The sequence below is a fragment of the Nonomuraea sp. NPDC049421 genome (assembly GCF_040677005.1).
Taxonomy (GTDB): Bacteria; Actinomycetota; Actinomycetes; order Streptosporangiales; family Streptosporangiaceae; genus Nonomuraea; species Nonomuraea salmonea.
Window position 1 is genome coordinate 1 of record NZ_JBFAQA010000032.1, and the last position, 115,343, is coordinate 115,343.

Here is a 115,343-nt window from a genome sequence, read left to right on the forward strand (position 1 = left end):
CCCTTCCATGGCGGTGTGTCTCGTGCCCTCATCACACCGGGAAGGGCCCGTCCGAGGCAGTGCCGTACGACCGTCGCACGAAGGACCTTGGTCCTCGGCCGGTCACGCGGGAAGCGAGCCGGCCTTCGCCTGGAGGAGGTCGGGTCTGTGGTGGCGGACGGCCTCGCCCATCGAGCCGAATTCCCACTGGGGGTCGATGGCGCCGAGGGGGATGGTGATTCTCCGGAGGCCCGATGCCGGGTCGATGGGCAGGCGGGCGCGGTGGGCCGAGAGCCAGGCGGGGGCGTTGGGCGGGATGTCGTACGTGCCCCAGCCTGCCAGGCCGACGCATTCCCTGGCGCCGGTCCGAACGGCCACCCTGCCGTCCCTGGTGATGGTGCGTGGGCTGGGGATCCGGCTGTCCACGACGGCGACGCCCTCGACGTCGTCCCAGGCCAGCCGCACGCGGGAGCCGTACCAGTCCTGCATCTCGACGCCCTCGGGAGAGAGGCGGGCGACCGTGGCGGCGGACAGCTGCCGCCACCTGACCGATCGCACCGCCGCGAGGGACACCGTCGCGCCCGCGGCGATGAGCACCAGGTCGAGCCGATGGCGGTCGGGGATGACGGCGATCATCACCAGCCATACGGGGATGAGGAGGATGGAAGGGAGAATCAGCCGGACGATGGTCGCGGGTGAGAAGGCGCGCGCCATGCGGAACTCTTCCATGGCCCCAACCTGGGGCCTCCGCGTCGTCGCGTCAACGCTGACCGGCGATGGTGTCCAGTTCGGCCAGGTCCTCGGGTGAGAGGGAGAGGGCGGCGCCGGTGATGTTCTCGCGCAGGTGGGTCACCGATGAGGTGCCGGGGATCAGGAGGATGTTCGGGGAGCGCTGGAGGAGCCAGGCCAGGGCCACGGACATCGGGGTCGACTCCAGGCGGGCGGCGACGGCCGAGAGGGCTGAGGACTGGAGCGGGGTGAAGCCGCCCAAGGGGAAGAAGGGGACGTACGCGATGCCTTCTGCGGCGAGGCGGTCGATGAGCTTGTCGTCGTGGCGGTGGGCGAGGTTGTACAGGTTCTGCACGCACACGATCGGCGCGATGCCCTGCGCCTCCGCGACCTGCTCCTCGGTGGCGTTGCTGACCCCGAGGTGGCGGATCAGGCCCTCCTGCTGCAGCTCGACGAGCGTTCCGTACGCCTCCGCCAGCGAGCCGGGCTGGGGGCCTTCGGCGTCGCCGAGGCGGAGGTTGACCAGGTCGAGGACGTGGAGACCCAGGGACTTGAGGTTGTCGTGGACCTGGCGGCGCAGGTCCTCGGGGCGCCGGGCGGGAGGCCAGCCGCCCTGCTCGTCGCGGGTCGCGCCCACCTTGGTCGCGATGTGCAGCGACTCGGGGTAGGGGTGCAGGGCCTCGCGGATCAGTTCGTTGGTGATGCGCGGGCCGTAGGCGTCGCTGGTGTCGATGTGGGTGATGCCGTGGCCGACCGCTTCCCGCAGGACGGCCAGGGCGCCCTCGCGGTCGGCGGGCGGGCCCATGACCCCCGGGCCGGCCAGTTGCATGGCGCCGTACCCGAATCGGGTGACGGTCAGGTCTCCCAGGGTCCAGGTGCCGCCGGGAAGGGATGTGCTCATGTGGGTACCTTTCGTGGTTGCTCTGCATCATTATTGGGAAGCAGCTTCCTTTCGGGAAGTAGGCACTCAGAAGTGCGTAACCCACCCGCGGGTGAGAGGTGTGAGCGGTGGCGACGATGAAGGCGGCCCAGCAGCGGGCTCAGGCCAAGGCGGAGTACAACGCGTTCCTGGCGGGGTGTCCCAGCCGGCAGCTGCTCGACCGCATCTCGGACAAGTGGGTCGTCCTGATCCTGTGCGCGCTGGGCGGCGGTGAGGACGGCCCGAGGGCGATGCGGTACTCGGAGATCTCCCGCATGCTGGCCGGGGTCAGCCAGAAGATGCTGACCCAGACGCTGCGGTCGCTGGAGCGTGACGGGTTGCTGACCCGTACCGTGACGCCGACCGTCCCCGTCACCGTCTCCTACGAGCTGACCGACCTCGGCCTCTCCCTCCACGACCTGACGCGCGGGCTCAGGAGCTGGGCGCAGACGCGCATGAGCGAGGTCCTCGCGAACCGCGAGGACTACGACTCCAGGTGAGGGCCGCGAGCGCCGACATGGTGGCGGCCAGGATGAGGGCGGCCGTGAGCGACCAAGTGGCGAGCGGGCCCGCGATCGCCGCGCCCAGGGCGAAGCCGGTGATCTTCAGGCTGGCTCCGGTGGTGAAGATCTGGCTGCGCAGCCGCTCCGGGGCTTCGCGGTGGCGGATCGCGAACAGGGCGGTGAGCTGGGGGCCCTGGCCGATGCCGACCAGCAGCATGGCGGCGACGAGCACGGCCGCGTGATCGACGGCGGCCAGGGCGAAGGCGGCGGCCTGCAGCAGGGCGCTCGCCCAGACGACGGTGTCGGGGGAACGCGGCCGCCGGGCGAGTACGGCGTTGGCGGCCAGGGCTCCGGCGGCCGCGCACGACAGCAGCAGCGCACCACGGTCGGCGTCGCCCAGCACCCGTAGCCCGAGCAGCGGCAGGCAGCCCACCAGCATGCCTTCGGCCGTGCAGCAGATGACCGAGACCAGGGTCGCCCGGAACAGCGGCCGGTTCGCGATCATGACCCGTGCTCCGGCGGGCAGGGAGCCCGCTTCCCGTGACGGTGGACGGGCGGGCAGCGTCCACGCGCTGGGCACCGCGAAGCCGATGAGCGCCACGGCGACGACCACGGCCGCCGGCGCCCCCAGCAGCTCGGCCACTCCCCCGGCCAGCGCGGGACCGGCCAGGCTCGCCACGCTGAAGGTCATCGCGTCGAACGCGTTGGCCCTGGACAGCCCGGCGGGCGGCACCACGCGGGGCAGCTGGGCCGTCCAGCCGCCCGACAGCGCAGGCCCCAGCAGCCCGGTGAACAGCGCGATCACCACGCTGATCGCGATCGGCAGATGCCCGAGCCCCATGAGGATGACGCCCAGGCCCGCCGCGTACAGCGCCAGCGCGCAGGCCAGCAGCCGGCCCGGCCGCGCCGCCCGGTCGAGCAGCGCCCCGAGCAGCGGGCCGCCGACCGCCGCTGCGGCGGTGATCCCCGCGAGCAGCGACGTGGCGTCGGTGGCCGAGCCGGTGACGGCGAATCCCGCCAGCATCAGGGCGGGCCCGGACATCTCGTCGCCTGCGCGGGCGGCCACCGCCCCGGCCAGGTAGGACCTGATGGAGTACACCCGCGCGACCCTAGCTGCGTAACGCAAAACATAGCAATATGCGTTACATTGCCAGGATGCCGCACACCGACGACTGGTCCACCCGGCATTCCGTGCTGACCATGGCCCGGCGCACCGCCGCCCTCGTCAACGCCCTCACCGCCGGCGCCTCCCCCGAAGGCATCGGCGAGGTGCTGCGCGCGTACGGCGAGCTGGACCCCATCGAGGTGACCGAGCAGGACGTCGCCGCCATGCGGACGGCCGCCGCCCTGCTACGGGACGTCTTCGCCGCCACCGACGCCGACGCCGCCGCCACGGCGCTCAACCGCCTCCTGCGCGAGCACACCGGCCCGCTGCGCCTGACCTCGCACGGCGGCACCACGCCCTGGCATCCGCACCTCGACCGCGACGACGACGGCCCCTTGGGCGAATGGTTCCTGACCTCGTCCTGCATGGCGCTGACCGTGCTCGTCTGGGACACCCAGCGACCGCCCGGCAAGGTCTGCGCCTCGACGAACTGCCGGAACGTGTTCATCGCCCAGGGCAACGGCCCGGAACGCCACTACTGCTCCCGCCGCTGCGCCACCCGCGAACGGGTCAGGGCCCATCGGGCCGCACGCTAGGAGCGCCGCAGGTCGCAGGCGGCCCTGGCGTGCTCAGCCGCGACCTCGCCGTCCTCCAGGATCTCGACGCAGAACGCGGTGACGAGCGAGTTGCAGGCGTCGATCCTGGCCTGGGTCGTCGGATAGCCATGACTATTGAGGTAGGCGAGGCAGTCCTGCGGCGACCCTCTGGTCGAGCAGGGCGTCCTCGAACGCCGCCCCTACGACGCCCGCCCCCGCTACGAGTACCACCTCACCGGCAAGGGCGCCGACCTCGTCGAGATGCTCATGGTGATGGCGCGGTGGGGCGACCGCTGGCTCGCCGGCGAGGCAGGCCCGCCCGTCCTCTACCGCCACCATGCCTGCGGGCAGATCGCCCACGTCGAGCCGGCGTGCAGCCACTGCGGCGAGCCGATGCACGCCGGCGACGTCGACCCCCTGCCGGGCCCCGGCTCGGCCGCCGGGTGAGCGCCGTGGACGTGTACGAGGCCGTGGACGGCCGCCGGGCCGTGCCGCGAGACCGTCGGCCGCATCGTCGGAGCCGATGACACGCTCACGCTCCTGTGCGGCGTGCCGGTGGGGTTCGAGCGGGAAGGCGTGCCGGCGCTGCGTACCGATCGTGCGGACATGTCGGAGATGATGACCTTCGTCGGAGCGTGACTCAGGGTTCGCGCAGTGCCGCGTCGAGGAGTGAGTCCAGGGCGTTCTGCGAGGTCTGGAGCTGTTCGATGGTCTTGGCGATGCGGGTGCGTTCGCGGCGCAGGTCGTCGATGAAGGTCGGGCAGTGGGACGGGGTGATCAGGCCGTCGGATCCCTGGATGCAGTCCAGGACGCGGGCGATGACGGCGGTGGGGAGCCCGGCGGCGAGCAGGGCGCGGATGTGGCGGACGGCGGCGACGTCCGACTCGCGGTACTCGCGGTAGCCGTTGCCCAGCCTGATGGGCCTGAGCAGGCCCTGTTCCTCGTAGTAGCGCAGCAGCCGCCTGTTGACCCCGGTCCTGTCGGCCAGGTCCCCGATCCGCATGCCTTGACCTTCACATCGATGTGAGCCCTTACCGTCCCGAGTATCGCCGAAGCGAGGAGGAGATCAGATGGCGGGGGTTGTGATCATCGGGGCGGGTCCTGGGATCGGGCAGGCGGTGGCGCGCAGGTTCGCCAGGGAGGGGATGCCGGTCGGGCTGATCGCCCGCAGCGAGCGTACGTTGCGGGGCGCGGCTGGCGCGGTCACCGGCGAGATCGTCACGTGCCGGGCCGACAGCACCGACCAGGCCGGGCTGAACGCGGCGCTCGACGAGGTGGCACGCGCGCACGGCGTCCCCGATGTGCTGGTCTACAACGCGGCGATCATCCAGGCGGACGCGCCGGGTGAGCTGTCCGTACGCGGCCACATGGAGGCCTGGGCGGTGAACGTCGCCGGCGCGCTCAACGCCGCCGCCCACGTGGCGCCCGCCATGGCGGCACGCGGCCACGGCACGATCCTCATCACCGGCGGCATGCCCGAGCCCAAACCTCAGTACGTGAGCCTCTCCCTGGGCAAAGCCGGCGTCCGTACCCTGGTCACGCTGCTCGACCAGGAGTACGGCCCCGCCGGCGTCCACGTCGCGAGCGTCACCGTGGCAGGACCGGTCGCCCCTGGCACCGACTTCGACCCCGACGACATCGCCGAGCACTACTGGCGCCTGCACACGCAACCGCGCGGCCGGTGGACCCACGAAGCCCTGCACGCGGCGCCGTAAAACCCGGAAACCGCTCCTGCGCGCCCGGACTCCTGCCTACGCTGATCCTGACCATCGGATGTAGAGGAATCGCGTCCCCATGGGCAGAGCTCGCCGCAGCAAGCGCACATCGGCCGGTCGTGACGTCGCGCCCGAGCGGCAGCAGGACGGTGAGGGCCGGCCGAAGGGGCTGGTGGGGTGGCTGGCGGGCATCGTCAGCGCCGTGATCCTGGCCGCGTTCGGCGTCGTGTTCACCGAGTGGTACAACACGCATGGCTCCGACACGGTCGAACGCGTACGCGGCACCGCCGCCATCACCGTCGGCCACGTCAAGGTCGACTACTCGGAGCGCGACACCGTCCTGCGCGAGCCCGTCACCGAGCCCGACGACCGGGCGGTCATGATCGCCACCCACGCCGACGAGCAGCGGCGGCAGGACGTCCTCGCCCGCCACCGCAGGGCGCTCATCGACCACATGGACGTCACCGTCGTCCTGACCGGCAATCGCAGCAGCGCGCGCATCGTGGGCATCGAGCCGCGCGTCCTCGCCCGCAAGCCGGTGTCCAGGGGCGCCCGCCTCATCGCGATCACCGGCGGTGGTGAGACCGACACCGTCCAGCTGGCCGCCGACCTCGACCGTCCCGCTCCCCGGTTCACGACCGCCAAGGGCGCCGCGTACTTCAAGGAGAAGCAGATCGACCTGAAGCGGGACGAGCCGGTCACCTTCACTCTGCGCTTCATGGGGAAGAAGGCGTACTACGAGTTCGAGTTGCGGGTGACGGTGCTCGCGGACGGACGTACGGAACAGGTGACCGTCAAGGCCCCGGACGGCGGGCCGTTCCGGCTGACCGGCAAGGCGTCCCGCTACCAGGCGTACTACCGCGAGCTGCCGCACGGAGGGTGGCGGCCGTGCGACGGGCGCCGTCCATGCTGATCGGCCGCTGGCTGCGGGCGCTGGCGGCGCTCGTGGTGACCGCCGCGCTCGCGGTCGCCGCCGACGGGCGGCCGCCTCGGGACCTCATCGGGTGGAAGGAGGCCTGGTCGGTTCCTGCCGGGAGCATGGCCGCCCTCAACGCGCTGGTCGGAGACCACCTGCTCATGGCGGCACGGGACGGCTCGGTCACCGTACGCGAGGCCGGCACGGGCGCGGTGTTGCGCACCATCGCCACCGGCGTCACCTCCCCCACCGAGATCTCCGCCGATGCCGGGATCGTCTTCCTCACCTCCTCGACGGAAGGCGTGACGAAGTGGGTCGTGCACGCCCACGACCTCACCTCCGGCCGTTTCTTATGGCGGCACACGGTGCCCACGTCAGGCGGCCGGGGCCTCCCCCAGGTGCAGGCGGTTGGGCCCCTAGTCGTCCTCCACCAGAACGGCCACGGGCTGGTCTCGCTCGACGCGCGGACCGGCGCCGTACGGACGCGTACCGGCGACCCGCCGGGTTGCCACGGGTGGACCGCCGGAGCCTCCAGGTCCGTGATGCTGCTGACCCGCTGCGAGCGCGGTGGCGTCCAGCTCGCCTCCTACGACCCGCGCACGCTGCGCGGAAACTGGACGCGGACGCTGCCCGCCACCCCGGACGCCGACACCCTGTTCGTGTTCGAGCCGGCGCCGGAGGGGTTCGTCGCCGTGAAGGTGCAGGACGAACGCTTCCTCTTCGACGAGGACGGCACGCGGCTGCCCCTTTCCCACTGGCCCGGCGACGACCTGCCGTTCTGGGTCGGCGCCCACCCCGACGCCCACTTCCGCCCGGGATTCGACTTCAACGGCGCGTGGCCGCTGCCCGGCTTCCTCCTCTCGCGCGAGCGGGGCACCGGCCGCCTGGTCGGGTTCCCGCTGGACAGGCCGCTCGCGCACGCCACGACCTTCGTGGGTGCGACCTCGCGTTTCGCCTTCGTCCACGATGACGAGCGGGTCACCGCGTTCCGCCCCGTCTATGGACGGCCCGAAGGCCCGGTCGCGCTCGGCGGCGTCCCCTTGCGCGATTGGCCGGACGCGTGCTCCTTGCTCACTTCGAAAGACCTCGGCGAGGACGTCCGCCGCGTCCCGGCCACCAAATCTCTGGGGCGGCTCTCCTTGCCCGCGGCCTGCGACTACGTGCCGGATGACGGCGACGTCATCTCGCTCGCCGTGAGCTGGGTTTCCCAGGACGCCGGCGCCGTCTTCGCCGCGACGACCGGGCAGGTCAAGGGGCGCGAGAGCTTCGACTACGACCCCACGTCCGAGGCCGAGGGCATCTTCTCGTACACCTTTCACGGGGCCGGCGGCACCGGCAGCGCGACGCTCGTCAACGTGGGCCCGGTCATCGTGCATCTGACCTCGCAGTCCCGGCTGCTGCAGCGCCTGGCGGCGGGCCGGGTCCGCGACAACCTGATGGCCCGCTACCGGCCAGGCGCGCGCGTCCCGCCCCGTGAGCGGACGGGCGGCTGGACCCACCTCGCGGAGGCGGGCGTCCGCGCCGATCCCGTGGTGGACGGCGACGTCGTGTACGCCGGGGCCGACGACGGACTGTACGCCCTGGACGCCGTCACCGGGCGCTTCATCTGGAGGTCCGTTCCCGCCACGCCCGAACTGGTGGACGGCGTGCTCTACGGCGTGGGCAACGGCGTCGCGGCCATCGACCCCGCGACAGGACGAACCCGATGGCTGCGCGAGTTCGACGCCAGGAACGTCGTCATCCAGGACGGCGGCGTGTACGCAGGCGCCGGCTTCTCCCACGTCCTCGCGCTGGACGCCGCCGGCGGTAAGCGGCGGTGGCGCGTCCGTGTCCCCGGCTCTCTGGGCGACGTGGCCGTCACCGCCGGCACCGTCTACGCGACCAGCCGCAAGGGCCCGAACGGCGACGAGCGAGGCGTACTGTCCGCTTACGACGCCGCGACGGGCGCGCTGCGCTGGCGTTCATCCACGGGCACCGCCGACGCCGTCCCGACCGGGCACCTCATCGCGGCCGGCAAGACCGTCTTCGCGGTCTCCGACGGGCGGCTGACCGCGTTCGACGCCGCGACGGGGAGGGCGCGATGGCGGAGGGAATCCGGCCACATCGCCCTGAAGCCCGTCGTGATCGGCGACACCGTCTACGTCGGTCACTACGGCGGGCTCACGTACGCGCTGGACGCCGCAACCGGCAAGGAACGCTGGCGGCTCACCCCCGAAGCCACCGCCGGCTCATGGAGCGTCACCGAGTCACGGGGAACGCTCTACGTCGGCGGCCAGAAGCTGCACGCCCTGGACCCCTCGACCGGACGCGAACGCTGGAGCAGGCCGATCACCGCCACGGCGTCGGTCCACGGCGACACCGTCTTCGCCCAGGACGACAACGGCACCCTGCACGCCCTGGACGCGGCGACCGGGGCGTCCCGCTGGAGCTTCCAGACCGGCAGCCACTTCCAGACCCGGCCCGCCGTGGCCCATGGGCTGGTGTACGTGGGCGGCTCGAACGGCAACCTCTACGCGCTGCGCGCCAAGGACGGGGTCCCCGGGTCGTACGTGGCCGGTCCCTGATCGGCGCGTGAGAGCGACTTTTCCCGAGATGTCATCAAATTTCGTGATCTTTGTGATATCCACGACGCGAGATCCAGCACTCCCAGAAGGGAAGCACTACGTGCGACTGATCACTCACGCGATCGCGCTGGCCATGACCCTGACGGCGTTATGCGCGGCCCCCGCCACGGCCGCCGCCCCCGAGCTCATCGTCAACGGCACCTTCACCAGCGGCACCGCACCCTGGTGGAACTCGGCCAACACCACGATGGGCACCGACAACGGCAGGCTGCGGGTCGGCGTGACCGGCGGCACCGCCAACCCGTGGGACGCGATGGTGGCCCAGAACGACATCCCGCTGGCCCAGGGCAGGACGTACACGCTGTCCTTCACCGCCTCCGCCGGCACCGCCGTGAACGCCGTCGCCACCGTGCAGCTCGGCGACGCCCCCTACACCAACACCCTCACCGCGCCGATCTCCCTCACCGCCAGCGGCAAGCGCTTCAGCCTTCCCTTCACCTCGTCCCTGAGCACCGCGGCCGGCCAGGTCACCTTCCAGCTCGGTGGCGGCGCCGCCCACACCTTCTTCCTCGACGACGTCTCCCTGACCGAGAGCGGCCAGTCCTCCGGCGGGCCGCTCGACCTGACGAACGGCTTCTACGTCGATCCCGAGTCCAACCCGGCCAAGTGGGTACGCGACAACCCCGGCGACGCCCGCGCCGCGCGCATCCAGTCGGCGATCGCGTCCAAGCCGATGGCCTTCTGGGTCGGCGGCTGGTTCGGCGACGTCAGCGCCACCGTGTCCTCCTACGTCGCCGCGGCCGACGCCGCCGACCGGCTGCCGGTCCTGGTGGCGTACAACATCCCCGGCCGCGACGCCTGCGGCGGCCACTCGGGCGGCGGCGCCGGGAGCGAGAGCGCGTACCGGACGTGGATCTCCGCCTTCGCCTCCGCCATCGGCGACCGTCCCGCCGTCGTCGTCATCGAGCCCGACTCCCTTGGCGACTTCGCCTGCATGGACGACGCGGGCATCGCGGCGCGCAACCGCATGCTGACGTACGCGACCGAGCAGTTCCGCGACCACGCGCCCAACACGTGGGCCTACCTCGACGCGGGCAACGCCGGCTGGGTCGCCGCCGGCACCATGGCCCAGCGGCTGCAGGACGCGGGCGTGGGCAACGTCCGCGGCTTCGCCGTCAACGTCTCGAACTACTACACGACCGCGCAGTCGGCGGCGTACGCGTCGGACGTCAACGCCGCCCTGGGCGGCGGCGCGAAGTGGGTGATCGACACCAGCCGCAACGGCAAGGGCTCCAACGGCGAGTGGTGCAACCCCGCCGGCCGCCTGCTCGGCACGCCGGCGCAGGTCGGTGGCGACGCCGGCACGGAGCTGCTGCTGTGGGTGAAGGTCCCCGGCGACTCGGACGGCAACTGCGGCATCGCGCCCGGCACGCCGGCCGGGACGTTCAGCCCTGAGCTGGCCATCCGCCTCATCGACGGCTCATAGCCGGAAGGGGTCCGCCTGTCAGGCGTAGTGGCGGGGCAGGCGGACCCCGCTCAGGGGGACCACGCGATCCGGCGTGCCCAGCCACTTCCGGCTTTCGCCGGACGGCGGCCGATCCAGGACGAAAAAAAGGACGAGCGTGCTGTAACCGTTCGGAGAATCTCAGTGATCCTCTTGCCTGCTTCGCTGGCATCTGCCTCGAGTGCTCGAGGTCTTACGTCGCCTCCACAGGCGTTTAGCGTCTCCGGGGAACTGCCCGGCGACGTGGAACTAGGCCGCGGCCTGCTCGAGCGTCATGGCGTTCAGCAGGTTGCGGGCGGCGTTGACGTCACGGTCGTGCTTGAGCCCGCACCCGCACGACCACACCCGATCCGCCAACGTCAGATCCCGGTTGATCGCTCCGCAGGCGCCGCAGAGTCTCGAGGACGGGAACCAGCGGTCAGCCGCCCACACGCTCGAGCCGTACCACTGCGCCTTGTATCGGAGTTGGCGGAAGAACTCGCCGAACCCGAGATCACTGATGGTCCGGGCGAGCCTGCGGTTAGCGACCATGCCGGTCACGTTCAGCGTTTCGACGGCGATAGCCCGCTTGGATCTCGCGAGCATCGTCGTCGTCTTGTGCAGAAAGTCGGCCCGCTGGTGGGCCACTTCGAGGTGAACGCGGGCGAGCCGCGTGACGGCCTTGGCGCGGTTGCTCGATCCGAGCCTTTTCCTCGAGATCGCCTTGTCCGCCCTGCGGAGCTTGCGCAGTGCGGCCTTGAGCGGCTTGGGGGCATCGAGTTCGGTGACCGTGCCGTCGTCGTCCACGATCGTGGCGAACGTCTTCACCCCGACGTCGACCCCGCACGCCGGCGCGTCGCTCGAGACCGCACGGCGTTCGTTGATATCGGTCCGGTCGATCTCGAGCTGGAACGACACCCACCAGTGGCCCGCCTGCTCGCAGACGGTGGAGCCGACCACTCGAGCACGACCATCCGCGATGCGGTCAGTCAGCCACGACATGTCCTCGCGTGTGCGCACCTTGCCGACCATCGGCAGGTGCACCGATCTCGAGGTGTGCGGACGGGCGGTCTGAGCGTCGTAGCGGAATCTCGAGCCGTGCTTACGCTTACGCCAGCCGGGGAAACCGACCTTCCGGCCCTTGCGCTTGCCGGACCTGAAGTCGAAGAAGTTCTTGAACCCGGCCGCCCGGACGCGGCACGCCTCCTTCGGCACTCTGGAGGACAAGCCCTCTTCGGTGAACCACGGGTAGCGGGCGCGGTGCTCCAGACGCCACAGCCGCTCAAGCGCCGGGGCCGACCATGGAACCTGGGTCAGGTCCGGCTCCTGCACGCCGTAGCTCTTCTCTGCCATCCGCTGCTCGAGTGCGGCCTTCACCTTCTCGAGGCAGAAGTTCTCCACGACCCGCGACAGTCCGGCGTGCCGGCCGAGTCGGGCGCGCTGCTCGAGCGTCGGGGCGAGTTCGACGCGGAAGCCCTGCCGGGAGGTCATGCCGCGTCCCGTGCTGCGCGCACCGCCGCCTTGGCGCGGCGCGATGCCGAACGCCGCCCGTACAAGCGAGCACACAACGACGTGAGAACTTCGGTCATGTCCCGTATCAGATCGTCGTCGAGTTCAGCGTCGTCGATCACGACGATGCGGCGGCCCACCGCCTCGAGCGCAGCAGACAAATGCTCGAGACCGAACCTCATCAGCCGGTCGCGATGCTCGACCACAATCACCGACACGGACGCGTCCCGCAGCAGCCGGGCCAGTTTCGGCCGCCTGCCGTTCAGCCCGGACCCGACTTCGGTGACCACCTCGGAGACCGTCAAGCCCATCCCGGTCGCGGCGGTGACGACTCGCCCGGCCTGGCGCTCGAGATCCGCCTTCTGGTCGGCACTCGACACCCGGCAGTACGCCACAGTCCGGCCGTCCCTGCCAGCGGACGGCTCGAGTACCAGGTATCGGCCGGTTGCGGTCTTGACGACAGGGACGGGCATCTTGCCGTCCCGGGCCCACTGCCAGGCGGTCTGGTAGTGGACGCCGTTCCGCCTGGCCCACTCAGAGAGCTTCACACACTAATGATCTCACATAAAGACTGATGAAAACTGATGATTCAGCTGATAACTGAGAGCCCTCTCTCCGCAGCTCGTAGCAGAGCGCCTCGCCCAGCCGGGCGAGCTGCCGGGGGCGACGGGGCCTGGCCATGCGGAGGTAGCGCAGCTCACAGGCGTCAGGAGCGGGATGTCCGAGCACGGCGCCGACGACGCCGATCAGCTCACTGTGATGGTCCAGCCCGAGGACCATCAGGAGGCGCCGCTCCCCCGCCCCGGCGTCCTGGAAGATCTCCCTCCGCAGCTCGTCCACGCTGCGCGCGCCGGTCAGCGCGGTCACCAGCGGTTCGTCGTACGGCTCGTAGTCGCGGACGCGGTCCGCCTCTCCCAGCCGCAGGTCCAGGTACGCGTCGTGCGTGCAGGGCATCATGAACCCGTGCCGGCGCGTGCAGCCGGGATCCCAGTGGTAGGCGTGGTGGATGAGCGAGGCGGCCAGGTCGGGGTGCGCACTCGCCCAGACGTCGTCGAAGGCATACGCGTGCTCGTAGACGGTGCCCTTCCGCAGGACCATCTGCACCAGGTGCTCTCCGACGTGAATGAGAGGCTCCCCCTCCGCACGGCCGAGCCGTTCGAGTGCGGGCGCGATGCCGGCCTCGCCCGGCCCCACCAGCGCTCGGAGCTCAAGGAGATGCTGGGGCCAGGCATCGGGATCGTGCGGGGGCCGTCGCAGCGCCGTGCCTGCTCGGGGCAGCCGGACGCCGGGGAACACGTACGTCTCGTCCCAGCCCAGAGTGTCGTGCCGCGCGTTCAGGCTCGTGAAGAGCAGGTAGGTGGCACCGGTGTCCCCGGCGGGCGCGAGCTCCACGCAGGGAAAGGGCGGGACGAACGGCTCCGGCCCAGGAGCGGCGGCATCGGGCAGCGGCCACGAGGGGTGGAGCGGGTAGGCCCACCGATCGGGCTGCTCGGCGACGCGCGCGTCATCGACGAAGCAGAACGCCTCCTCCAGGTCGATGCCCATGCTCCTGATCCGGACACTGTGATCGTCGATGTGCAGCTCGTTGTCGGCGCCCGCAGGCAGGCCATGGTCGCGATCCTGTGCAGCCAGTGGTGCGGCGGCGCCCGGCCCTCGTAGCCGGCCAGCCCGCGCCAGGCCCGCAGCAGCGTCTCCTGCGTCGCGTCGTCGGCCTGGTCGATCGAGCCGAGCATGCGGTAACAGTGCAGGTGCAGGGCACGCCGGTGCGGCGCGACCAGGGCGTCGAAGGCCGCGCGATCGCCGCCGCGGGCGGCGGCCAGCAGGTGCGCCCGACCGGCGCCGGTGTCCTCGACCGTGCTCACGGTCGCGAGCCTAGCCACCGGGTCCGACACGAAGCGCCGAGTACGCGGCGGCCCAGGTCCTGTCAGACGGTCTCCGCGGAGAGGTCGGGGGTTCCGGTCTCCGTGGTGGGGGCGGGGGACAGCCGGACGCGGACGATGGCGAGGCCCTCGACGGCGAGGACCTGCAGGCGCCAGCCGCCGGTGACGACGCTCTCCCCCGGAGCCGTGGGCACGTGGCCGAGCAGGGTCAGGACGAGGCCGGCGACGGTGGTGTAGTCGCCCTCCGGGCGTTCCTCCAGGTGCACGTCGATGTCGGGCAGGTCGTGCACGGGGAAGGCGCCGGGCACCACCACGCTGCCGTCGCTCTCGCGGACGGCTTGGAGGACGTCCCGGTCGGTCTCGTCGTAGATCTCGCCCACGACCTCCTCCAGGAGGTCTTCGAGCGTGACGATGCCGTCGATCGAGCCGCGCTCGTCCACGACGAGGGCGAACTGCTGGCGTTCGGCCTTGAAGCGGCGCAGCGCCTCGGCCACCGGCAGGCTGTCGGGCAGCAGGAGCGGCGGCCTGGCCACGTCCGCCGCGGTGACGGCGTTCTCGTCGGTGAGCAGGTCGCGCAGGTTCACGATGCCGGTGACGTCGTCGAAGCCGCGGGCGCCCACGACGGGGGCGCGGGAGTGGCCCGAGCCGGCCAGCAGGCGGCGGGCCTGCTCGACGGGGGTGCCGGCGTCGAGGGTGAAGACCTGGCGGCGGGAGACGAGCACCTCGCGCAGCACGCGTTCACTGATCTCGACGGCGCCGGAGATGATCAGGCGCTGTTCCGGGGTGAAGCCGCGGTGGGTGGCGACCAGGTCGCGGATCTCCTCTGGGCTGATCTCCTCCCGGTGCCGGCGCGGGTCGGCGCCCATCAGCCGTACGGCGAGGTCGGTGGACTTGCCCAGCGCCCACACCACCGGCCGGGACACGGCGGAGATCGCGCTGAGCGGCCGGGCCGCCAGCATGGCCCAGCTCTCGGCGCGCTGCATGGCCACCCGCTTGGGCGCCAGCTCGCCGAAGACCAGGGTGAGGAACGTCAGCACTATCGTCACCAGCACGATGGCCACCGGGCCCGCCGCGTCGCCGAGGAAGCCCAGCAGCGGCACCAGCGGCTCCGACAGCGTGACCGCCGCCGTGGCGGAGGCGAGGAAACCGGACAGGGTGATGACGAGCTGGATCGTGGCCATGAACCGGTTGGGGTCCCGAGCCAGCCGGACGAGGATCCGCCCGCCCTGGCCGCGCTGCTCCAGCCTGCGCAGCTGGCCATCGCGCAGCGAGATCAGCGCCAGCTCGCTACCGGCGAAGATCGCGTTGACGATGATCAGTACCACGACCAGGCCCAGTTGAACCCAATAGCCGTCCACGGCAGACATACTCCTCGACACGAGAACCCGGCGGCGCGCCGGTGATGGGGGAAGCCGGCGCGCCGACGCTGCGGGGCCGGCGTGTGAGGCTGCGGGACGTCTCGTTCACGGCGATCGGGACGACGGCGCCCGGGCACGGCCCGCCTTCCGGATGGGCGCATGGGTGACGGGACGCCGGGCGGCGGCCCGGCCTGCTCCTGCACTCTTCCACTGAAGAGCCGTCACTCCACTCGTTCATGATCCGTTCACACAGCTATGTTCATGAACGCGACATAGGTCAACAAAGTTCCCATAGCCACAGTGCTCGTTTGCGCGCGTGCACCATCGGGAAGCAACGCAATGCCGACGTGTCTCTGCGACCTGCCGCATCAATGTCAAGCAACCACCAGAAGGGCGGCGCAGCATGGAAGTCACCGGTATCATTTCGGCGCTCATCATCGGCCTGGTCATCGGCGTTCTCGGGCGCCTGGTGGTGCCCGGGCGGCAGAACATCCCGATCTGGCTCACCATCGTGATCGGCATCGTCGCCGCCCTCATCGGCACGGCCCTCGCCGCCGCGGTCGGCGTCGCCGACACCCGGGGGATCGACTGGATCGAGCTGATCATCCAGGGCGTGCTGGCCGGGGCGGGCGTGGCGCTCGCCGCCGCCCTCTACGGCAAGCGCGGCACCACGTAGAAGAGGAGCCGGGCCAGGCTCAAGGGCAAGGGCCTGGCCCGACGATCGTCACCTCGCCGCGGGCGCGGCCTGGAGGACGGTGACGGAGAACGGCCGGTGGCTCTCGATCTCGACGTGGTGCAGGATCGGCGTCATGCCGCTGATGTAGGTGTAGAGGCGTTCGGCCTCGGGCCAGGGGTGGACGAGGGCCAGCAGGCCACCGGGGGCGACGAGCTCGGTCAGCCGGGCCGAGGCGAGGCGCAGGCGTTCGCCGCGGCCCAGGTAGTAGAGGGTCTCCGCGCAGAAGACGAGGTCGAAGGCGCCGGGCGGGGTGTAGGAGATCAGGTCGGCGCAGGTGAACGTCAGGCGTTCGCGGGCGGGACGTGCGCGGGCCCGGCCGAGTGCGCGCTCGGAGACGTCCACGCCGGTGACCTCGGCGTCGGGGTATGTCGTGGCCAGCATGTGCGTGAAGACGCCCTCGCTGCAGCCGACGTCGAGGATGCGGTGATAGGGGCGGGCGGGCAGGAGACGTAACGTCGTGGCGTATTTGTGCTGCTCGTAGTCGTCGGTACGGAGCCGCCAGGGGTCGGGTGAGCGGTGCCACCAGTTGAAGTAGCGCCGCAGCAGCACCGCCTGTGATCGGGGCGGGAGCAGCGACACCGCCTTGAAGAGGGCTCGGTGGAGGAGGTCGGGAAGGGGCTGCCGGTCAGCCTCGGGCGGGCGCGGAAGCATGCTTCGAATCTAGGTGCGTGCCTCCTGATCGTCATGAGCCTCAGGTCGGAGTTGCGATCTCGTACTCAGGAGGGAGGACCCCTGAGTATCAGGTTACAAGATTTGAAATCTGTCACCGATGGGCGTAGGTTCGCCGCGTGGAGCAGAAGCGCACCCCGCTGGACGCGGACACGATCCTGGCGGCCACCGAGGAGATCCTGCGCCGCCACGGACCGGACAAGGCGACGGTCGTGGACGTCGCCAGGGCCCTCGGGGTCAGCCACGCCGCCGTCTACAAGCACTTCGCCTCCAAGCAGGCGCTGCGCGAGGCCGTGACCCGGCGCTGGCTCGACCACAACCGCGACACCCTCGCCGCCATCGCCGCCGACCAGGGGATGCCGCCGGCGCGCCGGCTGCGTACGTGGCTGCACGCCGTCCTGGCACTGAAGCAGACCAAGATCCGCGAGGACCCCGAGCTGTTCGCCGCGTACGGGCACCTCGCCGCCGCCCACAGCACCGTCGCCACCGACCACGTCGCCGAGCTCCTGGGCCAGCTGACGGCCATCATCGCCGACGGCGCCCGCGACGGCGGCTTCCACACGAGCGACGCGGAGGCCACCGCCCGCGCGGTCCTCCACGCCACCGCCAAGTTCCACCACCTCGCCCATGCCGCCGAATGGCGGGAGCCCGGCATCGACACCGAGCTCGACGAGGTGTGCACCCTGCTGCTCGAAGGCCTCCAGCCGTAAGGAGTGACGCATCACCATGGTGTACGCAATCGGAGCAACCCAGCTGGGCGGACCCGACACGCTCGTCGAGTTCGACCTGCCGCCGCAGCCCCTCGGCCCCGGTCAGGTCAGGATCCAGGTCACCAGCGCGGCGGTGAACCCGGCCGACATCATGGCCCGGTCACTTCCGCGGCAGAACGGGGACGACACGGTACGGGTGCCGGGCATGGACGTCGCCGGCACGATCACCGAGGTCGGTCCTGACGTGGACCGGCCGCTGACGGCCGGGGACGCGGTCATGGGCATCGTGGTGCCCTCGGGTGAGCACGGCGGCTACCGGGCGGACCTGGTCCTGTCGGCACGGTCGGTGACGAAGATCCCGGCCGGGCTCTCGGACGCCGAGGCCGCCACCCTCCCCATGAACGGCCTCACCGCGCGGCACGCACTCGACACGCTGGCGCTCCCCTCCGGCGCGACGGTCGCCGTCACGGGCGCGGCCGGCATCCTCGGCGGCTACTTCATCCAGCTCGCCAAGGAGGCCGGGCTGGTCGTCGTGGCCGACGCCGCTCCGCAGGACGAGGACTTCGTCCGCTCGTGCGGCGCCGACGAGGTGGTGCCACGCGGGGACGCGTTCGTGACGGAGGTCCGCCGCCTCCACCCCGACGGCGTGGACGGGCTGCTCGACACGGCCGTCCTGGACGCCGCCGTGCTCCCGGCCGTCAAGGACGGCGGCACGCTGGTCACCGTACGCGGCTGGCAGGGCGACGGGACGGACCGCGTCCGCGTCGCCCCCGTCTTCGTCCTCAACTACGCCGAGGAGGCGGAGAAGCTGGACCGGCTCGCCGACTTCGCCGGTCAGGGACGCCTCACCCTCCGCGTCGCCGCCCAGTTGCCCGCCGCCGAGGCCGCCGAGGCCCACCACGCACTCGAACGGCCCGGCGTCCGCGGCCGCTACGTCCTGACGTTCGCCTGACCTGGGTCACCAGCACCCTGTACGGCAGGTGGATCAGCGAAGTCGGCAAGCCGATGCAACCCCCTTCGTCCGCCCTCTCCCGCCGGTTCGAGCGGGAGAGGGCGGACGGTCGTTCAGGCGGTCGCCGGGGCGGCGGCCGGTTCCTCGTCGGCGGCGTGCCACAGGCGGGTCGCCATCCACGCGACCCCCACCGCCGCCACCACCAGGCCGGTCAGGTAGACCGGGAGCGGCACCGCGTTCCGTAACGAACCGGGGATCATCCCCGCCGCGTACAGCACGACGCCGATCACCGGCAGCATCCCCGAGCGCAGGGCGGCCACGCTGAAGGTCAGGACGCCTGCGAGCAGCACGATCGCCGTGATCATGAAGGCTTGTCCCGTGCTTCCCGCCAGCAGGCCGGTCACCGCGCCGCCGCTGAGGTAGGGGAAGACGAAGTGCAGGATGTACTCGATGGCGAAGGCTCCGGCCAGGCCGGCGCTGTTGAGCACGTACCCGATCAGGCCCAGCGTGCCCGACTCCGGACGGATGAGCAGGTAGAGGCCGGTGATCGCGAGCAGCCCCGCCAGCGCCGCGAACGGTGCGATGGCGTGCGTGAACGCCGTCTCCGGCACGATCCCGCCCCGCCGGGCGGAGTTGACCACGAGCAACACGGCGCAGAGGAACCCCGCCGCCGCGGTGACCCGGTAGACGCGCATTTCGTCGGCCTTTCTCTCGATGGCTGTGATGCTCGTCATGATGCGCGCCGCACCGGGCCGTGCGGAGAGGGCGGCGGGAGCCGTAAGCAGCCCGAAATAGGTTGTCTGCCGTCCGGGGCCTACGTCGTTCGGTGTAGCGGGAGCGTCATCCACGGGCGGACGTCGTACGGGGGCGAAGTCGCGACGATGGGCGGTGAGTGCTGGAACCCCGAGGTGAGGCGAGATCATGGCACCCCGCATGCGTAAGACCCTGTTGGTCGTTCACATCGTCGCGTCCGTGGCGCTGGTCGGTGAGGTGTGGGGGCTGGTGGCGCTGAACACGGCCGCCACCTTGGCCGACGACCTCGCGCTGGCGCACATGGCGTACCGGTTGATGCCGGTCATGGTGTTCGCGGGCGGCATCCCGCTGAGCCTCATCGCGTTGGCCAGCGGCATCGTGCTCGGCCTCGGCACCCATTGGGGGCTGATCCGGTACTACTGGGTGGCGATCAAGCTGGGCCTGCTCGTGGCCGTCGTGTGCGTGGGGATGTTCCTGTTCGACCCTGAGGGCATGGCGGCCGCCACGGAGGGGGCCAGGCAGGCGGTGACGTCGAGTCAGTGGGCCCAGGTCTGGGTGCTGGGGGCGCAGGTCGTCATGCTGCTGGTCTCGACGGCGCTGTCGGTGTTCAAGCCTCGCTGGAGGCTCCGGGCGCGATAGGTCGGACGGGCGCGACGGCTGCCTCCCTGGTCGCTATTTTTCGGATATGTCGGGTGGCGAGGATGGGGACCGAGACGCCGATCAGGTTGCAGTACGCCACTGCGGTGTAGAAGCCGTCCGCGGTGCTCGTGGTCGTCGCGCCCACCGCGACGATCAGGGCGAAGTAGATGGCGTTGAGGATGATCGCGCGGAAGCCGCCGCCGGTCTCCTCCATGACGGTGAGCGAGGCGAGCACGGGGCCCTGGACGGCGTACGTGAGGGCCACGGCGCCCAGGTAGGCGCTCGCCTCCGCGGCCACCCCCGGGTCGCCGCCCAGCAGGTCGGCCAGGACGTCGTGGAGCGACGACACCAGCACGGCGATCACCACGTAGACCATGACGGTGACCTCGATGCCGCCGCGCATCGACGTACGGATGCGCCGCCATTCCCCGGCGCCGCGTCGCTGGTTGATGATGATCGCCGTGGCGGTGCCCAGGGCCATGGCGGGCAGCAGCACGACGTTCTGCAGGGCCGAGACGACGGTGAAGGCGGCGACGGCGTTCTGTCCGTAGGCGCCCAGGACGGTGATGACGGCGAGGTTGTACGCGGAGATCACGAGGAAGGACAGGGCGATGGGCACGCCGATGCGGCGCAGATCGGTGAGCACCTGGCCGCGCCAGATCCGTACGGCTCGCGGATGCCACAGCTCGGTGCGGCGCAGCAGGACCAGCCCCATGGCCAGGCCGGTCACGGCTGCCGCGGCTTCTGCGACGGGCACCGCCGCGACGCCGAGGCCGGGGCCGAGGGCGGCGACCAGGGCCACCCGCACGCTCGCCGTGCAGACGACCAGGGCGGTGGCTCGGCGTACGTACCCGTAGCCGCGCAGGCTGGAGGCGCACAGTTCCTCGCCGAGGATCAGCAGACCGGCGGCGCCGGCCCAGCGGAGGAACGAGGTGAACGTGTCCCGCAGCCCGGCGTCCACGTGGAGGAGGCCGGGCAGGTAGGGCGCCGCGATCGTGAGGGCCAGGTAGAGGGCCGCGCCGAGCCCGAGCCATACCCGGGCCAGGCCGGCGGCGTTCGCCATGACGTCCTGGGGACGCCCGGCTCCCCTGCTGATCGCGGCGGCGACCTGGTTGCAGACGGCGAAGCCCACGCTCAGGGCGAGGATGATGAGGCTGACGGGCTGGTACAGGGAACGCACATAAATGGCCTCGCCGCCCATTCGCCCGAGAATGGCGATGATGCCGAGCTGGGACGCGAGATTGAGCGATCCGGCCACGAAGAGCGGAATGGCGAGGCCGGAAATTTCTCGCCATGCCTCCTTTCTTGCCAACATTCGAACCCCCAGACATTCATCGGCCTGTGGGACGGTAGCGACATTCATTGAGAAATGTCCAGCACGGCGAGGGCGTCAATCTCGACGAGCAGGCCGGGAGGGAGTTGCACGCTGACGGTGATGCGGGCGGGGAACGGGGCTTCGACGATCGGCTCGTACGCCTCGTTCATCTCGCCCATGTGGGCGGGGGGTTCGCGGTGGTGATGATCATGTCCAGATCTCGCGCTCTTCGGGGCGGGGGTCGTCGTGCTGGGTCCACTCGGTGTCGATGCGCATGGTGGCGCGGCGGCCGGTGTCGTACGGGGTCCAGCCGGGGTCGCCGGTCCTGGCGAAGCGGATCCAGGTCTCGTGGACGCGGGTCGCGAGGTCGGCGGGGGCCTGGCCGGGGCCGAGGAGGGCGTTGGGGCCGTTCAGCTCGGGCCGGTGCGCGAGGTCGAAGACGAAGGGCACCTCGACCGCGTGGGCGGCGCCGAGCTCTCCGTCCAGCGCCTTGGAGCGCCAGGCGAACTCGTAGACGTACGTGCCGGAGCCTGGGTGGGCGGCGTGCGCGGCGGCCAGCGCGCGGCTGCCGGCCCCGAACAGGGCGTCGCCCATGATGGCGGAGCGCAGCTCGGCGTACGACGCCCCTGGACGGGATCTGCGGTAGGTCTCGACGAGGCGCTCAGGCGACGGGTGCGAGCGCGCCGCCGTCGCGTGGACGTCGGCGGCGGTCGAGGTCGCGTACGTGCCCACCGGCACCAGGTAGAGGTTGCCCTCCTCGGCGTTGGTGCCGACGAGCAGATCGACGCCGGCGCCCGGCCCGGCGGTGACGGCCTCGGCGGGCTGGGTGTCGAGGACGAGGCTGAACGGGCTGAGCCCGATGAGCGGGTCGGTGCGGGTCTCGGTGCGCAGATCGATGCCGGCGAGCTGGGAGGCGGCCTCGACCAGGCGTTCGTCGGGGATGCCGGCGAAGGCGTCCGCATGGGGTTCGACGCCGAGGACGTCGGCCGCGGCCTTGGTGACGCGGGCGGCCTGCTCGGTGCTGAACGCGCCCAGGCCGCTGCCGCTCTGCACGATCGCCCGGCGGAACAGCCCGGCGGCCGAAGGGGTGGCGAGGACGCCGCCGACGATGGTGGCGCCGGCCGACTGGCCGAAGAGGGTGACGTTGCCGGGGTCACCGCCGAAGGCGGCGATGTTCCGCTGGACCCAGCGCAGGGCGGCGAGCACGTCGAGCAGGCCGCGGTTCGGGGGCGCGCCGGGCAGGTCGAGGAAGCCGGCGATGCCGAGCCGGTAGTTGAGCGTGACGAGGACGACGCCGTCGCGGGCGAACGCGGAGCCGTCGTACATCGGGGAGCGCGTGGACCCGGCGACGAAGCCGCCGCCGTGGACGAACACCATGACCGGCAGCGCGTCACCCCCTGCGGCGGGCGTGTTGACGGTCACGGTCAGGTAGTCGTCCCCGCGGCTCCAACCGGCGCCGAAATAAGGGGACATGTCCACGTTCCCGAGTCGGCGTTCCGACTGCGGCGCGTTGGGGCCCGGCGTGGTGGCGTCGCGTACGCCGTCCCACGGCTCGTGCGGCTGCGGCGGCGCGAAGCGGCCGGCGCCTCGGGGCGGGGCGGCGTACGGGATGTTCATGAACGTGCGGACGGCGCCCCGGAGCAGGCCGCGGACGGCTCCCTGCGCGGTGGTGACGACGAGGTTGCCCATGGTGATGCCTTTCAGACCTGCTCGGTGTACGGGGCGAAGGGCGCCCAGCCCTTGACGGCGAACTTGTCCCCCTCGCGGGCGACCTCGGCGGCGCCATGGCCGCCCAGGTGGGCCGGGATGAGCAGGGCGTTGGTGTCGGCCGCCCGGCCCAGCAGCTCGCGGCGGGTGGCGATGGCCGCCGCCGGATCCTCGCAGAAGCAGCTGTTGACGTCGGGCTCGTGGATCTGGAACGGGTTGTGCAGCAGGTCGCCGACGAACAGGGCCCGGTCGGAGCCGGACTCCAGCGTCAGCACCGACGAACCGGGCGTGTGGCCGGGGGCGAGGTCGAGGCGCAGGTTGCGGTCGATGCGGTGGCTGTCCTCCCACAGCCGGGCCTGGCCCGCCTCGTGCACGGGGGCGACACTGTCCTCGAACACGTTCTGGTTGCCCCGGCCGAGCCGCGCCTTGTGGTCGTTGGCCGGGTTCCAGAAGTCGAAGTCCGCCTTGGGCATCAGGTAGGTGGCGTTGGGGAACGTGGGCACCCAGGTGCGGCCGTCGAGGTAGGTGTTCCAGCCGACGTGGTCGATGTGCAGGTGGGTGTTGACGACGATGTCGACGTCCTCGGGGCGGACTCCGGCGCGGGCGAGGTTGTCCAGGAAGCTCGTGTTGAGCCGGTTCCAGACGGGCGCGTACGGGCGGTCCTTGTGGTTGCCGACGCCGGTGTCGACCAGGATGATCGTGCCCTCGCTGCGCAGCACCCAGGTCTGGATGGCCGAGTTGACGATGCGGGTCCGCGCGTTGAGGAAGTCCGGCACCAGCCAGTCGCTGTGGCTCTGCCACGCCTCCTCCGGGCTTTCCGGGAAGAAGACCTCGGGTGTCATGTCGACGGGCCCGAAGTACTCCTGGACGCGGGTCAGAGTGACGTCACCCAGGGTGATGGTGTCCATTGATGCGTCTCCAGTTCGGTGAATGTCGGGGGGCTCAGCCATCGTGCGGCGGCCGGTCATGGTCGCGGTATCCGTCACGTGACTGCAGTCGCGCGGCGAGAACGCCGCAGCAGGCGCCGAGCGCGGTCTCGTGCACGCGCAGGACGAGCACGTCCGCCGAGAACGTGTCGAGCAGCGCGAGCAGCATGCAGAGCATGCCGGTGATGAAGAACGTGACCGCCCAGTAGGCGTCCGGCGAGGTGAAGAACATGCCGAACATGCAGGCCAGCAGCAGGACGAGGAGCAGCGGGCCGTAGGGCGCAGCCAGCGTGGCCAGGCCGTAGCCGGCCCCCGCCCCGAGGACGGTGCCCACCAGCCGGCGCACGCTCTGCCGCAGGACCTCGCCGGTGCTCTCGGTGTTGATGAACACGACCCAGGTGGTCACGACGGCCCAGTACCAGTGGTCAGGGGACACCAGGTGACCGCCGGCGATGGCCAGCGCGGAGGCGGCCGTCACCTGGAGGGCCTGCCGGGTGACGGCGCGGGGCGGCTCGGCCGGGTTCGGGACGCGGACGCCCGTGCACAGGACGGCGCAGAAGGCGACCACCACCGCCACGCTCAATTGCGGCACGTCGGCCGCTCGCGCCTCGGTGAACTGCGCGAGGAAGAAACCCATGAAGGCGAAGACGCCCGCACCGTGCCCGATGGGGCCGTAACGGCGGGCGTGCACGGCGGCGTAGATCAGCGGCAGGAACACCAGCGCGGCAGCGACCGGGTACGGCCCCGCCACGGCCCCGGCCGCCAGGGCGGCGAGGTAGAGCGGGGCCCCGAGCGCCAGGGTGCCGAGCCGGTCGACGGCCAGCGCGCTCGTCATCACGGTGAAGCCGCCGGCCAGCAGCGACGTGTCGGGCTGCCCGAGGGCCGCCAGGACGGTCAGGGTCGCGGCGGTGCCGAGGACGGCGCGCGTCGCGGCGGTCAGCCGAATTCGTGAATTGTTCGTCCTGCCCATTCCGGTGCTCCGATGGTCGCTTTTCTGCTCACCATCGTGGTTGTTTCGAGCGCCGGCCGGTATCCGTCATCCGACTGCACATTGGAATAATCCCGGCAGCTCCTGTGTTGTAGCGCACAGTTTTCGAGATCGGCGCCCCCATTTCCTGGAGCATCAGTGCATCACCGCGGAGACCATTCGATAGTGGGCCGGGAAAACGAAATCGCGGAAGTTCTGCGGCGCCTGGAGTCCGGCCGGGTGCTGGTGCTCGCGGGCGATCCCGGCGCCGGGAAGAGCGCGCTGCTCGACGTCGCGGCCGGCCACGCGGGCCGGGTGCTGCGCGCGGCCGGCAGCGAGTCCGAAGCCTGCCTGGGGTTCGCGGGGCTTCATCAACTGCTCCGCCCGGTGCTGGGCGAGCTGGACGGCCTGCCGCCACGGCAGCGCTCCGCGCTCAGGGCCGTCCTCGGCTTGGACGATGGAGCCCCCGATGGCATGCTCGTCGGCTCGGCCGTCCTCACCCTGGTCTCGAATCTGGCGCCGCTGCTCATCGTGGTCGACGACGCCCAGTGGATCGACCGCGCATCGCTGGACGTGCTGTCCTTCGTGGCCCGCCGCCTGGACGCCGAACCCGTCACGCTGCTGCTGGGCGTCCGCTCCGCAGCGCCGCTGCCCGGCTTCGGCGACGAACGCCTGGAGCTCGGCCCGCTGAGCGACGAGGCGGCCAACCGGTTGCTCGACCGCCAGCCGGCCCCGCCCACCGGCCGGAGCCGGGTGCGCATCCTCCAGGAGGCGGCCGGCAATCCCTTGGCCCTGATCGAGCTCGCCCGCGCGACCCCGCAAGAAGGTGTCGAGGGCCCGCTGCCGGTCACCGAACGGCTGGAGCGGATCTACGCCGACCAGCTCCAGTTCCTCCCTGAGGCGACCCGCCGCTCCCTGCTGCTGCTCGCCGCCGCCGACGCGACGGACGTACGGACGGCCTCGAAAGGGCTCCCCGAGGCCGACGACAAGGCGTGGACGCCCGCCGAGCAGGCCGGCCTCGTCCGCCAGGACGGCGCCCGCATCGCCTTCCGCCATCCGCTCGTCCGCTCGGCCGTCTACCACGCGGCCTCCTTCGACGAACGCAGGCAGGCGCACCTCGCGCTGGCGGAGCTGAGCGAGGAGCCCGACCGCCGGGCCTGGCACCTCGCCGCCGCGACGATCCGTCCCGACGCGGAGGTGTCGGACGCCCTGCGGCAGACGGCCGGCCGGGCTCGCCGGCGGGGCGGCTACGCGGCCGCTGCCGCCGCCCTCGAACGCGCCGCCGAGCTGAGCCCGCACCCGGCGGACCGGGCCGGGCTGCTGGCCGAGGCCGCCGCCACGGCGGTGTTCACCGGCCAGCTCGGCTGGGTGGAACGCCTGGCCGCCGAGGTGGCCAAGCACAGCGACGACCCCGCGCTGATCGGCGACGCCTGGCTGGCCACCGGGCGGCTCATGGCCCTGCGCAGCAACCACGCGGCCGCGTTCGCGGTGCTGACCCGCGTCGCGGACGAGCACCCGTCCAGGGCCATGGACGCGCTGGCCGCGGCGGCGGTGGTCCGCTACTACTCGGGCGAGGAGTCGCAGCGGCAGCGGATCGAGCGCCTGCTCTCCGCCTCACCCGACGGCGCCCCGCCCGACGGCGCCCTGCCCGACGGCGCCCTGCCCGACGGCGCCTCGCCCGATGACGCCCTGCCCGATGACGCCCTGCCCGACAGTGGCCTGCCCGACAGTGGCCTGCCCGACAGCGGGCTGCGTGTCTGGGTGGAGGCCGTCTCCGACCCCCATGGTGCGGGTGCCCGATTCGTCCCTGCGCTGCCCGGGCTCATCGCCGAGGCCGCGGGCGACGCCGGCCGGCTGACCGCGCTCGCCATCGTGGCCTGGCTCCTCGACGAGACCGCGCTGGCCGCCAGGACCTTCGACGAGGCGTACGACCGGTGGCAGGCCGGTGGCGCGCTGCCGGCCGGGCTGGGCAGTGCCGTCGGGTGGGCGTACCTGGAGCAGGGCCGGTGGGCCGAGGCCCGTACGGTGGCTGCCGAGATCGCGGCGACGGCCACGACGGCCGGGCTCGACCACGCCGAGGCGTGCGTCCACGCGCTCGACGCGACGGTGCTCGCGCTGCGCGGCGACGCGGACGGCGCGCGGCGCGGCGCCGGGCGGGCTTTGGCCCTGGTCGATCCGCTGGAGAGCCGGTCCATCGCGGTCGCCGCTCGCCGGGCCCTGGGGTTCGCGGCGGTGGCCGAGGGCGACTACGAGACCGCGTACGCGCAGTTCCGCGCCGCCTTCACCGACGAGGGCGAGCCCGTTCACTACCACGTCTCCCCCACGGTCCTCGCCGAGCTCGCCGCCGCCGCCGTCCGCCGCGGCCGCCGGGAGGACGCCGCCGGCCTGCTGGACCGCGCAGCCGGCCTGAACCTGTCGGTACGCATCACCGCGCAGCTCAACCGGGGCCGGGCCCTGCTCGCCGAGCCGGACCACGCGGAGCCGTACTTCCTGGCCGCGCTGGCGGACGACGCGGGCGAGCAGTGGCCGTTCGAGCGGGCGCAGACCCGGCTCGACTACGGCGAGTGGCTCAGGAGGCGGCGGCGCATCGCCGAGGCCCGCCCCCTGCTGACCGCGGCGCTCGAGACGTTCCGGCGGCTCGGCGCGCGGCCCTGGGCCGAGCGGGCGGAGGCGGAGCTGCGCGCCGCCGGCGTCGAAGCCACCCTGAACGCGCCCGGCGTTCTCACCGAGCTGAGCCCGCAGCAACAGCAGATCGTCCGGCTCGCCGCCCGCGGGCTGACGAACCGGGAGATCGGCGACAAGCTCTACCTCTCGCCGCGCACGGTCGGCTCCCACCTTTACCGCGTGTTCCCCAAGCTGGGCATCACGGCCCGCTCCCAGCTCCGCGACGTCCTCGAGAGCGCTTAGACGGTGATCACGATCTTGCCGCGCACGTGGCCGCGCTCGGCGTAGGTGTGCGCCTGCGCGATCTCGTCGATCGGGTACGCCCGCTCGATGCGCGGGGTGTAGCGGCCCTGCCGGCCGAGGTCGCTCGCTTCGGCGAGGAGCGCGGGGTCGTTGGCCGCGTTGGCCAGGTGCACGCCGAGGCGCTGGGCGTTGGCGTAGTCGGCGACCGTCGAGACGCGCTCGGGGTCGCCCGCGATCGCGATGAGGTCGGGCAGGGAGCCGGAGCCCGCGGTGTCAAGCACGATGTCCACCCCGTTCGGGGCCAGGGTGGCGAGGCGGTCCGCGAGGCCGGCGCCGTAGGTGGTGGGGACGGCTCCGAGCGAGGTGAGGAACGTGTGGTTGCGCTCACTGGCGGTCCCGATGACGGTGGCGCCCCACGCCACGGCGATCTCGACTGCCGCGCTGCCCACGCCTCCTGCCGCGCCCTCGATGAGCAGGGTGCGGCCCTTCACGGGGCCGAGCGCGTTCAGGCCGTTCATCGCGGTCACGGCCGCCAGCGCGGCGCCGGCGGCCTGCTCGTCGGTCCACGTCTCGGGCGCGTGGGCCCAGGCCGACAGCACGGCCAGCTCCGCTGTCGCGCCGGTCACGCCGCCCAGCCCGAAGACGCGGTCGCCGATGCTCACCCCCTCCACGCCCTCGCCGATCTCGTCCACGACGCCGGCGGCGTCACGTCCGGGAACGGCGGGCAGGTCCACGGGGAGCACCTCGCGCACCGCCCCGGAACGCACCTTCCAGTCCACGGGGTTGACGCCGGCCGCCGCGACCCGGATCCTGACCTCGCCAGGCCCGGGATGCGGGTCCGGCGCCTGCTCGACCACCAGGGTCTCCACACCGCCGTACTGGTGATAACGAACTGCGCGCATGACGTACCGCCTTTCACTGTGATCAGTGGGTCGATGTCCGCCTTACGCTAAAACCTGACGTCAACGTCAACTGCAAATCGAGCCCGGGAAGGCCCCCATGCGCACCTTGTACGTCGTCACCCATCCGGAGGCGACACACCACGTCGAGAAGGTCGTCGGCGGCTGGCACGACTCGCGGCTGACACCGGCCGGACTCGACGCGGCGGCCTCGATCGCCGAGGCGTTACGCGCCCGCATCCCGGACGGCGCCGACGTGGAGCTGTTCTCCTCGGATCTGCTGCGCACCCGGCAGACGGCCGAGAAGATCGCCGAGCTGTTCGGCGTGCGGGCCGTTCTGGATCCGAGGCTCAGGGAGAAGTCCTACGGGGAGGCGGGCGGCAGGCCGCAGGAGTGGCTGGACCAGCGCTTCATCCCGCCGCCGGCGGCCGGTGAGCGGCTGCGTCACGACGAGGGCGTGGCGGGCGCCGAGACGAAGGCGATGCTGGCGCAGCGCGTGTACGCGGCCATGGACGAGATCGTGCGGCGTCCCTGCGAGCACCAGATCGTCGTCACGCATGGCGGCTCGCTGACGTTCGTCGTGACGTCATGGATCAGGATGCCGATCGAGGCGGCCGGCTACGCGGCCTTCCAAGTGGCGTCCGGCAGCATCACCACGTTGCGCGAGGACGATCGCTATCACAATCGCGCGGTGGTCAGCCTGGGCGACATCCGGCATCTCGAGCGGAAGAGGCGGTTTCTCGTTCTGCACGACTCCGGCATGGGCGCGATGTGGTGGTGGATTCGTGCGCGGTCGGCCAGGGAGATCGTGGAGACGTTCGCGGAGGTCGAGGTGGCCCACGGTGCCCAGGCTCCGGACGAGAACGTGCCGGAGGTAGACATCGACTCCCCCGCGCCGCCCGGCGGTCTCGGCGAGCTGCGGGCGAAACGGGATGCCCAGCGTGCCCTGCCCGGCTTCGGGGCGTTCGCGGGCAGGGACGTGGTCCACCTCCGGCGCCGCTGGGACGGCGAGGACGGCGTGCCCGCGGCGACCTACCTGATGGAGGTCGGCTCCGACGGCCGGCGGCTCCGCCAGGTGGAGCAGCGCGACGACGGAGCCGCCTTCAAGAGCGATCAGGACGACTGGGCGTTCAACCCGCCGGTCGTCGATCTCTTCGATCCCGAGCTGGTGGAGATGGAGATCCGCCGGGAGGACTTCGAGGCGGCGTGGGCGCGGGCGAAGAGCTCATCCCTCACCTGAGCACGTGCTGGGGCAGCCGCCGGATGACCAGGGCGGCGACGATGAGCCCGATGACCGCGAGGCCGGCGGCGGTCACGAACGGGTTCGCCGAGTGCAGGGCGGGAGCGAAGCCGATGCCCACGTAGACCGTCACCCCGGCGGCGCCGCCGAGCTGGTCCACGCCCCGCTGGATCCCTGAGGCGATCCCGGCGTCCTGGTCGGTCGCGCCGCTGACCGCGAGGTACTGCAGCCCGATGAGCCCGAAGCCCATCCCGGCGGCGATCAGCACCATCGCCGCGATCAGCCACGGCGCCCCGGCGTCGAGGACGGCGACCAGGGCGATCACGGCCATCGCGCCCGTGGTGCAGCCGAGGCCCGCCAGGACGCACACGCGCGCTCCCCACCTGCCGAGCAGCCGCGGGACGAGCAGGGAGGCCACGACCATGGCGACGCCCATGGACAACATCGTGAGCCCGGCCTCCAGCGGGCCGACGCCGCGGACGTCCTGCAGGTAGAAGGTGAACAGCAGGAAAGACGTGGACAGCGCGCCGCTGAGCAGCGTCGTGGCGATGTTCGCGGTGACCCTGGCGCAGTGGGCGAAGAAGCTCAGCGGTACGAGCGGATGCGGGGAGCGGGCCTCGACCCGTACGAACGCGGCACCGGCGAGGGCCGCGCCGGCCAGCGCCACCACGCTCACCCACGGGCTCGCGCCCGGCTCACCGGCCTGCACCACGCCATAGACGAACAGCAGCGGGCAGGCCGTCAGCAGCAGCGCCCCCGGCAGGTCCAGGGGGCCGGGGCGGGTCACCGGCCGGTCGGATTCGACGAGGAGCAGCGCCGCCACGATCACGACCAGGATGACCGGCACCGAGATCAGGAACGTCCACCGCCACCCCAGGTGTGCGGTGATGACCCCCGACAGCACGAACCCGAGCACCAGCCCGCAGCTCGCGACCGCCGCCCACACGCTCAGCGCCCGCGACCTGCGCGGCCCCTCGGGGAACAGCAGGACGACGGTCGCCATCGCGGCCGGCAGCGCGACGGCCTCACCGGCGCCCTGCAGCAGCCGCGCCAGCACGAGGACGGGGAACGACGGGGCGAGCCCCGCCAGCAGGGACGCCGCGCCGAACAGGACGGTGCCGGACAGCAGCACGCGGCGGCGGCCCAGCAGGTCGGCCAGCCGGCCGCCGAGCATCAGCAGCCCGCCGCCGGCGATCGTGTAGCCGACCACGACCCAGGTCAGGGCGTGCCCGCCGGCGCCGAGGTCCGCGCCGATCGACGGAAGGGCGATGTTGACCACGGTCACGTCGACCGCGAGGAGGAACTGCAGCATGGACATCGCGCACAACACCAGCCATGCGCGCGTGGAGGAAGAGGAAGCCGGGCCGTGCCCGGGTGCGGAAAGCATCTAGCGCTCCGGTGCTCGAAGGTGAATCCGAGCAGCACGAAGGTGCCGCTCGGGACGGATCACGGAGCGACCGGACGTTCGCGATGGGTTGGTGTGACGTGAACGCCCCGCCGCTAGCGGGACGTCCTGGTCACTGCCGCGCAGGCGGCCGAGCACGAAGCGGCAGACATGCCCTGCAGCTTACCAGCCCCCTGTACCGAGGCCGGACGCCCGGCCTCGGTAGGGCGCGGGGACGTGTCAGGCGCCGTCGTCCTGCTGGTCGGCCTCGGGGTGCTTCTCCTCGCCGGCGAAGCGTTCCCAGGCCGACTGGCGGGTGACGCCGAGTGCCGCGCCGATCCTGGCCCAGCTCACGCCGCGATCCCGGAGCTCGGCGACGCGGCGGCGGAGGCTGACGTCGACCTGGGCGCCGACGCGGTCGATCCTGGGCAGGGCGCGCAGGATCTCCTCGTCGGACATGTTCGCCCATTCCGGAAGCTCCGGCTGGGCGGGGCCCACGTCGGCGGCCAGGATCTCATTGCAGGCGGCGACGCACTCGTCGCAGATGTAGATGCCGGGGCCGGCGATGATCTTCTTGACCTCGGCGGCCTCCTTCCCGCAGAAGGAGCAGGTGGGCAGGGGAACAGCGGGGCTCATAGGCCCTCCTTTTGTCAGGGTGACTCTGACACGAACCTTAGCCCGTCAGGAGCACCCTGACAACCCGGTCACCGGTTGATCGCCTGGCCGGGGAGACAACGCTTGCCGGCGGACGCGCACGAACTCGCGGAAGCCGTCGTGACGGTCCAATGCGATCTCCTCTCGCCCGTTCAGAACGCCACCCACGGGACGAAAGGCTGCACCCGGCTCGGAGATCGCTCAGCCGTCGCCCGCGCGCAGCACCTCGCTCAGCCGCCGGCGGCGCCGCACCGCCGCCTCGACGGGCACCACGACAGCGACCGCTGCCAGGAACGTGATCACCACCAGGCCGAGCGCCCACCACGGGGGTGCCGGGGTCACGGCGGCTCCGGTGAGGAGGTGGAGGTCGAGCGAGCCGAACGTCAGATGGGCCAGCACAAACCCGAGCAGCGGGCCGATCACGGCGGCGAACGCCACCGGGGGTAGCAGCTCACCCGCCGCAACCCACCGGGCTTCGCGCGGACGCAGCGCGAGCGTCCGCAGCCGGGTCAGCGTCTGCCACCGTTCCGGCGCACTGGCCGCCGCACCCAGCGCGAGCCCCAGCAGTCCCAGGACCGGCAGCGTCACGCCCACCACCCAGGCCAGCCGCAACAGCCCCGCGGCCAGCGGCCCGGCCGCGATCGCGTGACCGAGGGCGGCTCCGAGGGTCAGTGCGTACGTCGTCAGAGTCGCGGAGGTCACGAGTGTTGTCAGGGGGAGCACGTGGATTGAGGCCGCCATGGCTCGGGCGGCTCCGAACACCGCCAGTGGGCGGCGGGAGCGAAGCAGGCGCTTGAGTGCGAAGCGCGTCCCCAAGGGCAGGGCCCGGGCCAGCACGAGCGCGCCCACGCATGCGCACAATGCCGGGGCGCTGGCAGGTAGCACTCCCCCGCTGATCCCGCGCTGGTAGAGGGCGACGACGCTGCCGGTCGCGGCCAGCAGCACCCCGAGCTCCGCGGCGGCCCGCCGTAGCCGTGCGGTGTCGCGCATCCACCGCCGTGCGCTCCGGTTGGCGGGGACGCGGCGGTCGCGGGTGGCGCGGGCGGCGGTGAGGGTGCCGAACGCCGGTCCTGCGACGACGGCGACGATCAGCACGGGTGTGCTCCATCCCCAGGAGAATCCCAGCGCGCCGCTGAGGCCCGGTGTGACGAGCCAGGCCAGAGCGAGCCCCGAAGCCGCGGCGAGCAGCGCCGTCACGGCCGACTCCAGCAGCAGTTCGCCGCCGATGGCAGGGAGGGACATTCCGCGTTGGCGGGCGGCGGCGAGGGGGCGGGTGCGGCGGCGTACCAGGAGGTCGGCGGCGAGGAGCAGGACCAGGGCGGCGACGGTGAGCAAGGTGACGAGCAACAGGGACGCCTGCGCGAACGCGGCCTCGACCTGGGCGCTCACGTTCCGCAGCACGCCGTCGAGCCGGGTCTCCCACTTCAGCGAGCCGTCCCGCGCGCCGGAGGAGCCTGAGGCCGCCTTGAGCGCGACCACCTTGGCGGCGACCGGCGGCACGACGTCCCAGGAGAGGCGGGCCGGGTCGGGGGTGAACCAGGCGGTGCGCCGCAGTTCGTCCGGTCCGAAGGCGAGGCGGGCGTCGGGCAGGGATTCGCGGGACAGCAGCCCGGCGAAGCGAGTGCTTCCCCTGCCGTCCGCCCCGTCCACCGGTTTCAGCAGCGCGGGGGCCGGCCGCCATGCGGGGTCGGCGCTGTCCGACGGCCGGAAGATGCCGCTGACCTGCACCTTCTTGACGTTCCCCTGGTCGTCGGCGAGCGGGATCTCGGCGCCGGGCCGGAGCTGGAGAGCGGCGGCGTCCGCCTCCGACAGACCCACCTGCACGGGCCACGGCGGCGCGCCGTAGGGGACGGACGCCGTCTCTGAGCCGGTGGGCTTGGGCGGGCCGCCCGCGATCCAGGTGACGGCGGGGCCGCCCTCGCGGGCGAGGTAGGCGAGCTGGAACGTGCGCAGCACGCTGCCGTCGGTGATCTTGAGGGCGGGGCTGATGACGGTGGCTACGGGCGGGTGCAGGGCGGCGCGCAGGCCGGGCCCGAGCTCGTCGGTGGCCCTGGCACGGAAGTCGTCCACGCTCTCGGCCAGGCGCGGGTGCCGGAGGCGGCTGGCGCGCGGCCCGCCGTCGTCCTCCATCCGGGCGTGCACCCGGAGGTCGCCGCCGTCCCTGCGGACGGCGTCGCGTACGGCGGCATCGGCGGTCGCACTCAGCAGTGGCGGGATCGCGGCGGCCAGCAACGTGACCACGGCCACCACGACTGCGGCCAGCAGCAACGGCCCGGCATCCGCGCGTGCGCGGCCGGCGACGCTGGGCCAGTGCGGTGCCGGGAGCCTCATGACACCACCCACCACGCGTGCGTGCCGACGATGCCGGGCCGGTGGAGCTTCATGACGCCGCACACCACGCGTGCGTGTCGCACGATGCCGGGCCCGTAGAGCTTCATGACGCCACCCGCAGGTGGGCGGCGTCGGCGCGGCGGGCCTGGATGGTGACCACCATGCCGACCGCCAGGACGCAGGCGGCCAGCAACCCGGCGAGCAGGGTGGACTCGGCCGCCCAGGGCCAGACGGGCAGGACTTCGGGTACGGGGGCCGCGCCGGTGTCGGAGCGGATCTGGAGGGGGGCCACGAGATGGGTGGCGAGGGCGCCGACCGCCGCGCCCGCGGCGAGCAGGGGCAGCAGAATCCCGATGTGCTGGGCGAGCAGCACCCTGCGGATCTCGCGCCGGGTCAGCCCGAGCCCGCGCAGGCGAGCCACCTCGACCGCGCGGGCCCGCAGGTCGAACGTCACGTGCAGGACGATCCCGGCGAGCATCAGCAGGACCGCGGCCGGGACGAGCAGCCGGAGCACGGCAGGGAGGCCCGCCCGGAGCGGGCCGCCGGTGAGCCGGGCGGTCTCGGACGCGCGCGTGGTGGCGCCGGGGGCGTCGGCGGTGGGGTGGCCGACCCACCAGGCGTCCACGGGCGCCTCGAAGTCGCCGCGCACGGCCAGGGCTCGGGTGAGAGCGTCGAAGTCGGCCAGGACGGCGGCGGCGCCCGGGGCGGACGGCACGGCGGGGAGCACGTCGGCCACGCGGACCGGTACGGGGGTGAGGCCGACGGTGAGGTCGAGCCGGGAGCCGGGACGGGCGCCCACCTCGCCGGCGAACCGCGCGGAGACGGCGACCGGCACCGGCCCTGGGGCGGGGAAGGCGGTGGCGACCAGGCTGGCGGCGTCGGGCGGGCCCTGGAGCGAGACGGTGGTGGTCATCCGCAGCTCGGAGCCCTTGGCGGTCACGGCAGGGTTGGCGAGCTGGCGGGGGATCGGGCCGGCCGAGGTGGCGGTCCACGGTCCTTGCGAGGCGTCGGAGCCCGCCACGCTGAGGGTCACGGCGACGCGGCTGTCGGCCGCGGAGGTTCCGTAGAGGGTGTGGCCGGTGCCGACGTTCCCGGTGTCGATCTCGAACGGCAGCGACACCGCGACCAGCCGGAGCCCTTCGCCGCTCGCGCAGTCCGGCAGCGGGTGCGGCTTGCCGTCGAGCGGGATGGGCGGTCCCGTGCAGGGGGTGCGCAGTCCGGTCGGGTCCTGGAGCAGCAGCCGGGGCGTCGTGGTGAGCGGGGTCGAGCCGGTGGCGTTCCCGGTCAGGGAGAGTGCGGCTCCGGCCGGGATGGCGATGCCCGCCACCCGTGACGGCGGCGCGAGGGCGGCGCCCACGGTGCTCCAGGTGCGGCCGTCGTTCAGCCGGCCGCGCAGCAGCGCATCGGCGCGGGTGGCGTCCACGGCGACCAGCCTGGGCGGGTCGCCGGCGCCGCCGAGCCACTGGCCGACGGCGATGCCGCGGTCGGTGGCCGGGCTCACCTCTCCCCCGGCGGCCGTGCCGACCGCCGGGCCCTGGCCGACGGCGGGCGGGGCGGTGAGGGCGAGCGCGAGGTCGGTGCCGACGGCCAGGTCGGCCTGGTCCTGCTGGGAGCGCTGCCAGGTGGCGTCGAACCCGATCCCGTACGTGGCCGCCGCGCACCCCAGCCCGACCAGCAACCCGGCCGCGACCGCCTGCGGCCTGCGGGCGGCCTCGAACGCGGCCAGCGGCACCAGCAGCCCGCGAGCCCGGCGGGCCAGCCGTTCCACGACGCGCAGGGCGGGCCACACCAGGCGCAACGCCAGCGCGGATCCGGCGATGAGCAGCAGCGCGGGGGCGAGCACCCGTACGGCGTCGATGGGCGAGCCGGAACCGGCCGGCTGGTCGCGCAACTGCCACCAGCCGACGGCGGCGAGCGCCACGAGCAGCACGTCGGCGCCTGACCTGGCGAGCAGCTCCCGCCGGCGGCGCAGCGCCGTCGCGGGGGTGCGCAGGGACGGCACGACGAGCACCGCCGCCAGCGCCAGCGCGCCACCGGCGACGGACAGCACCTGGGCGGCGTTCACCCCGAACGGCGTGGCGAGCCCGGCCCCGGACATGGGCGCCAGCCGGGTCAGCGTGGCGTGCAGCGCGGAGGAGGCCGGGATCGCGACCGCGGTGGCGAGCACGGCGAGCGCGCCCGCCTCGGCGACCGCCGCCCCGGCGAGTTGCCCGCGGCCGACGCCGAGCGCGGACAGCAGCGTGGTCTCCTCTCCGCGCACGCCCGCGCTGAGCCGGCCGGCGAGGGCGAGGGCGGTCGCGGTCAGGACGAGCCCGATCGCGGCGACGGCGAGCACGGCGGCCGTGGTGACCCGCTGCTGGTCGTGGGCGGACAGCAGGGTCGAGGGGAGCTGGGAGGCGACGCGCTGGATCCGTACGCGGTCGCCGAGCGTCTGCCCCAGCCTGCGGTCGGCGGCGAGCACGGTCTGGATGACGGTGTCGAGGTCGCGGACGTCGGGGGCGGACAGGTCGGGGTGGGCGGTGATCTCCAGCCGGTCGAGGGTGGAGGCGCCGGCGAGCAGGTCGTGGAGGTCGGCAAGGAACGGCCCGTACGCGTGCACCGGCTGCGCCGAGCGGCCGTCGCGGTAGGCCAGGTCGTAGCCGGCGGCGGCGAGCGGGTCGCGCTCCCAGCCGGCGCCGGGCAGCGGGCGCACGACGCCGACCACGCTCACCTCGATCCCCGCGTCGGGGTCGTCGGCCAGCTCCCTGCCGAGACTGACCCGGCTGCCGACGGTCAGGCCGAGCCGTCGCGCGGTGCTCTCCAGGACTACGGCCTCCACCGGCGTGGCGCCCGCGCGCGGCAGGCGTCCCGTCACCGGCTGGGCGCGGGACCGCAGGTCCTCCACCGCCGACAGGTACGCCACCGCCTGCGTCCCCGTGCCGGGCAGCCAGCGCATCACCGACGACGTGCGGGCGGCCGTCGTCGCCTGGAAGGGGGTGAGGGCCGAGGTCAGCGCGGCGCGGGTGTCGTCGGCGACGGATCTCGCGTGCTCGCCGCGTACGGTGACGGTGTAGGCGGTGACGTCGATCTGGTCGGCGGTGGCGCGCGCGGCGGCGGTCTCACGGGCCTGCTCGGCGGTACGGGTGAGCAGGAGCGCGCACACGCCCAGCAGTGTCGTGCCGACCACGGCCACGGCCAGGAGCGCGGCCAGCATCGGCCACTGCGCACGGGCCCGCCGCGCGACCAGCCTCAGCACGAGCGGCCCTCACCACTCACGAATCGCCCCGCCCATCGGAGGACGCCCGCCGATTCCCGTCAGGCGAGGAGCGCGCGTCGGGGGGCTCGTCGAGGTGGCCGGCGGGGCGCGTGTCGGAAGGCCCGTAAGGCTCGTCGAGGTGGCCGGCGGAGTGCGGGTCGGGATGCTGGTCGAGGTGGCCGTCGTTGATGTGGATCACCCGGTCGGCGAGGGCGAGCATCGTGGGGTCGTGGGTGGAGACCAGGGCGGTCACGCCCTCCGACTCCACCACGCCGCGCAGCAACGCCATCACCGACAGGCCGGTCTCGGCGTCGAGCTGGCCGGTGGGCTCGTCGGCGATGAGCAGGCGAGGGGAGGCGGCCAGGGCGCGGGCGATCGCCACCCGCTGCTGCTGCCCGCCGGACAGCTCGCCGGGCAGTTGCTCGGCGTGGTCGGCCAGCCCGACCAGGTCGAGCAGCAGCGCGACCCGCCGCTCGCGTTCCGCCGGCGAGAGGCGGGCGAGGCGCAGCGGGGCGCCCACGTTCTCGGCGGCCGACAGCACCGGGATCAGGCCGAAGGTCTGGAAGACGTACGAGACCTTCTCCCGCCGCAGCAGCGCCAGGCCGTCCTCGTCGAGGGCGGTGACGTCGGTGCCGTCGACGTGGACCGTACCGGCGTCGGGGCGGTCCAGCCCGCCGATGACGTTCAGGAGTGTGGTCTTGCCGGAGCCCGACCGCCCGACCAGGGCGGTCATGGTGCCGGGCGCGAGGTCGAACGTCACGTCCCGCAGTGCCTGCACGGCGGTCGCCCCGCTGCCGAAGCGGCGGTGCACGCCGCGCACGCTGACCAGCGGCCCGCCGCTCATGCGGGCCCGCCGCCGTCGGGACGGATCGCCACGTGATCCGACTCGAGCACCAGCCGGACCCGCCTGGTCAGCGCCAGCGCCTCCCGGTAGTCGCGCGGCACCTGCACCCGTCCCGCCCGGTCCATCACGGCGTACTCCTCGGCGATGACCTGCTGGGCGCCGTCGTCGTCGGTGGCGGTACGCCGCAGGACCTCGCTGCTCGTCCGCCCGTCGCGGATGGCCACCGTCCGCTCGACCTGCCCGCTGACGGCGGGGTCGTGGGTGACGATGACGACGGTGACGCCCAGCCGCCGGTTGACCTCCCGCAGCAGCGCGAACACGGCCGCCGACGTGGCGCTGTCCAGCTCCCCCGTCGGCTCGTCGGCCAGCAGCACCTTGGGCTCGTTGGCGAGGGCGACCGCGATGGCGACCCGCATCTGCTGCCCGCCGGACATCTGCGCGGGCCGCCGGTCCGCGCAGTCGGCGACGCCGAGCAGGCCGAGCAGCTCGGCGGCGCGCTCGCGGCGGGCGCCGGCGGGGGTGCGGGCGGCCGTCATCGGCAGGTCGACCATCTGGCGCGCGGTCAGGTACGGGATGAGGTTGGCGGCGGTCTGCTGGCGGACGAAGCCCACGGTGTGCCGCCGGTAGCGGACGCGGTCGGCGCGCGACATGTCCAGGAGGTTCCACCGGTCGACCCGTACGCGGCCCGCGGTGGGCGCGTCCACCCCGGCCAGGATGGACAGCAGCGTCGACTTCCCCGACCCGGACGCGCCGACGACGGCCACCATCTCCCCGGCGTCCACGACCAGGTCGAGCCCCTGCAGCGCCTGCACCTCGACCGAGCCGGTCTGGTAGATGCGCACCAGGCTCTCGCAGGCGATCAGCGCGTCGCGGCCGAACTCGGGTGCCTTCGCCGGCGGCTCAGGCAGGGACAGCGGCGTGACGGCCATCGCCCTCCTCTGTCCCGGTACTGATCTCGGGGCAAGACTCTATCCTCCGGACAAACCTCGGCCCAACCCTCGTTCCGCCGGGTGATCGGGCGTATTCCCTTCGTATTCCAGGCTGCTGCCGGCGCGTGCCACGATCACGCCGAATGAGCCTCGGCCGGCGAGCCGATCTCCGGCCGGCGAAGGAGAAGACATATGCATCTGCTGAAGAAGGTCACCATCGGCGTCGCCGCCGCGGTGGCGAGCGTCGCCCTGGCCGCACCGGCCCACGCGGAGAGCTTCAAGCGCGACGTCGGGGACGGGATCGTCCGCTACAACGACGCCACCAACGAGCTGTGCGTCCTCGCGGACAACGTCACCGGCACGGCCTGGGTGGAGGTGACGCTCACCCGTCCTGGCACGATCGGCCGGCCCATCGTCATCAGGGACGACAACGTCAAGCATCCTGACGCGGTCTGCGGCCTGCTCACCGGCTTCGACGGCGTCACGTTCAAGGCGGCGTACGAGAGCTACTGGAGCGGGCGCGGCACCATCCTGCGCGGCTCGTTCGAGTTCCGATCCTGACGCGAAGGTCTCTCATGAAGAAGCTGGTGAAGACGGCCATTGTGGCGGCGGTCGCCGTGAGTTCGACGCTCGTCGGAGCACTGCCGGCGCACGGGACGCGCTCATGACGTGCAGGGCCAAGGACAAGCACCTCTAACAGGGCGCCCCGGCTCACCCGCCGGGCCGAAGGGGGCGGGCCGCCGAACGTGACGCCGTCCCTGGTGCCCGGCTGCAAAGCCGACGAGGCGCTCATCGCCTGGACTGCGGTGATGAGCGCGCTCGTCGCCGCGCCGCTGATCACCCGTTGCGGGTCCAGCGCTGGTTGGCGCCGCCGTTGCAGGGCCAGATGGTGAGCCCGGTGCCGTTCGCGGTGGCGTGGCCTGGCACGTCCAGGCACTTGTTCGCGCCGACGGCGGTAATCGTGCCGTCGGTGTTCATGCGCCACTTCTGGTTGTCCTGGCCGTTGCAGGTCCAGGTGATGACCGCGGTGCCGTCGGCGGTGCCGCCGCCGTTGACGTCCAGGCAGCGGTCGCCGTGCATTCGCAGCTCGCCCGCCTCCGTCAGGGTCCACTGCTGGTCCGCCTGGCCGTCGCAGTCCCAGATCTGGACCTGCGAGGCGCCCGCGTCCAGGCAGCGGCCTGACTCGACGCCGCGCAGCGCGAACGTGTCCGCGGGCGTGCCGTCCCCCGTGCCGACGCCCTGGCCGTTGAAGGTGATGGAGTCGAGGTCGAACGCGTTCGCGGACGGAGCCTTGAACACGACGTACAGGTTGTGCGTGCTGCCCGGGTCGGTGACGGACACCGCGGGCAGTGACACGTAGGTGTCCCAGCCGCCGGTCGCCGGCACGGTCCTGGTGGCGACGAGAGCTCCCGTCGGCGAGCCGGCGCGCAGCTCGACGGAGGCTCCGGTGGCGGACGGCGCCGAGACGCGGAAGGTCACCGAGTCGATGCCGGACAGGTTGACCGGGGTGAAGGAGATCCAGTCGCCGTTGGAGATGTCGCCGATGCGCCTGGCGCCCTCGGCGCCGGACTGCTCGACGACGCGGACCCCGGACGAGCCGGTGAAGTGCTCGGCCTGCTTGTGCTTCGGTTGCAGGGTGATGCCGGCGGTGCCCTTCAGGCCGCCGGAGTCGGTGTGGTCGGCGGTCAGGGCGTAGTAGACGTTCGCGGTCTCGTCGTGGCCGGAGGCCGTGGTCGTGACCGTCCCCGTGCATCCGGTGTACTGGCCGGTGTCGTGGGCGTGCTGGTCGTGGCCGAGCGCGGTGGTCACGGTGACCTCGGCGCAGTCGGCGGCGCCGTCCTCGGCGTCGGTGGCGACGACGGTGTAGTCCACCTCGTCACCGAAGTCGATGAACCCGCCGTCGGGCGGCGCCGAGAAGGCCACCTCGGGACGGGTGTTGCCGACGACGACGGGCACCGTGACGCTGCCGGTCCTGCCGCCCGTGTCGCGGACGGTGAGCCTCGCGGTGTAGGTGCCGTCGGCGGTGTAGGTGTGCGAGGGGTTGGCGGCGGTGGAGGTCGCGCCGTCGCCGAAGTCCCAGGCGAAGGTGATGGCGTCGCCGTCGGGGTCGGACGAGCCGGCCGAGGAGAAGGCGACGGTGAGCGGCGCGGTGCCCGAGTCGGGGCCGGCGCTCGCCTTGGCCAGGGGCGCGCGGTTTCCCGCCACGTAGTCGATGCGGTAGATGCTGTCGTCGGTGTTCGCGTGGCCGAAGCCGTTGCCCCAGTCGGCCATGTAGAGGGCCCCGTCGGGGCCGAACTTCATGTCGATCGGCGCGCGCGGCGCGATCTGCGCCACGAAGGGGCTGATCTTCAGGAGGTTCCCCGAGGAGTCGAGGCGGAGCTCCTTGACGAAGTTGCGGCTCCACTCGTAGAAGAACGGCGTGCCGTCGTAGTAGGCGGGGAACTTCCGCTCCGAGCCGGAGGCCGCGTCGTAGCGGTAGAAGGGGCCGCCCATCGGGGCGGCGCCGCCGCAGCAGTCGATCTCGGGGAACTCCTCCGAGGCGTGGTAGTCGTACCACACGGTCGCGGGCTTGGCGGCCGGGAGGTTGGTCAGGCCGGTGTTGTTGGGCGAGTCGTTGACCGGCGCCGAGCAGTTGAACGCCGGGCCCGAGGCGCCGGTGGCGAAGTTGTAGTCGCGGTACGCCAGGTTGGGGCCGACGCAGTACGGCCAGCCGTAGAAGCCGGGCTCCTTGATCAGGTTCCACTCGACGGTGCCCTCGGGGCCGCGGCCGGAGTTCGCGGCGCCCGCGTCGGGCCCGTAGTCGCCCACCGAGATCCAGCCCGTCTCCTTGTCGACCGAGAAGCGGAACGGGTTGCGGAAGCCCATCGCGTAGATCTCCGGCCGGGTCCTCGCGGTGCCGGGCGGGAACAGGTTGCCGGACGGGATCGTGTAGGTGCCGTCGGGCTCGGGGTGGATGCGCAGGATCTTGCCGCGCAGGTCGTCGGTGTTGGCCGAGGAGCGCTGGGCGTCGTAGTGCGCCCTGCCCTGCCGCTCGTCGATCGGGGCGTAGCCGCTGGAGCCGTTGGGGTTGGTGTCGTCGCCGGGGCCGATGTAGAGGTCGCCGCCCGGCCCGAAGGCGAGGTAGCCGCCGGTGTGGCCGGGCTCGTCGACGTTCCGGTACGCCGGAATCTCGATGATCTTCTTCTCGCTCGCCGGGTCGAGGGCGGTGCCGTCGAAGGTGAAGCGGGACACCCGGTTCACCTCGCCGCCGCTCGCGGGCGAGTAGTTGAGGTAGATCCAGCCGTTGTCGGCGAAGTCCGGGTCGAGCGCCAGCCCGATGCCGCCGTCCTCGCCGCCGTCGTAGACCGGCAGGGTGCCGATGACGCGCGTGCCGCCGCCGTTGGCGGGGATGAGGTTCACCTTGCCGGAGCGCGAGATGTAGAAGACGCTGCCGTCGGCGGCCACGTCCAGCTCCATGGGCTGGTCGGGCGCGCCGTCGAGGGTGACCTTCTGGTAGCGGGCCTCGACGGTGCCGCCGCAGTCGCCCGGGGCCGCCCCGGCCGCCCACTGTACGGCGCCCAGCAGGTGCCGCCGGAACAGCGGCTCGCTGTAGGAGGACGCCTGGTGGCCCATCGCGGTGGCGAACACCCGGCCGCCCTCCGGCCGGTGGCACCAGGAGATCGGGTGGTCGGCGCCCATCCTGCTCGATCCCGCGTCATAGGTGGTCTCGTCGGCGGTCACCAGCACGTGGACCGAGCCCCGCATGTTGGTGTCGAAGTTGTACCACTCCTCGGTGCGCGTCCACCGGTCGGGTAACCCCTGGGTGGCGGGGTGGACCTGGTCGGCCACCTTGGCGGTGCCCGGCACGACCGACGAGTGTGCGGTCATGTGGGCGCCGGCCATGACGACCTCGTCCCACCAGGGGAACTGCGCCTCGATGTTCATGTCGGTGGCGTTGTGGACGGCGACGACGCCGCGCCCGCCGCGTACGTACGACTGGAAGGCCTGGCGCTGGGCGGCGTCGTCCCACACCATGCCGTTGGTCTGGAACATGATCACCGCGTCGTAGGTGCTCATCGCCGCGCTGGTGAAGACGGAGGAGTTCTCGCTGTGGTCGAGCTCGAAGTCGTTGTCGGCGGCCAGCTGCTGGAACATCGCGACGCCGGCGGAGATGGAGTCGTGCCGGTAGGCGCCGCCCGCCGTCTCGGTGAACAGCAGCACCTTGAACGGGTCCGCGAGCGCGTGCGCGACGGGCGGTGACGACGACAGCAGCAGCAGTCCTGACAGGGCCGCGGCCAGGGCGGTGAGCAGGCGTGATCTTCGCATGGGAGAGCTCCTGAGGGGTGGATGGTTCACAGCGTGCGCAGGTACGCCAGGCCGTCCACGGCCAGGGCGTCCTGGCTGCGCGCGAGCGGCCGCCAGATGGAGGCCGCGGTGGCGATGCTCCGGTTGTGCGCGGTGAACGACTCGATGACGAGCGGGCCCTGATAGCCCACCTGGCGCAGGGCCTGCGTGAAGCCGGGCCAGTCGAACCGGTCGGCTCCCGGCGTGCCGCGGTCGGTGCCGCACACCTGGACGTGCGCGAGGCGGTCTGCCGCGGCGAGGACGGCCAGGGCGGGGTCCTTCTCCTCGATGTTCAGGTGGTAGACGTCGAGTGCCAGGTGGCAGTCCTCCGGCAGCGTCTCGAGTGCCTGCTCGACGGTGTTGACGAGGCTGGTCTCGTACCGGTTGAGCGGCTCGACCGCGAGCTTCACGCCGCGCCCGGCGGCGTGGTCCAGGACGGGGCGCAGGTTCTCGCGCAGCTCGGCGCCGGCCTTGCCGCGCTCGTACGGCGACAGCCGCCACGTGCGGCCCACCGACGCGTACGCCGGCCCCGCGACCACCGGCGACCCGACTGTCACCGCCACGTCGACGCAGTGCCGCAGGTAGTCCTGGGTGTCGCGGACGGTCCGCGGGGAGGCGGCCACGAGCTCGCGTCCCGGGGGCATGACCAGCACCACGGACGCGGCCAGCCCGTGCTCGGCCAGCACCGCGGCGGCCTTGTCGGGGTCCCAGTCGCCGGGCCGCTCGACGGGCAGCTCGATGACGTCGAAGCCCCACCGGGCGATGCGGGGGGCGAGCCTGGCCAGGTCGTCGTCGGTCAGCGGGGAGACCCAGACCCAGGTGTTCACTCCGATGGAGAACATGGCGTCCCTCTTCGTCGTCGTTCGCGGGAGGGAGCGGTCAGCTCCGCTTCCCGCCCCAGCCCTCCGGGAAGCCGGGCAGGTCCTCGCAGCCGCACAGCGCGTAGTGCAGGGGCGGCATGCCGGGCTTGAGGTAGGCGTGCAGGGTGTCGGCGGTGATCTTCGGCTGCGGGAGGTTCCACGTCTCGGGCACCTCCTGGCCCTTGAGGATCCTCAGCGCGGCGATGACGGGGGTGCGCCACTGGTAGGTGGGGTACGTGGGCGCGACGGCGGTGAGGCCGGCGTCCTTCCACTTCTGCAGGAAGTCCTGCTGGTCCTCGCCGCTGATCGGCGGCACCGGCAGGCCGGCGTCCTCGAACGCCTCGATCGCGGCCACGGCCGTGGCGCCCGCGTCCATCCAGACGCCGTCGACGGTGCCGTGCCGCTGGATGTAGTCGCCGACGATGCTCTTGGTCTTGGCGGCGTCGCCGTCGGTGAACTCCACGCCCACCACCTGGACGCGGCTGCCGTCGAAGACCGCCTTCGCCGCCGACCAGCGCGTCTCCAGCACGTCCACGCCGGGCAGGATGCGCAGCGCCAGCACCTTCCCGCCGGCCGGCACCTTCTCGGCGAGGAACTCGGCGGCGTCGGCGCCGAAGGCGTAGCCGCCGATGGGCTTGATGAACGTCACCGGGCAGCCGGTCCGCACGCCCCGGTCGAACACGATGACGGGCACCTTCGCGCAGGCGGCCGTCACGGCGGGGGTGAGGGTGGCGGTGGTGTTCGGCGAGACGATCAGCGCGTCGCAACCCTTGTCCTGCAGCTCGGCGATGTCGGAGATCTGCTTGTCGTCCTTGCCCTCGGCGTCCAGCACGGTGAACGTCTCGATCTCCTCGTGCAGCTCGACCTCGGCCTGCATGGTCTTCCAGCCGACCTGCCGCCAGGGGTTGTCGACCGCCGCGTTGGAGAAGCACAGGTGGTAGGGCCCGTCCTTCTTGTACCGGGTCGTGTCGACCATCTTCGGGGCGATGGCCTGCTCCCACGGCTTGTCCGCGGGGCCCTCCGGTTCCTGGGAGCGCATGGCCAGCTGGGCGTCGAAGTCGGCCTGGACGAAGAACGCCGACTGAGCGCCGGTGCCGGAGCCCTGGGTGCTTGCGGCGGACGCCCCAGGGGTGGTGGTGGCGGCAGGTTGGTCGACGGTGCAGGCGGCGACGAGGGCGCCGGCCGCCATGAGCGCGGCGGCTGCGGCCTTAGGGCGCGGCATGTGCGTCTCCTCTTGACGGGAAGGGTTTCCTGGGAAGCCGGACGGCTCCTGCCGCGACCGCGGCGATGATGATGACGCCCTGCACGGCGGACTCCAGCGCCCCCGAGATCCCGTACAGGTTGAGCAGGGTGAACAGCGCCTCCAGCGTGCAGGCCCCGGCCATGGCGGCGACCACGGCGCCGCGCCCGCCGCCCAGCGCCACGCCGCCGAGCACGACCGCGGTGATGGCGGAGAACTCCAGCCCCTGCCCCACCTGCGCCGAGACCCCGGCGAACCCGCCGAGCAGGACGGCCGCGACGGCCGCCGACAGGCCGGAGAGCATGAACGCGTAGATCTTGACCCGGTCGACCCGGACGCCGGACAGCGCGGCGGCGCGCGCGTTGTCGCCGGTGGCCACCAGCGTCCTGCCGAAGCGGGCGCGCGTGAGCGCGATGGCCGCCGCGCCCGCGGCCAGCAGGATCAGCACCGACCACGGCACCGGCCCGAACCCGCCGCGGCCGAACGCGCGGAAGCCCTCCGACAGCGCGCCGCGCGGCGCGCCGCCGGTCCAGAGGAAGACCGCCCCGCTGAGGACGAGCAGCATGCCGAGCGTCACGATGAACGACGGCACCCGCAGCTTGGTGGTGAGCAGGCCGTTGACCAGGCCGACGAGCAGCCCGGCGACGATCAGCAGGGCGAGGACCGGCCAGGTGGCGGACTCCTCGCCGTCGATGAGCCGGGCGGCGACCACCACCTCGGCCGTCACCAGCGAGCCGACCGACAGGTCGAACTCGCCGGAGACGATGACGAAGTACTGCCCCGCGGCGAGGATCACCAGCGGCGCGGCCCGCTTGAGCAGCGCCAGGAACCCGGCGGGCTCCAGGAGGAGGGGGTTGGCGACCGCGATCGCGACCAGCAGGGCCGCGAGGACGATGAGGATGGGCAGCGCTCGTCTCATGTCGCCCGCCTGGTGCCGCGCCGGGCGTAGACGGCCACCGCGACGACGATGACCGCGCCGCGGACCACGTCCTTGGCGAAGGAGTCGACTTCGAGCTGGTTGAACAGGGTGTCCAGGACGGCCAGCAGCAGCACCCCGCCGACCGTTCCCGCGACGCCGCCCCTGCCGCCGGCCAGCGCGGTCCCGCCGAGCACGACCGCGGCGATGGACTCCAGGTCGTACCCGCCGTCGGGGCCCACCGTGGGCGCTCCCGCCCCGAGTCTGGCGGCCAGCAGCAGGCCCGCGACGCCGGCGCAGAGCGAGCAGAGCACGTGGGTGATCACGATGACGCGGGACGTGCGGATGCCGGACAGCCGGGCGACGTCCTCGCCGCCGCCCACCGCGTAGATCCGGTGGCCCAGCCGGGTCCGCGCCAGCAGGACCCAGGCCGCCACCGCCACGCCCGCCCAGAGCATGGCCGAGACGGGGACGGGCCCGGCGCGCGCGTAGCCGAGGAGCTGGAACGACTCGGGCACCTCGCCGGCCGGGCCGTCGTACAGGTGGTCGACGACGCCCTTGATGATCAGGCCGACGCCGAGCGTGGCGATGAAGGCGTGCACCCGGAGCCGGGTGATGACCAGCCCGTTGACCAGCCCCACCAGCGCGCTGACGGCCAGCACGGCGGCGCAGGCCGTAACGATGTCGCCGCTCCGGCCCGCCATGACCTCCGCCGCGACCAGCGACGTCAGGCTGATCAGGTACGCCACCGACAGGTCGAGCGAGCCGGCCAGGATCGCCAGCGTCTGCCCGATCGCCACGATGCCGAGGGCCGCGGAGCGCTGCTGGATGCCGACGACGCTCTCCAGGGTGAGGAACCGGCCGCCGTCGAGCGCGACGATGAGCCAGCCGGCCGCGAGCAGGGCGAACAGGGCGAGGAACACCACACGCGCCGGATCGCGCAGGTGCCCGGCCAGGCCGCCGCCGGTGCGGCCGGTGCGGGCGAGCAGGTCCATTCAGGCCACCTCGCCCGCGGCCAGGCGCATGACGGCCTCCTCGGAGGCACCGGCCGGCAGCGTCCCCGCGACGCGGCCGTCGCGCAGCACGACGATGCGGTCGCTCATGCCGATGAGCTCGGGCAGCTCGGACGAGATCATCATGACGGCCGTGCCGTCGCCGGCCAGGTCGCGCATGAGGTCGTGGATCGCGGCCTTGGCCCCGACGTCCACTCCGCGGGTCGGTTCGTCGAACAGCAGCACCCGTGGCGTCATCGTCAGCCACTTGACGAGCACGACCTTCTGCTGGTTGCCGCCGGACAGGTAGCGGACCTCCCGGTGCGGGGGCGGCAGGCGCACCCGGTCGAGCAGGCCGCTGATCAGGGTAGGGTTCCCCGCGCCGGTCGCGCGGGCGGCGAGCAGGACGTTGTCGTGTACGGACTGGCGCAGCGCGAGGCCCTCGGCCTTGCGGTCCTCGGTCACGAGCCCGATGCCGTGGGCCATGGCCTCGCGGACCGAGCGCGGGCGCGCGGGGGTCATCTCGCCCGTGGTGAACGGCTCCGCGCCGAAGATCGCCTTGGCGAGCTCCGTCCTGCCGGACCCCTGCAGGCCCGCGACGCCGACGATCTCCCCGGCGCGCAGCTGCAGGTCGATGTCGCGCAGCTTGTGGTTGCCCGCCCCGCGCAGGCTCAGGCGTACCTCGCCGGCGCCCGCCGAGCGGGGCGGGTAGTAGGTGCCGAGGTCGCGGCCCACCATCAGGCGGATCAGCTCGTCGCGGGTCACCTCGCCGGCGGGGACCGTGGTGACGCGGGCGCCGTCCTTGAGCACGGTGACCCGGTCGGCGAGGTCGAGCACCTCGCGTAATCGGTGGGAGATGTACATGACGGCGGCGCCGCGCTCGCGCAGCCGCCGGATCAGCCGGTAGAGCAGCGCGACCTCGTGCTCGGCGAGCGCGGCGCTGGGTTCGTCCATGACGAGGAGCCGGGCGTGCACCGACAGCGCCTTGACGATCTCGACGATCTGCTGCCGGGCGACCGGCAGGCGCTTGACGGTGTCGCGGGGGCCGATCTGGGTCTCCCCCAGCTCGTCGAGGAGCGCGGCGGTGGCCCGCTCCATGGCGGCGCGGTCGACCAGGCCGCGCCTGACGGGCTCGCGGCCGAGGAACACGTTCTCGGCGACGGTGCGTTCTGGCAGCAGGTTGAACTCCTGGTGGATGATCGCGATGCCGGCGCGCTGCGCCTCCAGCGGGTGGGCGAAGGAGACGGGCCGGCCGTCGACCTCGATCACGCCCTCGTCCGGTGCGTGCACCCCGCAGATGATCTTCATGAGGGTGGACTTGCCCGCGCCGTTCTCGCCGACGACGGCGTGCACCTCGCCGGCCTTCGCCTCCAGGTCCACCCCGGACAGCACCCGCACGCCCAGGAAGCTCTTGCCGATGCCGCGCAGCCTCAGCACCGGGCCGCCTGCCTGGTCGTGCGGGCGGTGGATCGTGTCCTCATGCTCCTCCTGACGGGGACGCCGGATGGTGGCCGGACCGCTTCAGGTGCGGGTCCAGCGCTGGTTGGTGCCGCCGTGGCAGGACCAGATGTGCACCTTGCTGCCGTTGGCGGTGCCGTAGCCGCTGACGTCCAGGCACTTGTTCGCGCCGACGGCGGTGATCGTGCCGTCGGCGTTCAGACGCCATTTCTGGTTGTTCTGGCCGTTGCAGCTCCAGGTGATGACCGCCGCGCCGTCGGCCGTGCCGCCGCCGTTGACGTCCAGGCACCGGTTGCCGTTCACCCGCAGCTCGCCCGCGTCCGTCGGCGTCCACTGCTGGTTCGCCTGGCCGTTGCAGTCCCAGATCCGCATCTGGGTGGCGCCGGCGTCCAGGCAGCGGCCGGAGCCCACGCCGCGCAGCGCGGTCGCGCCGCCCGGGGCGCCGGTCAGTTCCTTGACGCGGATGTTGCGGAAGGACACGACGTCGCCGGGGCCGTGGTTCTGGATGCCGATGTGGCCCTGCTGGAGCGAGCGGGCCGGGTCGGCGTTGGTGAAGTCGTTGATCTTGGTGCCGTTGAGGAAGACCTGCAGCCGCTCGCCCTCGACCAGCAGCTCGTAGGTGTTCCACTGGCCCGGCGGGTTGAGCGCGGCGTCGCGGGCGGCGAGGTCGGCGGCCTGGAAGCCGTAGACGGCCCCGGTCGTCCTGTCGGCGGCGTCGGTCGCGTCGATCTGCACCTCGTATCCGGTGCCGAGCGCCGTGGCCGGGTCGGTGGTCGCCGGGAATCCGACGATGACGCCGGAGTTGGAGTCGCCGGTCAGCTTCCAGTCGAGCTTGAGCGAGTAGGAGCCGAACTCCTTGGCGTCGTACCACAGCATGCCCATGCCGCCCTGGGAGGTCAGGGTGGCGTCGCCGCTGGTGAACGAGCCGGGGCCGGCCTGCGACCAGCCCGCGGTGGAGCCGTTGTAGAGGGCCGTGTAGCCGGTCTCGGGGCGGCAGTCGGCGTCGACGGCCCCGGCCGCGTACCGGATGCCGCCGAGCAGCAGCGCGCGGAAGTCCGGGTCGGCGTACGACGCCTGGGTGTGCCCGAGGCCGGTGTAGAACGCGCGACCCGACGACTGCGTGCGGCACCACGTGATCGGGTGGTCGCCCATGCTGCCGCCGCTGTAGCTGCTCTCGTCGAGACTCTGCAGCACCCGGACGTTCTGGCGGGGGTTGGTGCGGTAGTTGTACCACTCGTCGGTGCGGGTCCAGGCCGGCCCGAGGTGCGCGGTCGCGGCGTGCGCCCGGTCCTCGTTGCGGACGGTGGCCTGCTGGATCGCCGGGTGGCTGCTGAACCAGGCGCCCATCAGCTGCCCGTAGTAGGGCCAGTCGTACTCGGTGTCCGCCGCCGCGTGCACCCCGACGTAGCCGCCTCCGCCGTCCACGTACGCCTCGAAGGCGGCCTGCTGGCTGCCGTTGAGCACGTCGCCGGTGGTGCTGAGGAAGACGACCGCCTGGTACTGGGCCAGGTTGCCGGTGGTGAAGGCGCCGGAGTCCTCGGTGGCGTCCACGTCGAAGTCGCCCGCGCCGCCGAGGTCGCGGATGGCCTGGATGCCGGCGGGGATGGCGTCGTGCCGGAAGCCGGCCGTCTTGGAGAAGACGAGCACCTTGAAGGCGGCGGCCTCGGCCGGGACGGCGTGGACGGCCATCGCCGCCGCCGCGGTGATCGCCACCGCCGCGGCGGACAGGCGTTTCAGCAAGGGGGTCGGTTGACGCAGCATGGGGGGTCCTTTCAGACGCGGGTCCAGCGCTGGTTGTTTCCTCCGCCGCAGGTCCAGATGCGCGCCTTGGTGCCGCCGGCGGTGGCGGCTACGTCCAGGCACTTGTTCGCTCCTATGGCGGTGATCGTGCCGTCGGCGTTCATGCGCCACTTCTGGTTGTTCTGGCCGTTGCAGTCCCAGATGATCACCGCGGTGCCGTCGGCCGTGCCGGCGCCGTTCACGTCCAGGCACTTCCCGCCGTAGACCCGCAGCTCGCCTGCATCGGTCGCGGTCCACTGCTGGTTCGGCTGGCCGTTGCAGTCCCAGATCTGCGCCGGCGCGCCGTTGGCCTGCGAGGCGCCGTCCACGTCCAGGCAGCGGTTCGACGCCACGCCGCGCAACGCGCTCGTGGCGCCGGAATCGCCGGTGGACAGGGTGAAGGCGTCCACGTCGAACAGGTAGCCCTGGCCTGCCGGGCCGCGGAAGACGAGGGAGAGCGTCGTGGTCCCGGCCGGCGCGCCACTGAGTGCGGCCGAGACGTCGGTGAAGGTGTCCCAGCCGCCGGTGCTCGTCACGGTCGCGGTGCCGAGCAGCGTGCCCGTCGCCGAGCCGGCCCGCACCTCGATCCTGCCGCCCGCGCCGGCCGAGGACACGCGGGCGGTGAACCGCGTCGCCCCCGCGAGCTGGTACGGCTGGAAGGAGATCCAGTCGCCGTCGTCGATGAAGCCGGCCGTCACTCCGCCTTCCGCGGTGGCGTGCTCGGCCGTCTGGATGCCCTGGTGGGCGCCGAAGTGCTCCGCCTGGCGGTGCCGCGGCTGCAGGGTGCGGGCGCTGGTGGAGGTGAGGCCGCCGCCGTCGGTGTACGACGCCTCGAAGACCCCGTAGATGTTGGCCGCGGCCTCGTGCTCACCGTCCACGGGCACCGCGATGGAGCCCGAGCAGCCGCTCGTGGAGGTGATCTGGTGCCGATGGCTGTCGTGGCCGAGGAAGTAGGCGACGGTGACCTCGTCGCAGTCGATCGTGCCGTCCTCCGGGTCGCTGACGGTGACCTGGAAGGGCACGGTGTCGCCGAAGGAGAACAGCCGCCCGTCGGCCGGGGTGGTGAGGGTGACGGTCGGCGCGGTGTTGCCGACGGTCACGATCACGCTCGCCGTGCCGGTCAGCCCCTGCGGGTCGCGGACCGTGAGCGTCACCGTGTAGGTGCCCTCCGTGGTGTAGGTCCTGGTCGGGTTCGCCGCCGTGGAGGTGGCGCCGTCGCCGAAGTCCCACGCGTACGTCAGCGCGCCGCCCTCCGGGTCGGAGCTGCCCGCCGAGGAGAACGCCACCGTGAGCGGCGCCGGCCCTGACGTCTTGTCGGCGGACGCCTTGGCGATCGGGTTGCGGTCGGCGTCGCCGATGTACTCGATGCGGTAGAGGGCCTGGTTGTTGTTGCCGGTGCCGTAGTCGAGGACGTACAGAGCGCCGTCGGGGCCGAAGGCCATGTCCATGACCTGCGTTCCCGACCAGGGGAAGGCGGCGATCTCGCCGTACCCGCCGTCCTGCTCGACCTCGATCGCCTTGATCCAGCGGCGGCCGTACTCACCGGCGAAGAAGCGCCCGTCGAGCGACGAGGGGAACTTGACGGCCGAGTTCAGAGCGGGGTCGTAGCGGTAGACGGGGCCGCCCATGGGCGACTCCGCGCCGGAGCCGAACTCGGGCGGGCTGCCGGCGTCGCCCGCGTACCGGATCCAGGCGGGTTTCGCCGGGGGCAGTGTGGTCAGGCCGGTGTTGCGGAAGGAGTCGTTCGTCGGCCCGCCCGCGCAGTTGTACTTCGGGCCGGTGCTGTTGGTGGCGAAGTTCCACGCGTTGTAGGTCTCGGTGGTGGTGTTCGTGCCCGTGCAGTACGGCCATCCGTAGTTGCCGGGGCCGGTGACGCGGTTGAACTCCACCTGCCCGCTGGGCCCGCGGCCGGAGTTGGTGACGCCGGCGTCGGGCCCGTAGTCGCCGAGGTAGACGACGCCGGTCGCCTTGTCCACGCTCATCCTGAACGGGTTGCGGAAGCCCATCGCGTAGATCTCCGGCCGGGTGTTCGCGGTGCCCGGCGGGAACATGTTGCCGCCGGGGATGGTGTAGCTCCCGTCGGGCTGCGGGGTGATGCGCAGCAGTTTTCCGCGCAGGTCGTTGGTGTTGGCGGCGGAGCGCTGGGCGTCGTACTGCGGGTTGCGGTTGGTGCGCTCGTCCAGCGGGGAGTAGCCGCCCGACTCGAACGGGTTGGTGTCGTCCCCGGTGGTGAGGTAGAGGTTGCCGGCGGCGTCGAAGTCGATGTCGCCGCCGACGTGGCAGCACTGGCCGCGGTCGTTCGGCACCCGCAGGACCACCTTCTCGCTGCTCATGTCGAGGGTGTCGTCCGCGTTGAGGGTGAAGCGGGACAGGTGCAGCTCGCCCTTCCACTGGTCGAACTGGGACTGCGTGCCCGTGCTCGGCGCGTCGCCGCCGGGGGTGTTGAGCCGCGGCGAGTAGTAGAGCCAGATGTGCCGGTTGGCGGCGAAGCCGGGGTCGGCCGCGACGCCCTGCAGGCCCTCCTCGTCGTGGGTGTAGACGTTGAGCCGGCCGGCCACCTTCGTGGCGCCTGCGGCGTCGGTGACGCGTACCGTGCCGTCGCGTGCCGTGTGCACCACCGACCGGTTCGGCAGCACGGCCAGGGACATCGCCTCGCCCAGCTCGGAGCCGCCCGAGGCGAGGGACACCTGCTGGTAGTCGGAGGCCGGGATGTCGGCGGCGGCCGGGGTGGCGCCGAGGGTGAGCGCTGCGGGGGTGATGAGCGCCAGCGTGGTCAGCAGCGTGAGCCACGGGTGTCGGGACATGTGTTCTCTCCTGCGGCACTTCGGGGATGGTGTCAGGCGCGGGACCACTGCTGGTTGGTGCCGCCGTGGCAGGACCAGATGTGCACCTTGCTGCCGTTGGCGGTGCCGTAGCCACTGACGTCCAGGCACTTGTTCGCTCCTACGGCGGTGATCGTGCCGTCGGCGTTCAGACGCCACTTCTGGTTGTTCTGGCCGTTGCAGTCCCAGATGATCACCGCGGTGCCGTCGGCCGTGCCGGCGCCGTTCACGTCCAGGCATTTCCCGCCATAGACCTGCAGCTCGCCGCTGGGAGTGGCGGTCCACTGCTGGTTCGGCTGGCCGTTGCAGTCCCAGATCTGCACCTGCGCGCCGTTGGCCTGCGAAGCGCCGTTGACGTCCAGGCAGCGGTTCGAGCCCACGCCGCGCAGCGCGGTCACCTCGCCCGAGCCGTCCGAGCCTTCCGGGCCGGCGGCGGCGATCACGGCCTGGGCTCCGGACGGCCAGGCGCCGTTGGTGACGGTGACGTTGGTGTTCACCACGTTGCCGCGGTCGCCGTTGGTGACGTTGGTGCTGCCGTTGGTCGACCAGTTGCCGGTGACGGTGAAGTCGCCCATGTTCTCGCCGTACCAGTAGTTGGCGGTGGCCCAGGTGCCGGTGTCGGCCAGGACGTTGTTCCTGACCGTGTAGTACCGGGAGCCCTCGTCGAAGTAGATGCCGAACCAGCCGTTCGTCCGCCGGCAGTGGTTGCCGCTGATCACCGCGCCCGGGTTCCACGACAGCGTGTAGATGCAGCCGCCGTCGGTCATCTGCCGCATGACGTCGTGCACGTAGTTGCCGACGAGCCGGTTGCCCGATGCGGTGGTGGGCGTGGTGTAGCGGGGCTGGAAGTCGTACAGGCCGCGCTGGGCGTAGTGGTCGCTGCCGCCCGGCTCGTTGGCGCCCCAGCCGTACCCGATCGACATGCCGGTGTAGGGCAGGTTGTAGACCTCGTTGTGGGAGACGTCGGTGCCGGTGACGTACGTGGTCAGGACCGAGACGATGCCCCGGTGGTCGAGGCCGAGGTCGTGGATGCGGTTGTGGCTGACGGTGATGTTCCTGTTGACCATCCGCTGGTCGCTCGGGTGGTGGGCGTCGGCGCGGACACCGCCGACGACGATGCCGCCCGCCGCGCTGTGGGCGATCTCCGACCGGGTGACCGAGATGCCGGAGGCGCCGAGGCCGACCCCGCTGGCGTGGGCGTTGGCGTCGTTGCCGATGCCGATGGCCGTCTGTCCCAGGTTGACGAAGCGCGAGCCGGTGAAGGTGATGGTGTTCGCGGCGGAGACCTGGACGGCGGCGGGCGACTGGAACCAGTGCGGTCTGGTCGCCTCGAACTCGCGGCACCCCTGGTGGCAGGCGCTGAAGGCGGGCCGGTTCCAGTCGCCGGCGATGTAGGCGCCGGTCTGCTGGTCCACGAAGCCCTGGTCCCTGCCAGGTCCGAGCCAGCTCGTGCCGGTGAAGGTGATCCCGCTGAAGGTGATGTGGTGCGCGGGCGCGCCGTAGGTGCCGCCGACGTGCACCAGCGACTGCAGCACCGGCAGCTCCACGCTCACCTCGGCCATGTCCTGCCCGGGGAGCGGGATGTAGGACAGGGCGCCGGTCGCGGGGTTCAGGTGCCACTCCCCCGGCGTGTCGAGGAACTCGTAGGCGTTGACCAGATAGAGCGGGCCCGCCCGGTGCGGGCTGGTGAAGGTGTCGTAGCCGAAGTTGTTGTTGCCCCAGGCGGGCTGCCGCATCGTGATGAGGTTGCCGCTGATGCTCTGCACCGGCGCGTACCGGTCGGTGAAGGAGCCGACGCTCTCCATCTCGACCCGGCCCGGGTCGGCGAGGTTGTTCAGGTAGCCGAGCGCGCTGCTGGTGAACCTCATCCCGGCGCTGCTCGCGGTGAAGTCGGAGCGGTTGACGGCGGTGCGGGCCCGGGTGGCGGGCGCGCCGTCCACGTACAGTTGCCGGGTGTCGCCGCCGGCGGCGACGGTGGCGCGCCAGATGTTCCTGCCGGGGTCGGCCAGCGTCCAGCCGGTGACCGGGCGGGCTCCGCTGATGACCGGGACGGCGCCCTCGGCGGCCTGCCACCTGACGGTGTGGCCGTTGGCGCCGGAGTCGGCGGCGCTCAGCCGGAGCGGCGCGGACAGCCGGTACACGCCGCCGGCCAGTTCCACGACGATGTCGCCCGACATGCCGGCGGCCCGCTCCCTGACCGCCTCCTGGGCCGCGGCCAGCGAGCACGGCTGGGCGGAGGTGCAGGCGGTGCCGGTGCCGGCGGGTGCGGCGTACAGGGTCGTGGTGTCGGCGAGTGCCGGAGGGGCGGGGGCGATGAGGGCGAACGCCGCGATGAGGAGGCCGATCAGGGGGAGTCTCGGCGAGGGTAAGTGCACGGTTCGTTCCTTCGGGGGGTAGGGACGCCCACTCATTACCTGCGGATCTCGGGGGCCCGTCAAGAAACTAAGCGGGCCTATTTCTTCAGGCCGGTCAGTTGCGGTGCGTTCACCTGCGCGAATCTCGCCGTCTCTGCGATGAACGTTTCATATGTGTCGTACTTATCCGGAATCGGTCATACTCAGGCTGGAGCGGCGAGGAAGGAGCACGGTGACCGACACCCCCCGCGAGAGCGGATACCGGCCGGGCTACGAGGTGGCGGCCGAGCAGGTGCTGGAGCTGATCGTCCGGCTCGGCCTGCGCCCGGGCGACCGCATGCCGACCGAGCACGAGCTGGCCGGGCAGCTGGGCACCAGCCGGACCGTGGTGCGCGAGGCGGTGAAGATCCTCTCCGCGCTGGGCCGCGTACGCGCCCAGAAGGGCCGCGGCCTGTACGTGGCCGACGACGAGGGCATGCTCGGCACCGGCCGCTGGGGCTCCTTCTTCCTGCCGACCGACCTCGACCACGTCTACAGCCTGTTCGAGTTCCGCCGGGCGCAGGAGATGGAGACCAGCCGGCTGGCCGCCCGCCGGGCCACCCCCGCCGAGTTGCGGGCCGTCGAAGAGGCGGCCGGCCGGTGCCGCGAGGGCTTCGAGACGGGGCGCGAGGAGCTGTTCAACGAGGGCGACGACGCCTTCCACACCGCCGTCGCCGCCGCGTCGCACAACATGTTCCTGCAGGTCGCCGTGCGCGAGGCGCGCCGGCTGCAGGCGCAGTCGAGCCTGATCGGCCTGCGCGGCTCGGTGGGCGGGCACGCCGCGAAGGCCGTCGAGGAGCACGACGCGATCTGCCAGGCCATCCGCGCCGGCGATCCCGAGGCGGCCGCGCAGGCCGCGGCCGCCCACATCGACAACACGCTCGACGACTACCGCAGGGAGATCCAGCAGCGCCTGTTCTCCTCCCGCTGAGGCCGGGGTCACACCGGGGTGATGGTCCACTGGTTGTTGGTGCTGCCGTTCGGAGCCCACATCCCCACGGTGGAGCCGACGGTGGCGTTGCCCATGCCGTCGAGAGCGGTCCCCGTACTCCGGTTGATGATCTGGTGGCGGCCGCCGGACACCGCGTTGAGGCGCCACTGCTGGGCGGCGCCGCCGTTCCAGGGCGCCTGCCGCGCGTTCGCGCCGTTGGCGGCGTCGCCCCGGCTGTCGATGACCATGCCGTTGGTGCGGTTGACGATGCGGTACCAGCCGCCGCCCAGGTCGACGAGCCGCCACTGCAGGTTGGTGCTGCCGTCGTAGGACCACTGCTTGACCACCGAGCCGGAGGGGACGTTGCCGCCGCTGTCCAGGACGAGGCCGGTGGTGGCGTTGGCGATGCGGACGTAGGTGACGGGCGCGGCGGTCACCGTGACGCGGTAGGTGCGGCCGGCCTGGCCGGTCAGGGTGATGACGTCCGGCTCCGGCTTCGTGACGGTGACGGTGCCGCCGGTCGTGGTGTCGGTCACCTGGAGGGTGCCGGCGAACGAGCGGTTGCGGACGTTCACCGTCGCGTCGCGGTCGAAGCCGACGAGGACCTCGGTGGCCGCGCCGGACCGCCAGGTCGCGCCCACGGTGTGGCCGCCGCGGCCCCGCAGGCCCTGCACGGCGCCGTTCTGCCAGGCCGGCGGCAGGGCGGGCAGCACGTGCAGCTCGCCGGCGTGGCTCTGCAGCAGCATCTCGGCGATGCCGGACGTGGCGCCGAAGTTGCCGTCGATCTGGAACGGGGGATGCAGGTCGAACATGTTGGGCGCGAGCCGGTCCGTACGGACGAGGAGGCCGAGCAGCTGGTGGGCCCGGCCGCCCTCCTCCAGGCGCGCCCAGTAGTTGATCTTCCAGGCGAGTGACCAGCCGGTGCCGTCGTCGCCGCGCAGCTCCAGGGTCCGCCGCGCGGCGGTGTGCAGCGACGGGGTGCCGCGCTTGGTGATCTGGTTGCTGGGGTGCAGGCCGTACAGGTGGGAGACGTGCCGATGGTTCCTCTCGGGCTCGATCCAGTCGTACAGCCACTCCTGGATGTTGCCGCGCGAGCCGATCTTCATCGGCGGCAGCTGATCGCGGGCGGCGAGGACCTGCGTCCTGAAGCCGGCGTCGGTGCCGAGCTCCTGCGCGGCCCTGGCGCAGCCGTCGAACAGGTCGCGCAGGATCTGGTTGTCCATCGTGGGGCCCGCGCAGACGCTGGCGTCGGCGTGGTGGGCGAGCTCAGGGGAGTTCGACGGGTTCGTGACGAGGTGGCCGAGGGCCGGCTCGCGGACGAGGGTGTCGAGGAAGAACTGCGCGGCGCCCTTCATGGCCGGGTAGTGCCGCTCCAGGAACTCCTTGTCGCCGGTGAAGGTGTAGTGGTCCCAGATGAGGGTGGCCAGCCAGGCGCCGCCGGTCTGCCACATGCCCCAGAACGCGCCGTCCACGACCGACGTCCCGCGCCAGGCGTCGGTGTTGTGGTGGGTCACCCAGCCGCCGGCGCCGTACTGGACCTGGGCCGTGCGGGCGCCGGTGATCGCGAGGTCGTCGATCATCTCGAAGACCGGTTCGTAGCATTCGGCGAGGTTCGTGGTGTCGGCCGGCCAGTAGTTCATCGGCAGGTTGGCGTTGATGGTGTATTTGGAGTCCCACGCCGGGGTCAGCGAGTCGTTCCAGATGCCCTGCAGGTTGGCCGGTTGGGTGCCCGGCCTGGAGGAAGAGATCAGCAGGTAGCGGCCGTACTGGAAGAGCAGCGTGGCGAACTGCGGGTCGTCGGTGCTCGCGTACTGCGCGATCCGCACGTCGGTCGGCTGGTCGGCGGCGGCGGTGCGGCCGAGGTCGAGGGTGGTGCGCCCGAACAGCCGCTGGTAGTCGGCGACGTGCCGGCCGCGCAGCTCGTCGTACGTCCGCCCGGCCGCGGCGTCGAGATGGCGCCGGGCGATGCCCTGGTGGTCGCCGCCGACGTCGCGGAAGCTCACGTAGCCGGAGCCGATGGAGATCAGCAGGGTCACGCTGTCGGCACCGCGGACCTGCAGCGTGCCGCCCGAGCTGCTCACGCTGCCGCCCTGGGCGACGGCCCTGGCCAGGGCGCGGAACTTGACCGAGCCCGGCACGCCTTCCATGTCGCCGGAGACCCCGTCGAGCGCCACGGTGGCGCCGTCCGGGCTGGTGCGCGTCGTCCGCTGGGGGCTGTCGAACGTCGCGGAGAACGTGATCGAGCCCGGCCTGTCGGCGGTCAGGCGGAGGGCGATCACCTGGTCGGGGGCGCTGGCGAACGCCTCGCGCGTGTACCGTACGCCGCTCCGCACGTAAGAGACGGCGGTGGTGGCCGTGGTGAGGTCGAGGTGGCGCTGGTACTCCGAGACGCCGCCGCTGCCGCCGAAGGTGAGGCGCAGGTCGCCCACCGTCTGGTACGCGAGCTGGCCGGCCGGGGAGCCGAGCATGGTCTGGTCGATCAGGGCCTGGGCCTGGCCCCACTGGTTCTGGAAGACCAGCTGCCTGATCTGCCCCAGCGCCGCCGCCCCTCGGGGGTTGCTCTGGTCGTAGGGGCCGCCGGCCCAGACGGTGTCCTCGTTGAGCTGCAGCCGCTCGGTGTCGGTGTTGCCGAACACCATGGCGCCCAGGCGGCCGTTGCCGATCGGCAGGGCGCGCAGCCAGTCGGTGCCGGCGCTCTCGTCGTACCAGAGGGCCAGGTCGTTGGCGGCGCGCACCTCCTGAGGGGGCGCCGAGGCGGCTCGGGCGGTGGCCGTCCAGGACAGCGGCAGCATCGCGGCTCCGGCGCCGGCCGCGCCGAATCTCAAGACTTGCCTTCGCGATAGGTCGGACATCTCGCTTCTCGTTCCCTTGCGGGTCGCGGGTGTGCGGGAGCGTGGACCGGCCGTCCGGGCACTGCCTGCGGGCACGCTCGCGCCGGCGTCCGGCGCGGGGAGCGCTGCCGCCCTGGTACGGCTCAGGTCCGGTCGTCTGGGACGGGGAAGTCGTGGTGATCGGTGGTTCTGGAGGAACGTAAAGGCGCCTGACACGGCTCGTCAACCGTCGGCGGGGAGAAACTTAATCCGGCGGCACCGCCCTCATGGCCTGCCGTGCCCGCTCACCGGCAGCGCTGCCGGAGCGATTTCGCGCGGCAACTTAACATCGGACCTCTGTCACGTTACCGCTTGCCAAGCGGCTGCTTCTGTGAAACTTTCACAGGCACGGGCACCGCGCCGTGATCTCGCCCGGAGGCGAAACTCCAGGCGAGATGGCGTTCCCGCGGCGGCGCCCGGGTCGGCAGGGGCTCCCCCTCGTTGACGCCAGGTCGGACCGTCGGATGTACTCCGCGACAACGCCCCCACTGAAGGAGACCCGCACCCTCCCCCAATTGTTAGCGCTAACAGGCCGTCTCGCTGTTAACGCTAACATCCGAAGCCGAGGAGTCCCCGTATGTCCTTGAGCCGTCGCCAGCTCCTCCAGGCCGCGGGCGCGACCGCCGCGCTCTCGGTCGCCGGCCAGGTGGCCGGCGCCTCCCCCGCCCAGGCGGCAGTCCCCTGGGCCAGGCCCGACATCGGCGTGTCGGCCTACGCCTTCGACCTCGGCGAGGTCAGGCTGACCTCGGGCCGCTGGCTGGACAACCAGAACCGCACGCTCAGCTACCTGCGCTTCGTCGACGTCGACCGGCTCCTGTACGTCTTCCGTGCCAACCACCGGCTGTCCACCGGCGGCGCGGCGGCCAACGGCGGCTGGGACGCGCCCGGCTTCCCGTTCCGCTCCCACATGCAGGGCCACTTCCTGACCTCGTGGGCACACGCCTACGCCGTGCTCGGCGACACCGTCTGCCGGGACAAGGCCGCGTACATGGTCGCCGAGCTGGCCCGCTGCCAGGCCAACAACGCCGCCGCCGGCTTCACCTCCGGCTACCTGTCCGGCTTCCCCGAGTCCGACATCACGGCCGTGGAGAACCGCACGCTCAACAACGGCAACGTCCCGTACTACTGCATCCACAAGACCATGGCCGGGCTGCTCGACGTCTGGCGGCTGACCGGGAACACCCAGGCCAGGACCGTGCTGCTGGCCCTGGCCGGGTGGGTGGACGCGCGGACGTCGCGGCTGTCGTACGCCCAGACGCAGGCCATGCTCGGCACCGAGTTCGGCGGCATGAACGCCGTGCTGACGGACCTGTACCAGCTCACCGGCGAGGCCCGCTGGCTGGCCACGGCCCAGCGCTTCGACCACGCGGCCGTCTTCGACCCGCTGGCCGCCGGCCAGGACCGGCTCAACGGGCTGCACGCCAACACCCAGGTGCCCAAGTGGGTCGGGGCGGCCCGCGAATACAAGGCGACGGGCACGACCCGCTACCGCGACATCGCCGCCAACGCCTGGGCCTTCACGGTCGGCGCGCACACGTACGTGAACGGCTCCAACAGCCAGGCCGAGCACTTCCGCGCGCCCAACGCGATCGCCGCCCACCTGACCAGGGACACCGGCGAGGCGTGCAACACCTACAACATGCTCAAGCTCACGCGGGAGCTGTGGCTGCTGTCGCCGTCCCGGGCCGACTACTTCGACTACTACGAGAACGCCCTGCTCAACCACCTGATCGGGCAGCAGAACCCGGCCGACGCGCACGGGCACGTCACCTACTTCACCCCGCTCAACCCCGGCGGGCGGCGCGGGGTCGGCCCGGCCTGGGGCGGCGGCACCTGGAGCACGGACTACGCCTCGTTCTGGTGCTGCCAGGGCACCGGGATCGAGACCAACACCAAGCTGATGGACTCGATCTACTTCCACGACGACACCACCCTGTACGTGAACCTGTTCGTCCCCTCCACGCTCGACTGGACCCGGCGCGGCATCACGGTCACACAGACGACCTCGTACCCGGCGGGCGACACCACGTCGTTACGGGTCACCGGCGAGGCGGCCGGAACGTGGACGATGCGCATCCGCATCCCGGGCTGGACCCAGGACGCGACGATCAGCGTCAACGGAACCCGGCAGGACGTCACCACCACCCCGGGCAGCTACGCCGACCTCACCCGGTCATGGGCGTCCGGCGACACCGTGACCGTGCGGCTGCCCATGCGGGTGGTCATGAAGGCCGCCAACGACGACCCCGGCCTGCAGGCCGTCACCTACGGCCCGGTCGTGCTGTCGGGCGACTACGGCAGCACGAGCCTGTCCGCCGCGCCGGTCCTCGACCCCTCCTCGATCACCCGGACCAGCACCTCCGCCCTGGCGTTCACCGCCTCGGCCGGCGGGGCGGCGGTGCGGCTGGGGCCGTTCCACGACGCCCACGGCCACAACTACGTCGTGTACTGGAACACCGGCGGCGGCGGAGGAGGCGGCGGCGCGAGTTTCCGGCTGGTCAACGCGGCCAGCGGGCTGGTGCTCGGCATCCAGAACATGTCCACCGCCGACGGCGGCCTGGCGCTGCAGTGGACCGACAGCGGCACCGCCGACCACGACTGGGTCCCGATCGCCGACGGCGCCGCCCTGCGCTTCCGCAACATGCACAGCGGCAAGGTGCTCGGCGTCGAGAACATGTCCACCGCCGACGACGCCCGGGTGCTGCAGTGGAGCGACAACGGCACCGCCGACCACCGCTGGACGATCACCGACGCCGGCGACGGGTCCGTCACGATCCGCAACGCGCACAGCGGCAAGCTGCTCGGGATCAGGAACGGCTCGACGGCCAACGGCGCGCAGGCCGTCCAGGACTCCGACAACGGCAGCCGGGACAACCAGTGGCGGCTCGTGCCGAACGGGGCGCGGCGCATCCAGAACGTGAGCAGCGGGATGGTGCTCGGCGTCACCGGCATGTCCACCGCCGACGGCGCACTCGTCCTGCAGTGGGGCGACACGGGCACCGCCGACCACCTGTGGACGGCGATCGCCGACAGCGGCGGCTGGCTGCGGCTGCGCAACTCCCACAGCCAGAAGGTGCTGGGCGTGGAGAACATGGGCACCGCCGCCGGGTCGCGGGTCGTGCAGTGGGCCGACAACGGCACCGCCGACCACCGCTGGCGGCTGCGTCACGGGTCGGGCGCCACCTTCCGCATCCAGTGCGCCAACGGCGGCCGCGTCCTCGGCCTGGCCGGCACCGCGCAGGGCGCGCAGGTCGTGCTCGCCGACGACGGCGCGTCCGGCACCCTCTGGAGATTCCTGTGAACCGCGTTCCCCGAAGGAGACCTCTGGTGAGATCCGTCCTGCGTACCGTCTTATGCGTCGTGAGCCTGCTGCTCGCGGCCGTGGTGGTCCCGTCGGCGGCCCGCGCCGACAACCCCATCGTGCAGACCGTCTACACGGCCGACCCCGCGCCCCTCGTGCACAACGGCCGCCTCTACCTCTACACCGGTCACGACGAGGACGGCTCCACGTACTTCACCATGCGCGACTGGCGCGTCTACTCCACGACGGACATGGCCAACTGGACCGACCACGGCTCCCCCATGAGCCTGGCCACGTTCGCCTGGGCCGACGCCAACGCCTGGGCCGGGCACGTCGCGTACCGCAACGGCCGCTTCTACTGGTACGTCCCGGTCCGTCACCGCGCCACCGGCTCGATGGCCATCGGCGTCGCGGTCGCCGACAGCCCGACCGGGCCCTTCCGTGACGCGATCGGCCGCCCGCTGGTCAACAACAACGAGATCGACCCGAACGTGTTCATCGACGACGACGGCCAGGCCTACCTGTACTGGGGCAACCCTCGGCTCTGGTACGTCCGGCTGAACCAGGACATGATCTCCTACTCCGGCAGCCCGACCCAGATCCCGCTCACCACCGCGGGCTTCGGCACCCGCACCGGCAATGCCGGCCGCCCGACCCTGTACGAGGAAGGCCCGTGGGTCTTCAAGCGCAACGGCCTGTACTACAACGTCTTCGCCGCGGAGTGCTGCTCGGAGTTCATCGGCTATTCGACGGCTCCCGGACCCACCGGCCCGTGGACGTACCGGGGGACGATCATGCCGCGCCAGGGCGGCAGCTTCACCAACCACGCTGGGGTCATCGACTACAAGGGCGGTTCGTACTTCTTCTACCACAATGGCGCTCTGCCGGGTGGGGGCGGTTTCACCAGGTCGGTGGCCGTGGAGAAGTTCACCTACAACGGCGACGGCACGTTCCCCACGATCAACATGACCGCCGCGGGGCCGCCCCAGGTCGGCACGCTCCACCCGTACGTCCGCCAGGAGGCCGAGACGGTCGCCTGGGCGTCCGGCGTCGAGACCGAGCCGTCCAGCGCGGGCGGCATGAACGTCGGCTACATCGAGAACGGCGACCACCTCAAGGTCAAGGGCGTCGCCTTCGGCGGCGGCGCCTCCTCCTTCACCGCCCGCGTGGCGTCGGCGACCAGCGGCGGCCGCATCGAGCTGCGGCTCGGCAGCCCGACCGGCGCCCTGGCCGGCACCTGCACGGTCGGCGGCACCGGCGGCTGGCAGACCTGGACCTCGGTCACCTGCCCGGTCTCCGGCGCGACCGGCACCCGCGACCTCTATCTCCGCTTCACCGGCGGCAGCGGCTACCTGCTCAACGTCGACTGGTGGCGGTTCACGTGACCCGTTTCGTGAGGAGTGACATGCGAAGAACGTCGTTATCCCTCGTCCTGACCCTGCTGCTGAGCCTGACGGCGGGCGCCGTCGCGTCCGGGCCCGCGCAGGCGCTGGACAACGGCGTCGGCCGTACCCCGCCGATGGGCTGGAACACCTGGAACACCTTCGGCTGCAACATCAACGAGACGCTGATCAAGCAGACGGCCGACGCGATGGTCAGCAACGGCATGCGCGACCTCGGCTACGAGTACGTCGTGGTCGACGACTGCTGGTTCGACCCGAACCGCGACTCCGCGGGCAACCTCCAGGCGAACCTGTCCCGCTTCCCCAGCGGCATGAAGGCGCTCGGCGACTACCTGCACGCCAGGAACCTGAAGTTCGGCCTGTACCAGGCGCCGCTGGACAAGACCTGCGCCCAGTACTTCAACAGCTATCCGGGCGCGACCGGCAGCCTCGGCCACGAGGAGCAGGACGCCCGGCAGTTCGCCGCCTGGGGCGTCGACTACCTGAAGTACGACTGGTGCTCCCCCACCGGCAGCATCGACGACCAGGTCCGCACGTTCGCGAAGATGCGCGACGCGCTGGCCGCCACCGGCCGGCCGATCCTCTACAGCATCAACCCCAACAGCATCCACGAGAAGACGGGCCCGCAGCGCAACTGGGGCGACGTCGCCAACATCTGGCGCACCACCGAGGACATCACGAACGCCTGGAACACCGGGCAGACCAACGGCTACCCGATGGGCATCCAGAACATCGTCAACGTGAACGTGCCGCTCGCGGGCTACGCCCGGCCGGGGCAGTTCAACGACCCGGACATGATGGTCGTCGGCCGGGGCGGCATGAACGACACCGAGATGCGCAGCCACTTCGCCCTGTGGGCGATCATGGCCTCGCCGCTGATCGCCGGGAACGACGTCCGCAACATGAACGCGGCGACCTCCGCGATCCTCAAGAACGCGAACCTCATCGCCATCAACCAGGACCCGCTCGGTCTCCAGGCCACCCAGGTGAGCAACGACGGCACCCGTCGCGTCCTGGCCAAGCGGCTCAGCAACGGCGACGTCGCGGTCGCGCTGTTCAACCAGGGCGGCGGCACCACCACGGTCAGCACCACCGCCGCCGCCATCGGCCTGACCGGCGGCCCGTTCACGCTGCGCGACGCCTGGACGAACGCCGTCACCACGACGACCGGCACCATCTCGGCGAGCGTCCCCGCGCACGGCACCGCCGTCTTCCGCGTCAGCGGCGGCACGGCCCTGCCCGCCAACCGCATCCAGGGCGTGGGCTCCGGCCGCTGCCTGGACGTGAACGGCGCCTCCCAGACGAGCGGCGCCTCGGTGATCATCTGGGACTGCCACCAGCAGCCCAACCAGCAGTGGACCGCCACCCCCAGCGGTGAGCTGCGCGTCTACGGCAGCAAGTGCCTGGACGTCGACAACGCCGGCACCGCCGACGGCACCGGCGTCATCATCTGGGACTGCAACGGCCAGAGCAACCAGCAGTGGCGCTTCAACAGCGACGGCAGCATCACGGCCGTCGGCGCGAACAAGTGCCTGGACGTCGCCGGCAACGCCACCGCGAACGGCAGCCGGCTGCAGATCTGGTCCTGCACGGGCGGCGCCAACCAGCGCTGGTCCCGCATCTAGGGGCGGCATCCAGGGCGGCGAGCGGGCCGGTCATCCGGTTGCGACCGGACGGCCGGCCCGCGCGCCGGTGCGTGACAGCATCCTGGCCGGGATGGTCAGCCACCGCGACACCCGGTAGATCTTGGCCGGGCTCGACGTCACCGCCTCCTTGTACGCCACCGCCGCCCGTCCCGTGAGGAACCACCTGCCCGGCGTGTCGTCGGGCCGGGTGAACTGGATGACCGCGTCCCGGCGGCCCAGGCTGACGGGCTGGTGCAGGTAGCCGAACCGGAACGGCCTGGGCCTCCTGCCCCGCAGCCGGCGGGCGATGGCGTCGGCGGCGTGCGCGCCGGTCGGGATGCCGCTCTGGCACGTGCCGTGGATCTCGCCCCAGGGCTGCCGGACGGCCGCGGCGTCGCCCACGGCGTACACCGTCGGGTGGGAGACCGACGCGAGGCTCGCGTCCACCACGACCCGGCCGGGGCCGTCCACCTTCAGGCCCGCCTCCCGCGCCAGCGGGTTGCCCACCACCCCGGCGGTCCACAGCAGCACGTCCACCGGCATCGGCTCGTCTCCGTCCAGCTCCACCGCGTCCGCCAGCACCTTGGTCACCAGGACCCCGGCGCGCACGTGCACACCGAGCCGGTCCAGCGCCCGGCGCAGATGGCGGCGCGCGTTCGGCCCCATCATGGAACCGGGCTCGTCGCCGCCGAGCAGCACCACCCGCAGGTCAGGGTGGCTCTCCGCTATCTCGGCCGCCGCCTCGACACCGGTGAGCCCGGACCCCGCCACGGCGACCGTGCCGCCACCCCTGCGGCTCAGCTCGGTCAGCCGCGCGGCGAGCCGGGTCGCGGTGGCCGCGCTGTCCAGCGTACAGGCGTGCGCGTCCACTCCCGGCACGGTGGTGGCGGTGACACCGCCGAGGGCGTACACCAGATAGTCGTAGCGCAGCTGCCGCTCACCACCCGTGCCTGCGACACGCACGGTACGCCGTTCCGGATCGAGTCGGACGGCCCGTCCGCGGACGAACTCGACACCACTGCCCTTCACCAGCTCCGGAATCTGATAATCCACCGGCTCCTGCCCGGCCGCCTGCTGATGCAGCCGCAGCCGCTCGGTGAACCGTTCGGTCGGATTGACCAGGATCACCTTGGCGACGGTCCTGCGGGCCAGCCGGACCGCGCTCATGACGCCGGTGTAGCCGCCACCGAGCACGACAATGGTCGGGGTTTCTCGTGTCATCTCAGGTACCTCCGCCACACGGACGTGCCGAGCGACTCCCCGCGTGACACCGTCCCCCTGTGAGACCGGTCACCCGCCTATGGGGCGTGGACGACGAGCGCGGCGGCTGCTGGGGGGTCGGCCGCTATGCGCAGCTACTGGATAGCCTCGGGCGGCCAGCCAGCGTCCCCTAGCCAGGAAGCAGTGTGGTCTTCAGGTCGGGGAGTTTGTGCCACCAGCGGTCGTAGCGGCGGTAGGGGTGTGGGTCGCGGTCGGCCAGCCAGGTCACCAGGGCCTTCGCCTCGGCGGCGAGTGCGTCCCATGTCTCGTCGGGCAGCGGGTGGAGGGGAGCTGCCTCGATTCCGCCGTCTGTGGGCCGCCACACCCCGGCGACGTAGCCGTCCACGAGCAGCGTCGGGAGGACGTCGCCGTTGGCGCGGATGACGAGCTTGCGGTAGGCGGGTGGGAGGAGGCGGTCGCGGGCGGTGTGGGCGAGCAGGGTGTTGTCCCACATGGCCATCAGGCGCGGCGGAGCCGGGGTGTCCTCGGGCGGGCGGGACGCGTCCCTCAGGTCCCACAGCGGCTTGCCGTCCGGGCCTTCGAACTGCTCGACCTCGCCGTCCATGGCGCTCAGCACCTTCTTGACGCGCGCCTGCTGCACCAGCGCGAACTGCGCGACGTCCGCCACCGTGGCCGGGCCGAGCGCCTGCAGATGGCGTCGCGTCAGCACTCCCAGAGCCTCGGCCGAGGCGTCCAGGTCGAGCGTGGGCCTGGGTGAGGAGGCGACGCAGGACACGCGGCCGGTGAACGACCACGGCCCGCCGGTCGGCACCCGCACCATCGGCGTGTACGAGCGGAGGACCGCCCACACCCCCGCCGCCGGCAGCCCGCCGAGGCGTGGCTCCAGCCAGTCCTTCATCTCCTGCACCGTCCGCGGCTCATCCGTGAACTCCAGCAGCCCCTCGACCAGCGCCCGCCCCGCTTCCACGGTGAGGCCCGGCGGGGTGAAGCGGCCGTCGAGGTGGGTGGCGTACATGGTCGGCTCGATGGCGTCGCGGAAGGCCGGGTAGTCGTCGGCGTGCACGGCGTGCAGCGTCATCCGCATCGTCGTCCCCCGTACGACCCGACGGTCCGCGAAGGCGGTGTCGAGGTCGGCGGCGTCGAGGTCCGCGACGCGGTTCCAGAGCGCGATGTACGGCGAGGCCGCCTCCTGGGCCTGTAACGCCATCACCCGCCGCACCGCCTCCGCCACGTCCAGCGGCTCCCTGCGCAGCAGCAGCTGCCGATCCAGCGTGGCCCGGTTGAGCGCCCGCGCGGTGAGCTTCATGCCAGGCTCCTCTTTCGATAAGGTGTTCGGCCATGGGCGTTTTAGTCGACTATTTCACGGCCGAGTCGGACCAGTCAGCCGAGCGGGCCATGTCCGGCGGGCCGGCGCAGCTCGACCTCCCGTACGTCGATTGCAAGGGGTGGATCGACGACCTCAGTTACCTGGTGGCGGAGCTCAGCAAGCGGGACGCGAGTGAGTTCGGCGACAGCCAGGGCGTCGTGGACGACGGCGAGTCGTCGGGCGTCGATCGGGTGATGCCGGAGACGGTGGCCGCGCTCGCCGCCGTGGACGACGCACGGGTGCGCGAGTACGCCGACGACGAGCTGCTCGACGCGTACGAGGTCGAGCGCATCACCGAGCTGCGGGATCTGGCCCGGGAGGCGCTGCGGCTCGGCCACGGTGTGTATCGCTGGTCGTGCGTCTGAGCGCGGCGAACAGCTCTTCGCGCAGGGCGGGCGGCAGCTTGCGGCCCAGATTCGCCGGGCTCACCAGCGCCACGTCGTCGATCCTTTCCGGCGCGTCGGCGATGAGGAACTCCAACGTCAGTCGGGCCATGTCGCGATGCTCGGCATCCGGCCAGCCGTCGATCAGCGGCAGCACGGCTTTCGCGCGTTCCGTGAACCGGTCAAGAAGTGTGTGGCCGGAGAAGCGCTGAGCGCGCAGGTCGATGTGGGGGAAGGCGACGTCGTCGAGGCGGGCGGCGGTGACGTCGTTGCCGCTGAAGTCGTTGTGGTCTCTGCCCAGTGCGGCCTGGTCGAAATCGTACGGGCGGCCCCAGAAGTTGACGCCGCGGATCGGGCCGGCGAAGACGCAGTCGACGAACTCCGCCTCATGGGTGTTCGTCTGCAGCCGGAGGCGGGACCGCTCGCACGTGCACCCCTCGAACCTGACATTGCCGAAGGCGGTCAGCGTCGGAAACCGCGTACGGCGGAACACGCACCCGCGAAAGACGCTCTGCGGCCACACCGCACCGTCCACGGGAGCGCCCAGCAGCAGCTGGTCGAAGGCGGTTCCGGAGAAGTCGCAGCCGTCGAACTCGCTGCCACGGGAGAGAAAGCAGACGAACCGCATCGCGCTGAAGTCCACGTCGACCAGCCGCATGCGGTCGAACACCGTGTTGTCCGGGCCGGCGGGTAACGGGAACCGCTGATCGCGCATCTCGCCGCGAACGATCTTCGTACGGAGAAAGCCCTCCTGGACGACCTCGACGGTGAACTCGTCCTCATGGGCAGCAGTCATGCCCGGAGTCTCGCAGCCGGGTCCGACAAATGCGGGCGGCGGCCGCCCAGGGCCACGGTCATCAGGGCGTGTAGTCGATGGCGAGGGCGGTGGACAGGTCGCGCAGGCATTCCTCGTAGAGGGGGGCGGCGTCGGTGAAGGCGAAGTCGAGCTGGTGCAGGACCTCCATGCAGAGCAGCCCGTACAGCCGGATCCAGCAGGATAGGAAGACGTGGGCGGCCTCCAGGGGCAGGCGTCCTTCGATGGTGGCCGAGTACGCGGAGAGCTGCTCGCGCAGGGACGCGGGCAGGCCGGCGGGGTCGGGCACCGGGAACGGGCGGGTCTGCCACAGCTCGACCACCAGGTCGAGGAAGACCTGCTCGAACCGTACGGCGGCCTCGTACCGCACCGAGTCGGGGCGGCGGTCCGGCGGGGCGACGGGGCTGGCGAAGATCCAGCCGAACTCGGCCGGATGGGCGATGGCCCAGGCGCGCATGGCGCGGCAGACGGCCAGCAGGCGCTCCCCGACAGGCGCATCAGGGCGGGCGTCGCGGGCCTGCTCCATGGTGGTGGCCAGCTCGCGGTAGAAGTCGGCGGTCACCGCGCCGACCAGCTCGTCGTGCCCCGCGTAGTAGTGGTACAGGGCCGGGCCGCTCATGCCGACCCGCCGGGCGACGGCGTTGATGGTCACCGCGGCCGATCCCTGCTCGACCAGCAGCTTGCGCGCCGCCGCGTGAATCTCCTCCAGCGTGGCCCTGCGCAACCGTTCGCGCCTGCCGGTCTGTGCGGACATCAGCACCTCTCTCGTCGCCTGCCGTTGACATCTTAGGGCATCTATGTTTCCTTAATGGCTCTAAACAAACTTAGAAGCAGTAAGGAGTAGCTCATGTGGTGGATTCTTCTCGCGGTGCCGGCACTGGTCACGGCCGTGTGGTGGCGGATGTCGAGGTCCGCGCACCTGCGGCGGCGGAAGGAGTCCTGACGTGGCTCGCACGGTGCGCGACCGGCTGTTCGGCAAGTACGCCATGGACGCGACGATCACCGTCGCCGAGCAGGTCAACCCGGCCATCCGGCGCATCAGGCTGGAGACCGAGCAGCCCGTCGCCTTCTCCTACACCCCCGGCCAGCACATCAGGATCCAGCTCAAGGACCCGCTGTCGGTGTCGGGCATCCTGCGCCCTGGCGAGACGCTGCGCACGTACACGATCTGGGAGCTCACCCCCGGCAGGAGGGCGATCGAGCTGCGCGTCCACCTGTACGAGGGCGACGGCATCGGCCTCGCGTGGGCCAGGGAAACCAGGCCGGGCGACCGGGTGACGTTCTGGTGGCCGCAGGGCGACTTCTTCACCCGCGAGGCCGACTTCCACGTCTTCATCGGCGAGGAGACCGCCGGCGCCGCCTTCGGACCGATGATCAGGGCGCTGGGAGACGCGGCCGAGGTGCACGGCGTCCTGGAGAGCGAGGCCCCCGAGCACGACCTGCCCCTGCCGGGAAGGCCGCTACAGCGCGTCCACCGCCGCGGCTCCCCGGCCGTGGCCTCGCGGGTGCTGCTCGACGCCGTCGCCGCGCTGGACCTGCCGGGCAACACCGGCGCCGCCTACGTGGCGGGCGAGGCGCGGACGTGCCAGATGGTCCGCGACTTCCTCGTCCGCGAACGCAACTGGCCACGGACGTCCATCAAGGTCAAACCCTTCTGGGCCCCGGGCAAGCGCGGCCTGCACTAGCCGAGGAGACACCATGAAAGTGATCATCGTGGGCGGCGGCATCGGCGGGCTCGCCACGGCCGTCGCCTTCCACCGGCGCGGCCGGCAGGTGGAGGTGCTCGAACGGGCCGCCGCGTTCACCGAGGTGGGCGCCGGGCTGACCATCCAGCCCAACGGTCTTCGCGCCCTGGACGCCGTCGGCCTGGGCGAGCGGCTGCGCGCGGGCGGTCTCGCCGAGCCGCCCGCCGGCATCCGCGGTAGGCGCGGGGACTGGCTGGTACGCAACGACGCCGAGGACCTGAAGCGCCGCTTCGGCGCGTGGGTGACCGTGCACCGGGCGGCCCTGGTGGACCTGCTGCGCGCCGCCGTTCCGCCGGAGGCGCTGCGGCCCGGCATCGACGTACGGCACGTGCACCCCGACGGCACGGTTCACCACAGCGAGGGCACGTCCACCGCGGATCTCGTGGTCGGCGCCGACGGCGTGCACAGCGTGACCCGGCGCTCGCTCTGGCCGGATCATCCCGGCCCGCGCTACGTCGGCTACACCACCTGGCGTTTCCTGGCGCCGCCGCAGCCCGTCGAGGGGAGCGCCGAGACGTGGGGCAGCGGCGAGCGGTTCGGGTACGTGCGGATGCCCGACGGCCGCGTCTACTGCTACGCGATGGCCAACGCCCCGGCCGGCTCCCGCATCGGCCTGGACGAGCTGCGCGGGCGCTTCGCCGGCTGGCACGACCCCATCCCTGCGCTGCTCGGCTCCGCGCGGGAGGAGGCGGTGCTGCAGCACGACACGTACGAGCTGCCCGCGCTGCCCGCCTACGTGCGCGGGAACGTCGCCGTGCTCGGCGACGCGGCCCACGCCATGACCCCCAACCTGGGGCAGGGCGCCTGCCAGGCGCTCGAGGACGCGGTCACGCTGGCGCGCGCGGTGGACACGCTCGGCGTACGGCCGGGGCTGGCGGCCTACGACAGCGCCCGCAGACCCCGCACCCAGCGGATCGCCAGGCGTTCCCGCCAGGCCGGCGCCGCCGCGCACTGGACCTCCACACCGCTGACCACGCTGCGGGACGCGGTCCTTCCGCTCCTTCCGTACGCGCTCTTCGACCGCTCGCTCACCCCCGCCTACACCTGGACGATCTGATGCGACTCCCCCGAATTCTGATCATCGCCGTCGCGGTGATCACCATGGCCGGCGCGGTGCTGGCCGACCTGGTCATCCCCGACCTGGCGGCGCAGCACGCCTTCAACCCGGCCTGGCCGCCGCACGCCAAGTTCCACGACGCCCAGTACATGGTGATGACCGTGCTCCTCGGTCTCATCGGGCTGGTCCTCGCGCTGCGGCCAGGGCGGGACGCCCTGGTGCCGGCCGCCGCCGTGCTGGCCACGCCGTGGCTGGGCATGGTCGGCGCGCTGCTGTTCCCCGGCACCGCCACGTACGACCCGGAGTTCGCCGGCCGGACCGTCTTCGTTCTCGGCCTGCACGGGCAGGTCTTCCTGGCAATCGTCCTGCTGCTGGCCCTGCTCGTCGCCACGGCGGCGGCGCTGAGGTCTGCCGCGTGACGGTGCAGGCGGTGCTGAGCCCTCGATCCGAGGGCTCAGCGGTGCGCGTGTCCGCCGGTGGTCAGGCGCAGGTGTAGCCGGAGGGCAGGGCGGTGTCGCCGTTCGGCCGGGTCGCCTGGAAGCCGAAGCTCCCGGTGCTCGCTCCCGGCGCGAGCGTGCCGTTGTGTCCGACGTTCCGTACGGTGACGGTCCTGCCGCTGGTGGAGACGGTGCCGTTCCACGAGCCGGTCAGGGTGTGGCCGGCCGGCAGGGTGAACGTGACGGTCCAGCCGGTCATGGTGGAGGTGCCGGTGTTCGTGACGGTCAGGGGCTGGATCACGTACCCGGTGCCCCATTGGGACTGCACGGCCGGGACGGCCGAGCACGCGCCGCTCGTGCCACCCTCGGAGGTGGTGATCTCGACGGTGTTCGAGACCTCGGAGACGTTGCCCGCGGCGTCGTACGCGCGGACCTGGTAGCGGTAGGTGGTGTTCGCGGTCAGGCCCGAGTCGGTGAACGAGGTGGTGGCCGAGGTGCCGACCTGGGCGAACGTCCCGCTCGTGGCGCGCAGGACGCGGTAGCCGGTCACGCCGGTGTCGTCGGTGGCGGCCGTCCAGGTCAGGGTGGTGCCGCTCGCGGTGGTGCCCGACGCGGCCAGGCCGGACGGGGCGGTAGGCGGCGTCGTGTCGCCTCCCGTGGAGGTCGTGGTGAAGGTGACCGTCGCGGAGTTGCCCGACAGGTTGCCCGCACCGTCACGCGCCCGTACGTACACCTGATACTGGGTGCCGGCGCTCAGCCCGGTGAGGGTGATCGAGTTCGTGGTGGACTGGCCGAGCTGCTGGTCGGTGGCGCCCTGCTCGCGGTAGACGGTGTAACCGGCCAGGCCGGAGCCGCCCTGGTCGGTAGAGGCCGTCCAGGTCAGCGTGGCGCCGGTGGCGGTCACGCCGGACGCGACGGGGGTGCCCGGCGTGGTCGGCGGCGTGGTGTCGGCCGCGCTGGTCAGGCCGAAGAACTGGATGGCGTACAGGGCCATGCCGCCTTGCGGCAGCGCGTGGCCGGCGCCCTGGATGCTGTACGACTCCACCTGCACGGTGCCGGACGAGCCGGCGTAGCGGCTGCGGTTCCAGCCTGCCTGCGGGGTGTCGGTGCTGGTCGGGGTCTGGCTCAGCCCGAAGACGTTCGTCCACTGCTCGACCGACTCGCGCAGCAGCGAGTACGGCACCAGGGTGTCGGCGGTGCCGTGCCAGAGCTGAATGCGCGGCCGGACGCCGGAGAAGCCCGGGTACGCCTGGCGTACCGCGTCGCCCCACTGCTGCGGCGTGCGATCCATGCTGCCGCCGGTGCACCTGCTGCTGCCCGGCGGGTAGTCGGCGGCCCCGGCGAAGCAGTTGAACGGCACGCCCATGAAGGAGGCACCGGCCTTGAACACGTCCGGGTGGACGGCGAGCATGTGCTGGGTCATCATGCCGCCGGACGAGCTGCCGGTGGCGTAGACGCGGTTCCGGTCGCCGCCGTAGGTCCGCTCGACGTAGCCGATCATCGACAGGATCGAGTCGGGGTCGCTGCCGCCGCCGCGCCGTTTGGCCGCGTCCGACCAGGTGTCGAAGCAGTTGCCGAACCCCGCCGACTGCGTGGCGGTCGGGTAGATGACGATGAAGCCGTAGCGGTCGGCCAGCGAGGCGAACTCGCTGCTCTGGTGGAAGCCGGGGCCTGAGCCGCCGCAGCCGTGCATGGCGACCACGACGGCCGGCGCGGCGGGGCGTGAGTCCGGTACGTAGACGTGCATGCGCATGTTGCCCGGGTTGCTGCCGAAGCCGGTCACCTCGACCAGGCTGGCGGCGGCGGCCGGTGAGCCGAGCACCACGGACATGACGGCGAAGAGCGCCGCCGCGCAGGCACCGGCCAGCATCTTCGTTAATCGTGTCATGCGCGATTCCTCCTCTCGATGGTGTCGTTCGCTGGACCGTAAAAGGGCCGCGGTGCAGCGTCAATGCGGACCCGATCAAGATCATCCGACTGCGGGCCGTTTCCGCTGGTTATCAAGTAGCTTGTTATCAAGGACCTTGATAACGCCGTGAAACTTACATGCCGGACAGAGCGCGATATCGTCGCCTGGTGACCGATCCGGGTACCCCCTCGGCCGCCGCGCCGGACCCGCCGCCGCCCCACGTGAGCTATCTGGTGTTCCGCTTGGAACGCCTCGTGCGCGCCTGCCTGGACGAGGCGCTGGCCCGGCACGGCGTGACGACGACCGCGTACATGGCGCTCAGCGAGCTGCGCCTGCGCGACGCCCCCTCCTCGGCCGACCTGGCCCGCATCGCCTTCGTCACCCCGCAGGCGATGAACCTGGTCATCCGCGACCTCGAACAACGCGGCCTGATCCGCCGCGACCCCCATCCCCGGGGCGGCCGCGCGTTGCGCACCCGCCTCACCCCCGAGGGTCTGCGCGTGCTGCGCCGCTGCGACCGTTCGCTGGACGCGATCGAGGCGGTCATGCTGGCCGACATCGACGACAAGGACCGGGCGACGCTCGCGGAGACGCTCACCTCGTGCGCCCGCGCCCTCCGGGTCAGGGACGGAGCACGGTGAGCCGGAAGGGGGCGGCCTTGCCGGCGGCGTGGGCCACCGCCTCCACGGCGTCGTCGAGCGGGAACGCGGTGACCTCCCACTGACGCAGGTCGAGCAGGCCGGAGCGGGCCAGGGCGACCAGCCGCAGCGGGGCGTCGCGCCGGTACATCCACTGCCCGCGCACCGTCACGTTGTTGCGCATCAGCCACCGGTACGGCAGCGCCGGCTCCGCGCCGTCCAGCATGCCGACACCGCCCATGAGCACGATCCTGCCGCCCTCGCGCACGGCCATGGCGGCGGCCCGCACGGGAGCCGGCCCCGCCGCGGGCGGCAGGATGTCGAGCACCAGGTCCACGGGGCCGGGCCTTCGACTACGCCACCTTCCAGGCCAACGAGGACCCCGGCCTCCGCCTGACCGTCTGCACCCCCCGCTGACGCAGGGGGTCAGGCGCGGAGCGCGCCGATCAGGGCGTCGGCGGCGGCGAGTGCGGCGGCCTGGTCAACCCCCGCGCGGGAGACCAGGGAGAGGCCCTGAACGGTGAAGAGCAGAAGCTGCGCCTGGGCTTCCGGGGTGGCGGCCGTGGTGACCTCGCCCTCGGCCTGCGCGCGCCGCAGCGCGCCGGCGACGATCTCGATGAACCGCGCGTGCGCGCGGGCCACGACCTCGCGGGCCTCGTCGTCCTGCGGGACGAGCTCGGCGGTGGTGTTGCCGATCATGCATCCATGTGGGGCGTCGGGGGTGTCCTCCGGCGCGCCGGCCGGGGTCACGAGCACCTCGCGCAGCGCCGGCAGCACCGGCCCCTCCTGCAGTGCCGCGATCAGCCCGCGCTCGTAGGTGTCCCAGTAGAGCCGGACCGCGGCCAGGTAGAAGCTCCGCTTGTCGCCGAAGGCGCCGTACAGGCTCCCCCGTTCGAGGGAGAGTGCCTCGACGAGGTCCTGCACGGAGGTCGCGCCGTAGCCGCGGGACCAGAAGAGCATGAGCGCGCGCTCCAGCGCCTGGCTCTGGTCGAATGCGCGGGGACGCCCGGTACGTGCCATGGCCTGAGGTTATGACTTTTTGACCGCTTGCACAAAACAGCGTACGGTGGCGCTTGGCCGACTTTTTGAACGACTGCACAGAACTATGAGGAGAGCTCCATGAGTCGTCTTGCCGGGAAGTACGCACTGATCACGGGAGGGACGAGCGGCATCGGGCTGGAGACGGCCCGCCAGTTCCTCGCCGAAGGAGCGGCCGTCGCGATCACCGGCCGATCACAGAAGCGGCTGGACGAGGCCGCCCAACAGCTGGACGGCCCGGTGCTGACCGTCGTCAGCGACGCCGGCGACGTGCCCGCCCAGGCGGCGCTCGCGGCGCGGCTGCGCGAGGAGTGGCCGCGGCTCGACATCGTGATGAGCAACGCCGCCGACGTCACCCATCTGCCGATCGAGGAGTGGACGGAAGACGCCTTCGACAGGCTCGTCGCCACCGACCTCAAGGGCCCGTTCTTCCTGATCAAGGCCCTGCTGCCGCTCCTGTCGCGGCAGGCTTCGATCATCCTGGTCGGCTCGGTCTCCGCCTTCGTCGGCCACGAGAACGCGGCCGTCTACGGCGCGGCGAAGGCGGGCCTGCTGTCCTTCGCGCGCGGGCTGACGTACGAGCTGAAGGAACGCGGCGTCCGGGTCAACGGCCTGAGCCCCGGCCCCACCCTCACGGACACCTTCGCCTCGCTCGGGCCGGAACGGCAGGCCGCCATCTACGACGAGTTCCGCCGCGTCGTCCCCCTCCACCGCATCGGCACCACCACCGAGCTGGCCAAGGCCGCCGTCTACCTCGCCTCCGACGAGTCCGCCTACACCGCCGGCACCGTCCTGCGCGTCGACGGCGGCATCGGCGAACTCGCCTACTGACCTCGTGGCGGTCAGGGCTGCGAGATGAGCTGGATGCGGACGCCGTTGTCGTACGGGAGGACGATCGTCTGGTCGCGGCCCAGTCTCCACTGCGGGTTGACCAGGAACAGCCGTCCGCCGGAGGCGAGGAGGAGGCGGAAGCCGCGGTAGCGGTGCTCGTAACCGGGTTCCTTGCCGGTCGAGCGGAGCCGGGTGTGAGTGATGCCCGCAGGCACGTCGTGCAACTCCTGCTTCACGTCGATGACCACCTCGGCGCGCTGGGACAGCTCGGCGGCGTCCTGCTCCCCGAGGCCGATCCCGTACGCCCAGGCGACCGTGGTCGAGGCCCAGAACAGGCCGGCGACGGCCAGGCCCGCCACGCTCAGCACGCCGTTCCTCGCCGGCCGGGGTGACAGGAGCGGGCGGCCGCGGTTCTTGCCGTGGACGTGGATCCCGTACGCCAGCGCGGCCGGGCCGAACGCGAGGGCCAGCGGTGTCGTGCCGATGACGACGCTCGTCTGGGAGTCCTGGAGGAACATGCCGATCAGCGCGCGGGCGACCAGCAGCACCCCGATCAGCGCGATGACGGCCGCCATGAACGTGTTGAGCGGGTCGCCCTGGCGGCGGGCCAGTCGCCTGGACACGGCGGCGTGGACGGCGATGACCAGGAGCGCGCCGAGGCACATCAGGGCCGCCGGGACGTACACGACCTCGAGGCCGTAGAGGAGAAGGCTCTGGTTGGACAGGTCCGCCATCTCCAGGGAGACGCCGAAGTAGTCGAAGCGGGCGCGGGTCGCCACATAGCCAAAGTAGATGAGCACCGCGGTGGCCAGCGTCGTGGGGCCCACGGCCTCGGCGAACTGCCGCAGCCGCGTCGAGATCGGCTCCTGCCCGCCGTCCGCCGACTGCTCGGACGCGGTCTGCGCAGACGCGGTCTGCGCGGCTGGCCGCTGAGGCGTGCTCTGCTCGGGCGCGGGCTCCCTGACCGGCTGCTCGGGCGCGGGCTCCGTCGCCCGCGCGGGTCGGCGGAGGGTCGGTTCTTCGCCTGTCGGCTGCGGTTTCCGCGCGTCCGCCTGTTCGACGTCGCTCGTCATTCTCCCTCCCGCGTCGTGGCCGTGTCCTCGCTGGGTGTGGCCTCAACCTCCGTGTCCGGGGTCTCCGTGATCTCCGGGGACGGTTCCGGGGAGGCGGTCGTGTCGGTCTCGTCCCCGATGTAGTAGTCGAACTGCGGGACGTTGTTCGCGGTCGCGCCCCTGATCTCCACCGGCCGTTGCTCTGTCGGCGGCGGGCCGGCCCAGTCCTGGACCTCGTGGCAGGGCGCGTCCTCGACGTTGACGCACCTGTACCGGAAGTGGACGACGGCCTGGATGACGTACGGGCTGTCGGACGGCTCGCCCGTGATGACCGCGCCGGCGAGGCACTGGGAGCCGGCCCGCAGCGTGACGCCCTGGCACAGCGGGTCGCCGGTGGGTTCGCAGTGGCCGGGAGCCGAGCGGGCGGTGGCCCGGCCGGGGCCCGACCGTACCTCGAAGGAGACCGACTCGATCGTCGCGACGGTCGAGGTCTTGTTGATGATGGTGACGCAACCGTCGTCACCGGTGGAGCCGTCCAGGCGCACGCCGTTCCAGCGGACGCTCCTGCGGTGGTTGCCCTGGGGCTTCTCCTGGGACTTCGGCTCGCCGGCGGATGACCGCACCTCGTCAGATGCGTCCTCATCAGGTATGTCCTCATCACGTACGTCCTGGTCGGGTACGTCCTCGTCGTCCACCGGCATGCTCACCCCGGCGCCGGCCGGCGACCCTCCAGGGTCGCCGGTGGCGACGCCGACCAGCCAGACGGCCCCGGCCGCCGCCAAGAGGCCGAGCACGCCGACCATGATGAGCACGCGCACTCGCGATGACGCCATGGCTCCCCCAATGAACGTCGCCTATTGCTCCCGATCGAAGGATCGGTCGCCGGCGCGGGGGAACGCATGAGTACCCCCTACTCAAGTGAGGCGGCCGCGTGGATGAGGCCGCCCGGGCAAGTCCTGGATCTCGGCTCGTCGACGATTTGGCCGACTGGAAACAGGACTATATAGTCCAGTTCCTAAGCGCCGTACCGGGGCAGGCTCGTCATGTGGCCGCTGCTCGCGGGCAGCGGGAATAGACCGGCGCGTCCGCTCGCTGCATGGGAACGACCGGGCCGGCCGATCAGAGACCCTGTTCTCCGGCGACACCGACGACTCTTAGGAGACGACATGACCACCGAAAAGGCGATTCTCGCCGGCGGCTGCTTCTGGGGCATGGAGGAGTTGTTCCGTCACCAGCCCGGCGTCGTGTCGACGCGCGTCGGCTACAGCGGCGGCGACGTTCCCCACGCCACCTACCGCAACCACGGCACCCACGCGGAGTCCATCGAGGTCGTCTACGACACCGACAAGACCGACTTCCGCGCGCTGCTCGAGTTCTTCTTCCAGATCCACGACCCCACGACGAAGGACCGCCAGGGCAACGACATCGGTCTCAGCTACCGTTCTGCGATCTTCTACACCAACGACGAGCAGAAGCGGATCGCCGAGGACACGATCGCCGATGTCGACGCCTCGGGCCTGTGGCCGGGCAAGGTCGTCACCGAGGTCACCCCGGCGGGCGACTTCTGGGAGGCCGAGCCGGAGCACCAGGACTACCTGCAGAAATACCCCAACGGCTACACCTGCCACTTCCCCCGTCCCGGGTGGAAGCTGCCGAAGCGGGCGTCGGCCTGACCTCATCGGTGCGCGGACCTCGCTCCGCGCACCGGAGCCCTGCCCCCGCCGTCACCCGGCGAGGAACGACTTCACGTGGTCGAGCGCCATGTCGAGGGCGACCTCCATGGGCTTGATGTCGTGGGCGGTCTCGGCCAGCAGATAGCCGCCCTGGAGGGCGGCCAGCAGACCTGTGGCGAGTTTCTCCGGGTCGGCCTCGGGCCTGAGCACGCCGCTCTCGCGCATCCGCCGCAGGCCGGCGGCCAGCAGCCCTTCCCATTCCGCGAACGAGGCGGCCAGCGTGGTGCGGGCCTGGTCGTCCTGGTCGGCCAGTTCGCTCGCCAGTGAGCCGAGCGCGCAGCCGTAGGCGCCGTTCTGCAGCGCGTTACGCTGCACCAGCGCGTTACGCCAGCGGACCAGGCCGTTGAACGACCTCAGCCGCTCCAGATTCCCGCGCTCCCGCTCCAGGACCTGCGCGGCGCGCGCCTCGACGACGGCGCGGACCAGCGCCTCCTTGTCGGGGAAGTGGTTGTAGAGCTGTGACTTGCTGGTGTTGCTCGCGGCCCTTACGTCGTCGAGCGTGGTCGCGTTGACGCCCTTCATGTACATCAGCTCGAGAGCGGCCGCCACGATGCGCGCGCGGGTCGTGGCGCCACGGGACGTAAGCCTGCGTCCCGTCGGTGCGTTCTCCGGCTTGCCCACTCGCCCAGCCTACCCCGGCTGATCCCTTTTCCATGGACCAGAGAGTCCGCCCAGCACATCCCCATCTCTACGGAACGACCCCGCAAAGGACCGCTGCATGCCATCGCCCCGGTGGTATTGTTGCGGACGAAATAGTCCAAATTGACGAGCTCGCGGTCACGGCGGCGAGCACCCGGATGCAGGGAGGCATCGCATGAAGGCGATCGTGGCGACGGACGAGGCCGCAGGGACGGCCGGAATGACTCTGACCGAGCGGCCCAAGCCCGAGCCGGGGCTGAACGACGTGCTGGTGGAGGTGCGCGCGGCGGGGTTCACCTCGGGAGAGCTGACGTGGCCCTCGACGTGGGTCGACCGGTCCGGCCATGACAGGACGCCGTCGGTCCCCGGCCACGACCTGGCCGGCGTGGTCGTGGCGCTCGGCTACGGCACCACGGGGCTGTCGGTGGGTCAGCGGGTGTTCGGCATCACCGACTGGTACCGCGACGGCGCGCTCGCCGAGTACGCGGCCGTCGAAGCGCGCAACCTCGCCCCGCTGCCGGGCGACATCGACTTCACGCTGGGCGCGAGCCTGCCGATCTCGGGCCTGACCGCGTGGCAGGGGCTGTTCGACCACGGGCGCGTCCGCGCGGGGCAGAGCGTCCTCGTCCACGGGGCGGCGGGCGCGGTCGGCTCGATGGCGGCGCAGCTCGCCCGCGAGGCCGGCGCCCACGTCATCGGCACCGGACGCGCCGGCTCCCGGCAGACGGCGCTCGACTTCGGCGCGCACGAGTTCGTCGACCTGGAGAACGACGCCCTGGAGGACGTCGGACAGGTCGACCTGGTCTTCGACGTCCTCGGCGGCGACATCGGACGGCGCTCCGCCGCCCTGGTACGCCCCGGCGGCACCCTGGTGTCCGTCACCGGCCCTGTGGCGGCCCGCCCCGCCGACGGCCTGGCGATCGACTTCGTCGTCGTGTCGGACCCTGCCCAGCTGAGCGAGCTCGCCCAGCGCGTGCGCGACGGACGGCTGCGCATGGCCATCGGCAACGTCGCCACCCTGAACGACGCCGTCGCCGCCCTCAACCCGACCGAGCGCGTCAAGGGCAAGACCATCATCAGCGTCCACCCGTGAGAACCCGGCGCCACCATCGCCTCACCCGCAGCCGGGCACCTCGCCGTGGTTCAGGGACACGAACCTCGGCCGTCCCCTCGCAATGGCCAAGCTCGCTACTGGGCACTCACCGGAGGGCCGGTCTTCATGGACTTCTTCGGGCGCGGGGGATGAGGGGCAGGGTGGCCGCCATGAGGGCTGCGGTGAGCAGCAGTGCCGGCGGGTAGCCGGTGAGCGGGGCCAGGAGGCCGACGGCGAAGGCGCCCGCGGCCATGCCGCTGTCGTAGGCGGCGTTCCACAGGGCGCTGACGGTGCTGAACTGTTCGGGGTGTACGCGGGCGTACATGATGGTCATGGTGGCGTTCTGCAGGACGCCGAATCCGGCGCCGAACACCGCCGCTCCGGCCAGGACGCTCACGCTGGAGGAGGTCAGCGACACGGCGGCCAGCCCGGAGGCGGACATCAGCAGCCCCGGCAGCAGCAGCCGCTCGTGCCCGCGGCGGTCGCCGGCGCGGCCCGCCACCCAGCGGGCGAGCGCGGCGGTGGCCGACTGGGCCAGCAGCGCGGCCGGCGCGAGCCAGATCGGTCCGCCGCGCACGGCGAGCGGCACGAAGGTGGCCAGGACGCCGGTCCCCGCCGCCGACGCGGCGAAGATCGCCGCCGGCCACATCAGGGCCGGCGTACGCAGCCCGGCCCCCACCCCTGCGGCCCGCTTAACCCCTGCGACCCGCTCAACCCCTGAGGCCCGCTCCACCCCCGCGGCCCGCTTCACCGCCGCGACCCGTTCCGCCATCGCGGGACGGCCCGGCAGGAACGGGACGGTCAGCACCGACACGATCGGGACGACGGCGGTCGCGGCGAAGACGACCCCATAACCCGCGACCTGCGCGAGCCAGCTCCCCGTGGGCAGCGCCACGAGCGCGCTGACCCCGCTGACCAGGCCCACCAGCGCCAGCCCTTCACCGCGCCGCTCGGCGGGGACCAGTTCCGCGGTGAGCGCGCCGCCCGCCACGACAGTGATCGCGAAGCCCACGCCGCGCAGGGCGCTGACGGCGATGACGACCGCGGCGTCGGAGGAGGCGAGGAGGACGAGGGTGGGCGCGCCCAGGGCGAGCAGGCCGAGGCCGAGCGCCCAGCGGTAGCCGATCCTGGCGACCAGCGCGGGCGCGGCGAGTTCGACGGCGACGGTGGTCACGAGCAGGGCGGCGTTCGCGGCGCCGGCCACGGCAGGGCCGGCGGAGCGCTCGGCGTACTCGGGGACGACGGAGAACGGCAGGAAGAACCCGATCGACGAGGCCACCACGGTGGCCATCCGCACCAGCAACGCCCCGGTGACGATCGGCGGGCGGGCGACGACGCTCATCGGCGCGGCCCCGCCTTCAGGAACGTCGACTCGCCGCGTTCGATCATGGGAACCCTCCAGTGGCCGGGGGAAGAGTGACCGGGACATCCGTAGAGACCGTCCGGCCGCCGCGAACTCACCGCGAACCCACCACGAACCCGCCGCGAACCCGCCGCGGATCCGCCACAGGCTTCCAGGCCGGCCACGCTGCTCACAGCAGATCTGCCACAGGCAGATCCAGGCGACTCCGCTCCGAAGGGCCGCACATGATGGACGCATGAGCGAAGAAGAGAAAGTTCCGCTGTTCGACCGGCGAATGCGACGTGAGCTTTACGAGCGGCGCATTCTCGTTCTCGACGGCCCGCTCGACGACGACAACGGCACTTTGCTGGCGACGCAGCTGATGGCGCTCGCCACTCAGGAGCCGTCGGCCGACATCGCCTTGTGGATTCATTCGCCGGGCGGCTCGGTGCCCGCGATGCTGGCCATTCGCGACGTCATGCGTCTCATTCCCTGCGACGTTTCGACGCTCGTGCTCGGCATCGCCTACAGCGCCGGTCAGTTCCTGCTGTCGTCGGGGACCAAGGGCAAGCGCCGCGCCCTGCCGCACTCCCGCGTCCTGATGCACCAGGGCTCGGCGGGCATCGGCGGCACCGCCGTCGACATCGAACTGCAGGCCAACGACCTGCGGCACACCCGCGACACGGTGCTCGGGCTCATCGCCGAGGACACCGGCCAGCCCGTCGAGCGCATCTTCGAGGATTCGCTGCACGACCGTTGGTACACCGCGCAGGAGGCGCGCGAATACGGGTTCATCGACGCGATCGTGCAGTCCTTTGACGAAATAGCCCCGCACGCTCGTCCGCGACCCGGATTCGGCGTGGCAGAAGGAGACGCCAAGTGAGTTCCTACACGATTCCAAATGTCATCGCGCAGAATCCCCGTGGCGAGCGGATCATGGATGTCTATTCGCATCTGCTCACCGAGCGCATCGTTTATCTCGGCACCGCGATCGACGCGGGCGTCGCCAATGCGCTCATCGCGCAGCTGATTTTCCTGGAGTCGGACAACCCCGACGGGGAGATCCAGTTCTACATCAACTGCGAGGGCGGGGATCCGAGCGCGATGCTCGCGATCTACGACACCATGCGCCACATCCGGTCGCGGGTCTCGACGACCTGCGTCGGGCAGGCCGTCGCGGTCGGCGCCGTCCTCCTCGCCGCGGGGGCCGAGGGGAAACGCGCCGCTCTCCCCCACGCCCGCGTGATCCTGCACCAGCCGGCCGCTCAGGGCCGCGGCACGATCCCCGACCTCATCCTGCAGGCCGACGAGGTCGTACGGGTGCGGGCCGACATCGAGCGCATCCTGTCACGGCACACCGGCCAGAGCATCGAGACCCTGCGCGCCGACACCGACCACGACCGCGTGTTCACCGCGGCCGCGGCCATGGAATACGGGCTCATCGACCAGATCATCGAGGAGCACCGCTAGGCCCGCGCTACGCGGCCAGGCAGACGGCGCCCTGCGACGTGCCGCGCTGAGCGGACCGCACCCGGTCGGCGACGGCGAGCGTCAGATCGACCAGGGTCACATCGAGCGCGCCGGCGACCGCCGCGATCATCTCACTCGACGGCTCCTTGACGCCTCGTTCCATCTCGGAGAGATATTGCGGCGAGACCCCGGCGCGCCCCGCCGTGTCACTCAGCTTCTCGCCCCGCTCCTGCCGCATGCTCCGCAGGCACTCGCCGAGCGCCTCCCGCCACAGCGGCTCGCGAGCAGCCGGGGCGGGCTTGAGCGCGGTGCGCTCGGCGGCGGGACGCAGCGGCGTGACGGAGGCTGACTGCTGGAAAGAGGAGGCCATAGTCCCCACGATAGGGAGACGACGAGCCGCCGTCCCGCCCGCTTCGCGCACAGCGGAACCAGCGGGTCAACGTGGAGCATGTGGCGCGGCTCCAGGTGTTCGGGCTCCAGGTGTTCGAGGAGTTCGTGCGCCGGCTCAGCGGCTCCGGCTCGCACGCGGTCGCCGTTCCTCGTGCACGCCGGGGAGACGATCGACGCTTGGCGGCCGGGGGACGAGGTGCTCATCGTGTACGACGGCGGGACGCGGTTCCTTCGTAAGGGTCCATGAGTTCCTGATCGACGTGGTCGAGCGCCATGCGTACGGCGCCGTACGCGATGCTCTCCTCGCCGAACGTGGAGGGCGCGACCTCGGGCGGGTTGAGGCACATGTCGGCCAGATGTGCGCGCATGCGTTCCAGCAGGACCTCGCCGCCGCGGGCGAGCCCGCCGCCCACGACGACCAGTTCGGGGTCCACGGCGACCACGAGCACGGACGCGCCCCGCGCGAGCCCGCGGGCGAGCCGGTCCACCAGCGCGAGCGCCTGCGCGTCGCCCGCCCGCGCCGCCGCGAAGAGCTCGTCCGCGTCCCGGCCCGTCTCGGCGAGCACGGCGGACGCGTCCTCCCAGCCGGTGAGCGGCAGTCTGCCCAGCTCGCCGGCGCTGCCGGTGCGGCCCGTGCGCAGGCGGCCGTCGAGCAGCAGCCCGTGGCCGGACCGGTAGCCGGTGAGCACGTAGACGACGTCGTCGACGTGGCGGGCGCTGCCCCGCCAGTGCTCGGCGACGGCGGCGAGGTTGGCGTCGTTCGCCGCGAAGCCGGGGCAGCCGAACCAGCGGCCGACCTGCCCGGCGAGGTCGAGCCCCGTCCAGCCGGGGATGAGGGTCGAGACCGACACCCGGCCCGGCCGGTCCACGACGCCCGAGGTGCCCGCCGTGGCCGCCCACACGTCCCCGCGCGCCAGCCCGGCGGCCTCGACGCAGGCGGTGGCGGCGCGCTCGGCCAGCGCGAGGCGTTCGGCGGCGGGCAGGTGTTCGCCGGTGTCGAGCCGGTGTTCGCCGAGCACGTCGCCGTTGAGGTCGGCCAGCATGGCGAGGATGCGGCGCGGTCCCACGTCGAGGCCGACGACGTGACCCGCCTCCGCCCTGAACGCGAAGCGCCGGGCCGGACGTCCCGTGCCGCCCTCGGCCGGCGCGACCTCCCGCGCGAGCCCGCGCGCGGTCAGGTCGGCGAGCGCCACCTCGGCGGTCTGCCGCGACAGCCCGGCGGCGCGCGCGAGCCGGGTCAGCGTCTGCGGCCCGTCCCTGCGCAGGGCGTGCAGGGTGGCGCGGGTGTTGAGCCGGCGCAGCAGCGCGGTGTCATGAGTCGTCATAAGGCCCCTTGACCATAGGACTGGCGCAACTCTAGCTTTATGTCGCGTCTTTACATAACTGGAGCTGAGAGCATGCCGCACATCGAGCTGGCCCTGGTCGGGGCGGGCGACCGGGGGACGAAGTACACGAGGTACGCGACGATGGACGGTCGTGCCAGGCTCACCGCCGTGGCGGAGCCCGATCCGCGGCGCAGGGACGCGCTGCTCGCCGAACACCCGGACGCCCTGGCGTTCGGCGACTGGCGGGAGCTCGCCGCGCGGCCCAGGATCGCGGACGCCGTGGTGATCGCGACGCTGGACGCCGACCACGTGGAGCCGGCGGTGCGCTTCGCCGAGCTGGGCTACCACGTGCTGCTGGAGAAGCCGATGGCCATCGACCTGGAGGACTGCCGGCGGATCGTCGCGGCGGCCGAGCGTTCCGGCGTGGTGTTCGCGGTCTGTCACGTGCTGCGCTACACCACCTACACACGGCAGGTGAAGGACGTGCTCGACAGCGGGCGGCTCGGGGAGATCGTCACCATCGAGCACCTGGAGCCCGTCGGCTGGTGGCACCACGCCCACTCCTACGTGCGGGGCAACTGGCGCCGTACGGACGAGGCCACGTTCATGCTGCTCGCCAAGTCGTGCCACGACCTCGACTGGCTGACGTACGTGATGGGCCGCCGCGTCACGCGGGTGTCGTCGTTCGGCGGCCTGAAGCACTTCACGGCCGAGAACCGGCCCGCGGGCGCCGCCGACCGGTGCCTCGACTGCGCCGTCGCGGCCGGCTGCCCCTATGACGCCAGGCGCATCTACCAGCCCTACGTGGGCGAGGAGCAGCGCTGGCCCCTGGCCGTCCTGACCGACGACCCGTCGGAGGCGGGCCTGCTGCGGGCACTGCGCGAGGGCCCGTACGGCAGGTGCGTGTACGCGTGCGACAACGACGTCGTGGACCACCAGGTGGTGAACCTCGACTTCGACGGCGGCGCGACGGCCTCGTTCACCATGACCGCCTTCTCACCGGCGGCCCTGCGCAAGACCCGCATCTTCGGCACGCACGGCTACCTGGAGGGCGACGGCGCCCGGCTCACCGTGACCGACTTCGTGACCGGCGAGACCGAGGTCATCGACACGAACCCGCCCGCGGACGGCCACGGCGGCGGCGACCAGGGCCTGGTCACCGCCTTCCTGGACGCCCTCGACCACGACGACCCCGCCGCGATCCTGTCGGACCCGGGGGAGAGCCTGCACAGCCACGAGATCGCCTGGGCGGCCGAGGAATCCCGCCTGACCGGCACCGTCGTCACCCTGTAGGCGATCTGCGATCACGACTCCGGGGTGAGGCGGAGGCTGTGGGGGGAGAGGTCGGCCTGGAGGCGGATGCCGCCGATGATCGTGCCGCGGTCGCTCGCGGCGTTCTTCGTGGCCCAGGCCATCGCTCGCTTGCGCAACTCCGCCTGGGGGACCAGGGCCGCGTCCGCCATTGTGGCGAACAGCGTCGTGCAGGCCTCCGCGCGGGTGCCGAGGTGGCAGGTGGCCTTCAGGACTCGGATCCTGCGGGCCGAGTCGTACTCGATGTCGACGTACCTGCTTTCGTCGTCGCCGGGCGGCAGGCAGCGCATCCACTGCTTGGCCTTGCTCCACGTGTCCGGGTTGCCGGGTTTGTTGGTGCAGGTGTAGGAGTTGGCCTTCTTCATCCACTCGTCGACGATCAAGGTGAGGGTGACGCCGGGCAGGTACTGGTCGTCCACGTCGGGGAAGTCGTCGCCGAAGGTGAGTGCGGCGGCGCCCGCTCCGGGCTCGGTGGTCAGCCAGCCGGTGCCGCCGCCCAGGACGATGCCCAGCACCAGGGCCGCGACCGTCACGGCGGCGAGCGGAAGCACGAGACCCTTCTTCGCCGGGGGCTGAGGTGCTGGGGGGCGGTAGGGGTACGGGGGCTGCGGGGCGGGCTGGACGGGCCGCCAGGCGGAGCCGTCCCACCAGAAGCGGCCGTCGGGAGAGCGCTGGCCTGCGGTCATGTCGCAATCCTGATGTCGAGCTGCACGGCGTCGTCCTTGGACGTCACCAGCACGTACGTGTAGTCGAGGATCGTGGCCTGGGTGTCCTTGTCGGCCTCGATCATCGTGGACAGCCAGTCGCGGATCTGGGCGGTGGCCGCCGGGTCGTCGCGGTACGGCAGGACGGCGAACCAGGTCAGGTACGCCAGCCCCGCCTCGGTCAGCGGGTCCCCGTCGGCGTGGAAGACGGTGCCGGTCAGCCGGTGCACGCCGCCGTCGGAGACGTTCACCCGCGCCTGGAAGCCGATCGAGCCGACCACCATCTCGCACAGCCAGACGCCCGAGGTGTCCTCGCACTCGTGGCCGCGGCCCTTGAGCGCGTCGAGCAGCGCGGGCGCCTTGACGCCTGGGATGCAGGCGCGGGCGCCGCACGACTGCGTCACCTGGCCGGCGCGCAGGTCACCGGCGTACAGGTACGAGCCCGTGCCCGCCGCGAGGAAGGCGGCCAGGCCGGCCGCCAGGATCACGAGCCGGCGGGAGCGTCCGGTCACCTCATGCACCGTTCCGTACGTACTGGTTCCACCGGCTGCGGAACGCGGCGGCGGACAGGCCGAGCACGTCCCGCGCCATCCTGTCGAAGATCGGCAACTCGAAGAAGGAGGCGCCGGAGCTGACGCGCTCGATCACCCGCGCGTACAGCTCGACCGCCGCGTCCCGGCCCTTGAGCCGCTCGGCCAGGCTGAACACGGTCGAGCCGAGGGCGTAGTTGAAGTGGATGCCGTCGCCGCCGTAGAAGTCCTCATTGGACGGCGGCGTGCCGCGGAACAGACCACCCCGCACCCCGGCGACCACCTGTGACCGGATCTCGGCGGCCCGCGCCGCGTCGCCGACCGTCTCGGTGTAGCGGGCGAAGCCCTCGATCGCCCAGGTGGGCGGGCCCAGCTCGCCCACGTTGGCCATGGTGGCCCGCGCGCTGACCGCGTGCGTCAGCTCGTGGCGGATCGTGCTCGCCGGGTCGGCGTCGCCGTGGCCGCTCAGGTTGACCACGATGCGCGAGGCGGCGTACTCGCCCTGGTGGAGCTTGCCGTTCCTGCCCACGCCGAGCTCCCGGTACTGCACGCCCAGGGCGTTGGCGATGCCCGGGCTGCCGAACCACTGGCGGAAGTTGCCCGCGTCGCGGGTGAAGAACAGGACGTGCCCCGGGTACGTGAGCCGGTCGCCCCACAGCCGCTCGATGATGCCCAGCTCCCGCTCGGTGACGGCGGCGTAGCGGTCGAGGTCGGTGACGCTGCGGTCGCCCGCCAGCCACACCTTCTCCCCCACCTGCACCACCTTGAGCCGGTCGGTGTGCCAGGGCGCCTCGGCCGCCGGCGCGCTGCCGCTCTGCGCCGGCCGGTTCTTGAGCGTGACCCGGGTGATGCCGGTGATCACGTCGTCCTTCATCCGGTAGACGAACGACTCGGCGGGCGCGATGTCACCGGGACCGGCGTCCGCGGTCAGCTTCACCACCCGGACGATCGGCCCGAGGCTGATCTCGCCGCCGGACCCGGGCCGCTCGGTGGTGTACGCGGTGCTGTGCCTGACCTCGGCCAGCTCGAACTGCCGCAGGTTCGCGAAGACCAGCTTCTCGTACCGCATGAGCTCGTCGTCGGAGTCGTCCAGATCCGCCAGGTACGCGCTCTCGTCACCGCTCATCAGGGCCGCGGCCCGGCGCTCCAGGATCTTGCGCAGGCGCTGCTTGCCCGAGGCGCCGGTGTCGTAGTCCTCGCTCTGGATGAACGGCCGCGGCGGCCCCCCACACCCGGCGACCAGCAGCCCTCCGGCCACCAGCACCGACCGCCTCGACCACATCCCCTTCGCCTCCGGCATCTCCGCATCCCCCTTGTGCGGGATGAGAATCTAACGAGGCCGCGGACGGCGGTCATTGGCGGTGAGCGCACAGTGGTTGTCACCGGGCGCGATCGAGATGCCGGCGGTACTCGCCGGGCGGCATGCCGTACGCCCGCCTGAAAGCGCGGCTGAAGGCGGCGGCGTCGGGCATGCCCCAGCGCCGCGCGATCTCGGCGACGCCGCGCCGGTCGAGGCGGGGGTCGGCCAGGTCGGCGCGGCAGCGTTCCAGGCGTTGCGTCCTGACGTACTCGCTGACGGTCTGCTGCTCGTCCTCGAAGACGTTATGCAGGTAGCGCAGGGAGATGTTGTGCGCGGCGGCGATCCGCGCGGGGCTCAGCGTGACGTCGCCGAGGTGCTCGCGGACGTACGCCTTGATCTGCCGCGCGAGCGTCTGCCTGCGGGTCTCTTCGGGCAGCAGGCGGGTCACGTCCGCCTGCTCGGCGAGGAACGCGGCGGTCAGCTCGACCGCCGCCCTGCCCAGCGCGTCGCTCTCGGCGTCGCCCAGCGCGCGCCCCTCCCGCACCAGGCCGCGCAGGAACTGGGCCAGCAGCGCCCCCGAGCCCCGGGCGGACGGCAGCGGCCTGGCGACGTGCCGGCGCAGCTTCTGCTCGGGGACGGGCAGCGCGGCGCGCGGCACCTGCAGCGAGATGATCCCGGCCAGGCCGCCGTCGCGGCAGTGCACCCGGCTGCCGTACGGCTGCGAGGTGTCCATCAGCATCAGGTCGCCCGCCGCGAGGTCGGCGCGCCGGCCGCCCTGCTCGAACGACATCGACCCGGAGCAGGTCAGCGTCATCCACCACTGGTCGGGATCCCCCTGGCGGACGAACCGGGCGGTGCGCAGCGTGTGCAGATCGGGGTAGCGGGGCGCCGACACGGTGGCCTGCCCCAGGCTCAGCACCTTCAGCGAGGCCCGATAGTCGTCCTCGTGCTCGCTGCTGATCCGCAGCGGCATCATGTGCCGCCCGATGAGCCCGCACCACCAGTCGAAACGTTCGGCGGGCGGCACGTCCTCGCTACGCCACTCGATCACGTGCGTGATTTTAGAGCAATGTCCGATTCGGCTGGTGGGACGAGATCCTTGACTGCGGCGATGGGAACGTCCTCGGTGCAGGTGCGGACCACCAGGGTCTCGACGGCGCGCAGCATGGCCGTCGCCGTCTGCCTGGTCAGGTACGCGGTGTCGATGATGAGGCTGAGCTGTCCGGTGTCGGGGGCGGTGCCGAGGGTGAAGAACGCTTTGAACCGGACCCCGGGCCAGGCGTTCGTGACGTACGTACGGGTCTTCGCCGTCAGCGGGGTCAGGTCCTCGCCGGTCACGCGGGGCAGGTTCGGCCAGGTTCCGTCGCCGCGCCGGTCGTTGAAGAAGGCGTCGAGGTCGGGCTCGCCGCCCCTGATGCGGCCGATCTCCTCGCGCATGGCCCGCATCTCGAACGGGTCGTAGTGGGCGTTGCGATAGGCCATGAGAGCGCTGTGGTGGGCGGCCAGGCAGGTGTCGGTGAAGCCGGTCCCCGGCAGGTCGAGCACGAGCAGGGCGTCCTGGCCCACGGTGGCGACCAGCGGACGGGTGCGCGGGTCGCGCCGGTTGCTGTGGACGAGCTGCATGACCGCCCGCGGCCGGCCGCTCGTGACGGCGAGGACGGTGGCGCAGGCGGCGATGAGCACGCTCGTCGTACTGATCGTCAGCCGCTCGGCCAGCCGCACGGCCGCCGCGGCGAGCGCCACCGACTCCATGCCGACCTCGATGAACCGGGGCTCCTCCGGCTCCCCCGGCGGATGGTCGAACACCTCGAGCGGGACGGTTTCGAGCACCTTGCGCCAGTAGCGGATCGACCGCCGCGAGCGGGCCAGGAACGGCTCCTCGCGTTCCAGCGCCGCCTGCTCCATCGGCTGCCACGGCGGCGCCGGCAGGGTGTCGCCGCGCAGCAGCGCCCGCCACTCGGCCGACAGCAGACTCAGCGCCTGGAAGTCCACCGCCAGATGTGAGAAGGCGAAGGCCAGGGCGCGCGGCCGGCCGTCGGCGAGCACGATGACGCAGCGCAGCGGCAGGTCCGCCCCGTGCTCGAAGACGGTGGTGCCCAGCTCGTCGGCGATGCGCGCGGCGGTGCCCAGCGGTCCTTCTGGGCCGCTCCGCACCAGCTCGACGGTCAGCTCGCCGGTGCGCGCCACCCGCTGCACCGGGCCGTCAGGCGTGTCGGTGAACGTGGTGCGCAGGCTCTCGTGGCGTTCGAGCATCCGGCGCAGCGCGTTCAGCACGGTCGGCAGGTCGCGCCTGCCGTGCACCGGCAGCACCCAGGGGCAGTTGAGGAACGACTGGCTGGGACCCATCAGGTGCACGGCCCGCCACATCAGCCGCTGCCCCCAGGTCAGCGGCGCCTCGCCGTCCCTGGTGCCGCTGAACCGGACCGAGGCGGTCGCCATGGGCGGGGTGGTCATCGGACGTCCAGCAGGCCCGACACGTGGGCGGCGAGCGCGTCCACGCGGTCGAAGGCGGACAGGTCGCCGCCGAGGTCGACGTCCACGCCGAAGACGTCCTCGATCGCGTCGATGAGCCTGATCCACGCCAGCGAGGTCAGGCCCAGCGCCGACAGCGAGTGATCGCCGGCGAGCGCCTGCTCGGCGCTGATCTCACCGTCGGACACGGCGGCCACCAGGTCGGCGAGCCTGCGTTCCACGTCACCGCTCACCGCGCGCTCCCTTCCGCCTCCTGGCGCAGCCGTACGCTGCGGGGGCGCATGTCCGTCCAGACCTCGTCGATGTGGTCCAGGCACTCCTGCCGGTCGCCGGTGAAGCCCGTGGCCCGCCAGCCGTCCGGGAGCGGCCGGTCGAGGGGCAGCAGCGAGTACTGGTCCTCGTCGTTGACGACCACCTGGTGTCGTCCCGTCACGTCATTCCTCCTTCTGTCGCAACGCCTGTACGCCGACCAGGTCGTCGGCGACGGCGTCGGGAACCTCGTGGTCGAAGCGGGCCAGCGCCGGGACCCTCATGGCGGCCAGCGTGATCGCCAGGATGGCGAGGCCGAAGAGCACGTACATGAGGCCGATTCCGCGGCCGGGGCCGACGCCGATGACCGCGCCGACCGTCGAGGCGAGCGCGCCGCCGTCCAGCAGGAGCGGGTCGAGCAGCGCGGCGGCGTACGGCGCGACGAGCCCGTAGCCGATGGGCAGCGTGGACCAGGCGATGAGCGTGTTCATCGCGAACACCCGGCCGTGGAACCGCTGCGGCACCTTGACCTGCACGATCGTCGTGTAGATGCCGTTCAGCAGGGTGATCCAGAGCGTGATGCCGCACACGCCGACGGCGATCACGGCCAGGTCGGCGCGCAGGCCGGTGAACAGGCAGAAGCAGCCGAGCACGAGGCTGCACAGCAGCACGCCGCGCAGGCGCATCCGGCGCGGGCCGCCCCAGACGACCATGACGAGCGCGCCCGCGAACGTCCCGACCCCGGCCAGGAAGGAGATCCTGCCGACGTCGGCCAGCTCGGCGAAGGCCAGCACCAGCGGCGAGAACATCAGCAGCAGCGGCGCGAGGAACACGTTCAGCACGACGAAGAACAGCAGCATGGCGACGAACCCGCGGTGGCCGAGCGAGTAGCGCAGGCCGCCGAGGATCTCGTTCTTGATCGACTCGCGGCGCCGCCAGGGCATGCTGTCGGGGAAGCGCACCGCCAGCAGGACGGCGATGGCGACCGCGTAGCCGGCGATGTCGAGCAGGAGGATGCCGCCGAGCCCGATCGCCGACATCAGGCCGACGGCGAAGATGGGCACCAGGAGCTGGGCGGTGCCGGTGCCGAGCTGCGTGATGCCGACCGCGTGCCCGAGGTAGTGCTTGGGGACGAGCTGCGGGACGGCCGAGAAGTACGCCAGGCGCTGGAAGGTGAGCGCGACGGACAGGCAGCCGAGCAGCGGGTAGATCATCTCGACGGACAGGTTCCCCGTCCAGAGCAGCACGCCGAACGCGAGCTGGATCGTGAACGCGGCGGCGTCTCCGGCCAGCATCACCCGGCGGCGGCTCGTCCTGTCGATGATCGCGCCGGCGACCGGCGCCACCAGCATGCCCGGCACCAGGCCGACGACCGCCATCAGCGCGAACTTCGCCACCGACCCGGTCGTCGTGTAGATCCAGAGGGGGACGGCGAACTCCGTCAGCGCCGAGCCCGTCATGGAGACGAGCTGGCTGAGCGCGACGGCGAGGAAGCGCGGGACGCCGGGCCTGACGCCGGTCGGGGCGGGCATCGTGTCGGCGTGCGACACGTCGTGCAACCACCAGGTACGAGCGCCGCTCCGCGGCGGCCCGGCCGGGCGGTGGCGAGCCGGTTCCGTCAGGGCCGGTCCCGCCGCGTCGGCCGCTCCCACCACGGCCGGTTCCGCCACGGCCGGTTCCGCCGCGTCGGCCGGTTGCTCCAGGTTCTGGTGGACGGTGGTGACGATCTCGGCGAGCTCTTGTGCCCGATATTTCAGGAAAAAGTGGCCCGCCTCTGCGAGCACGACCACCGCCGACGCCGAGGTGAGGAAGTGCCATTCGCGGAAGCGTTCCTGGTAGTAGTCCGTCGCCGGATCCTCGGTCCCCACGACGCTGATCACGGGAGCGCGCAGCCGCTGCGTGCCGGACTCGAACAGCCGGGTGTAGTAGTCCTCTGCCTCCCGCGAATCGCGGCGCATGTTGCGCACGATGCGGCGGGCCTGCGCGGGGTCGAGGTCGCTCATGTCCACGCCCTGCGAGATCAGCCAGTTGACGTAGCGCTGGTCGCTGCGCAGCCGCTCGGCCTCCGCGATCTTGGCGATGCGCGACATGACCCGGCCGCGCGGGCGGGCGAACGGGAAGATGCCGCCGATGTAGACGCCGTCGAGCTCGCGTCCGGCGGCTTCGAGCCGGCGGGCGATCTCCACGGTCAGCGCCGAGCCCACGCCGCAGTGCCCGTACAGGACGATCGGGCCCTCGACCTTCTCCAGGACCTCGCGCACGCAGCCGGCCGCCAGCTCGTCGAACGGCAGCCTGTCCTCGTCCATGCCCACGTCGTGACCGGGGATCGCGACCGACCAGAGCGCGTGCCCGTCCGGCAGGGCGTCGGCGAGCGGCTGGTAGACGACGGCGCTGCCGCCCCCGTACGGGACGCACACGTAGCTGAGGACCGGGCTGGTGCTGCCCGCGGCGGTCAGCCGGTGCAGCAGCGAGCGGGGCCCGCGCCGGTCGGCGGGGGTGTCGGCGAGAGCGGCCAGCTCGCGGATCGTGCGGTGCTTGAACACGTCCATGACGCTGACCACGAGGCCGGCCTCCTGGCGCAGCCGCGCCACCACCTGGGTCGCGAGCAGCGAGTGCCCGCCCAGGTCGAAGAAGTCGTCATGAACGCCGACCGCCTCGACGCCCAGCAGCTCACCCCAGATGGCGGCGAGCGTGCGTTCCGTGGGGGTGCCGGGCGCGATGAACTCGACCGTCGCGTCCCTGGTCGCCACGGGTGCGGGCAGGCGGCGGCGGTCCAGCTTGCCGTTGGGGCTCAGCGGCAGGGCGGCGAGCGTGACGTAGCTCGCGGGGACCATGTAGTCGGGCAGCGTCTTCTTCAGCTCGGCGCGGAGTGCGCCGTGGTCGAGGGCCTGGTCGAGCGCCTGGTCGAGCGCCTGGTCGAGCGCCTGGTCCGGGGCGTCGCCCGTGCCGGGGGTGACGTACGCGACCAGGCGGTCGTCGCGGACGATCACGGCGGCGTCCCCGACGGCGGGCAGCCCGCGCAGCGCGGCCTCGATCTCGCCCGGCTCGATGCGCAGGCCGCGCAGCTTGACCTGGGCGTCCAGCCGGCCGAGGAACTCCAGCACCCCGTCGGGGCGGCGCCTCACCAGGTCGCCGGTGCGGTAGAGGCGCGAGCCGGGCGGCCCGTACGGGTCGGGCACGAACCGCTCGGCGGTGAGCGCGGGACGGCCGAGGTAGCCCCTGGCCAGGCCGGCGCCGCCGATGAACAGCTCGCCTGGCGCCCCGATCGGCACCGGGGACATGGCGGCGTCCAGGACGTACAGGGTGGTGTTGGCGATGGGGGTACCGATCGGGACGCGGGCCACCGAGGTGAGGGTGCCCGGCCTGCAGTGCCAGGCGGAGACGTCCACGGCCGCCTCGGTGGGGCCGTACAGGTTGTGCAGCTCGGTGGCGGGGAGCGTGGCGACGCAGCGGCGGGCCAGGTCGGCGGGCAGCTCCTCGCCCGAGCAGATCACCCGCCGCAGCGAGCCGCATCCGGCGCCGCCGTTCTCGGCGAGGAAGACGGCCAGCATCGACGGGACGAAGTGGGCGGTGGTCACGCCTTCCGTGGTGATGAGCTTGCGCAGGTACGCGGCGTCCTTGTGGCCGCCCGGCGTCGCGAGCACCAGCCTGGCCCCGCAACGCAGCGGCCAGAACAGCTCCCACACCGACACGTCGAAGCTGAGCGGCGTCTTCTGCGCCACGACGTCCGCGTCGCCGAGCCGGAAGCGGTCCTGCATCCAGTCGAGCCGGTTGGCGATGGCGCCGTGGGTGTTCGGCACGCCTTTGGGGCGGCCGGTGGAGCCGGAGGTGTAGATGACGTAGGCGACGTCGTCGGGCCGCACGTCGGGCAGCGGTCCTTCCGCGCCGGTCCAGACGTCAGAGTCGTCCAGATCGAGGACGGTCGCGCCGGTGTCCGGCAGGTCAGGACGGATGCTCCGCTGGGTGAGCAGCACGGCCGGTGCGGCGTCCGCCAGCATGAACGCCACCCGGTCCGGCGGATATTCAGGGTCGATCGGCAGGTACGCGGCGCCCGCCTTGAGCACGCCGAGCAGGCCGGGCAGCAGGTCCAGCGAGCGTTCCGCGCACACGGCGACCACCGTCCCGGGGCCCGCGCCGAGGTCGCGCAGCGTGCGGGCGACCCGGTCCGCCGCGGCGTCCAGCTCGCCGTACGTCAGTGACCGCCCTTCGAAGCGCACCGCGACCGCGTCTGGGGTGCGGGCCGCCTGGGCCTCGATGGGGCCGTGCAGGGTGGCGGGGCCGGGGAAGTCCGTGGCGGTGTCGTTCCAGGTGTGCAGGACCTGGCAGCGTTCGTCCTCGGTGAGCAGGTCGATGCGGGAGAGCGGGGTGCCGGGGTCGGCCGCGACCCGCTCAAGCAGCGTGCACAGGTGGCCGGCGAGGCGTTCGACGGTGTCCGGCTCGAACAGGTCGGTGTTGTAGACGAACATGCCGCCCGAGTCGTCGCCGGCGTACAGCTCCAGGTCGTACCGGGTGGCCCAGGCGTCCACGGGGAAGTCGGTGACGGTCAGCCCGGCGGGCGGGTCGATGGCCTCGTGGCGGTAGTTCTGCATCGCGAACATGACGCCGAACAGCGGTGACCTGGACACGTCGCGCGGCACGTCCAGCTCGGAGACGAGCTGCTCGAACGGCAGGTCCTGGTGGGCGAAGGCGTCCAGGACGAGGTCGCGCACCCGGCCGACCAGCTCGGCGAACGTCGGGTCGCCGGTCAGGTCCACCCGCATGGTGAGCATGTTCACGAAGCAGCCGATCACGCCGTCCAGCTCGGGGACCTGGCGGCCGGCCACGGGCGATCCGACGGCGACGTCGTCGGCGCCCGCGTACCGGCCGAGCAGCGCGGCGAGCGCGGCCAGCATGACCATGTACGGCGTGGCCCGGTGCGCGCGCCCGAGCCCGGCCAGCCCGGCGGCTACCTCAGGGGCCAGGGTGAACGGGTGCGCGGCGCCGGTGTAGGTGCGTTCGGGCGGGCGTGGCCGGTCCGCGGGCAGGTCCAGTGGTTCCAGGCCGGCCAGCCGGTCGCGCCAGAAGTCCAGGTCGCGCTCGGACGGGGGCAGGCCGCGCTGCCAGGCGGCGTAGTCGGCGTACCCGACCTGCGGGGCGGGCGGTGTGCGGTCGTCGTAGCGGGCGAAGACCTCGCGCAGCAGCACGTCGGCCGACCAGCCGTCGGCGGCGATGTGGTGCACCGCGATCACCAGCACGTGGTCGTCGTCGCCCAGCCTGATCAGCAGCGCCCGTGCGATGGGCCCCGCCGCCAGGTCGAACGGCACCGCCAGGAACCGCTCGACCTGCTCCTTCGCGGCCGCCTCGTCCGGCGCGTCGCGGACGGTGAGCGGGAGCGTGGCGTCCGCGGCGAGCAGCACGCGCGGGCGGCCGTCCTCGGTGGCGGGGAAGCGCATGCGCAGCGCGTCGTGCCCGGCCACGACGGCGTCCAGCGCGGCGGCCAGGGCCGCGGCGTCGAGGGGGCCGCGCAGCCGCAGCCTGATCGGGATCGTGAGCTGGGCGGTGCCCGGCGCGAACTGCTCCAGGAACCACAGCCGCTCCTGCGCGTGCGACAGCGGCGGCGGCTCGCCGCCGGGGCGCGCGGGGATCGTACGGCGCGGCGCCGCCCCGCGCCGCAGCCGCTGCGCCAGCAACGCCTGCTTGGCCGCCGACAGCTCGTTCGAGCCCGTCACTCCCCCACCTCCAGCAGGTGCGCCGCCTCACAGCGGGTCACTCCCCCACCTCCAGCAGTTCCGCGGCCTCGGCGTCGGTGAGTGCCGAGAGCTGCTCGATCACCAGCCGCTCGACGGCGGTCGCGAGCCCGCCGACGGTCGGATGGTCGAACACCGTGCGGATCGGCACCTCCGTCTCGACCGCGTTGCGCAAAAGCGCCGCGACCCGGGTGGCGAGCAGGGAGTGCCCGCCCAGGGCGAAGAAGTCGTCGTGGACACCGACCGTCTCGAGGCCGAGCAGCTCACCCCAGATCTCGGCCACCAGCACCTCGGCGTCCGTGCGCGGAGTCACGAACTCCGCGGCGGGTCCCGGCTCGGGCGCGGGCAACGCCGCCACGTCCACCTTCCCGGTGATCGTGAGCGGCAGCGCCGGCAGGCTCACCCAGGCCGTGGGCACGAGATGCGCCGGCAGGGCCGCGGCCAGGCGCGCCCGCAGCTCGTCCGGCTCGGCCGGCCCGACCACGTACGCGGCCAGCCGCTCCCCGTCCGCCGTCACCACCGCCTGCCGGACACCCGGCTGGGCCAACAGGGCGGCCTCCACCTCGCCCGGCTCCACGCGGAACCCACGCACCTTCACCTGGGCGTCGAAGCGGCCCAGGAACTCCAGCGTCCCGTCCTGCCGCCACCGCACCCGGTCGCCGGTCCGGTAGAGCCGGGAGCCCGGCGGGCCGAAAGGATCGGGGACGAACCGGTCGGCCGTCAGCGCCGGACGCCCCAGGTAGCCCCGCGCCAGCCCCGCCCCGCCCAGGCACAGCTCGCCGGGGAAGCCGGGCGGCACGGGCTCGCCGTACGGGCCGAGGACGTGCACGGTCGTGCCGCCGATCGGCCGGCCGATGGGCGGGCGGCCCACGGTGTCGGCCGCGCCGAGGTCGGCGGCCGTGGCGATGACGGTGGCCTCGGTCGGCCCGTACGTGTTGACCAGGCGCACCCGGTCGCCGAACCGCTCCCGCCACCTCGCCACCGCCGCCGCGTGCACCTGCTCGCCACCGAGGATCACCAGCCGCAGCGCCTCCGGCCAGGTCACGTCGTCGAGCGCCTCGGTGAGCCGGTGCCAGTACGCGGTCGGCAGATCCAGCACGGTCACCCGCCGGCCCGCCGGTGTGCGCAGCACGTCGGGCAGCGACGCGGCGCCGCCGGGCAGGAGCAGCACGCCCGCGCCCGCCGTCAGCGCCGGGTACAGCTCCTCGGCGTGGGCGTCGAAGCTGAGCGAGGCGAACTGCGCGACCCGGTCGTCCGGCCCGATCCCGTACGACTCGCGCATCCACCGCACGCGTCCCGCCAGGCTGCCGTGCTCGACCAGCACCCCCTTCGGCCGGCCCGTCGATCCCGAGGTGTAGATCACGTACGCGGGATCGTCCGGCTCGACCGGGTCCCAGTCGCCGCACCAGCGGGGATCGCCCGCCCCTGTCTCGTCGTCGGCGACGAGCACGACCGTCTCCCCCGGCAACCGCGACGCGAGCCCGGCGTCGGTCACCACCAGCCGGGCGGCGCTGTCCTGGATCAGGAACGCGAGCCGCTCGTCGGGGTAGGCGGGGTCCAGCGGCAGGTACGCGCCTCCGGCCCGCCAGACGGCCAGCAGCGCCACGACGGCCTCGGCCGACCGCTCCAGGCAGACGCCGACGACGCACCCGCCCGCGACGCCGCGCCGCCGCAGGGCCGCCGCGAGCCGCGCCACCTTGGCGTCGAGCTGCGCGTAGCTCATCGCCTCTCCGCCCCACAGCAGCGCCGTGGCCTCGGGGTGGGCGGCGACGGCCCGCCGGATGAGCGCGGGCACGCTCTCCACGCCCCCAGGGCTCGCGGCGCTCAGGACGCCCCTCTCGGAAGCGGCCGGAGCACCCCCGCCCGCCAGAACGGCCGTGTCGGCGTCCGTCAGCAGGGGCAACCGGGAGATCGGGGTCTCGGGAGCGTCCGCGATGCCCTGGAGCAGCGTCTCGAACCGGGCGGCCAGCGCTTCCACGGTGTCCGCCCGATACCGGGTGACGTCGTACCCGAACACCGCGAGCAGCCCTCGCTCGTTGCGCCACGTCTCCAGCGACAGCTCGAACTTGGCCTGCCGATACCCGCCGTCGAACAGCTCCACCCCGAGGTCGCCGACCCGCTCGGGCGGAGTCCCCTCCCCCGCCTGGCTGTGCAGGATGATCATGGTGCTGAGCAGCGGGTTGCGATGCAGGTCGCGGGGCACGCCCAGCTCGCCGATGAGCCGTTCGAACGGGACGGTCCTGTGGGCGTGCGCGTCCAGCACCGTACGCCGGGTCGCGTCGAGCAGGTCGGCGAAGCCCGGATCCCCTGACAGGTCGCCGCGCAGGACCAGCGTGTCGGTGAGGTAGCCGATGACCGGCTCCAGCTCCATCCGGTCCCTGGTCGCCCACGGGGTGCCGACCAGGATGTCGTCCTGCCCGGTGTGCCGGGCCAGCAGCACCTGGTAGGCGGCGGCCAGCACCATGAACAGCGACGCGTTGTGCTCCTGCGCGACCCGTTCCAGCCGGGACACCAGCTCCGCGGGCACCGTGAAGGTGTGGAACGCGCCCTCGGGCCGCTCGCCTCGCGGCAGGTCGGCGGGCAGGTCGGCGGGCAGGTCCAGCACGGGCGGGTCGGCGAGCTGGCCGCGCCAGTAGGCCAGCGACTCCTCGGAGTCCTGTTCCCGCTGCCACAGGGCGACGTCGCCGTACTGAATCCGCAGCGGCGTGAGCTCCGCGTCCCTGTCCTGGTAGAGGGCGAACAGGTCGTCGAACAGGATCCCGAGCGACGTCCCGTCCGCGATGACGTGGTGCAGCACGAAGCAGAGCACGTGATCATCGGGCCCGAGCCTGAGCAGGCTGATCCGCAGCGGCGGCGCCCCCGCCAGGTCGAACGGCGCGTTGGTGCGGTCGGCGACGAGCCGCAGCGCCTCGGATTCCGCGCCGGGCGCGCCCGCCAGGTCGATGCGCTCGACGGTCACGGGGCCTGGCGGGTGGATGACCGTGGTCGGCGCGCCGTCCACGTCGGCGAACGACGTGCGCAGGCTCTCGTGCCTGGCCACCACCGCGTCCAGCGCCTCCTGCAGCGCGCCGGTGTCCAGCTCGCCCCGCAGCCGCAGCACCAGATACATGTTGTACGAGGCGTCGTCCGGGTCGAACTTCTGCAGGAACCACAGCCGTTCCTGGACGAACGACAGCGGCGGGACGACCCCTTCTGGACGCGGCTCGATCTCCGCCGACGGGCCGTCCCCCTGCAGCCGGACGATCTCCTCGACGACCCCCTGAATCGTCGGGTCGTCGAAGAAGGCGTCCAGCGACACGTCCACGCCCAGGCTCTCCCTGATCCTGGCCGTGATCTGGGTGATGGTGAGGGAGTGCCCGCCGAGGTCGAACAGGTCGTCGTCGGTGCCGGCGTCGTCCAGCTCCAGCACCTCGCACCAGATCCGCCGCACCTCCTCGACCAGCGCCCCGCCCTCCGAGCGCGGAGCCGCGGCCTTCTTCGGCGGCTCGGGGAGCGCGGCGCGGTCCAGCTTGCCGATCGGGTTGAGCGGGAGGGCGTCCAGCACGACGTACGCGCTCGGCAGCGTGGCGGCGGGCAGCGTCCTGGCCAGATGGGCGGCCAGATCGCCGGCGTCGGGTTCGCCCAGCGCGGGGACGACGTAGGCGATCAGGCGGTGGTCGTCCGTTCCCTCGCCACGGACGACCACCGCCGCCTCACCCACCTGGGGATGCTCCAGCAGCCTGGCCTCGATCTCGCCTAACTCGACCCGGTGGCCGAGCAGCTTGACCTGCCCGTCCCTGCGGCCGAGGAATTCGATCTCGCCGTCGTCCCGGTAGCGGGCCAGGTCGCCGGTGCGGTAGAGCCGTGCCCCTGGAGGGCCGAAGGGGTCGGGGACGAAACGTTCCGCCGTGAGCGCCGGCCTGTCCCGGTAGCCGCGCGCCACCCCGGCCCCGCCGATGCACAGCTCGCCCGCGGCGCCCTGGAGAACCGGCCGCAGCCGCTCGTCGAGCAGGTAGATCCGGGTGTTGGCGAGGGGCCGGCCGATGGTGACCGGTTCGCCGTCGCCCGGCTCGCCGTACGTGCTCCAGATCGTCGTCTCGGTGGGGCCGTACACGTTGACGACGCGGTCGCAGCGCTCGCGCAGCTCCTGCGCGAGCGGGGGCGGCAGCGCCTCTCCCCCGGCCAGCGCGGTCACCCCGGCCAGGCCGCCGGGCAGCAGCAGCCGCCACACCGACGGCGTGGCCTGGACGTGCGTGACGCCCTGCTCGGCGACCAGCCGGGCCAGCGCCTCCGGCTGCCGTACCGCGCCGTGCGGCGCGACGACGACCCGGCCGCCGGTGATCAGTGGCAGGTACAGCTCCAGTGCGCTGATGTCGAACGCGGGCGAGGTGAGCGCGAGCCAGGCGTCGCCGGGTCCAGAACCGAGCCGGTCGCGCATGGCGAGCAGCAGGTTGGCCAGGTTGCCGTGATCGACCTCGACGCCCTTGGGCCGGCCCGTCGAGCCCGAGGTGTAGATCACGTAGGCCGGGTCGCCGGGTCGTACCGGCTCCGCGAGCCGCTCCCCCGTCTCCAGGGAGGCGCGATCCACTAGGAGCACGTTGAGCCCGTCCGGCGCGTCGGTCTCGGACAGCACCAGGCGGGGGCGGGCGTCGGCCACGATCATGGCGAGCCGTTCCGCCGGGTGGTCGGGGTCGAGCGGCAGGTACGCGGCCCCCGCCCTGTGCACGGCGAGCAGGCTCACCAGGAGCAGGTCGGAGCGCCGCAGGTGCACGGCGACCAGCTCGCCACGCCTGACCCCCGCCTGCCTGATCCGGGCGGCCAGCCGCCCGGCCGCCGCGTCCAGCTCCGCATAGGTGAGCTCGCGTTCCCCGAACGTGACGGCGCACGCGTCGGGACGCGTCCGCACCTGCTCGGCGAGCAGGCTCGGCAACGTCGCCCCGGCGGGGTAGGCGACCTCGGTGTCGTTCCACTCGACGAGCATCCGCCGCGCCTGCGGCGCCGGCATGACGTCCAGGTCGCTCAGGCACGTGCCGGGATCGTCGGCGGCGTGGCGCAGCAGGGTGCGCAGGCCGTCGGCGAAGCGGGCCGCGACGTCGCGGTCCACGGCCGCCGGGTCGTAGCGGACGCACAGGGCCAGCCCGCCGGGGCCGTCCACGATCTGCAGGTGCAGCGGGTTCCGCGCGCCGCCCGCGAACATCATGCGGTCCACGGTGACCTTCAGGCCGGGGAAGACCGGGTCGGGCTCCTGCCTGCGGTAACTGATCGACACGGGGAGCGCCGCCCGCCTCGGCGGCGCCGCGCGGAACCGGTACACCGCGCGCAGCTCGTCCCGCAGCCCGCTGACGAACGCGCGGAAGGTCCGCCCCGGCTCCGGCCGGGACAGCACGGGCAGCTCGTTGACGAACGCGCCGATGTGGTCGCGGGTCTCAGGGCCGCGGGTGGTGACGTCGACGGCGACCGCCACGTTCTCCGTGCCGTACCTGAACAGCAGCGCGTGCACGCCGGCCAGCAGCACCTCGAAGGTCGACGCGCCGGTCGCCGCCGCGGCCCTCCTCGCGGAGCGGGTCAGCTCGTGGTCGAGCCCGGCGTCGATCTGCTCGCCGAATCCGTATCTTCTTCCGGTACGCCGCTGGCCCGGCAGGACGATCTCGGCCGGCTCCGTCCAGCGCCCTGCCCAGAACTCCCCCGCCTCCGCCAGCACGTCCTCGCCCGGCTCCTGCCAGGTGAACGGCAACGGCTCGACGGCCTCGGAGGCGTAGAACCGGGCGAGGTCGCGTACCAGGATGTCCTTGGAGATGCCGTCGAAGACCAGATGGTGGGCGACGAACAGCAGCAGATGCCGCCCCTCCCCCGCCGGCGCGAGCGTGAACCTGGCGAGCGGCCCCTTCTCCAGGTCGAACGGCCGCGCGCTCTCCTGCCTGATCAGCCGGTCGGGATCGTCGAGGTCGGCGACCGTCACGGACGGTTCCGCGGCCGGGACCAGCCGCAGCCCGTCGCCGCTCTCCGCGACGGCGGTGGCGAGCACCGGGTGCCGGGCGGCCATCGCTTCGCACGCGCCGAGCAGCGCGGGCACGTCGAGGTCGCCGTCGAGCCACAGGGCGAGCGGCATGTGGTACGCCGGTCCCGCCCCCATGCGCTCGCCGACCCACATGTCCTGCTGGACGTACGAGGCCGGCACGCTCTCCTGGCAGTGCGTCATGTGCGTTCTTCCTGTGATCGTGGTCAGGTGGCGTCTGGCCGGAGCAGATCGAGCAGCCGCGACTTCACCACCTTGCCGAGGTGGTTCTTCGGCAGTTCTGGGACGAACAGCAGCCGGCTCGGCAGCTCGTGCCTGGCCAGCCGGTCCATCAGGAAGGTCCGCAGGTCGGCGAGGCTGACCGGCGACCTGGTCACGACGGCGGCCGCGGTGACCCGGCCGAGCACCGGATGCGGCACCCCGACCACGGCGGCCTCGGCGACCGACGGATGCTCGTACAGCGCGGCCTCCACCTGCAGCGTGGACACCTTGTGCGCGCCGGACTTGATGACGTCGCTCTCGCGGTCGACGAGGTAGAGGTAGCCGTCCGCGTCGAGGTAGCCGACGTCGCCCATGCGCACCCAGCCGTCGCGGAAGACGGTCTCGCTCAGCCCGCGGTCGCGGTAGTAGGAGCGGGTGCCGACGGGTGAGCGCAGCCAGACCTCGCCCGTCTCCCCGGTCTTCACGGGCCGCCCGTCCGGGCCGACGATCTTGAGGTCGCCGCCCGAGTGGGGCCGTCCCACCGAGGCCGGGCGCGCGGGGTCCACGATCATCACGGTCTGCGCCGGAGCCGCCTCGGTCGAGGTGTAGTAGTTGACGATCGTGGCCTTCGGGAACGCCTTCGCCATCCCGGCCGCGACGGCGGGCGGCAGGCTCGCCGCGGTGGATCCCAGCAGCCGCACGCTCGACAGGTCGTGCCGCTCATGGACGCCGGCGTTGAGCAGCTCGATGGCCATGGCGGGCACCACGAAGACCGTCCCCACCCGGTACGACTCGATCAGCCGGGCGAAGCGGGCAGGCGTGAAGCGCGGCATGGTCAGCGCGGCCGGGCGGGCGCCCAGGGAGTTGACGAGCATGGTCTGGCCGGCGTTGCTGCCGATGGGGAAGGCGTGCAGGAAGTGCCGGGAGTGCAGGAGGCTGCGGCGCTTGGGGTCGGCGGACAGGCCGTGGGCGAGGTTGGCGTGCGTGGCGCCGACGCCCTTGGCCTTGCCGGTGGTGCCGGAGGTGTAGATGATCTGCGCCAGCGCCTTCGGAGCCAGTGCGACGTCCCGCCTGCTCACCGGACCGTCGCGTTCCAGTTCCGCCAGCGTCGCCCGCCACGCCCCTCCGTCCGGCGGATCGATCGCTGGCCCGTGCAGGACGGCGCTCACGGAGCAGTCGGTCAGCGCGTGGCGTACCTCGGCGGGGGCCAGCCGCGCGGACAGCGGCACGGCGACGCAGCCCGCCCGCATCACCCCGCACCAGGCGACGGCGAGGTCGATCCAGTCCCGCTCGTCGAACACCAGCCCGACCCGCTGCCCGTCCGCCAGCCCGCGTTCGATCAGCGCGTGGGCGACCGCGTCGGAGCGCCGGTCCCACGCACCGAACGTCAGCGTCCCGACCTCGGCCACCACGAGCGCCGGGCTCTCGGGCTGCTCTTGGGCGCGACGCGCGAGCAGACCCGGCACCAGCAGCCCAGCGTCACCCTTCACCACGGTAAGTGACCGAAATGTTTCGTTACCATGGCCTACTTCCTTGACTCGCATCCCACGCAGATCACGCCATATACGGCCACCCCGAAACCCGTATGGACGGAAGAATAGGCAATCCACGCGATCCACAACAGAGGGAAACTTTAACAACTTGACCGAAAGTTTCGAGTCCGTCACGGAAGACGAGACCAAAGCCCAGCGAGTCGCCTGAGTGATCAGCCGGCGTACGCCTGGGATCAAGCCGACGACGGCGGTGCGGAGTCAAGAGGCTTGGAAGGCTCGGGGAGGGCCAGCATCCCCGCGGAGCCGATGGCGCCTGGGATCTTCTGGCTCGCCCTGAAGTCGCGCAGCCTTCGCTGCCGTCTCGCGCGTTCGTGGGCGAGCCACTCGCGCCCCTCCGCCGACACAGCCTCCAAAATCCTGAGCGCTCCCGTTACGCCGGACGTGTCGAGGGCGAGGGCGGTCAGAAAGGTGATGTCTTCTCGCGTCCGATCGATCAGCCCCTGCTCGAAGCTGTCGACGAGGACGTCGATGTGCTGGCCGTTGACGAGCGAAAGCCTGAAGGCGCGGCTGAGGATCAGCGTCTGCTGGACATGGGGCTGGATCTCCTCGCGTGCCATGACGTGTCGGTGCCCATGCTCGAAACGTACGGCCACCTCGGCGACCCGCGCCGAAGCGATCATCTCGTACCTGAACGTGGTCCGGCGCTCATCGTGAATGGCTCCGGAGAAGAAGTCGAGATCGACGGTGACCTGACGGACGCCGCCCTCAGTGAGCAGGAAGAGCAGCACCACATAGGCGGAGTAGCGCAGCGGACCGTACAGCACACGGGCACGCCGGCAGCGTGGCGCCCCCTCGGTGAGAGTGAGATGCGCGATGACGTCGCGATTGCTCAGGCCGTAATGCTTGAGCGCCAGCGACTTGATCATCATCTTGTCGTGATCAAGCCACGCGGCCATCTCGGCGTCGCTGGGACGGTCGGCGAGCACCCCGGACCAGCGCTGGTACTCCTGCTGCTCGGCGGCCCATCGGCGGTCCGCTTCCGACACCGTGCGCGGGTGGTTGAGAGCCGCGGCGAGGTAGTTCAGGGAGTCATTCCATGACGTCGCGGCGCCAATACCCATGAGCAAGCCCGCACCGAGCAGGCCGAGGAAGCTTGCGCTTCCCGCTCCGATGAGGACGATGAACCCGGCGATCAGCAGAGCCCCGTTACCTGCCAGAACGGCGATCGGCACATCCTCCCGCCGCAGCGGGACTCCGGAGCCGAACTGCCGTGCGGCGTTCTCGGCATGCCACTTGATGAGCCACCTGATCGGCCCCACTCTGCTGTGGTCGCCGCCGTACAGGTAGACCAGGTCAGCCTTGAGCTTCTCACGCACCGGCACGCTGTCCCAAGCGAACTGTTGAGCGGCGATGGGATTGGCCGGCCCTGAAACCTGGAACCAGTGATCGACACTTGAGGAGACCGCCGCGCCGAAGTTCTGGTTCCACCCACCCGGCGGACGTCCCCTGTCGGCGGATCGGCGCGGTAGGGCGTACATGATGGTGGTGGTCAGCCAGACGCCGGCCAGCGCGAGCACTATGATCACAGCAATCAGGCTGCTGCTGGCCGTAAGGCTCACGATCCAGAGGACTCCGAGACCGGCGAGGACGCTCCCGAGGACGGCCTGGAATCTCTTGCCGGCGTCCAGAACCGGCGGGGCGGCGGGGAGCCTCCTAGGCGCTGCGGGGGTGGGTTCGAAGAACTTCCACACCCTGCGCCCCCTGTCACCGCTGAAGCGCTTCGCCTGCACATATTGCGCCTCCAACTCCTCGACGCGGTCCTGAATCCATCCGTTGAGGATCATTTCGAGGTGGCGATGGATCTCGTCGCGACGTACCTTCGGCAGCCCGCGATAGGCGTCGAACGCGGCCGAGAAGCGGGTGAGGTCGGGTGCCCCGTGTTCCTCCTCCTCGGTGATGCAGTTGATGAGCTCGATCACCACGTCGAACGCCTGCCGCCACGCGTCGTGCGGAAATTCTGCGGCCATCGTGCTCGCAGCCGACAGGTGAGTGAACTCGTCCGGCCCCAAATGGTCGAACGAACGGCCGCTCAGAATCGCCAGAGTCCAGTAGTAGGCAACTTCACTGGATCGGCAGCCGAACATCGCGGCATCCCGTATCAGGGTTTCCGCCCGCCGGGGCATGTCGCCTTTAAGGTAGTTAAGGCCGACTTGGTATTTTCGATCAGGTTGATCATTGTCCGAGACTGAATAGATGGTGACGTTACCGTCCACGTATCCGATCTGGGCGTCTACGTGCGCTTCGTCCATGGCGACATTGTGCACACCTGGCCATCCGCCGTTCATTGGCCCACTCCCTGAGCTACCGCGAGGACGACCGCGGCTATCGACGCCAAGTCGCCGAAGTCGCCGAGTAGGCCCTTGACCTTCTTCAGCGCGGTCAGCATCGTCCCGCGTTGCCGACTCCCGAGACCTTCGATGTAGGCGTCTACTTCGGAAAGCTCAGATTCGACCTCCTCGCACCTATCTGGGCCGAGTTTTCCGGATTCGACCGATCTGCGCATCGCCGAACGCAATTCGGCGAGCCGGTTGCGAAGTTCGTCCTCTTTGACAGGTGCGCCGCCCACGGTGACACCACCGACAGCCTTACCGATCTGCACGCCAACGCGCGCATTATCCTTGGCGACATTCATGTACCGATCCGACATCGCTACCTCCTGGCGCTGTCCGTAAGATTCGGTCCGCAATGAACCACTACACAAAGGCAATCGTGCAGAATTTCGCCAACTTGTTATCACCGGCGCCGTCCGGCCAGGTGACGATCAGGAAGTGCGATGAACCGCCGCGATGATGCTCGACACATGGGAGGCCAGTGCACTCACATCCGCAAGCAGGCCACGTAGTCTCTTGAGCGCGATGAGAGCGGTACCGCTGCCGTGCTCGCCAGCGTCCAGCAGCGATTCAGCGAGGGCGATCTCGTCCTCCGCCGCGGCGACCGTGACCTCATCCACCATCTCGGCTTTCAGCGCCGCTGTGAGCCGGTGCCGGAGTTCCGCAAGCTGCGCCAACGGATCGAGAGCGGCCCCGGGCGACTGCCCGATCGTGACATTGCCATGAACGTGTCCGATCTGCGCACCCACTCGGGCATGGTCGCGGGCAACGTTTCGCACTCCAGCAACTGTGGGGCCGCCCCTTCTCTGCTCGAACGCACCATCCGGCTCCCTGTGGTGCTCCTCCTGCGCCAGTTCCTGCGCCAGGGCGGCAGCGAAGGCGGCTGCGTACGCCGCCGCCTTCGGCTGCCAGCCTGAGCCATCGCTGGTCGCCTTGGTGCCGTCCGCCCGATCGCTGATACCTCGCACCACTGCCATCGGCAGCGACCGGTTCAGATGGGCGGCCTGCGCCACTCCAGCGGCCTCCATCTCAATCGCCAACGCGTCGTTGTAGGTTTGGCGGACCCACCGCGCATGCTCCGAAACCGCCGAATCCTGGACCACTTCGCCCGCGGCTATCGGCCCGAAGTGCACCTTCGGCACGGCCACCCCTCTGGGCAGACGACGGGCCCACAGTTCACTGCGGTACAGATGACGCGCGATTTGATCCGGCTCATGTGGCATCTCCCAAACGCGTGGACGCGCTTTGAAGCCATCGTCCTCGCTGGTGCCGCCGTGGTAGGCGTACACGTGAGTGGCTACCACCACGTCGCCCAGGGCGATCGCCGGCCACAATGCACCGGCCACCCCTACGAACAGCAAGGAAGAGGGCGAGAACTCGGTGATCGCCCGCTCCGCGAGCACCGCAGCCGGCTGGTTCCCTTTGCCGGCCAGCCCCAGGGCCACCTGGCAGTGGCCGCCCGCCAGCATGCCGACCTCGAACCGCGTTCCTGCCGGGTGACGGTACGTCCGGACGTTCGCCAGGTGCTTCCTGACAGCTTGGTATTCCAGGTCCAGGGCGGTGAGTATCGCGATTGGACGATGTGTCATGTCTGCTGGCCTCCTTGGGCCGTGACCGGAGCCGCCGCCTCGCCTGGGCCTTCTGCAGAAATCTGCGCCGAGCGGACCATGGGGGGATACAACGTCCGGGCCGGGCCTGCCTTGAAAAGCCGGGCGGGCCGTCCGTTCTCCGTTCGCCGCATAGGGCCGGCCGCCACGATGAAGCCGCGAGCGTTCTGTACCTTGCGATAGAAATTTCGAGGGTCGAGCCGTACGCCCCACACCGCCTCGTACACCTGCTGTAGGTCGGAGATGGTAAAGGTCTCGGCGCAGAACGCGGTCGCGAGCGCGGTGTGCTCCAGCTTGGCACGAGCCCGTTCCACGCCGTCGCCGACGATTTGCCGGTGATCGAAGGCCAAGTCGACATGGGTGGACAAGACGTCGTCCACCCGCTTCCAGCAGGCGCTGGCCGCGTCCGTGCCCGCGATGGGTTCGGGCAGGGACGGCGCGATCGCCAGATAGGCGACGGACACCACGCGACCACGCGGATCGCGCCCCGGTCTGCCGTACACGCCGAGCATCTCCAAGTGCACGTCGACCAGGCCGGCTTCCTCCGACAATTCGCGGCGCGCCGCCTCCTCGATGTCCTCGTGCACGTCCGCGAGAAACCCGCCGGGCAGGGCGAGCGCGCCTGAGTAGGGCTGGATACCACGTTCAACGAGCAAGACGTGTAGCCGCGCGTCGCGGAGCGTGAGAATCACCAGGTCCACCGCGAGCAAGACGGCTGGGGGCTCCCATGGGTCGGCGTTCATGGGCACACTCTAGCTTTTTGTCAGATCGACAGGAAGTGTTATGCCGAACCGCTTAGAACCGGCGGAGAAGGCACACCCATCCCGGCCCAGGTGCCTCCGACGGACCCGCACGCCCTCCAGGCACTCGGGCTCCTCGAGGATGCCGAGCATCGCGAGGCGTTCGACGACTACGAGTTCTTCCACGGTTCCGGCCACCGCCAGCCCTGCCCGGGCCTCCATGACGCGGACGTCACAATCCGTACACATACCGAAATCCCCGGTGCGAAGGATGTGCGGGCGCACTTCGACTGCCACGGCGTTCAGGATCTGAACGACCCCGTCCAGGACGGCGCCCTCACCACCCGAGCGCCTGGGCACCCCTCATCCACGTCAGCGTGTGACCGGCTGTTGCCGGAACGATCTCGTGCGGAGGTCATGCACGAAATGCGGGTCAGCGGCCAGAGGGCGGACGGAAGGGGCGAGGATGGGGATCGACAAGCGGGTGCCGGGAGTGCTGACCGCGCTGCTCTTAGCCATGGATGGGCTGCTGGCGCCGGTCCCGGCGCAGGCGGCGTCGGAGTTCGACGTCACGGTCGAAAGGCGCGGGCCAGGCTCGTGGCGCAGGGCGAGTTCAGCAGGCTGGTTGAGGAGATCGCAGCGGCCCACCCGACACGTTCGCCGGATCGACCGCCACTCATGAAGGCGGCTTCGGCCTGCGCGTGCGGTTCACCGGCGACACGGTGCCGGCCACGGCAGGGGAGACCGTGCAAGGCGTGCAGGGGTCGCCTCGAAGCGGGCGCGCGCTACAGCCTCGTCGCGGCCGAGAAGGTCACTCGACGGGGGACGAACTCGACACGCACTCCGCCGTCGAGGGCGTCTTCTACGACGCGACCAGCGAGAAGTTCGTGCTGGACATGGTCGGCGCGGCCACCGGCTCCCGAGTCGGCGGAGGACGTGAAGGCCGCGCTGCGGGCGACGCTGCCCGCGTCCTGACCGCCGGGCACGACAGCGGAGGCCCCTGGTTCAACGCCAGCAAGGCGTACGGCATCTACAAGGGCCAGTCGTCCACCGGCAGAGGGACCGCGGGGTGCAACTGGGCCGTCTACATTCGGAGTCGCCGACACCGCGGGCCTCGACTAAGTCGAGCTGGGCATCCAGGTGGCGCTGGCCGCCCTGGGCGTGTCGCTGTCGGTCGGCATGTACGGCAAGAAGCGCAAGTAGATGACGCCCTCGGCTCCATGCTCAGGCGCGGAGGGCCTCAGCGGCCCAGGTGAGTGAGGGGGTCAGCGGTTCGGGCGGCGGCCAGTCGTTGATCGTGGCGAGGAGTTCGAAGTAGCGGTCGCGGCGAGGGTCGTTCATGGCGTCCAGCCTGGTCAGCAGCTCGTCCGCGGGCCCCAGGGCGCGCAGGTCCGTCACCACGTCGTCGGCTTCGGGTGAGTCGGGCGCGAGGTTCAGGGCCGGGGCCACGAGCATGCGTACGGTGGCGCCCAGGTCGGGGCGGGGCGGCGCGGTGAAGTCCACCTGCGCCACCATCGTGCGCAGATGGGTGCGGAAGCCGGGATCGCTGATGAGGCCGGTCAGCTCCGTCCAGGCCGCGAGCTGGTCGGGGCGGGGATCGTCCGGCAGCTCGGGCGTCATCGTCGTACGGATGCCCGCGTGCCGGTCGTCGAGCACACTGTCGAGGAAGTCCTGGATCAGGTGCCGGCGTTCGGCCTGGTGGTGGGTCACGTCCATCTCCTCTGGGGTGGTGCCGCGTTCGGCCATGGTGGTCAGGACGGCATGCCGCAGCCGCAGGATCCGGATCTGCACCGCCACCGCCTCGGCGTGCGCCGCGGCCACCTCGGGCAGCGGCACCTCACGGGTCACGACCTTGCGGATCGTGGGCAGGTCGATGCCGAGCTCGCGCAGCGTGCGCACGAGCTCCAGGCGAGCCAGGGCGACGTCGTCGTACAGGCGGTGGCCGGCCGCGTTGCGGCAGGTGGGTGGCACGATGCCGCGGTCGGCGTAGAACCGGATGGTCTTGACCGTCAGCCCCGTACGGCGCGCCAGGTCGCCGATCGTGAAGTACCGCTCCATGCCGCCACCCTGCCAGCTCCCCCTACGGGAGCCGCAAGCCGTCAAGCGCCGATCACCCGGCACGGACAGCGGCGTGCTTGACTCTGCCGTTACGTCAATATCTAGCGTCGTGCGGGAGCCGGAAGATCCGGCTTGGTGAACGGGACGGGACGGTGAGCGGGCCATGGCGTGGTCGATCGCACAGGTGGCGCGGATGTCGGGCGTGACGTCCAGGACGTTGCGCCACTACCACGCGATCGGGCTGCTGATCCCGGCCCGCGTCGGCGACAACGGCTACCGCCACTACGAGGAGGCGCAGCTGCTGCGCCTGCAGCAGATCCTCGTGCTGCGGGAGCTCGGACTCGGCCTCCCCGAGATCGAGGAGATCGTCGACCGGCACACCGACCCCCTGGCCGCCCTGCGCGAACACCACCAGCGCGTCCTGCGGGAACGCGACCGCCTGGACGCGATGGCGCGCATGGTGGCCAGGACCATCACCGAGCTCGAACACACGGAAGGGAAGCACGGCATGTCAAGAATCAGCAGGCCGGAGAACCTGTTCGAGGGATTCGACGCCGCCCGCTACGGCGCGGAGGCGGGCGAGCGGTGGCCGGAGCATTGGGAGCAGTCCGGGCAGCAGGAGCTGCTGGACGGCCTCTCGCCGGAGGAGCTCGGCCGGATGCAGGAGGAGGCGACGGCGGGCATGATCCGGCTGGCCGAGCTCATGGCCGCCGGCACCCCGGCCGACGACCCCGCGGTGCTCGCCGAGCTGGACGTCCCCTTCCGGCTGATGAGCCGGTCCTGGACGCCCACCGCCGAGCAGTACGCGCATCTGGGGCGGATGCAGGCCGACGACGAGCGGTTCGCGGCGAACTATGAACGGATCGCCGAGGGGCTGGCCGCGTACGTGCGCGACGCCATGGCCGCCTACGCCGCCGCCCGGTTGAGCTGAGCTGAACTGAGCCGGGCCGGCCGGGCCCGGGCCCGGCCGGAGTTCCGCGCCCTCGCGCGGAACTCCGCACCTGTCCGGCTACTTCCTCATCATGGTCGAGGCGTAACCGCCTCCGCCCGGGTAGACCCACTCGCCGGTGAGGGTGGTGTCGTCGGCGCTGAACGTGCCCTCGAAGTACGCCGGGCTGCCCTTCGCGCCGCCCCAGATGGTCAGCTTGTCGCCGGTCAGCTCGTACACGTAGTCGAGGGTGTTGCCTTCGGCGTCGTAGAAGCGCGACACGACGTCCTCGCCGGCCGGTTCGCCGAACGGGCGCAGGTGGCCGATCACCTCCATGCCGGTGACCTGCCGGCCGTACTGGGTGAGCTCGACGTGCTGGAGCAGGAAGAAGCCGCCGGGCATCCACTCGTACCGTACGGTTCCCTCGGCGCCGCCGGTGATCGTCCAGGTGCCGACGAGGCGGTCCAGGGCCTTCATCGCGGGGGTCGGCTGGTTGGTCATCTTGTCCTCCTTGGTGAGTGCTCGCCGGTACCTCGGAGGCGGTCGCCGGTCTTCGACGTCTTACCGCTGTGATGTGAATCACAGCGGAGACGCGTCGAAATCCTGGTAGCGGTGACGAGGTATCGAAAAGAACCGCCGATCTGAGGAACATCGTGAAATATCTGCTGCTCAGCTACACCCCGGCCGCCGCCTGGGACGCCGCGACCGCCGACACGCCATCGGAGGAGGCGCTGGCCGCGTTCGCCGCGTACCAGAAGTTCGAGGAGGAGCTGATCGCGACCGGCGAGTTCGTCACCAGCGAGGGGCTCGGCCACCCGGTGGTCAGCACCACCGTGCGCAAGGGCGCGGACGGCGTGGTGGCGACCGACGGGCCGTTCGCCGAGCTCAAGGAGGTGCTCGCGAGCTTCGCCGTGATCGACGTCGCCGGACGGGAGCGCGCCGTCGAGATCGCCTCGCGGATCGTCGAGGTGCTGGGCGAGCCGATCGAGATCCGCCCGATCATGGGCGACGACTTCGCGGCATGACCGAGGTCGAGCAGCTGCTGCGTACGGAGGCGCCGCAGGTCCTGGGTGCGCTGGTACGCCGTTTCGGGCACTTCGACGTCGCCGAGGACGCGGTGCAGGAGGCGCTCCTGGTCGCGCACCGTACCTGGGGGGCTGACGGCGTACCGGAGAATCCGCGCAGCTGGC

Annotated in this window: 93 protein-coding genes and 2 pseudogenes (1 of these 95 running past the window's edge); 32 read left to right on the forward strand and 63 right to left on the reverse strand. The window is 71.8% G+C overall.

All coding sequences use genetic code 11. The features are described 5' to 3' along the window. Nucleotides 1–102: 102 nt before the first annotated feature. Together AB0K18_RS39840 and AB0K18_RS39845 are read right to left on the reverse strand one after the other, a co-directional pair. Nucleotides 103–708 (reverse strand): hypothetical protein, encoded by a 606-nt coding sequence (locus AB0K18_RS39840; protein WP_364925681.1) that lies wholly within the window; start codon nucleotides 706–708, stop codon nucleotides 103–105. Between the two features lie 31 nt (nucleotides 709–739). Continuing rightward, nucleotides 740–1,609 carry an aldo/keto reductase family oxidoreductase gene (locus tag AB0K18_RS39845; RefSeq protein WP_364925682.1) on the reverse strand — a complete coding sequence of 290 codons (870 nt, stop codon included), beginning with the start codon at nucleotides 1,607–1,609 and terminating at the stop codon, nucleotides 740–742. Nucleotides 1,610–1,716: 107 nt separating this feature from the next. On the opposite strand from AB0K18_RS39845, the gene AB0K18_RS39850 reads away from it, so the two are divergent. Continuing rightward, a complete protein-coding gene (locus AB0K18_RS39850; protein WP_364925683.1) occupies nucleotides 1,717–2,127 on the forward strand; it encodes a helix-turn-helix domain-containing protein in 411 nt (136 codons plus the stop codon). On the opposite strand, the gene AB0K18_RS39855 is transcribed toward AB0K18_RS39850, so the two are convergent. After that, the gene (locus AB0K18_RS39855) at nucleotides 2,060–3,229 is read right to left on the reverse strand and encodes an MFS transporter (RefSeq protein ID WP_364925686.1); all 1,170 of its coding nucleotides are present in this window, start codon (nucleotides 3,227–3,229) and stop codon (nucleotides 2,060–2,062) included. The two genes, AB0K18_RS39850 and AB0K18_RS39855, sit on opposite strands and share 68 nt — an antisense overlap. A 56-nt stretch (nucleotides 3,230–3,285) precedes the next feature. Here AB0K18_RS39855 and AB0K18_RS39860 point away from each other — a divergent pair, with 56 nt between their 5' ends. Then, on the forward strand, nucleotides 3,286–3,831 hold the full coding sequence (locus tag AB0K18_RS39860) for a CGNR zinc finger domain-containing protein (RefSeq protein WP_364925688.1): 546 nt from the start codon (nucleotides 3,286–3,288) through the stop codon (nucleotides 3,829–3,831). Between the two features lie 168 nt (nucleotides 3,832–3,999). Next, nucleotides 4,000–4,278 (forward strand): winged helix-turn-helix transcriptional regulator, encoded by a 279-nt coding sequence (locus tag AB0K18_RS39865; protein WP_364925848.1) that lies wholly within the window; start codon nucleotides 4,000–4,002, stop codon nucleotides 4,276–4,278. A 193-nt stretch (nucleotides 4,279–4,471) separates the two neighbouring features. Here AB0K18_RS39865 and AB0K18_RS39870 read toward each other — a convergent pair whose 3' ends face one another. Then, nucleotides 4,472–4,834: a MerR family transcriptional regulator gene (locus AB0K18_RS39870; RefSeq protein ID WP_364925690.1), complete on the reverse strand. Its 363-nt coding sequence runs from the start codon at nucleotides 4,832–4,834 to the stop codon at nucleotides 4,472–4,474. 67 nt (nucleotides 4,835–4,901) lie between these two features. On the opposite strand from AB0K18_RS39870, the gene AB0K18_RS39875 reads away from it, so the two are divergent. From AB0K18_RS39875 to AB0K18_RS39890, 4 genes are all read left to right on the forward strand, one after another. Next, complete coding sequence (locus AB0K18_RS39875; RefSeq protein ID WP_364925691.1) at nucleotides 4,902–5,546, forward strand: SDR family NAD(P)-dependent oxidoreductase; 645 nt, start codon at nucleotides 4,902–4,904, stop codon at nucleotides 5,544–5,546. 79 nt (nucleotides 5,547–5,625) lie between these two features. Next, entirely contained in the window at nucleotides 5,626–6,459 is an 834-nt protein-coding gene (locus tag AB0K18_RS39880) for a hypothetical protein (RefSeq protein ID WP_364925693.1), read from the forward strand. Further along, nucleotides 6,435–9,026 (forward strand): PQQ-binding-like beta-propeller repeat protein, encoded by a 2,592-nt coding sequence (locus AB0K18_RS39885; RefSeq protein WP_364925694.1) that lies wholly within the window; start codon nucleotides 6,435–6,437, stop codon nucleotides 9,024–9,026. The genes AB0K18_RS39880 and AB0K18_RS39885 overlap by 25 nt, the downstream gene beginning before the upstream one ends. Before the next feature lie 100 nt (nucleotides 9,027–9,126). After that, the gene (locus AB0K18_RS39890; RefSeq protein ID WP_364925696.1) at nucleotides 9,127–10,512 is read left to right on the forward strand and encodes a glycoside hydrolase family 6 protein; all 1,386 of its coding nucleotides are present in this window, start codon (nucleotides 9,127–9,129) and stop codon (nucleotides 10,510–10,512) included. Nucleotides 10,513–10,779: 267 nt separating this feature from the next. Here AB0K18_RS39890 and AB0K18_RS39895 read toward each other — a convergent pair whose 3' ends face one another. From AB0K18_RS39895 to AB0K18_RS39915, 5 genes and pseudogenes are all read right to left on the reverse strand, one after another. Further along, a complete protein-coding gene (locus AB0K18_RS39895; protein ID WP_364925698.1) occupies nucleotides 10,780–12,000 on the reverse strand; it encodes an RNA-guided endonuclease TnpB family protein in 1,221 nt (406 codons plus the stop codon). Further along, complete coding sequence (locus tag AB0K18_RS39900) at nucleotides 11,997–12,566, reverse strand: IS607 family transposase (protein WP_364925700.1); 570 nt, start codon at nucleotides 12,564–12,566, stop codon at nucleotides 11,997–11,999. The genes AB0K18_RS39895 and AB0K18_RS39900 overlap by 4 nt, the downstream gene beginning before the upstream one ends. Continuing rightward, entirely contained in the window at nucleotides 12,553–13,563 is a 1,011-nt protein-coding gene (locus AB0K18_RS39905; protein ID WP_364925849.1) for a hypothetical protein, read from the reverse strand. The genes AB0K18_RS39900 and AB0K18_RS39905 overlap by 14 nt, the downstream gene beginning before the upstream one ends. Before the next feature lie 110 nt (nucleotides 13,564–13,673). Then, a pseudogene (locus AB0K18_RS39910) lies at nucleotides 13,674–13,751 on the reverse strand (hypothetical protein); the annotation flags it as partial. 191 nt (nucleotides 13,752–13,942) lie between these two features. After that, complete coding sequence (locus tag AB0K18_RS39915; protein WP_364925701.1) at nucleotides 13,943–15,256, reverse strand: hemolysin family protein; 1,314 nt, start codon at nucleotides 15,254–15,256, stop codon at nucleotides 13,943–13,945. Nucleotides 15,257–15,659: 403 nt separating this feature from the next. Between AB0K18_RS39915 and AB0K18_RS39920 the strand changes: the two genes are divergently transcribed. Then, on the forward strand, nucleotides 15,660–15,932 hold the full coding sequence (locus AB0K18_RS39920) for a GlsB/YeaQ/YmgE family stress response membrane protein (protein WP_364925702.1): 273 nt from the start codon (nucleotides 15,660–15,662) through the stop codon (nucleotides 15,930–15,932). A gap of 48 nt (nucleotides 15,933–15,980) precedes the next feature. On the opposite strand, the gene AB0K18_RS39925 is transcribed toward AB0K18_RS39920, so the two are convergent. Further along, nucleotides 15,981–16,643: an SAM-dependent methyltransferase gene (locus AB0K18_RS39925; protein WP_364925704.1), complete on the reverse strand. Its 663-nt coding sequence runs from the start codon at nucleotides 16,641–16,643 to the stop codon at nucleotides 15,981–15,983. A gap of 137 nt (nucleotides 16,644–16,780) precedes the next feature. Between AB0K18_RS39925 and AB0K18_RS39930 the strand changes: the two genes are divergently transcribed. Both AB0K18_RS39930 and AB0K18_RS39935 read left to right on the forward strand, forming a co-directional pair. Next, the gene (locus AB0K18_RS39930) at nucleotides 16,781–17,371 is read left to right on the forward strand and encodes a TetR family transcriptional regulator (RefSeq protein WP_364925705.1); all 591 of its coding nucleotides are present in this window, start codon (nucleotides 16,781–16,783) and stop codon (nucleotides 17,369–17,371) included. 16 nt (nucleotides 17,372–17,387) lie between these two features. Beyond that, on the forward strand, nucleotides 17,388–18,323 hold the full coding sequence (locus tag AB0K18_RS39935) for an NADP-dependent oxidoreductase (protein ID WP_364925707.1): 936 nt from the start codon (nucleotides 17,388–17,390) through the stop codon (nucleotides 18,321–18,323). A 113-nt stretch (nucleotides 18,324–18,436) separates the two neighbouring features. Here AB0K18_RS39935 and AB0K18_RS39940 read toward each other — a convergent pair whose 3' ends face one another. Next, entirely contained in the window at nucleotides 18,437–19,057 is a 621-nt protein-coding gene (locus tag AB0K18_RS39940) for a hypothetical protein (protein WP_364925709.1), read from the reverse strand. Nucleotides 19,058–19,256: 199 nt separating this feature from the next. On the opposite strand from AB0K18_RS39940, the gene AB0K18_RS39945 reads away from it, so the two are divergent. Next, on the forward strand, nucleotides 19,257–19,715 hold the full coding sequence (locus tag AB0K18_RS39945; protein WP_364925711.1) for a hypothetical protein: 459 nt from the start codon (nucleotides 19,257–19,259) through the stop codon (nucleotides 19,713–19,715). On the opposite strand, the gene AB0K18_RS39950 is transcribed toward AB0K18_RS39945, so the two are convergent. From AB0K18_RS39950 to AB0K18_RS39970, 5 genes are all read right to left on the reverse strand, one after another. Then, complete coding sequence (locus AB0K18_RS39950) at nucleotides 19,684–20,973, reverse strand: MATE family efflux transporter (RefSeq protein ID WP_364925714.1); 1,290 nt, start codon at nucleotides 20,971–20,973, stop codon at nucleotides 19,684–19,686. The genes AB0K18_RS39945 and AB0K18_RS39950 overlap by 32 nt on opposite strands. Nucleotides 20,974–21,074: 101 nt before the next feature. Then, entirely contained in the window at nucleotides 21,075–21,209 is a 135-nt protein-coding gene (locus AB0K18_RS39955) for a RidA family protein (protein WP_364925715.1), read from the reverse strand. Between the two features lie 28 nt (nucleotides 21,210–21,237). Then, nucleotides 21,238–22,719 carry a carboxylesterase family protein gene (locus AB0K18_RS39960; RefSeq protein ID WP_364925717.1) on the reverse strand — a complete coding sequence of 494 codons (1,482 nt, stop codon included), beginning with the start codon at nucleotides 22,717–22,719 and terminating at the stop codon, nucleotides 21,238–21,240. Nucleotides 22,720–22,730: 11 nt separating this feature from the next. After that, entirely contained in the window at nucleotides 22,731–23,645 is a 915-nt protein-coding gene (locus AB0K18_RS39965; protein WP_364925719.1) for an MBL fold metallo-hydrolase, read from the reverse strand. A gap of 34 nt (nucleotides 23,646–23,679) precedes the next feature. Beyond that, nucleotides 23,680–24,633, reverse strand: coding sequence for an FUSC family protein (locus tag AB0K18_RS39970; protein ID WP_364925721.1), 954 nt, complete (start codon nucleotides 24,631–24,633; stop codon nucleotides 23,680–23,682). 183 nt (nucleotides 24,634–24,816) lie between these two features. Between AB0K18_RS39970 and AB0K18_RS39975 the strand changes: the two genes are divergently transcribed. Beyond that, entirely contained in the window at nucleotides 24,817–27,537 is a 2,721-nt protein-coding gene (locus tag AB0K18_RS39975; RefSeq protein ID WP_364925723.1) for an AAA family ATPase, read from the forward strand. On the opposite strand, the gene AB0K18_RS39980 is transcribed toward AB0K18_RS39975, so the two are convergent. After that, nucleotides 27,534–28,439: an NADP-dependent oxidoreductase gene (locus AB0K18_RS39980; RefSeq protein WP_364925725.1), complete on the reverse strand. Its 906-nt coding sequence runs from the start codon at nucleotides 28,437–28,439 to the stop codon at nucleotides 27,534–27,536. The two genes, AB0K18_RS39975 and AB0K18_RS39980, sit on opposite strands and share 4 nt — an antisense overlap. A gap of 97 nt (nucleotides 28,440–28,536) precedes the next feature. Between AB0K18_RS39980 and AB0K18_RS39985 the strand changes: the two genes are divergently transcribed. Next, nucleotides 28,537–29,676: a histidine phosphatase family protein gene (locus AB0K18_RS39985; protein WP_364925727.1), complete on the forward strand. Its 1,140-nt coding sequence runs from the start codon at nucleotides 28,537–28,539 to the stop codon at nucleotides 29,674–29,676. On the opposite strand, the gene AB0K18_RS39990 is transcribed toward AB0K18_RS39985, so the two are convergent. From AB0K18_RS39990 to AB0K18_RS40015, 6 genes and pseudogenes are all read right to left on the reverse strand, one after another. After that, the gene (locus tag AB0K18_RS39990; protein WP_364925729.1) at nucleotides 29,669–30,994 is read right to left on the reverse strand and encodes an MFS transporter; all 1,326 of its coding nucleotides are present in this window, start codon (nucleotides 30,992–30,994) and stop codon (nucleotides 29,669–29,671) included. The genes AB0K18_RS39985 and AB0K18_RS39990 overlap by 8 nt on opposite strands. A gap of 561 nt (nucleotides 30,995–31,555) precedes the next feature. Further along, a pseudogene (locus AB0K18_RS39995) lies at nucleotides 31,556–31,696 on the reverse strand (ClpX C4-type zinc finger protein); the annotation flags it as partial. A 219-nt stretch (nucleotides 31,697–31,915) separates the two neighbouring features. After that, the gene (locus AB0K18_RS40000; protein WP_364925731.1) at nucleotides 31,916–34,045 is read right to left on the reverse strand and encodes an FtsX-like permease family protein; all 2,130 of its coding nucleotides are present in this window, start codon (nucleotides 34,043–34,045) and stop codon (nucleotides 31,916–31,918) included. Between the two features lie 103 nt (nucleotides 34,046–34,148). Further along, nucleotides 34,149–37,280: an FtsX-like permease family protein gene (locus tag AB0K18_RS40005; protein ID WP_364925733.1), complete on the reverse strand. Its 3,132-nt coding sequence runs from the start codon at nucleotides 37,278–37,280 to the stop codon at nucleotides 34,149–34,151. A gap of 16 nt (nucleotides 37,281–37,296) precedes the next feature. Beyond that, a complete protein-coding gene (locus AB0K18_RS40010) occupies nucleotides 37,297–38,124 on the reverse strand; it encodes an ABC transporter ATP-binding protein (RefSeq protein ID WP_364925735.1) in 828 nt (275 codons plus the stop codon). After that, nucleotides 38,121–39,053 carry an ABC transporter ATP-binding protein gene (locus AB0K18_RS40015; protein ID WP_364925737.1) on the reverse strand — a complete coding sequence of 311 codons (933 nt, stop codon included), beginning with the start codon at nucleotides 39,051–39,053 and terminating at the stop codon, nucleotides 38,121–38,123. The genes AB0K18_RS40010 and AB0K18_RS40015 overlap by 4 nt, the downstream gene beginning before the upstream one ends. Nucleotides 39,054–39,245: 192 nt before the next feature. On the opposite strand from AB0K18_RS40015, the gene AB0K18_RS40020 reads away from it, so the two are divergent. Next, nucleotides 39,246–39,614 (forward strand): hypothetical protein, encoded by a 369-nt coding sequence (locus AB0K18_RS40020; RefSeq protein WP_364925738.1) that lies wholly within the window; start codon nucleotides 39,246–39,248, stop codon nucleotides 39,612–39,614. A gap of 276 nt (nucleotides 39,615–39,890) precedes the next feature. Here AB0K18_RS40020 and AB0K18_RS40025 read toward each other — a convergent pair whose 3' ends face one another. The 9 genes from AB0K18_RS40025 to AB0K18_RS40065 form a co-directional block, all read right to left on the reverse strand. Further along, the gene (locus AB0K18_RS40025; RefSeq protein WP_364925740.1) at nucleotides 39,891–43,358 is read right to left on the reverse strand and encodes a ThuA domain-containing protein; all 3,468 of its coding nucleotides are present in this window, start codon (nucleotides 43,356–43,358) and stop codon (nucleotides 39,891–39,893) included. 26 nt (nucleotides 43,359–43,384) lie between these two features. Further along, nucleotides 43,385–44,218 (reverse strand): sugar phosphate isomerase/epimerase family protein, encoded by an 834-nt coding sequence (locus AB0K18_RS40030; RefSeq protein ID WP_364925741.1) that lies wholly within the window; start codon nucleotides 44,216–44,218, stop codon nucleotides 43,385–43,387. A 37-nt stretch (nucleotides 44,219–44,255) separates the two neighbouring features. Then, nucleotides 44,256–45,458 (reverse strand): substrate-binding domain-containing protein, encoded by a 1,203-nt coding sequence (locus tag AB0K18_RS40035; protein WP_364925743.1) that lies wholly within the window; start codon nucleotides 45,456–45,458, stop codon nucleotides 44,256–44,258. Continuing rightward, a complete protein-coding gene (locus AB0K18_RS40040; RefSeq protein ID WP_364925744.1) occupies nucleotides 45,445–46,395 on the reverse strand; it encodes an ABC transporter permease in 951 nt (316 codons plus the stop codon). The genes AB0K18_RS40035 and AB0K18_RS40040 overlap by 14 nt, the downstream gene beginning before the upstream one ends. Beyond that, the gene (locus AB0K18_RS40045) at nucleotides 46,392–47,387 is read right to left on the reverse strand and encodes an ABC transporter permease (protein WP_364925746.1); all 996 of its coding nucleotides are present in this window, start codon (nucleotides 47,385–47,387) and stop codon (nucleotides 46,392–46,394) included. The genes AB0K18_RS40040 and AB0K18_RS40045 overlap by 4 nt, the downstream gene beginning before the upstream one ends. Then, nucleotides 47,388–48,821: a sugar ABC transporter ATP-binding protein gene (locus tag AB0K18_RS40050; protein ID WP_364925747.1), complete on the reverse strand. Its 1,434-nt coding sequence runs from the start codon at nucleotides 48,819–48,821 to the stop codon at nucleotides 47,388–47,390. Nucleotides 48,822–48,905: 84 nt separating this feature from the next. Beyond that, entirely contained in the window at nucleotides 48,906–50,603 is a 1,698-nt protein-coding gene (locus AB0K18_RS40055; RefSeq protein ID WP_364925748.1) for a ThuA domain-containing protein, read from the reverse strand. Between the two features lie 11 nt (nucleotides 50,604–50,614). Then, entirely contained in the window at nucleotides 50,615–53,425 is a 2,811-nt protein-coding gene (locus AB0K18_RS40060; RefSeq protein WP_364925750.1) for a PQQ-dependent sugar dehydrogenase, read from the reverse strand. A 32-nt stretch (nucleotides 53,426–53,457) separates the two neighbouring features. Then, nucleotides 53,458–55,818 (reverse strand): ricin-type beta-trefoil lectin domain protein, encoded by a 2,361-nt coding sequence (locus AB0K18_RS40065; RefSeq protein ID WP_364925752.1) that lies wholly within the window; start codon nucleotides 55,816–55,818, stop codon nucleotides 53,458–53,460. A 211-nt stretch (nucleotides 55,819–56,029) separates the two neighbouring features. Between AB0K18_RS40065 and AB0K18_RS40070 the strand changes: the two genes are divergently transcribed. Continuing rightward, on the forward strand, nucleotides 56,030–56,767 hold the full coding sequence (locus AB0K18_RS40070; RefSeq protein ID WP_364925753.1) for an FCD domain-containing protein: 738 nt from the start codon (nucleotides 56,030–56,032) through the stop codon (nucleotides 56,765–56,767). Nucleotides 56,768–56,775: 8 nt separating this feature from the next. Here AB0K18_RS40070 and AB0K18_RS40075 read toward each other — a convergent pair whose 3' ends face one another. Next, entirely contained in the window at nucleotides 56,776–59,592 is a 2,817-nt protein-coding gene (locus AB0K18_RS40075) for a glycoside hydrolase N-terminal domain-containing protein (protein WP_364925755.1), read from the reverse strand. A gap of 622 nt (nucleotides 59,593–60,214) precedes the next feature. Between AB0K18_RS40075 and AB0K18_RS40080 the strand changes: the two genes are divergently transcribed. The 3 genes from AB0K18_RS40080 to AB0K18_RS40090 are packed head-to-tail and all read left to right on the forward strand — an operon-like array spanning nucleotide 60,215 to nucleotide 65,966. Continuing rightward, entirely contained in the window at nucleotides 60,215–62,938 is a 2,724-nt protein-coding gene (locus AB0K18_RS40080) for a beta-L-arabinofuranosidase domain-containing protein (RefSeq protein WP_364925757.1), read from the forward strand. 26 nt (nucleotides 62,939–62,964) lie between these two features. Beyond that, a complete protein-coding gene (locus tag AB0K18_RS40085; RefSeq protein WP_364925758.1) occupies nucleotides 62,965–64,323 on the forward strand; it encodes a glycoside hydrolase family 43 protein in 1,359 nt (452 codons plus the stop codon). A 20-nt stretch (nucleotides 64,324–64,343) separates the two neighbouring features. Next, complete coding sequence (locus AB0K18_RS40090) at nucleotides 64,344–65,966, forward strand: ricin-type beta-trefoil lectin domain protein (RefSeq protein WP_364925760.1); 1,623 nt, start codon at nucleotides 64,344–64,346, stop codon at nucleotides 65,964–65,966. 30 nt (nucleotides 65,967–65,996) lie between these two features. On the opposite strand, the gene AB0K18_RS40095 is transcribed toward AB0K18_RS40090, so the two are convergent. Both AB0K18_RS40095 and AB0K18_RS40100 read right to left on the reverse strand, forming a co-directional pair. Beyond that, nucleotides 65,997–67,187, reverse strand: coding sequence for an FAD-dependent oxidoreductase (locus tag AB0K18_RS40095; protein ID WP_364925761.1), 1,191 nt, complete (start codon nucleotides 67,185–67,187; stop codon nucleotides 65,997–65,999). 169 nt (nucleotides 67,188–67,356) lie between these two features. Next, a complete protein-coding gene (locus AB0K18_RS40100; RefSeq protein WP_364925763.1) occupies nucleotides 67,357–68,493 on the reverse strand; it encodes a winged helix DNA-binding domain-containing protein in 1,137 nt (378 codons plus the stop codon). 32 nt (nucleotides 68,494–68,525) lie between these two features. Between AB0K18_RS40100 and AB0K18_RS40105 the strand changes: the two genes are divergently transcribed. Further along, nucleotides 68,526–68,918 (forward strand): hypothetical protein, encoded by a 393-nt coding sequence (locus tag AB0K18_RS40105; RefSeq protein ID WP_364925765.1) that lies wholly within the window; start codon nucleotides 68,526–68,528, stop codon nucleotides 68,916–68,918. On the opposite strand, the gene AB0K18_RS40110 is transcribed toward AB0K18_RS40105, so the two are convergent. Then, nucleotides 68,845–69,732, reverse strand: coding sequence for a hypothetical protein (locus AB0K18_RS40110; protein ID WP_364925768.1), 888 nt, complete (start codon nucleotides 69,730–69,732; stop codon nucleotides 68,845–68,847). The two genes, AB0K18_RS40105 and AB0K18_RS40110, sit on opposite strands and share 74 nt — an antisense overlap. A 61-nt stretch (nucleotides 69,733–69,793) precedes the next feature. Next, complete coding sequence (locus AB0K18_RS40115) at nucleotides 69,794–70,504, reverse strand: TetR/AcrR family transcriptional regulator (RefSeq protein WP_364925770.1); 711 nt, start codon at nucleotides 70,502–70,504, stop codon at nucleotides 69,794–69,796. Between the two features lie 190 nt (nucleotides 70,505–70,694). Between AB0K18_RS40115 and AB0K18_RS40120 the strand changes: the two genes are divergently transcribed. The 3 genes from AB0K18_RS40120 to AB0K18_RS40130 are packed head-to-tail and all read left to right on the forward strand — an operon-like array spanning nucleotide 70,695 to nucleotide 72,971. Then, nucleotides 70,695–71,435, forward strand: coding sequence for a siderophore-interacting protein (locus AB0K18_RS40120; protein WP_364925773.1), 741 nt, complete (start codon nucleotides 70,695–70,697; stop codon nucleotides 71,433–71,435). Between the two features lie 13 nt (nucleotides 71,436–71,448). Beyond that, nucleotides 71,449–72,552 carry an FAD-dependent monooxygenase gene (locus tag AB0K18_RS40125; protein ID WP_364925775.1) on the forward strand — a complete coding sequence of 368 codons (1,104 nt, stop codon included), beginning with the start codon at nucleotides 71,449–71,451 and terminating at the stop codon, nucleotides 72,550–72,552. Further along, complete coding sequence (locus AB0K18_RS40130; RefSeq protein ID WP_364925777.1) at nucleotides 72,552–72,971, forward strand: DUF6640 family protein; 420 nt, start codon at nucleotides 72,552–72,554, stop codon at nucleotides 72,969–72,971. The genes AB0K18_RS40125 and AB0K18_RS40130 overlap by 1 nt, the downstream gene beginning before the upstream one ends. Nucleotides 72,972–73,032: 61 nt before the next feature. On the opposite strand, the gene AB0K18_RS40135 is transcribed toward AB0K18_RS40130, so the two are convergent. Beyond that, a complete protein-coding gene (locus AB0K18_RS40135; protein WP_364925779.1) occupies nucleotides 73,033–74,877 on the reverse strand; it encodes a PHB depolymerase family esterase in 1,845 nt (614 codons plus the stop codon). Nucleotides 74,878–75,065: 188 nt separating this feature from the next. Here AB0K18_RS40135 and AB0K18_RS40140 point away from each other — a divergent pair, with 188 nt between their 5' ends. Beyond that, entirely contained in the window at nucleotides 75,066–75,539 is a 474-nt protein-coding gene (locus tag AB0K18_RS40140) for a MarR family transcriptional regulator (protein WP_364380797.1), read from the forward strand. On the opposite strand, the gene AB0K18_RS40145 is transcribed toward AB0K18_RS40140, so the two are convergent. Then, complete coding sequence (locus AB0K18_RS40145) at nucleotides 75,520–75,873, reverse strand: hypothetical protein (protein WP_364925780.1); 354 nt, start codon at nucleotides 75,871–75,873, stop codon at nucleotides 75,520–75,522. The two genes, AB0K18_RS40140 and AB0K18_RS40145, sit on opposite strands and share 20 nt — an antisense overlap. Before the next feature lie 89 nt (nucleotides 75,874–75,962). Further along, on the reverse strand, nucleotides 75,963–76,556 hold the full coding sequence (locus AB0K18_RS40150) for a TetR/AcrR family transcriptional regulator (RefSeq protein ID WP_364925781.1): 594 nt from the start codon (nucleotides 76,554–76,556) through the stop codon (nucleotides 75,963–75,965). 99 nt (nucleotides 76,557–76,655) lie between these two features. Here AB0K18_RS40150 and AB0K18_RS40155 point away from each other — a divergent pair, with 99 nt between their 5' ends. Next, nucleotides 76,656–77,405, forward strand: coding sequence for an SDR family oxidoreductase (locus AB0K18_RS40155; RefSeq protein WP_364925783.1), 750 nt, complete (start codon nucleotides 76,656–76,658; stop codon nucleotides 77,403–77,405). A gap of 11 nt (nucleotides 77,406–77,416) precedes the next feature. Here AB0K18_RS40155 and AB0K18_RS40160 read toward each other — a convergent pair whose 3' ends face one another. Further along, complete coding sequence (locus AB0K18_RS40160; protein WP_364925784.1) at nucleotides 77,417–78,478, reverse strand: hypothetical protein; 1,062 nt, start codon at nucleotides 78,476–78,478, stop codon at nucleotides 77,417–77,419. After that, nucleotides 78,475–79,290, reverse strand: coding sequence for a hypothetical protein (locus AB0K18_RS40165; protein ID WP_364925785.1), 816 nt, complete (start codon nucleotides 79,288–79,290; stop codon nucleotides 78,475–78,477). Before AB0K18_RS40165 ends, AB0K18_RS40160 begins: the two co-directional genes overlap by 4 nt. 333 nt (nucleotides 79,291–79,623) lie before the next feature. Between AB0K18_RS40165 and msrA the strand changes: the two genes are divergently transcribed. After that, nucleotides 79,624–80,130: a peptide-methionine (S)-S-oxide reductase MsrA gene (msrA, locus tag AB0K18_RS40170; RefSeq protein WP_364925787.1), complete on the forward strand. Its 507-nt coding sequence runs from the start codon at nucleotides 79,624–79,626 to the stop codon at nucleotides 80,128–80,130. A gap of 51 nt (nucleotides 80,131–80,181) precedes the next feature. Here the strand turns inward: msrA and AB0K18_RS40175 are convergent, their stop codons facing one another. Next, complete coding sequence (locus tag AB0K18_RS40175; RefSeq protein WP_364925789.1) at nucleotides 80,182–80,811, reverse strand: TetR family transcriptional regulator; 630 nt, start codon at nucleotides 80,809–80,811, stop codon at nucleotides 80,182–80,184. A gap of 193 nt (nucleotides 80,812–81,004) precedes the next feature. Here AB0K18_RS40175 and AB0K18_RS40180 point away from each other — a divergent pair, with 193 nt between their 5' ends. Then, the gene (locus AB0K18_RS40180) at nucleotides 81,005–81,922 is read left to right on the forward strand and encodes an NADP-dependent oxidoreductase (RefSeq protein WP_364925791.1); all 918 of its coding nucleotides are present in this window, start codon (nucleotides 81,005–81,007) and stop codon (nucleotides 81,920–81,922) included. Nucleotides 81,923–82,046: 124 nt separating this feature from the next. Here AB0K18_RS40180 and AB0K18_RS40185 read toward each other — a convergent pair whose 3' ends face one another. Continuing rightward, nucleotides 82,047–83,264 (reverse strand): MFS transporter, encoded by a 1,218-nt coding sequence (locus tag AB0K18_RS40185; protein ID WP_364925793.1) that lies wholly within the window; start codon nucleotides 83,262–83,264, stop codon nucleotides 82,047–82,049. Between the two features lie 256 nt (nucleotides 83,265–83,520). Here AB0K18_RS40185 and AB0K18_RS40190 point away from each other — a divergent pair, with 256 nt between their 5' ends. Continuing rightward, entirely contained in the window at nucleotides 83,521–84,147 is a 627-nt protein-coding gene (locus tag AB0K18_RS40190) for an ATP-dependent Clp protease proteolytic subunit (RefSeq protein WP_345409011.1), read from the forward strand. Then, nucleotides 84,144–84,734, forward strand: coding sequence for an ATP-dependent Clp protease proteolytic subunit (locus tag AB0K18_RS40195; protein WP_364925795.1), 591 nt, complete (start codon nucleotides 84,144–84,146; stop codon nucleotides 84,732–84,734). The genes AB0K18_RS40190 and AB0K18_RS40195 overlap by 4 nt, the downstream gene beginning before the upstream one ends. A 7-nt stretch (nucleotides 84,735–84,741) precedes the next feature. Here AB0K18_RS40195 and AB0K18_RS40200 read toward each other — a convergent pair whose 3' ends face one another. Continuing rightward, complete coding sequence (locus AB0K18_RS40200; RefSeq protein WP_364925797.1) at nucleotides 84,742–85,104, reverse strand: helix-turn-helix transcriptional regulator; 363 nt, start codon at nucleotides 85,102–85,104, stop codon at nucleotides 84,742–84,744. 220 nt (nucleotides 85,105–85,324) lie between these two features. Further along, entirely contained in the window at nucleotides 85,325–86,449 is a 1,125-nt protein-coding gene (locus tag AB0K18_RS40205) for an ROK family protein (RefSeq protein WP_364925799.1), read from the reverse strand. A 72-nt stretch (nucleotides 86,450–86,521) separates the two neighbouring features. Here AB0K18_RS40205 and AB0K18_RS40210 point away from each other — a divergent pair, with 72 nt between their 5' ends. Then, complete coding sequence (locus AB0K18_RS40210; protein ID WP_364925800.1) at nucleotides 86,522–87,742, forward strand: Gfo/Idh/MocA family oxidoreductase; 1,221 nt, start codon at nucleotides 86,522–86,524, stop codon at nucleotides 87,740–87,742. 11 nt (nucleotides 87,743–87,753) lie between these two features. On the opposite strand, the gene AB0K18_RS40215 is transcribed toward AB0K18_RS40210, so the two are convergent. The 16 genes from AB0K18_RS40215 to AB0K18_RS40290 all read right to left on the reverse strand — a co-directional run bounded on the left by AB0K18_RS40215 (nucleotide 87,754) and on the right by AB0K18_RS40290 (nucleotide 113,225). Next, nucleotides 87,754–88,446, reverse strand: a complete 693-nt coding sequence (locus AB0K18_RS40215) for a hypothetical protein (RefSeq protein WP_364925802.1) — start codon at nucleotides 88,444–88,446, stop codon at nucleotides 87,754–87,756. Beyond that, on the reverse strand, nucleotides 88,443–88,976 hold the full coding sequence (locus tag AB0K18_RS40220) for a hypothetical protein (protein ID WP_364925804.1): 534 nt from the start codon (nucleotides 88,974–88,976) through the stop codon (nucleotides 88,443–88,445). Before AB0K18_RS40220 ends, AB0K18_RS40215 begins: the two co-directional genes overlap by 4 nt. A gap of 1 nt (nucleotide 88,977) precedes the next feature. Then, nucleotides 88,978–90,294: a hypothetical protein gene (locus AB0K18_RS40225; protein ID WP_364925805.1), complete on the reverse strand. Its 1,317-nt coding sequence runs from the start codon at nucleotides 90,292–90,294 to the stop codon at nucleotides 88,978–88,980. Nucleotides 90,295–90,373: 79 nt separating this feature from the next. Further along, nucleotides 90,374–91,345 (reverse strand): helix-turn-helix domain-containing protein, encoded by a 972-nt coding sequence (locus tag AB0K18_RS40230; RefSeq protein WP_364925807.1) that lies wholly within the window; start codon nucleotides 91,343–91,345, stop codon nucleotides 90,374–90,376. Beyond that, entirely contained in the window at nucleotides 91,342–92,748 is a 1,407-nt protein-coding gene (locus tag AB0K18_RS40235) for a condensation domain-containing protein (protein ID WP_364925808.1), read from the reverse strand. Before AB0K18_RS40235 ends, AB0K18_RS40230 begins: the two co-directional genes overlap by 4 nt. After that, the gene (locus AB0K18_RS40240; RefSeq protein ID WP_364925810.1) at nucleotides 92,745–92,999 is read right to left on the reverse strand and encodes an acyl carrier protein; all 255 of its coding nucleotides are present in this window, start codon (nucleotides 92,997–92,999) and stop codon (nucleotides 92,745–92,747) included. Before AB0K18_RS40240 ends, AB0K18_RS40235 begins: the two co-directional genes overlap by 4 nt. Beyond that, nucleotides 92,996–93,199, reverse strand: coding sequence for an MbtH family NRPS accessory protein (locus tag AB0K18_RS40245; RefSeq protein ID WP_364925812.1), 204 nt, complete (start codon nucleotides 93,197–93,199; stop codon nucleotides 92,996–92,998). The genes AB0K18_RS40240 and AB0K18_RS40245 overlap by 4 nt, the downstream gene beginning before the upstream one ends. Nucleotide 93,200: 1 nt before the next feature. Next, complete coding sequence (locus AB0K18_RS40250; RefSeq protein ID WP_364925814.1) at nucleotides 93,201–98,723, reverse strand: amino acid adenylation domain-containing protein; 5,523 nt, start codon at nucleotides 98,721–98,723, stop codon at nucleotides 93,201–93,203. 37 nt (nucleotides 98,724–98,760) lie between these two features. Further along, nucleotides 98,761–104,919, reverse strand: coding sequence for an amino acid adenylation domain-containing protein (locus AB0K18_RS40255; RefSeq protein WP_364925816.1), 6,159 nt, complete (start codon nucleotides 104,917–104,919; stop codon nucleotides 98,761–98,763). Nucleotides 104,920–104,942: 23 nt separating this feature from the next. Continuing rightward, nucleotides 104,943–106,427 (reverse strand): AMP-binding protein, encoded by a 1,485-nt coding sequence (locus AB0K18_RS40260; protein WP_364925818.1) that lies wholly within the window; start codon nucleotides 106,425–106,427, stop codon nucleotides 104,943–104,945. A gap of 236 nt (nucleotides 106,428–106,663) precedes the next feature. Next, the gene (locus tag AB0K18_RS40265) at nucleotides 106,664–108,739 is read right to left on the reverse strand and encodes a hypothetical protein (RefSeq protein WP_364925819.1); all 2,076 of its coding nucleotides are present in this window, start codon (nucleotides 108,737–108,739) and stop codon (nucleotides 106,664–106,666) included. A 32-nt stretch (nucleotides 108,740–108,771) separates the two neighbouring features. Then, a complete protein-coding gene (locus AB0K18_RS40270; RefSeq protein ID WP_364925821.1) occupies nucleotides 108,772–109,137 on the reverse strand; it encodes a hypothetical protein in 366 nt (121 codons plus the stop codon). A gap of 114 nt (nucleotides 109,138–109,251) precedes the next feature. Continuing rightward, on the reverse strand, nucleotides 109,252–110,409 hold the full coding sequence (locus AB0K18_RS40275) for a 5'-methylthioadenosine/S-adenosylhomocysteine nucleosidase (protein ID WP_364925823.1): 1,158 nt from the start codon (nucleotides 110,407–110,409) through the stop codon (nucleotides 109,252–109,254). Next, on the reverse strand, nucleotides 110,406–111,170 hold the full coding sequence (locus tag AB0K18_RS40280) for an NUDIX hydrolase (RefSeq protein WP_364925825.1): 765 nt from the start codon (nucleotides 111,168–111,170) through the stop codon (nucleotides 110,406–110,408). The genes AB0K18_RS40275 and AB0K18_RS40280 overlap by 4 nt, the downstream gene beginning before the upstream one ends. Nucleotides 111,171–111,179: 9 nt before the next feature. Next, complete coding sequence (locus tag AB0K18_RS40285) at nucleotides 111,180–111,464, reverse strand: hypothetical protein (protein ID WP_364925827.1); 285 nt, start codon at nucleotides 111,462–111,464, stop codon at nucleotides 111,180–111,182. A 927-nt stretch (nucleotides 111,465–112,391) separates the two neighbouring features. Further along, entirely contained in the window at nucleotides 112,392–113,225 is an 834-nt protein-coding gene (locus AB0K18_RS40290) for a MerR family transcriptional regulator (protein ID WP_364925830.1), read from the reverse strand. 163 nt (nucleotides 113,226–113,388) lie between these two features. Here AB0K18_RS40290 and AB0K18_RS40295 point away from each other — a divergent pair, with 163 nt between their 5' ends. Next, entirely contained in the window at nucleotides 113,389–114,156 is a 768-nt protein-coding gene (locus AB0K18_RS40295; protein WP_364925832.1) for a MerR family transcriptional regulator, read from the forward strand. A 78-nt stretch (nucleotides 114,157–114,234) separates the two neighbouring features. Here AB0K18_RS40295 and AB0K18_RS40300 read toward each other — a convergent pair whose 3' ends face one another. Beyond that, complete coding sequence (locus AB0K18_RS40300; RefSeq protein ID WP_364925833.1) at nucleotides 114,235–114,654, reverse strand: hypothetical protein; 420 nt, start codon at nucleotides 114,652–114,654, stop codon at nucleotides 114,235–114,237. Nucleotides 114,655–114,806: 152 nt separating this feature from the next. Here AB0K18_RS40300 and AB0K18_RS40305 point away from each other — a divergent pair, with 152 nt between their 5' ends. Continuing rightward, entirely contained in the window at nucleotides 114,807–115,178 is a 372-nt protein-coding gene (locus AB0K18_RS40305; RefSeq protein WP_345409060.1) for a YciI family protein, read from the forward strand. Continuing rightward, on the forward strand, nucleotides 115,175–115,343 hold the 5' portion of the coding sequence (locus AB0K18_RS40310; RefSeq protein ID WP_364925835.1) for a sigma-70 family RNA polymerase sigma factor. 1,070 nt of this gene lie beyond the right edge of the window; 169 of the gene's 1,239 nt are visible here — the first part of the coding sequence; it begins with the start codon at nucleotides 115,175–115,177; its stop codon lies off the right edge, out of view. Before AB0K18_RS40305 ends, AB0K18_RS40310 begins: the two co-directional genes overlap by 4 nt.

Bases quoted from the DNA above. Each gene is read 5' to 3' on its own strand.
- AB0K18_RS39840 (WP_364925681.1), bottom strand. From the start codon at position 708: ATGGAAGAGTTCCGCATGGCGCGCGCCTTCTCACCCGCGACCATCGTC.
- AB0K18_RS39845 (WP_364925682.1), bottom strand. From the start codon at position 1,609: ATGAGCACATCCCTTCCCGGCGGCACCTGGACCCTGGGAGACCTGACC.
- AB0K18_RS39860 (WP_364925688.1), top strand. From the start codon at position 3,286: ATGCCGCACACCGACGACTGGTCCACCCGGCATTCCGTGCTGACCATG.
- AB0K18_RS39870 (WP_364925690.1), bottom strand. From the start codon at position 4,834: ATGCGGATCGGGGACCTGGCCGACAGGACCGGGGTCAACAGGCGGCTG.
- AB0K18_RS39875 (WP_364925691.1), top strand. From the start codon at position 4,902: ATGGCGGGGGTTGTGATCATCGGGGCGGGTCCTGGGATCGGGCAGGCG.
- AB0K18_RS39880 (WP_364925693.1), top strand. From the start codon at position 5,626: ATGGGCAGAGCTCGCCGCAGCAAGCGCACATCGGCCGGTCGTGACGTC.
- AB0K18_RS39895 (WP_364925698.1), bottom strand. From the start codon at position 12,000: ATGACCTCCCGGCAGGGCTTCCGCGTCGAACTCGCCCCGACGCTCGAG.
- AB0K18_RS39905 (WP_364925849.1), bottom strand. From the start codon at position 13,563: ATGGGCATCGACCTGGAGGAGGCGTTCTGCTTCGTCGATGACGCGCGC.
- AB0K18_RS39920 (WP_364925702.1), top strand. From the start codon at position 15,660: ATGGAAGTCACCGGTATCATTTCGGCGCTCATCATCGGCCTGGTCATC.
- AB0K18_RS39925 (WP_364925704.1), bottom strand. From the start codon at position 16,643: ATGCTTCCGCGCCCGCCCGAGGCTGACCGGCAGCCCCTTCCCGACCTC.
- AB0K18_RS39935 (WP_364925707.1), top strand. From the start codon at position 17,388: ATGGTGTACGCAATCGGAGCAACCCAGCTGGGCGGACCCGACACGCTC.
- AB0K18_RS39940 (WP_364925709.1), bottom strand. From the start codon at position 19,057: ATGACGAGCATCACAGCCATCGAGAGAAAGGCCGACGAAATGCGCGTC.
- AB0K18_RS39945 (WP_364925711.1), top strand. From the start codon at position 19,257: ATGCGTAAGACCCTGTTGGTCGTTCACATCGTCGCGTCCGTGGCGCTG.
- AB0K18_RS39955 (WP_364925715.1), bottom strand. From the start codon at position 21,209: ATGGGCGAGATGAACGAGGCGTACGAGCCGATCGTCGAAGCCCCGTTC.
- AB0K18_RS39960 (WP_364925717.1), bottom strand. From the start codon at position 22,719: ATGGGCAACCTCGTCGTCACCACCGCGCAGGGAGCCGTCCGCGGCCTG.
- AB0K18_RS39965 (WP_364925719.1), bottom strand. From the start codon at position 23,645: ATGGACACCATCACCCTGGGTGACGTCACTCTGACCCGCGTCCAGGAG.
- AB0K18_RS39970 (WP_364925721.1), bottom strand. From the start codon at position 24,633: ATGGGCAGGACGAACAATTCACGAATTCGGCTGACCGCCGCGACGCGC.
- AB0K18_RS39980 (WP_364925725.1), bottom strand. From the start codon at position 28,439: ATGCGCGCAGTTCGTTATCACCAGTACGGCGGTGTGGAGACCCTGGTG.
- AB0K18_RS39985 (WP_364925727.1), top strand. From the start codon at position 28,537: ATGCGCACCTTGTACGTCGTCACCCATCCGGAGGCGACACACCACGTC.
- AB0K18_RS39990 (WP_364925729.1), bottom strand. From the start codon at position 30,994: ATGTCCATGCTGCAGTTCCTCCTCGCGGTCGACGTGACCGTGGTCAAC.
- AB0K18_RS40000 (WP_364925731.1), bottom strand. From the start codon at position 34,045: ATGAGGCTCCCGGCACCGCACTGGCCCAGCGTCGCCGGCCGCGCACGC.
- AB0K18_RS40010 (WP_364925735.1), bottom strand. From the start codon at position 38,124: ATGAGCGGCGGGCCGCTGGTCAGCGTGCGCGGCGTGCACCGCCGCTTC.
- AB0K18_RS40015 (WP_364925737.1), bottom strand. From the start codon at position 39,053: ATGGCCGTCACGCCGCTGTCCCTGCCTGAGCCGCCGGCGAAGGCACCC.
- AB0K18_RS40020 (WP_364925738.1), top strand. From the start codon at position 39,246: ATGCATCTGCTGAAGAAGGTCACCATCGGCGTCGCCGCCGCGGTGGCG.
- AB0K18_RS40025 (WP_364925740.1), bottom strand. From the start codon at position 43,358: ATGCGAAGATCACGCCTGCTCACCGCCCTGGCCGCGGCCCTGTCAGGA.
- AB0K18_RS40030 (WP_364925741.1), bottom strand. From the start codon at position 44,218: ATGTTCTCCATCGGAGTGAACACCTGGGTCTGGGTCTCCCCGCTGACC.
- AB0K18_RS40035 (WP_364925743.1), bottom strand. From the start codon at position 45,458: ATGCCGCGCCCTAAGGCCGCAGCCGCCGCGCTCATGGCGGCCGGCGCC.
- AB0K18_RS40040 (WP_364925744.1), bottom strand. From the start codon at position 46,395: ATGAGACGAGCGCTGCCCATCCTCATCGTCCTCGCGGCCCTGCTGGTC.
- AB0K18_RS40045 (WP_364925746.1), bottom strand. From the start codon at position 47,387: ATGGACCTGCTCGCCCGCACCGGCCGCACCGGCGGCGGCCTGGCCGGG.
- AB0K18_RS40055 (WP_364925748.1), bottom strand. From the start codon at position 50,603: ATGCTGCGTCAACCGACCCCCTTGCTGAAACGCCTGTCCGCCGCGGCG.
- AB0K18_RS40060 (WP_364925750.1), bottom strand. From the start codon at position 53,425: ATGTCCCGACACCCGTGGCTCACGCTGCTGACCACGCTGGCGCTCATC.
- AB0K18_RS40080 (WP_364925757.1), top strand. From the start codon at position 60,215: ATGTCCTTGAGCCGTCGCCAGCTCCTCCAGGCCGCGGGCGCGACCGCC.
- AB0K18_RS40090 (WP_364925760.1), top strand. From the start codon at position 64,344: ATGCGAAGAACGTCGTTATCCCTCGTCCTGACCCTGCTGCTGAGCCTG.
- AB0K18_RS40095 (WP_364925761.1), bottom strand. From the start codon at position 67,187: ATGACACGAGAAACCCCGACCATTGTCGTGCTCGGTGGCGGCTACACC.
- AB0K18_RS40100 (WP_364925763.1), bottom strand. From the start codon at position 68,493: ATGAAGCTCACCGCGCGGGCGCTCAACCGGGCCACGCTGGATCGGCAG.
- AB0K18_RS40105 (WP_364925765.1), top strand. From the start codon at position 68,526: ATGGGCGTTTTAGTCGACTATTTCACGGCCGAGTCGGACCAGTCAGCC.
- AB0K18_RS40110 (WP_364925768.1), bottom strand. From the start codon at position 69,732: ATGACTGCTGCCCATGAGGACGAGTTCACCGTCGAGGTCGTCCAGGAG.
- AB0K18_RS40115 (WP_364925770.1), bottom strand. From the start codon at position 70,504: ATGTCCGCACAGACCGGCAGGCGCGAACGGTTGCGCAGGGCCACGCTG.
- AB0K18_RS40125 (WP_364925775.1), top strand. From the start codon at position 71,449: ATGAAAGTGATCATCGTGGGCGGCGGCATCGGCGGGCTCGCCACGGCC.
- AB0K18_RS40130 (WP_364925777.1), top strand. From the start codon at position 72,552: ATGCGACTCCCCCGAATTCTGATCATCGCCGTCGCGGTGATCACCATG.
- AB0K18_RS40135 (WP_364925779.1), bottom strand. From the start codon at position 74,877: ATGACACGATTAACGAAGATGCTGGCCGGTGCCTGCGCGGCGGCGCTC.
- AB0K18_RS40150 (WP_364925781.1), bottom strand. From the start codon at position 76,556: ATGGCACGTACCGGGCGTCCCCGCGCATTCGACCAGAGCCAGGCGCTG.
- AB0K18_RS40155 (WP_364925783.1), top strand. From the start codon at position 76,656: ATGAGTCGTCTTGCCGGGAAGTACGCACTGATCACGGGAGGGACGAGC.
- AB0K18_RS40160 (WP_364925784.1), bottom strand. From the start codon at position 78,478: ATGACGAGCGACGTCGAACAGGCGGACGCGCGGAAACCGCAGCCGACA.
- AB0K18_RS40165 (WP_364925785.1), bottom strand. From the start codon at position 79,290: ATGGCGTCATCGCGAGTGCGCGTGCTCATCATGGTCGGCGTGCTCGGC.
- msrA (WP_364925787.1), top strand. From the start codon at position 79,624: ATGACCACCGAAAAGGCGATTCTCGCCGGCGGCTGCTTCTGGGGCATG.
- AB0K18_RS40180 (WP_364925791.1), top strand. From the start codon at position 81,005: ATGAAGGCGATCGTGGCGACGGACGAGGCCGCAGGGACGGCCGGAATG.
- AB0K18_RS40185 (WP_364925793.1), bottom strand. From the start codon at position 83,264: ATGAGCGTCGTCGCCCGCCCGCCGATCGTCACCGGGGCGTTGCTGGTG.
- AB0K18_RS40190 (WP_345409011.1), top strand. From the start codon at position 83,521: ATGAGCGAAGAAGAGAAAGTTCCGCTGTTCGACCGGCGAATGCGACGT.
- AB0K18_RS40200 (WP_364925797.1), bottom strand. From the start codon at position 85,104: ATGGCCTCCTCTTTCCAGCAGTCAGCCTCCGTCACGCCGCTGCGTCCC.
- AB0K18_RS40205 (WP_364925799.1), bottom strand. From the start codon at position 86,449: ATGACGACTCATGACACCGCGCTGCTGCGCCGGCTCAACACCCGCGCC.
- AB0K18_RS40210 (WP_364925800.1), top strand. From the start codon at position 86,522: ATGCCGCACATCGAGCTGGCCCTGGTCGGGGCGGGCGACCGGGGGACG.
- AB0K18_RS40215 (WP_364925802.1), bottom strand. From the start codon at position 88,446: ATGACCGCAGGCCAGCGCTCTCCCGACGGCCGCTTCTGGTGGGACGGC.
- AB0K18_RS40225 (WP_364925805.1), bottom strand. From the start codon at position 90,294: ATGCCGGAGGCGAAGGGGATGTGGTCGAGGCGGTCGGTGCTGGTGGCC.
- AB0K18_RS40235 (WP_364925808.1), bottom strand. From the start codon at position 92,748: ATGACCACCCCGCCCATGGCGACCGCCTCGGTCCGGTTCAGCGGCACC.
- AB0K18_RS40255 (WP_364925816.1), bottom strand. From the start codon at position 104,919: ATGACGCACTGCCAGGAGAGCGTGCCGGCCTCGTACGTCCAGCAGGAC.
- AB0K18_RS40265 (WP_364925819.1), bottom strand. From the start codon at position 108,739: ATGGACGAAGCGCACGTAGACGCCCAGATCGGATACGTGGACGGTAAC.
- AB0K18_RS40270 (WP_364925821.1), bottom strand. From the start codon at position 109,137: ATGTCGGATCGGTACATGAATGTCGCCAAGGATAATGCGCGCGTTGGC.
- AB0K18_RS40275 (WP_364925823.1), bottom strand. From the start codon at position 110,409: ATGACACATCGTCCAATCGCGATACTCACCGCCCTGGACCTGGAATAC.
- AB0K18_RS40280 (WP_364925825.1), bottom strand. From the start codon at position 111,170: ATGAACGCCGACCCATGGGAGCCCCCAGCCGTCTTGCTCGCGGTGGAC.
- AB0K18_RS40290 (WP_364925830.1), bottom strand. From the start codon at position 113,225: ATGGAGCGGTACTTCACGATCGGCGACCTGGCGCGCCGTACGGGGCTG.
- AB0K18_RS40295 (WP_364925832.1), top strand. From the start codon at position 113,389: ATGGCGTGGTCGATCGCACAGGTGGCGCGGATGTCGGGCGTGACGTCC.
- AB0K18_RS40300 (WP_364925833.1), bottom strand. From the start codon at position 114,654: ATGACCAACCAGCCGACCCCCGCGATGAAGGCCCTGGACCGCCTCGTC.